The sequence below is a fragment of the Vibrio sp. Vb0598 genome, from assembly GCF_033338935.1.
GTDB lineage: Bacteria > Pseudomonadota > Gammaproteobacteria > Enterobacterales > Vibrionaceae > Vibrio > Vibrio alginolyticus.
The window spans coordinates 57,672-168,127 of the sequence record NZ_JAWOTP010000010.1 but is presented as its reverse complement, the minus strand read 5'-3'; the positions used below and the strand labels follow the sequence as shown (position 1 = coordinate 168,127).

At 45.0% G+C, this 110,456-nt stretch carries 99 protein-coding genes and 1 tRNA gene (1 of these 100 only partly in view); 42 read left to right on the top strand and 58 right to left on the bottom strand.

Features of this window, described 5'->3' with window-relative positions; translation table 11 throughout:
- Nucleotides 1-618: 618 nt before the first annotated feature.
- Nucleotides 619-1,491 carry a Tim44 domain-containing protein gene (locus tag R7Q38_RS12590; RefSeq protein ID WP_154204731.1) on the bottom strand — a complete coding sequence of 291 codons (873 nt, stop codon included), beginning with the start codon at nucleotides 1,489-1,491 and terminating at the stop codon, nucleotides 619-621.
- Nucleotides 1,492-1,883: 392 nt separating this feature from the next.
- On the opposite strand from R7Q38_RS12590, the gene R7Q38_RS12585 reads away from it, so the two are divergent.
- From R7Q38_RS12585 to R7Q38_RS12575, 3 genes are all read left to right on the top strand, one after another.
- Nucleotides 1,884-2,474, top strand: a complete 591-nt coding sequence (locus R7Q38_RS12585; RefSeq protein ID WP_005382308.1) for a TetR/AcrR family transcriptional regulator — start codon at nucleotides 1,884-1,886, stop codon at nucleotides 2,472-2,474.
- A 13-nt stretch (nucleotides 2,475-2,487) separates the two neighbouring features.
- Nucleotides 2,488-4,362, top strand: coding sequence for an MFS transporter (locus R7Q38_RS12580; RefSeq protein WP_318114246.1), 1,875 nt, complete (start codon nucleotides 2,488-2,490; stop codon nucleotides 4,360-4,362).
- A gap of 114 nt (nucleotides 4,363-4,476) precedes the next feature.
- Nucleotides 4,477-5,406 (top strand): YeiH family protein, encoded by a 930-nt coding sequence (locus R7Q38_RS12575; protein WP_005384270.1) that lies wholly within the window; start codon nucleotides 4,477-4,479, stop codon nucleotides 5,404-5,406.
- Here the strand turns inward: R7Q38_RS12575 and R7Q38_RS12570 are convergent.
- The 7 genes from R7Q38_RS12570 to R7Q38_RS12540 all read right to left on the bottom strand — a co-directional run bounded on the left by R7Q38_RS12570 (nucleotide 5,403) and on the right by R7Q38_RS12540 (nucleotide 12,914).
- Nucleotides 5,403-5,591: a hypothetical protein gene (locus R7Q38_RS12570; protein ID WP_017634658.1), complete on the bottom strand. Its 189-nt coding sequence runs from the start codon at nucleotides 5,589-5,591 to the stop codon at nucleotides 5,403-5,405. The genes R7Q38_RS12575 and R7Q38_RS12570 overlap by 4 nt on opposite strands.
- 100 nt (nucleotides 5,592-5,691) lie before the next feature.
- Nucleotides 5,692-7,119, bottom strand: a complete 1,428-nt coding sequence (menE, locus tag R7Q38_RS12565) for an o-succinylbenzoate--CoA ligase (protein ID WP_239939160.1) — start codon at nucleotides 7,117-7,119, stop codon at nucleotides 5,692-5,694.
- The gene (gene menC, locus R7Q38_RS12560; RefSeq protein ID WP_138939404.1) at nucleotides 7,104-8,093 is read right to left on the bottom strand and encodes an o-succinylbenzoate synthase; all 990 of its coding nucleotides are present in this window, start codon (nucleotides 8,091-8,093) and stop codon (nucleotides 7,104-7,106) included. Before menC ends, menE begins: the two co-directional genes overlap by 16 nt.
- 125 nt (nucleotides 8,094-8,218) lie before the next feature.
- Nucleotides 8,219-9,085, bottom strand: coding sequence for a 1,4-dihydroxy-2-naphthoyl-CoA synthase (gene menB, locus R7Q38_RS12555; protein ID WP_005382318.1), 867 nt, complete (start codon nucleotides 9,083-9,085; stop codon nucleotides 8,219-8,221).
- Complete coding sequence (menH, locus tag R7Q38_RS12550) at nucleotides 9,078-9,905, bottom strand: 2-succinyl-6-hydroxy-2,4-cyclohexadiene-1-carboxylate synthase (protein ID WP_239939161.1); 828 nt, start codon at nucleotides 9,903-9,905, stop codon at nucleotides 9,078-9,080. Before menH ends, menB begins: the two co-directional genes overlap by 8 nt.
- Nucleotides 9,892-11,610: a 2-succinyl-5-enolpyruvyl-6-hydroxy-3-cyclohexene-1-carboxylic-acid synthase gene (menD, locus tag R7Q38_RS12545; RefSeq protein ID WP_318114245.1), complete on the bottom strand. Its 1,719-nt coding sequence runs from the start codon at nucleotides 11,608-11,610 to the stop codon at nucleotides 9,892-9,894. Before menD ends, menH begins: the two co-directional genes overlap by 14 nt.
- Nucleotides 11,607-12,914 (bottom strand): isochorismate synthase MenF, encoded by a 1,308-nt coding sequence (locus tag R7Q38_RS12540; protein ID WP_033906881.1) that lies wholly within the window; start codon nucleotides 12,912-12,914, stop codon nucleotides 11,607-11,609. The genes menD and R7Q38_RS12540 overlap by 4 nt, the downstream gene beginning before the upstream one ends.
- 217 nt (nucleotides 12,915-13,131) lie before the next feature.
- On the opposite strand from R7Q38_RS12540, the gene R7Q38_RS12535 reads away from it, so the two are divergent.
- The 3 genes from R7Q38_RS12535 to R7Q38_RS12525 all read left to right on the top strand — a co-directional run bounded on the left by R7Q38_RS12535 (nucleotide 13,132) and on the right by R7Q38_RS12525 (nucleotide 16,359).
- The gene (locus tag R7Q38_RS12535; RefSeq protein WP_005384283.1) at nucleotides 13,132-14,346 is read left to right on the top strand and encodes a pyridoxal phosphate-dependent aminotransferase; all 1,215 of its coding nucleotides are present in this window, start codon (nucleotides 13,132-13,134) and stop codon (nucleotides 14,344-14,346) included.
- A gap of 90 nt (nucleotides 14,347-14,436) precedes the next feature.
- Nucleotides 14,437-15,021: a 5'-deoxynucleotidase gene (gene yfbR / locus R7Q38_RS12530; protein ID WP_025766954.1), complete on the top strand. Its 585-nt coding sequence runs from the start codon at nucleotides 14,437-14,439 to the stop codon at nucleotides 15,019-15,021.
- 15 nt (nucleotides 15,022-15,036) lie between these two features.
- Nucleotides 15,037-16,359 (top strand): anti-phage deoxyguanosine triphosphatase, encoded by a 1,323-nt coding sequence (locus R7Q38_RS12525; protein ID WP_053350467.1) that lies wholly within the window; start codon nucleotides 15,037-15,039, stop codon nucleotides 16,357-16,359.
- 6 nt (nucleotides 16,360-16,365) lie between these two features.
- Here R7Q38_RS12525 and R7Q38_RS12520 read toward each other — a convergent pair whose 3' ends face one another.
- On the bottom strand, nucleotides 16,366-16,980 hold the full coding sequence (locus R7Q38_RS12520; protein WP_025766956.1) for a tRNA-uridine aminocarboxypropyltransferase: 615 nt from the start codon (nucleotides 16,978-16,980) through the stop codon (nucleotides 16,366-16,368).
- A 3-nt stretch (nucleotides 16,981-16,983) separates the two neighbouring features.
- Here R7Q38_RS12520 and rrtA point away from each other — a divergent pair, with 3 nt between their 5' ends.
- Nucleotides 16,984-17,535, top strand: a complete 552-nt coding sequence (gene rrtA, locus R7Q38_RS12515; protein ID WP_239938603.1) for a rhombosortase — start codon at nucleotides 16,984-16,986, stop codon at nucleotides 17,533-17,535.
- 99 nt (nucleotides 17,536-17,634) lie between these two features.
- On the opposite strand, the gene R7Q38_RS12510 is transcribed toward rrtA, so the two are convergent.
- From R7Q38_RS12510 to tig, 7 genes are all read right to left on the bottom strand, one after another.
- Nucleotides 17,635-17,919 carry a ComEA family DNA-binding protein gene (locus R7Q38_RS12510; protein WP_031777211.1) on the bottom strand — a complete coding sequence of 95 codons (285 nt, stop codon included), beginning with the start codon at nucleotides 17,917-17,919 and terminating at the stop codon, nucleotides 17,635-17,637.
- 255 nt (nucleotides 17,920-18,174) lie between these two features.
- A complete protein-coding gene (ppiD, locus tag R7Q38_RS12505) occupies nucleotides 18,175-20,034 on the bottom strand; it encodes a peptidylprolyl isomerase (protein ID WP_239938602.1) in 1,860 nt (619 codons plus the stop codon).
- A gap of 201 nt (nucleotides 20,035-20,235) precedes the next feature.
- On the bottom strand, nucleotides 20,236-20,508 hold the full coding sequence (locus tag R7Q38_RS12500) for an HU family DNA-binding protein (RefSeq protein WP_005382341.1): 273 nt from the start codon (nucleotides 20,506-20,508) through the stop codon (nucleotides 20,236-20,238).
- Nucleotides 20,509-20,699: 191 nt separating this feature from the next.
- A complete protein-coding gene (lon, locus tag R7Q38_RS12495) occupies nucleotides 20,700-23,051 on the bottom strand; it encodes an endopeptidase La (RefSeq protein ID WP_005382343.1) in 2,352 nt (783 codons plus the stop codon).
- Between the two features lie 130 nt (nucleotides 23,052-23,181).
- On the bottom strand, nucleotides 23,182-24,462 hold the full coding sequence (gene clpX / locus R7Q38_RS12490; protein WP_005382345.1) for an ATP-dependent protease ATP-binding subunit ClpX: 1,281 nt from the start codon (nucleotides 24,460-24,462) through the stop codon (nucleotides 23,182-23,184).
- A gap of 70 nt (nucleotides 24,463-24,532) precedes the next feature.
- The gene (gene clpP, locus R7Q38_RS12485) at nucleotides 24,533-25,159 is read right to left on the bottom strand and encodes an ATP-dependent Clp endopeptidase proteolytic subunit ClpP (protein ID WP_005382347.1); all 627 of its coding nucleotides are present in this window, start codon (nucleotides 25,157-25,159) and stop codon (nucleotides 24,533-24,535) included.
- Between the two features lie 105 nt (nucleotides 25,160-25,264).
- Nucleotides 25,265-26,572 carry a trigger factor gene (gene tig / locus R7Q38_RS12480; RefSeq protein ID WP_005382251.1) on the bottom strand — a complete coding sequence of 436 codons (1,308 nt, stop codon included), beginning with the start codon at nucleotides 26,570-26,572 and terminating at the stop codon, nucleotides 25,265-25,267.
- A gap of 526 nt (nucleotides 26,573-27,098) precedes the next feature.
- On the opposite strand from tig, the gene R7Q38_RS12475 reads away from it, so the two are divergent.
- The 3 genes from R7Q38_RS12475 (at nucleotide 27,099) to R7Q38_RS12465 (ending at nucleotide 30,507) form a co-directional block, all read left to right on the top strand.
- The gene (locus R7Q38_RS12475; RefSeq protein ID WP_137281803.1) at nucleotides 27,099-28,904 is read left to right on the top strand and encodes an ATP-binding protein; all 1,806 of its coding nucleotides are present in this window, start codon (nucleotides 27,099-27,101) and stop codon (nucleotides 28,902-28,904) included.
- 4 nt (nucleotides 28,905-28,908) lie between these two features.
- Nucleotides 28,909-30,246, top strand: coding sequence for a sigma-54-dependent transcriptional regulator (locus tag R7Q38_RS12470; RefSeq protein WP_005382254.1), 1,338 nt, complete (start codon nucleotides 28,909-28,911; stop codon nucleotides 30,244-30,246).
- 78 nt (nucleotides 30,247-30,324) lie between these two features.
- Nucleotides 30,325-30,507 (top strand): hypothetical protein, encoded by a 183-nt coding sequence (locus tag R7Q38_RS12465; RefSeq protein WP_021034161.1) that lies wholly within the window; start codon nucleotides 30,325-30,327, stop codon nucleotides 30,505-30,507.
- 33 nt (nucleotides 30,508-30,540) lie between these two features.
- Here the strand turns inward: R7Q38_RS12465 and R7Q38_RS12460 are convergent, their stop codons facing one another.
- The 13 genes from R7Q38_RS12460 to R7Q38_RS12400 all read right to left on the bottom strand — a co-directional run bounded on the left by R7Q38_RS12460 (nucleotide 30,541) and on the right by R7Q38_RS12400 (nucleotide 47,119).
- On the bottom strand, nucleotides 30,541-31,902 hold the full coding sequence (locus R7Q38_RS12460; RefSeq protein WP_005382255.1) for a TRAP transporter large permease: 1,362 nt from the start codon (nucleotides 31,900-31,902) through the stop codon (nucleotides 30,541-30,543).
- A 3-nt stretch (nucleotides 31,903-31,905) separates the two neighbouring features.
- Nucleotides 31,906-32,580, bottom strand: coding sequence for a TRAP transporter small permease (locus R7Q38_RS12455; RefSeq protein WP_005384308.1), 675 nt, complete (start codon nucleotides 32,578-32,580; stop codon nucleotides 31,906-31,908).
- Between the two features lie 70 nt (nucleotides 32,581-32,650).
- The gene (locus R7Q38_RS12450) at nucleotides 32,651-33,649 is read right to left on the bottom strand and encodes a TRAP transporter substrate-binding protein (RefSeq protein WP_017634784.1); all 999 of its coding nucleotides are present in this window, start codon (nucleotides 33,647-33,649) and stop codon (nucleotides 32,651-32,653) included.
- Between the two features lie 212 nt (nucleotides 33,650-33,861).
- Entirely contained in the window at nucleotides 33,862-35,331 is a 1,470-nt protein-coding gene (locus R7Q38_RS12445) for a protein adenylyltransferase SelO (protein WP_239938601.1), read from the bottom strand.
- 176 nt (nucleotides 35,332-35,507) lie between these two features.
- Nucleotides 35,508-36,320, bottom strand: a complete 813-nt coding sequence (locus tag R7Q38_RS12440) for a hypothetical protein (RefSeq protein WP_005384311.1) — start codon at nucleotides 36,318-36,320, stop codon at nucleotides 35,508-35,510.
- A gap of 172 nt (nucleotides 36,321-36,492) precedes the next feature.
- Entirely contained in the window at nucleotides 36,493-39,477 is a 2,985-nt protein-coding gene (locus tag R7Q38_RS12435) for a M6 family metalloprotease domain-containing protein (RefSeq protein ID WP_239938600.1), read from the bottom strand.
- A 360-nt stretch (nucleotides 39,478-39,837) separates the two neighbouring features.
- The gene (locus R7Q38_RS12430) at nucleotides 39,838-41,205 is read right to left on the bottom strand and encodes a TrkH family potassium uptake protein (protein ID WP_005388288.1); all 1,368 of its coding nucleotides are present in this window, start codon (nucleotides 41,203-41,205) and stop codon (nucleotides 39,838-39,840) included.
- The gene (locus tag R7Q38_RS12425; RefSeq protein ID WP_005388291.1) at nucleotides 41,202-41,864 is read right to left on the bottom strand and encodes a potassium channel family protein; all 663 of its coding nucleotides are present in this window, start codon (nucleotides 41,862-41,864) and stop codon (nucleotides 41,202-41,204) included. The genes R7Q38_RS12430 and R7Q38_RS12425 overlap by 4 nt, the downstream gene beginning before the upstream one ends.
- Nucleotides 41,865-42,114: 250 nt before the next feature.
- Complete coding sequence (locus tag R7Q38_RS12420; RefSeq protein ID WP_239938599.1) at nucleotides 42,115-43,323, bottom strand: DEAD/DEAH box helicase; 1,209 nt, start codon at nucleotides 43,321-43,323, stop codon at nucleotides 42,115-42,117.
- Between the two features lie 99 nt (nucleotides 43,324-43,422).
- Complete coding sequence (locus R7Q38_RS12415) at nucleotides 43,423-44,163, bottom strand: transglycosylase SLT domain-containing protein (RefSeq protein WP_080276914.1); 741 nt, start codon at nucleotides 44,161-44,163, stop codon at nucleotides 43,423-43,425.
- 210 nt (nucleotides 44,164-44,373) lie between these two features.
- Nucleotides 44,374-45,618, bottom strand: coding sequence for an NAD(P)/FAD-dependent oxidoreductase (locus tag R7Q38_RS12410; protein WP_065274276.1), 1,245 nt, complete (start codon nucleotides 45,616-45,618; stop codon nucleotides 44,374-44,376).
- Nucleotides 45,619-45,625: 7 nt separating this feature from the next.
- On the bottom strand, nucleotides 45,626-46,693 hold the full coding sequence (locus tag R7Q38_RS12405; RefSeq protein WP_053307501.1) for a class I SAM-dependent methyltransferase: 1,068 nt from the start codon (nucleotides 46,691-46,693) through the stop codon (nucleotides 45,626-45,628).
- A gap of 27 nt (nucleotides 46,694-46,720) precedes the next feature.
- On the bottom strand, nucleotides 46,721-47,119 hold the full coding sequence (locus R7Q38_RS12400; RefSeq protein ID WP_005382272.1) for a hypothetical protein: 399 nt from the start codon (nucleotides 47,117-47,119) through the stop codon (nucleotides 46,721-46,723).
- 76 nt (nucleotides 47,120-47,195) lie between these two features.
- On the opposite strand from R7Q38_RS12400, the gene R7Q38_RS12395 reads away from it, so the two are divergent.
- From R7Q38_RS12395 to R7Q38_RS12315, 17 genes are read left to right on the top strand one after another with little or no spacing between them, the layout of a single operon-like run.
- The gene (locus R7Q38_RS12395; RefSeq protein ID WP_137281802.1) at nucleotides 47,196-47,924 is read left to right on the top strand and encodes a beta-ketoacyl synthase chain length factor; all 729 of its coding nucleotides are present in this window, start codon (nucleotides 47,196-47,198) and stop codon (nucleotides 47,922-47,924) included.
- Nucleotides 47,921-48,688, top strand: coding sequence for a lysophospholipid acyltransferase family protein (locus R7Q38_RS12390; RefSeq protein ID WP_005388305.1), 768 nt, complete (start codon nucleotides 47,921-47,923; stop codon nucleotides 48,686-48,688). The genes R7Q38_RS12395 and R7Q38_RS12390 overlap by 4 nt, the downstream gene beginning before the upstream one ends.
- A gap of 13 nt (nucleotides 48,689-48,701) precedes the next feature.
- Nucleotides 48,702-48,962 (top strand): phosphopantetheine-binding protein, encoded by a 261-nt coding sequence (locus R7Q38_RS12385; protein ID WP_005382278.1) that lies wholly within the window; start codon nucleotides 48,702-48,704, stop codon nucleotides 48,960-48,962.
- 15 nt (nucleotides 48,963-48,977) lie between these two features.
- Nucleotides 48,978-49,235, top strand: coding sequence for an acyl carrier protein (locus R7Q38_RS12380; protein ID WP_005382279.1), 258 nt, complete (start codon nucleotides 48,978-48,980; stop codon nucleotides 49,233-49,235).
- Nucleotides 49,235-49,795, top strand: a complete 561-nt coding sequence (locus R7Q38_RS12375; RefSeq protein ID WP_170893744.1) for a hypothetical protein — start codon at nucleotides 49,235-49,237, stop codon at nucleotides 49,793-49,795. The genes R7Q38_RS12380 and R7Q38_RS12375 overlap by 1 nt, the downstream gene beginning before the upstream one ends.
- Nucleotides 49,796-49,799: 4 nt before the next feature.
- Nucleotides 49,800-51,200: an AMP-binding protein gene (locus R7Q38_RS12370; protein ID WP_239938598.1), complete on the top strand. Its 1,401-nt coding sequence runs from the start codon at nucleotides 49,800-49,802 to the stop codon at nucleotides 51,198-51,200.
- A 10-nt stretch (nucleotides 51,201-51,210) separates the two neighbouring features.
- Entirely contained in the window at nucleotides 51,211-51,579 is a 369-nt protein-coding gene (locus R7Q38_RS12365) for a (3R)-hydroxymyristoyl-ACP dehydratase (RefSeq protein ID WP_005396010.1), read from the top strand.
- Complete coding sequence (locus R7Q38_RS12360) at nucleotides 51,572-53,278, top strand: glycosyltransferase family 2 protein (protein WP_239938597.1); 1,707 nt, start codon at nucleotides 51,572-51,574, stop codon at nucleotides 53,276-53,278. The genes R7Q38_RS12365 and R7Q38_RS12360 overlap by 8 nt, the downstream gene beginning before the upstream one ends.
- On the top strand, nucleotides 53,262-54,815 hold the full coding sequence (hutH, locus tag R7Q38_RS12355; protein ID WP_239938596.1) for a histidine ammonia-lyase: 1,554 nt from the start codon (nucleotides 53,262-53,264) through the stop codon (nucleotides 54,813-54,815). Before R7Q38_RS12360 ends, hutH begins: the two co-directional genes overlap by 17 nt.
- Nucleotides 54,815-55,261, top strand: a complete 447-nt coding sequence (locus tag R7Q38_RS12350) for an acyl-CoA thioesterase (protein WP_054702228.1) — start codon at nucleotides 54,815-54,817, stop codon at nucleotides 55,259-55,261. The genes hutH and R7Q38_RS12350 overlap by 1 nt, the downstream gene beginning before the upstream one ends.
- Nucleotides 55,261-55,881: a LolA family protein gene (locus R7Q38_RS12345; protein ID WP_017819935.1), complete on the top strand. Its 621-nt coding sequence runs from the start codon at nucleotides 55,261-55,263 to the stop codon at nucleotides 55,879-55,881. Before R7Q38_RS12350 ends, R7Q38_RS12345 begins: the two co-directional genes overlap by 1 nt.
- On the top strand, nucleotides 55,853-58,195 hold the full coding sequence (locus R7Q38_RS12340) for an MMPL family transporter (RefSeq protein WP_104975964.1): 2,343 nt from the start codon (nucleotides 55,853-55,855) through the stop codon (nucleotides 58,193-58,195). Before R7Q38_RS12345 ends, R7Q38_RS12340 begins: the two co-directional genes overlap by 29 nt.
- Nucleotides 58,192-58,803 (top strand): DUF3261 domain-containing protein, encoded by a 612-nt coding sequence (locus tag R7Q38_RS12335; protein WP_238843478.1) that lies wholly within the window; start codon nucleotides 58,192-58,194, stop codon nucleotides 58,801-58,803. Before R7Q38_RS12340 ends, R7Q38_RS12335 begins: the two co-directional genes overlap by 4 nt.
- A gap of 20 nt (nucleotides 58,804-58,823) precedes the next feature.
- Nucleotides 58,824-60,011 carry a beta-ketoacyl-[acyl-carrier-protein] synthase family protein gene (locus R7Q38_RS12330; RefSeq protein WP_238843479.1) on the top strand — a complete coding sequence of 396 codons (1,188 nt, stop codon included), beginning with the start codon at nucleotides 58,824-58,826 and terminating at the stop codon, nucleotides 60,009-60,011.
- Nucleotides 60,004-60,468, top strand: coding sequence for a hotdog family protein (locus R7Q38_RS12325; protein WP_017634799.1), 465 nt, complete (start codon nucleotides 60,004-60,006; stop codon nucleotides 60,466-60,468). Before R7Q38_RS12330 ends, R7Q38_RS12325 begins: the two co-directional genes overlap by 8 nt.
- Entirely contained in the window at nucleotides 60,465-61,190 is a 726-nt protein-coding gene (fabG, locus tag R7Q38_RS12320) for a 3-oxoacyl-ACP reductase FabG (protein WP_213871770.1), read from the top strand. Before R7Q38_RS12325 ends, fabG begins: the two co-directional genes overlap by 4 nt.
- Nucleotides 61,187-62,410 (top strand): beta-ketoacyl-ACP synthase, encoded by a 1,224-nt coding sequence (locus R7Q38_RS12315; protein ID WP_138939384.1) that lies wholly within the window; start codon nucleotides 61,187-61,189, stop codon nucleotides 62,408-62,410. Before fabG ends, R7Q38_RS12315 begins: the two co-directional genes overlap by 4 nt.
- Nucleotides 62,411-62,595: 185 nt before the next feature.
- Here the strand turns inward: R7Q38_RS12315 and R7Q38_RS12310 are convergent.
- Nucleotides 62,596-62,672: transfer RNA gene (locus tag R7Q38_RS12310), tRNA-Arg, on the bottom strand.
- A gap of 203 nt (nucleotides 62,673-62,875) precedes the next feature.
- Between R7Q38_RS12310 and folD the strand changes: the two genes are divergently transcribed.
- Nucleotides 62,876-63,736 (top strand): bifunctional methylenetetrahydrofolate dehydrogenase/methenyltetrahydrofolate cyclohydrolase FolD, encoded by an 861-nt coding sequence (gene folD, locus R7Q38_RS12305; protein WP_005382297.1) that lies wholly within the window; start codon nucleotides 62,876-62,878, stop codon nucleotides 63,734-63,736.
- Between the two features lie 68 nt (nucleotides 63,737-63,804).
- On the opposite strand, the gene R7Q38_RS12300 is transcribed toward folD, so the two are convergent.
- From R7Q38_RS12300 to R7Q38_RS12285, 4 genes are all read right to left on the bottom strand, one after another.
- Nucleotides 63,805-65,004: a NupC/NupG family nucleoside CNT transporter gene (locus R7Q38_RS12300; protein WP_005382298.1), complete on the bottom strand. Its 1,200-nt coding sequence runs from the start codon at nucleotides 65,002-65,004 to the stop codon at nucleotides 63,805-63,807.
- A gap of 257 nt (nucleotides 65,005-65,261) precedes the next feature.
- Complete coding sequence (locus R7Q38_RS12295) at nucleotides 65,262-66,206, bottom strand: LysR family transcriptional regulator (RefSeq protein WP_017634801.1); 945 nt, start codon at nucleotides 66,204-66,206, stop codon at nucleotides 65,262-65,264.
- Nucleotides 66,207-66,294: 88 nt separating this feature from the next.
- Nucleotides 66,295-67,266, bottom strand: coding sequence for a lytic transglycosylase domain-containing protein (locus R7Q38_RS12290; RefSeq protein ID WP_005388330.1), 972 nt, complete (start codon nucleotides 67,264-67,266; stop codon nucleotides 66,295-66,297).
- 48 nt (nucleotides 67,267-67,314) lie between these two features.
- On the bottom strand, nucleotides 67,315-67,596 hold the full coding sequence (locus tag R7Q38_RS12285; RefSeq protein ID WP_005382303.1) for a YcgL domain-containing protein: 282 nt from the start codon (nucleotides 67,594-67,596) through the stop codon (nucleotides 67,315-67,317).
- Between the two features lie 197 nt (nucleotides 67,597-67,793).
- On the opposite strand from R7Q38_RS12285, the gene minC reads away from it, so the two are divergent.
- From minC to minE, 3 genes are read left to right on the top strand one after another with little or no spacing between them, the layout of a single operon-like run.
- Nucleotides 67,794-68,456, top strand: coding sequence for a septum site-determining protein MinC (gene minC / locus R7Q38_RS12280; protein ID WP_005382304.1), 663 nt, complete (start codon nucleotides 67,794-67,796; stop codon nucleotides 68,454-68,456).
- Nucleotides 68,457-68,473: 17 nt separating this feature from the next.
- Nucleotides 68,474-69,286 carry a septum site-determining protein MinD gene (gene minD, locus R7Q38_RS12275; RefSeq protein WP_005388331.1) on the top strand — a complete coding sequence of 271 codons (813 nt, stop codon included), beginning with the start codon at nucleotides 68,474-68,476 and terminating at the stop codon, nucleotides 69,284-69,286.
- A gap of 2 nt (nucleotides 69,287-69,288) precedes the next feature.
- Nucleotides 69,289-69,552 (top strand): cell division topological specificity factor MinE, encoded by a 264-nt coding sequence (gene minE, locus R7Q38_RS12270; protein ID WP_005388332.1) that lies wholly within the window; start codon nucleotides 69,289-69,291, stop codon nucleotides 69,550-69,552.
- Nucleotides 69,553-69,629: 77 nt separating this feature from the next.
- On the opposite strand, the gene rnd is transcribed toward minE, so the two are convergent.
- The 7 genes from rnd to R7Q38_RS12235 all read right to left on the bottom strand — a co-directional run bounded on the left by rnd (nucleotide 69,630) and on the right by R7Q38_RS12235 (nucleotide 77,123).
- Nucleotides 69,630-70,748 (bottom strand): ribonuclease D, encoded by a 1,119-nt coding sequence (gene rnd / locus R7Q38_RS12265; RefSeq protein ID WP_031777213.1) that lies wholly within the window; start codon nucleotides 70,746-70,748, stop codon nucleotides 69,630-69,632.
- Nucleotides 70,749-70,826: 78 nt separating this feature from the next.
- On the bottom strand, nucleotides 70,827-72,518 hold the full coding sequence (gene fadD / locus R7Q38_RS12260; RefSeq protein ID WP_005382216.1) for a long-chain-fatty-acid--CoA ligase FadD: 1,692 nt from the start codon (nucleotides 72,516-72,518) through the stop codon (nucleotides 70,827-70,829).
- Between the two features lie 107 nt (nucleotides 72,519-72,625).
- Nucleotides 72,626-73,480: an alpha/beta fold hydrolase gene (locus tag R7Q38_RS12255; protein WP_005382215.1), complete on the bottom strand. Its 855-nt coding sequence runs from the start codon at nucleotides 73,478-73,480 to the stop codon at nucleotides 72,626-72,628.
- A 6-nt stretch (nucleotides 73,481-73,486) separates the two neighbouring features.
- On the bottom strand, nucleotides 73,487-74,044 hold the full coding sequence (locus tag R7Q38_RS12250; protein ID WP_005382214.1) for a Slp family lipoprotein: 558 nt from the start codon (nucleotides 74,042-74,044) through the stop codon (nucleotides 73,487-73,489).
- A 41-nt stretch (nucleotides 74,045-74,085) separates the two neighbouring features.
- Nucleotides 74,086-74,391 carry a hypothetical protein gene (locus tag R7Q38_RS12245; RefSeq protein WP_047102883.1) on the bottom strand — a complete coding sequence of 102 codons (306 nt, stop codon included), beginning with the start codon at nucleotides 74,389-74,391 and terminating at the stop codon, nucleotides 74,086-74,088.
- A 60-nt stretch (nucleotides 74,392-74,451) separates the two neighbouring features.
- Nucleotides 74,452-75,153: a tRNA (adenosine(37)-N6)-threonylcarbamoyltransferase complex dimerization subunit type 1 TsaB gene (gene tsaB / locus R7Q38_RS12240; RefSeq protein WP_033906910.1), complete on the bottom strand. Its 702-nt coding sequence runs from the start codon at nucleotides 75,151-75,153 to the stop codon at nucleotides 74,452-74,454.
- A gap of 29 nt (nucleotides 75,154-75,182) precedes the next feature.
- On the bottom strand, nucleotides 75,183-77,123 hold the full coding sequence (locus R7Q38_RS12235) for an ATP-dependent DNA helicase (protein ID WP_005382210.1): 1,941 nt from the start codon (nucleotides 77,121-77,123) through the stop codon (nucleotides 75,183-75,185).
- A gap of 218 nt (nucleotides 77,124-77,341) precedes the next feature.
- On the opposite strand from R7Q38_RS12235, the gene purU reads away from it, so the two are divergent.
- From purU to R7Q38_RS12220, 3 genes are all read left to right on the top strand, one after another.
- A complete protein-coding gene (purU, locus tag R7Q38_RS12230; protein ID WP_005382206.1) occupies nucleotides 77,342-78,175 on the top strand; it encodes a formyltetrahydrofolate deformylase in 834 nt (277 codons plus the stop codon).
- A 206-nt stretch (nucleotides 78,176-78,381) separates the two neighbouring features.
- A complete protein-coding gene (locus R7Q38_RS12225; RefSeq protein WP_167415074.1) occupies nucleotides 78,382-80,001 on the top strand; it encodes a S1 family peptidase in 1,620 nt (539 codons plus the stop codon).
- A 4-nt stretch (nucleotides 80,002-80,005) separates the two neighbouring features.
- Entirely contained in the window at nucleotides 80,006-80,374 is a 369-nt protein-coding gene (locus tag R7Q38_RS12220) for a hypothetical protein (protein ID WP_005382200.1), read from the top strand.
- A gap of 72 nt (nucleotides 80,375-80,446) precedes the next feature.
- Here R7Q38_RS12220 and R7Q38_RS12215 read toward each other — a convergent pair whose 3' ends face one another.
- Complete coding sequence (locus tag R7Q38_RS12215; protein ID WP_167415073.1) at nucleotides 80,447-81,043, bottom strand: VOC family protein; 597 nt, start codon at nucleotides 81,041-81,043, stop codon at nucleotides 80,447-80,449.
- A gap of 220 nt (nucleotides 81,044-81,263) precedes the next feature.
- On the opposite strand from R7Q38_RS12215, the gene argS reads away from it, so the two are divergent.
- The 3 genes from argS (at nucleotide 81,264) to R7Q38_RS12200 (ending at nucleotide 84,258) form a co-directional block, all read left to right on the top strand.
- Nucleotides 81,264-82,997, top strand: coding sequence for an arginine--tRNA ligase (gene argS / locus R7Q38_RS12210; protein ID WP_054576704.1), 1,734 nt, complete (start codon nucleotides 81,264-81,266; stop codon nucleotides 82,995-82,997).
- Nucleotides 82,998-83,157: 160 nt separating this feature from the next.
- Nucleotides 83,158-83,586 (top strand): HIT family protein, encoded by a 429-nt coding sequence (locus tag R7Q38_RS12205; RefSeq protein WP_005446436.1) that lies wholly within the window; start codon nucleotides 83,158-83,160, stop codon nucleotides 83,584-83,586.
- Between the two features lie 150 nt (nucleotides 83,587-83,736).
- The gene (locus R7Q38_RS12200; RefSeq protein ID WP_042523163.1) at nucleotides 83,737-84,258 is read left to right on the top strand and encodes a YqhA family protein; all 522 of its coding nucleotides are present in this window, start codon (nucleotides 83,737-83,739) and stop codon (nucleotides 84,256-84,258) included.
- Nucleotides 84,259-84,366: 108 nt separating this feature from the next.
- On the opposite strand, the gene R7Q38_RS12195 is transcribed toward R7Q38_RS12200, so the two are convergent.
- The 5 genes from R7Q38_RS12195 to znuA form a co-directional block, all read right to left on the bottom strand.
- Nucleotides 84,367-84,597 (bottom strand): FeoC-like transcriptional regulator, encoded by a 231-nt coding sequence (locus R7Q38_RS12195; protein WP_005382192.1) that lies wholly within the window; start codon nucleotides 84,595-84,597, stop codon nucleotides 84,367-84,369.
- Nucleotides 84,594-86,870, bottom strand: a complete 2,277-nt coding sequence (gene feoB, locus R7Q38_RS12190) for a Fe(2+) transporter permease subunit FeoB (RefSeq protein WP_239938472.1) — start codon at nucleotides 86,868-86,870, stop codon at nucleotides 84,594-84,596. Before feoB ends, R7Q38_RS12195 begins: the two co-directional genes overlap by 4 nt.
- The gene (locus tag R7Q38_RS12185; protein WP_005382190.1) at nucleotides 86,870-87,097 is read right to left on the bottom strand and encodes a ferrous iron transport protein A; all 228 of its coding nucleotides are present in this window, start codon (nucleotides 87,095-87,097) and stop codon (nucleotides 86,870-86,872) included. Before R7Q38_RS12185 ends, feoB begins: the two co-directional genes overlap by 1 nt.
- Before the next feature lie 833 nt (nucleotides 87,098-87,930).
- Nucleotides 87,931-91,308 (bottom strand): helix-turn-helix domain-containing protein, encoded by a 3,378-nt coding sequence (locus R7Q38_RS12180; protein WP_239938473.1) that lies wholly within the window; start codon nucleotides 91,306-91,308, stop codon nucleotides 87,931-87,933.
- Nucleotides 91,309-91,510: 202 nt separating this feature from the next.
- Nucleotides 91,511-92,398 (bottom strand): zinc ABC transporter substrate-binding protein ZnuA, encoded by an 888-nt coding sequence (gene znuA, locus R7Q38_RS12175; protein WP_149191961.1) that lies wholly within the window; start codon nucleotides 92,396-92,398, stop codon nucleotides 91,511-91,513.
- Between the two features lie 78 nt (nucleotides 92,399-92,476).
- Between znuA and znuC the strand changes: the two genes are divergently transcribed.
- Together znuC and znuB are read left to right on the top strand one after the other, a co-directional pair.
- Nucleotides 92,477-93,265, top strand: a complete 789-nt coding sequence (znuC, locus tag R7Q38_RS12170) for a zinc ABC transporter ATP-binding protein ZnuC (RefSeq protein WP_005382185.1) — start codon at nucleotides 92,477-92,479, stop codon at nucleotides 93,263-93,265.
- A complete protein-coding gene (gene znuB / locus R7Q38_RS12165; RefSeq protein WP_005382183.1) occupies nucleotides 93,258-94,043 on the top strand; it encodes a zinc ABC transporter permease subunit ZnuB in 786 nt (261 codons plus the stop codon). The genes znuC and znuB overlap by 8 nt, the downstream gene beginning before the upstream one ends.
- Nucleotides 94,044-94,162: 119 nt before the next feature.
- On the opposite strand, the gene sucD is transcribed toward znuB, so the two are convergent.
- The 8 genes from sucD to sdhC form a co-directional block, all read right to left on the bottom strand.
- Complete coding sequence (gene sucD / locus R7Q38_RS12160) at nucleotides 94,163-95,035, bottom strand: succinate--CoA ligase subunit alpha (RefSeq protein WP_005382181.1); 873 nt, start codon at nucleotides 95,033-95,035, stop codon at nucleotides 94,163-94,165.
- Entirely contained in the window at nucleotides 95,035-96,201 is a 1,167-nt protein-coding gene (sucC, locus tag R7Q38_RS12155; protein WP_005382179.1) for an ADP-forming succinate--CoA ligase subunit beta, read from the bottom strand. The genes sucD and sucC overlap by 1 nt, the downstream gene beginning before the upstream one ends.
- A 213-nt stretch (nucleotides 96,202-96,414) precedes the next feature.
- The gene (gene odhB, locus R7Q38_RS12150; RefSeq protein ID WP_154204757.1) at nucleotides 96,415-97,623 is read right to left on the bottom strand and encodes a 2-oxoglutarate dehydrogenase complex dihydrolipoyllysine-residue succinyltransferase; all 1,209 of its coding nucleotides are present in this window, start codon (nucleotides 97,621-97,623) and stop codon (nucleotides 96,415-96,417) included.
- A 28-nt stretch (nucleotides 97,624-97,651) separates the two neighbouring features.
- Complete coding sequence (gene sucA, locus R7Q38_RS12145) at nucleotides 97,652-100,477, bottom strand: 2-oxoglutarate dehydrogenase E1 component (RefSeq protein ID WP_005382176.1); 2,826 nt, start codon at nucleotides 100,475-100,477, stop codon at nucleotides 97,652-97,654.
- Between the two features lie 171 nt (nucleotides 100,478-100,648).
- Nucleotides 100,649-101,359, bottom strand: a complete 711-nt coding sequence (locus R7Q38_RS12140; RefSeq protein ID WP_005382174.1) for a succinate dehydrogenase iron-sulfur subunit — start codon at nucleotides 101,357-101,359, stop codon at nucleotides 100,649-100,651.
- Nucleotides 101,360-101,374: 15 nt separating this feature from the next.
- A complete protein-coding gene (gene sdhA, locus R7Q38_RS12135; RefSeq protein WP_005382172.1) occupies nucleotides 101,375-103,141 on the bottom strand; it encodes a succinate dehydrogenase flavoprotein subunit in 1,767 nt (588 codons plus the stop codon).
- Nucleotides 103,142-103,486 carry a succinate dehydrogenase, hydrophobic membrane anchor protein gene (gene sdhD / locus R7Q38_RS12130; RefSeq protein WP_005382169.1) on the bottom strand — a complete coding sequence of 115 codons (345 nt, stop codon included), beginning with the start codon at nucleotides 103,484-103,486 and terminating at the stop codon, nucleotides 103,142-103,144. It lies immediately after the preceding gene.
- On the bottom strand, nucleotides 103,480-103,872 hold the full coding sequence (gene sdhC / locus R7Q38_RS12125) for a succinate dehydrogenase cytochrome b556 subunit (protein WP_239938474.1): 393 nt from the start codon (nucleotides 103,870-103,872) through the stop codon (nucleotides 103,480-103,482). The genes sdhD and sdhC overlap by 7 nt, the downstream gene beginning before the upstream one ends.
- A 396-nt stretch (nucleotides 103,873-104,268) precedes the next feature.
- Here sdhC and R7Q38_RS12120 point away from each other — a divergent pair, with 396 nt between their 5' ends.
- Nucleotides 104,269-105,558 carry a citrate synthase gene (locus R7Q38_RS12120; protein WP_005382163.1) on the top strand — a complete coding sequence of 430 codons (1,290 nt, stop codon included), beginning with the start codon at nucleotides 104,269-104,271 and terminating at the stop codon, nucleotides 105,556-105,558.
- 92 nt (nucleotides 105,559-105,650) lie between these two features.
- Here the strand turns inward: R7Q38_RS12120 and R7Q38_RS12115 are convergent, their stop codons facing one another.
- Complete coding sequence (locus tag R7Q38_RS12115; protein WP_033906914.1) at nucleotides 105,651-106,409, bottom strand: Nif3-like dinuclear metal center hexameric protein; 759 nt, start codon at nucleotides 106,407-106,409, stop codon at nucleotides 105,651-105,653.
- Nucleotides 106,410-106,640: 231 nt separating this feature from the next.
- On the opposite strand from R7Q38_RS12115, the gene R7Q38_RS12110 reads away from it, so the two are divergent.
- Nucleotides 106,641-107,414 (top strand): DUF1853 family protein, encoded by a 774-nt coding sequence (locus tag R7Q38_RS12110; protein WP_033906915.1) that lies wholly within the window; start codon nucleotides 106,641-106,643, stop codon nucleotides 107,412-107,414.
- A 61-nt stretch (nucleotides 107,415-107,475) separates the two neighbouring features.
- Here R7Q38_RS12110 and pgm read toward each other — a convergent pair whose 3' ends face one another.
- Both pgm and seqA read right to left on the bottom strand, forming a co-directional pair.
- A complete protein-coding gene (gene pgm / locus R7Q38_RS12105; protein WP_033906916.1) occupies nucleotides 107,476-109,122 on the bottom strand; it encodes a phosphoglucomutase (alpha-D-glucose-1,6-bisphosphate-dependent) in 1,647 nt (548 codons plus the stop codon).
- 92 nt (nucleotides 109,123-109,214) lie between these two features.
- Nucleotides 109,215-109,757: a replication initiation negative regulator SeqA gene (gene seqA / locus R7Q38_RS12100; RefSeq protein ID WP_005382149.1), complete on the bottom strand. Its 543-nt coding sequence runs from the start codon at nucleotides 109,755-109,757 to the stop codon at nucleotides 109,215-109,217.
- Nucleotides 109,758-109,849: 92 nt separating this feature from the next.
- Between seqA and R7Q38_RS12095 the strand changes: the two genes are divergently transcribed.
- On the top strand, nucleotides 109,850-110,456 hold the 5' portion of the coding sequence (locus R7Q38_RS12095; RefSeq protein WP_017819953.1) for an alpha/beta fold hydrolase. Its footprint extends 161 nt past the window's final position; the window shows 607 of its 768 coding nt (coding positions 1-607); the start codon lies at nucleotides 109,850-109,852; its stop codon lies off the right edge, out of view.

Here is a 110,456-nt window from a genome sequence, read left to right as displayed (position 1 = left end):
GAGTGGCCAAAGGGAGCAGACTGTAAATCTGCCGGCACTGCCTTCGATGGTTCGAATCCGTCCCCCTCCACCATATTGAAGAAGCCAGCTCATTGAGCTGGCTTTTTTCGTTTCAGGATCTTGATAGCATAGTCCTACTACAACGAACCTTTCACTCCTAACCGAAACTCTGCTCGATTGAATACCTATCACAGTAAATAAGTGATCAGAAATAGCGTAGGGAAAATGCTTGAGAACAAGGCGCAGTTATCGAGTATTTTAACAAGCTAGAATGACCAGTTATTTACTACGATTGGTATAACCTATACTCAATCTCACTAAAGCAACCAACCCCATGTGAAACTCCACAAACAAAAGGCTGAGGAGCAGATCTTTACCCTACAAACAATGTACTAGCTATTTTGATTTTGTTAGTTCGTATGGCCTTAATATGAATGTTCAATATAAATAGGAAAACACTTGAGGACTTACTAGAAAAAGTGGGCTCGCAAAATTACCAAACGGACTCAATTAGTGATGTTTGTATAAAAACACGTACAAGAAATATAAATGATAGATACAAAAAATCCCGCAGGGGATGCGGGATTTTTACTAGTGACTAAATTGGTTTAAAGGTGACTAGCCTTGAATACCAACGATTAACCATGGCGCACTAGGCGCAGTCAAGTCACGCTCTAGGTGCCAGATATCTTCGATTTCTTCTTCAACACCTTCTACTGTGTCACGGTAACGACCGCTAAACTGCAGACTAAGCTGTGCTTTATTTGCATCGTAATCAGCGCGGACGATCTCCGCATCAACGTACATTACGTCAGTATGCTGCTCACCGTCGAGCTTCGCGCGCTCTGCTTTTAGGTCTTCAAACAAGCTTGGAGAAACATATTCTTCAATAGTTTCTAGCTGGTTGTGATTCCACGCACCTTGCAGGATTCGATAGTGTTCACGAGAACCATTAATGAACGCTGCTTGGTCAAAACCCGGTGGGTAGTTATGTGGTACGTCTGTTTGAGCGCCAAAACCACCAAAGCCACCATTATTTGTGTTTGGTTGTTGCTCAAAGTTTTGCATGTTTGGTTGCTCAAACTTAGATGCGTTGCCACCAAATGCAGGCTGTTGACGATGCTGGTTCATACTGCCCTGCTTCGCACCTAGCATACCGCGCATTAGTTTAAAGATGACAAAGGCAATCAAACCAATAATTAGGATATCCATAAACTGGATACCTTCAAAAGCACCGCCAAAGAATGCAGCAAGTAGACCACCAGCAAGAAGTCCGCCTAGCAGACCACCCATAAGGCCTTTCTTACTTGAAGACTTTGTCGTCTGATCTTTGCCGACCGTATTGGTGTTTTGTTGCTGTTGTTTCGGTGCTGGTGCAGTTTTGTAGCTCTTACCGAAAGACTTACTGCCACCAAACTTCTTCGCTTCCGCGATAGGCGTTACAGCAACAGTAAACATCAATAAAGCAACAATAGAAAATAAACGTTTCATCGTTATCCTTAAAGTTAGCTATCTAAGATAGTGCCCCATTTTCAAGACGAAACAATCGTTGTTTCAAACAGTAGCACGCCAAAGATGATTTTTAAGTCATCATACTCTGTATACCGATTGATGAAAATAGCTTATAGAAGCTGACATGTATCAGAATATTGCCAAAAATGCAGACTGCTCACACTGCTTACAATTCAGCTGAAGGCGCTTGATCAATGTAAAAAAAGTATGGAATAAGTTCACTAATACTCCAGATTGTTTTACTTGAATTAGAATCAGTGACACAGCTCAGAATCCTACACCTTGAGGGCACTTGGACACATTGCCTTGTTGACGGTTAATAGGTAGCTGACTATCATATTGAACGATGTTCAATAAAGTAGTTTGAGAGTATGGCGCGCAGAAACGATCACACCCGAGAAGAGTTAGTGAATTTGACGTTAACAACGGTCAAAAACTTTTTAGATGAGAATTCTTACCACGAACTCAGTCTTCGTAAAATCGCTAACATGATTGGTTACGTGCCAAGCACATTGGTAAATGTTTTTGGTAATTATAATTTGCTACTGCTTCATGTTGTCGCTCAAACTTTAGATGAGTTATCTCAAGAAGCACGCAAAGCGACTAATGACAGCAAAGACTCCCATCAAGCGCTTTTTGAACTCGCTTATTGCTACCACGATTTTGCTCAAAAACACCCATACCGTTGGCAGTTAGTGTTCGAACACAACATGAATGGAGCAGAACTTCCGGAATGGCATGCCAAACGTATCGATGGTATGACGGGAATGCTAGAGTCACTATTGGCTCAAATCGCACCACATCGTACTGAATCCGAAGTGATTCAAGCGAGTCGAGTCCTTTGGTCTGGCGTACATGGCATTACTTTACTCAGTGTTGATGATAAGTTTTTCTCTAGTGAACCGATTGATGGCAAAGAGTTGATCAGTAATCTTCTTTCTAACTATCTCACGAACTGGTAGCAAAGGATTATCCATGTCATCCGACAGACAGCCGTCGTTACTTACGCAGAGAAAGTTCCTGCCCTATTTCATTACTCAGTTTTTTGGCGCTTTCAACGACAATATTTTTAAAAACGTTTTGCTGTTGTTTGTCGCATTCGCGAGCTCCAGTGCACTGCCTATTTCGAGCAATTTGTTCATCAACCTTGCGGCAGGCTTGTTCATTCTACCGTTCTTTCTGTTCTCTGCTTCCGCTGGCGTATTAGCCGACAAATATGAAAAGTCATGGTTTATTCGTAAGGTCAAACTATTTGAAATAGCCATCATGCTGTTGGGTGCCATCGGATTCATAACCGAAAGTTATGGTGTGCTTTTATTGCTACTGTTTTTAATGGGCACACAGTCAGCATTTTTTGGCCCAGTTAAATATGCCCTTTTGCCTCAAAAGTTAAATGCTAAAGAGTTAGTGCCCGGCAACGCTCTTGTTGAAGCTGGTACCTTTATCGCCATCCTTATTGGCACCTTAGGCGCTGGGATTATAGCCTCTGCAGACAACGCAAAATACCTTGCCGCATTTTGTGTCGTGATCTTCGCATTGTTAGGCTACTTGTCGAGCCGCTCAATCCCCTTTGCTGCAGCCAGCGCTCCCAATCTCTCTTTTCGTTGGCAACCATACAAGCAAACCAAACACACGCTCTCTATCGCCAAATCCGATCGAGTTGTTTTTCAATGCATAATGGCAATAAGTTGGTTTTGGTTTTTAGGCGCCGTATATCTAACACAATTCCCGAATTTCACTAAGATTTACCTAAATGGCACCGAGAGTGCGGTGTCTTTCTTGCTCGCTCTATTTTCCATTGGTATCGCGCTAGGGTCGCTACTTTGCAATTGGATCTCAAACCATCGTATCGAAGTCGGTATTGTGCCAATTGGTGCCTTTGGCATTACGGTATTTGGGTACCTAATGGCCACTTCCATTCCCAATGATCTACCTGTTTTCCATAACTTTGTAGACTTCTTTAGATATGAGCCTTTTTGGCCATTATTTTTCTACCTATTAATGATTGGCGCTTCGGGCGGTTTGTTTATTGTGCCTCTTTACGCATTAATGCAGCATCGAGCAAAGGAAACCGAACGTGCTCAAGTCATCGCAGGGCTCAACATTTTTAACTCTCTGTTTATGGTCGGCAGCGCTGTCTTAGGTATTGTGTGCCTAAGTGTAATCAAGATGACAATTCCTCAGCTGTTTGCATTGTTAGCCATTTTAAATTTCTTAGTTGCCGCTTACATCTTTTTGCAAATTCCTATTTTTGTAGTTCGCTTTGTCATGTGGATGCTTACGCACACCATCTATCGAGTTAAGCATAAGAATCTACACAACCTACCCGAGCATGGTGGGGCATTGATTGTATGTAATCATGTAAGCTACATGGATGCATTGCTACTTAGTGCAGTATGCCCAAGGTTGATTCGTTTTGTGATGGAGGAAGATTACGCCAACCTACCTCCATTAAGGCGCTTTTTACGTCGAACTGGGGTAATTCCAATTTCAGCGAGTAACAGAAGCTCTATTAGACGTGCATTTAACGATGTGGAAGCCGCGCTAAGCGAAGGTCATATCGTCTGTATTTTCCCTGAAGGAAGATTAACTTCAGATGGTGAAATGAATGAATTCATGCGCGGTATTGATATCATTCTACGTCGTAGCCCAGTACCCGTCATACCTGTTGCACTTAAAGGCTTATGGGGAAGCTATTTCAGCCGCGCAAAAGGTCGCGCATGCTGTGGCTTACCGACTCGATTTTGGTCAAAGCTAGAAATTGAAGCAGGACAACCGGTGCCACCAAATGAGGCAACGGCAAAAACAATGTTCGATAAAGTGCATCAACTCAGAGGCGACTGGCGATAAATACACTTGAACACATGTTTAGGATAACTGAACATGTGTTCAAATCATTAAGACAAACTGACCACACCCAGTGCGATATACTCTCCCTTTCATTCACAACAGCGAATAAAAACCTTGAATAGAAATTACCTCCTGTTTGGATTGGCGTTACTTTTTTGTTTAACCCCCCTTGCCTCCTCTCCTATTGCTCTAGTTATCGGTTTTCTACTCGCAAGTTTTGGTTTTGTGCCTTCCGAGCTGCCCATCGCTTCTTTTACTAAAAAGCTGCTGTCTTACTCGATTATTGGCTTAGGCTTTGGCATCAACTTTGAGCAAGCACTTGCAGTCACATCGGATGGTATCGGCCTGATCATCGCCACTATTACAGGCACACTGATCATGGGCACTCTCATTGCCAGGGTAATTAAATTGGAGCGAGTAACCGCTTACTTAATCTCATCAGGTACTGCAATTTGTGGTGGTAGCGCAATTGCTGCTGTGGCACCGGCGATTAAAGCGAAAGACGAGCAGATTGGATTAGCACTGGCAACGGTATTTGTCCTGAACTCCATTGCACTCTTTGTGTTTCCTGTGATTGGACATGCTTTAGGGCTAGATCAACACACGTTTGGCACATGGGCTGCGATTGCCATTCATGACACATCTTCTGTTGTCGGGGCTGCCTCGGCCTATGGGGAAGAAGCACTAACGACGGCAACAACATTGAAACTCGCGCGCGCTTTATGGATCATTCCTGTTGCTTTGATCAGTGCCGTCATCTTTTCAAGAGGCCAAAAAGAGAATGGAAAGAAAAAACTAGCTATCCCTTATTTCATTTTTTGGTACTGTGCAGCTATCGCGTTTAGCGACTTCTTTCCTCAATTTGAAATGGTCTATCACGGCATTTTCATTGGAGCAAAGCAAGCGTTGGTTGTATGTCTGTTCTTGATAGGTTGTAGCATTTCAATTTCAAAACTAAAGTCTGCTGGAGCTAAGCCACTGTTGTTTGGTGTGACTCTGTGGGTGTTAATTTCGACCACTTCTCTAAGTTGGTTACTGTTTTAGATATTGGTGGTCTGCTTATCGCGTTGAGGGGACGGTATTTCCCGTTTGCTATTTTTGTATATAACGACCAACGCAATAGCGATCAAAAATGCCGTTAGCTCTGCAAGAGAGCGGGCTAGCCCTTCACTACTTATCGCGATACCAATTTGTAGTGCTACTGCCGCAATTAAAACTAGCTTTGCCATCCTGAACCTTATGCATTTTCTCTCCACGAAGAAGCATAATTATGATTCAGAGTTATAAGGATACGAAATTCTCTTTATGACTAATACATAGCAAAATTGACTAATGCTGAAGTGATGACAGTAGCCACTCTTTCACGGCCTTACGTGAAATTTTGATCCCACCTTCTAGTAGAGTTTGTGGCATTACATGGTATTCCACTGGCCATTTAAACTTCTCTAACTTTGATTGCAAGTGCTGGTCATACTCCGACTTGCTGCGCAATCCATTGGTCTGAATCACAGCTACTGGTCTATGACCAAACTCCGCGTCTTCGACTGGAACCACTATACTCTGCACTACACCATCAATTTGGTTCAAAGCGGCTTCAATCTCTTCACAATGGATATTCTCACCACCAGAGATAAACTGATTGTCGGCACGGCCGATTATCTTTAATTCATCACCTTGCCACTCGCCAAGATCCTTGCTGTCAAACCAGCCTTTCTCATCCAGGAATGGGGTAACATGTCCTTGATGGAAATACCCTGCCGCTAATGTCTTACCGCCAATAAAAATGCGTTGGTCAACTAATTTTATCTTACGGTGCTTCAATACATGTCCAGCATTACTGGTGCAGTCAATTCTCTTTGCGGTAACGGTAGAGGCCGCCTCCGTCATCCCATAACCTAACCATGTCTCAATGCCTTGCCCTGTTGCTCGTAGTGCCAACTCGTGATCAACGTGGCTGCCGCCCAGTAGCACATGTGTCAATGACAAATGTGCATCATCATCCAATAACCGTTTTAGCTGAGTCGCAACCAAAGAAGCGTGTGATACGCCCTGAACATCATCAACAAGTTTCCCTGAACCGACCTTTAGTGTTGCTCCGACATATAGCCAACGATAGACAATCGCTAATCCAGAGACGTGATACAGCGGAAGCGATAATAGCCAAGCATCTTGCTGAGTGAAAATGAACTCCTGCAACAAGCCCTCTGCAGACGCAAGATGCTGTCGATGTGTATGGACCACAGCTTTAGGCTCCCCTGTAGAGCCAGAAGTAAATACTACTGAAGCTAGCCGGTCATGATGATAGCTATCTTCAGTCAACGAATCACTCTCTTGCTGTGATACTACAGGCGGTGAAAGCAATGTTGCCTTGAGTTTTTGTATATCATGTTCAGAAAAGGTCGAAGCGCACTCCTGAGAAAACCAGATAAACCGAGTTTGATCAGGCCTGTAAAGTGTAGCAAGCTTACCCTGCAACTTATCTAGTGGTTGTTCCATGGTCAGCGCAGCGAGCGCACCTAACTGTTTGGAAGCAAGATAAAACAACAGTGTTTCTACTCGGTTCTTGCCAACCAAAGTCAGCACATCCCCCCGAGTTACACCCAAGTCATTCAAATAGTGAGTGTATTGGTCAATACGCTTCGAGAGTTGTTGCCAGTTTAATACTTCTGTTGATGTCTTGAGTGCAATAGAAAAAGGGCTCGTTTGAGCCCAATATTTCCATGGTGCCTTCGCAATATTGTCTACGCAGAATGCCACACAATCTCCTGGTCTTTTAGAGGAAGTACGGGAAGTTCACACTTAGGCCAGCCCTGCTCTAGCTGAGCTTTGAATAAGCCAATCGTATCCAAACCTGGAACTTCATCAGGCAGCTGCCATTGGGCAAAGCGCGCTAATTGAGTTAAACCGAGACTGGATTCAATGCTCGAGCTAATCACTGCTTTCATCCCCAGTGACTTCGCTTTCTCTATCAGTGTAATACAAAAATCCACTGAACCAATGAGTGTGGGTTTGATGATGATCGTTTTCACACCAGTTAGATCTTCAAGACGGAAATCTTCACGACGAACCGCATCTTGCAATGTTTCATCCCAAGCGATAGCAATACCAGTATTAATCGCAAAAGAGAGACTATCGCCAGGAGAGCGGCACGGCTCTTCTAGAAACGTGATTCGTTGACGCAGAGACGGGGCAATGTACTTAGCGAACTGCTGCGCTTTTTCTGGTGTCCAAGCGCGATTGGCATCGAGTCGAAGCGTTAATTGAGGGATTGATTCAAGAAAAAGGTTCACAAGCATGCCATCGCGAATTGGCTCATAAAGTCCAACTTTCACCTTAGCGACTTTCTCACCTTCCATTTCGTTCAGCTTTGGAATGAGCTCATCTGGGTCGCCAGTGCATAGTGGCGCTGTTTGGTATTTACCTTGTTGTGGTAAGCCACCAGCTAATTCAAGCTGTGCCATCGATAAACCAAACGCAACCGACGGGTACATATTGGCATAATCCACATCCAACTCTGCTACCCAACGCTCCGCCTGTTCTTGTAGCTGAACACCCGCATCTTCGGTGCTCTCTAAGCTAAAACCAGGAAGAGGAGCGACTTCTCCAAGCCCTGTTTTACCATCTTCGGAAAGCGCAACAACATAACCAACACGTTCGGTTAGCTTATTGTCACGTAGGATGACACCACTATCCATGGGCAAGCTATAACGATAAATTTTCGCTTCACGCATAATTCAAGTCCTATGTAATGCCGTATATTTGAGCGTTCTGACGAGCAATCCCACCAGCCTCCCAGAGGGCGAGGCGCTCAGGAAAAAAGGAACAGAGGAGCTAACACGCTCCTCATTTAGACGGATTATGGGTTGCGAGGGAATTTATCAAAGTCTGGGCGACGCTTCTCGTTAAAGGCGTTACGACCTTCTTGGCCTTCATCAGTCATGTAGAACATCATCGTTGCGTTACCCGCTAGCTCTTGCAGACCCGCTTGACCATCACAATCTGCGTTTAATGCAGCTTTCAGGCAGCGCAATGCCATTGGGCTGTGCTGTAGTACTTCACGACACCAACGAACGGTTTCTTTCTCTAGATCCGCTAGTGGTACAACTGTGTTTACTAGGCCCATGTCTACTGCTTCTTGAGCATTGTAGAAACGACATAGGAACCAAATTTCGCGAGCTTTCTTTTGGCCTACGATGCGAGCCATGTAAGATGCACCCCAACCGCCATCAAATGAACCCACTTTAGGGCCTGTTTGACCAAATTGAGCGTTGTCAGCTGCAATCGTTAGGTCACACATCATGTGCAGAACGTGACCACCGCCAACAGCCCAACCCGCTACCGATGCGATCACTGGTTTTGGACAAGTACGAATATCGCGTTGGAAGTCCAATACGTTTAGGTGATGCGTACCTTGGTCATCTTTATAGCCGCCATAGTCGCCACGGATCTTCTGGTCGCCGCCAGAACAGAATGCGTCTTCACCTAGACCTGTCAGAATGATCACGCCAACACCAGAGTCGTAACGCGCATCTGCCAACGCATCAATCATCTCTTTTACCGTTTGAGGACGAAACGCGTTACGCACTTGAGGACGCGCAATGGTGATTTTCGCGATACCATCTTCAGACTTATGGTAATGAATGTCCTCGTATTTCTCGCCGCAATCTTTCCATTGAACCGGAGCGTAAAGTTCTTCTTCAGAAATGCCTACTGTTTTAGCCATGGTGATTCCCATTGTTCTCGTTACTCTCACCAAAGTGAGACTGAATTATTTGCTTGGTATGTATCGCAAACTGTTTGGGCTGCTCTTGATGGACGTTATGACCAGCGCCTTCAACTTGTCGATACGCCAACCCGCTATGTTGTGCCAGTTCGCTAAATTTTTGGTCTTTCTCACCACACAAGTAATACACTGGTATGTTCTGCTTTTGCAGTGAGGGCAACAAATATGCCTGTTTGGCTAACGATGTCGCCATCAACATATTCGCCACCGCTGAGCCAAGATTATCACTTCGCTTCGCAATGAATGTTTGTCTTTGCTCATGGTTTAGTGAAGAAAACACCGCTTGTTGGTACCAATCGTTCAAAACACGTTCAAGTGGTTCAGTTTTGAAACGCATTGCCCAGCGAGCATCATTCTCTAATCTCACCTGTTTCTCTGACTCAGTTTGAAGCCCGAAGTTTCCCCCTTCAACAATCGCGCCCGCAATATTGAGATCTGGAAAGCATTGATGGGCAATACCATGCATCGCAATGCGGCCGCCCATAGAGTAACCAATCAAAATAAGTGGTTGTTGTGAGGGAAATAATAAAGATAGTGTGGAACCAAGAAGTTTGCAGCAATCATTCAGATCGCTGCAAGAAATAGATTGGCTGTGCCCATGACCAGGGAGGTCAACCGTAACACGTTCATACTCGGGTAACGCGTTGATACACGCTTGCCAATCTTCACCACTACCAAGCAAGCCATGCAAAAACACCAAAGTGGGCAACGTTCTACTTTGGTGTTTTTCTAATACAGGGAAACGTTCAAAGTAAAGCATTCAGACTCTTATTAAATGCCTTGAGTGTCTCAGCAGCTTGATTAGGTGGGGTTTGAACCTCGACCAGCAACGTTCCTTGGCGGTGACATAAATGCTCTTTTACAGATGATTGGAATTGCTCCAGTGTAGAAACATGCAAATACGCCAAACCAAACTGCTTTGCCGCGTGTTCAAACTGATAACCATGAGGCATTTGATAATATGTCGTCCTGCGCTCTGGTGGTACTGGCAACATATCAAAAATCGCACCGCCGTCATTATTAGTAACAACAAGTACCGCCGGCAGTTTATTGTGAGAAAATAGCGCCAGAGAATTGAGATCATAAAGTGCTGCTGTGTCACCGATATACATTAGTAACGGATTACCTCTTGCCCGTTGCACGCCTGATGCCGCAGCAAACAAACCGTCAATCCCTGATGCGCCTCGATTAGTGAAAACCTCTACACCATCCAATTTTCCGTACATATCAACAAGCCGAACAAACAAGCTATTACCCAAGAAAACATCTACGTTCTTTGTGCGCTCGTTGATGTCTGCTGCCAACGCAATTTCGTCAATGGCAGACGCTGAATCAGATAGGAAGGCTTCTTCGATACGTTGATGAACTCGCTTAACGTCATTCGCTAACCTATCAGCCCACCCAGCAAATATTGACTTCTCAAAACTAATGCGAGAAACCCACGTTTCAGGAGGCTCAACCCAGTGCATTTGCGCCAGATGATTTTGGTTATTCCGGTCCATACAAGGTGAGACATACCAATACTGAACGTCTTTACTTTGTTGATTTTTCGATACTTGTTTATCAATCCATTGGTTCAAACGTTTGGAGATGATTCGGCTACCAAATTGGATAATAAGTTCACAAGATTCAAGCTCGTTTGCGAACTCGGGAAGTTGAAGCCATACATCGTAATACGCCCAATCCGAACTGAGACCACTTTGCGGGTCTGCAAGTACTGGCCATCCCATCTTTTGTGCAAATGCCTGCGCCGACTTCGCTTGTTCAAGCGGTAAGCTGCCAATCACAACCAAGCCTTTTTTGTCTGAAAAAGGCGGGATGTTCGCCTGTGACAAATGGCTAAAACGCTGAGTATAAGTGCCGCTTCCTTTTCGCCATCCGGCGACCGAATCTAAGTAGGTTTGATAATCCGCTTTTGCGCCGTTGGAATACAAAGGCTCTGGAAATGCACAATTAATATGAACGGCACTACCCTGCAATTGCTGAGTAAACATCACTTCGTCAACAGAGGTCAGCAACCAGTTAAGCGACGTTGCTAAATTTGGGCTTGGTAAATTCAAACTGGCCGAAACATGATGTGAAAAAATACCCAATTGATTTATCGCTTGGTTTGCACCACAGCCGACAAGTTCTACTGGACGATCTGCTGTCAGCAGCACCAGTTTTTCACCAGTAAGTTTGGCTTCGGCAACCGACGGTAATAAGTTCGCCACTGCCGTACCAGAGGTAACGATAATTGCCACGGGTTCCTGAGTAGCTTTCGCTAAACCAAGAGCCATAAAGCCCAATCCACGCTCATCAAAATGAGTATGAATGGAAAAGTCGGACTGTTCTGCCGCTTCTAAAGTTAAAGGCGTAGAACGAGATCCGGGAGCGATACAAACATGCTTAACGCCAAATCGCTGAAGCTCAATCAATATGGTTTCTGACCAAACTCGATTGAGCACCGCTTGGTCATGACTCATGATGCGACTCCCAATGGCGGATGATCAGAAATCAGCGTAAGTAACGTCGACATTTTCTTATCAAGTTCTGCCCACTCATGTTCTGCAATGGAGCCTGGAACAATCCCTGCGCCCGCAAACAGTTGTACTTGCTCACCGAGCACAAGCGCACTTCTGATTGCGACACAAAACTCTGCACGCTCATGGCTGATGTAACCCATAGAGCCTGCATACCAGCCGCGTGCAAACGGCTCATTATCAAGAATAAACTGCATGGACTCTTGTCGGGGTAAGCCAGCAACCGCCGCTGTTGGCTGAAGCGCCGATAACAACTGAACACCATTTATCCCCGCTCTTAGACTAGCGTGAATATTTCGCTTAAGGTGCTGCACTTTTCGTAGTCTGACCAAACTCGGTTCAGCTTCCACTTCAACCATTTCAGAATGCGGTGATAGACGGTCAATGATGTCGTCCACCACATACTGGTTTTCGTTGAGGTTCTTTTGGTCTTGGGATAACCAATTCGCCAACTCCATATCTTGAGTGGCATTGTCTCCCCGACCAATCGTACCTGCTAACGCTTCGGTATGTAGCTCATGCCCTACGCGAGAATACAAACGTTCTGGCGTAGACCCCATAAAACTGTGCTTACTGTCTAAGCTCAGCATGAAATGGAAGCTATGATGGTTATTTAAGTAACTTGCTTTAAGTAGCTGTGCAGCACTTAATGTGTTATCAAGCTGCACGGTAGAGCGACGCGCTAAAACCACTTTCTTAAAATCATCATTCTCTATACCAGTCAGAACCTTATGAACTAACTCATTCCATTGAGGCTGACTTGGCGTATGAACAATAGAGCGGATGTGAGACGAAATTGGAGCTAAGGTCGCGACCTCACAAACCAGTTTATTCAACCCAGCTAGAGTTCGCGCTTTGTCTTCTGAAATATTAACTGCGAGAGACCACTGTTGGTCAAAACGAATTAACTCAATTTGAGGCAAAAAGAAAAAAGAAGGCATACAGCGACGATTCTTCTCATGCTGTCCATCAAAAGAGCGCCCGCCCCAGACTCTTTGCCCTTCACCTAGAATGGTATAAGCAGGACCTGGCTCAACAAAAGCGTGCAATTGCCCTAGTGCAACGACCTCTTCACGTGTATCGCGGGACTGCCAATAAAACTTAGGGAAAAGTGGTTGTGCATCAAGCCAATCAATAAATGAGAAATTAGGTTTCTCGCTAAGGGGCTCGACCAGACGTGTTTGATTGCCTTCCGATTGCTGAACTCGCTCGATAATTCTCTTTACGGCTTGATGGAACTGTGACAAATCAACCTCGTTGTATGTGAGGATAAATGGTAACTGACGGCTACTCTAAGTTTAGACCCAAAGCAAATCAAGGTCGTATGCGATCTTTTGCAAAATCCTGTGATAGCAAGCGAGCAAAACTTAACCAGCAGACAGATTATTTACAGATATATATTCTAATAAAAAACAAATTATTGTATTTTAATAAAGAAATTAACGAATTTTTAGGAATTAAACAATGCAAAATATCGGGATGTCGTCAAAACTCGACAATGTCTGCTACGACATTAGGGGTCCTGTACTCAAACATGCTAAGCGCATGGAGGAAGAAGGGCATAAAATCCTAAAGCTAAACATTGGTAACCCTGCCCCATTTGGTTTTGACGCCCCTGATGAGATTTTAGTCGACGTGATTCGTAATCTGCCGACTTCTCAAGGCTATTGTGATTCCAAAGGTATTTACTCTGCTCGTAAAGCTGTGGTCCAACACTATCAGCGTAAAGGTATACGCTCGCTAGATGTCGAAGATGTGTATGTAGGTAACGGCGTGTCTGAGTTGATCGTAATGGCCATGCAAGCGCTATTAAACAATGGCGACGAAATGCTGATCCCAGCACCAGACTATCCGTTATGGACAGCTTCAGTTGCACTATCTGGTGGTAAGCCGGTTCATTATCTATGTGATGAAGAGGCTGACTGGTACCCAGACCTTGAAGACATCAAAAAGAAAATCACACCAAAGACACGTGGCATTGTTCTGATCAACCCGAACAACCCGACAGGTGCGGTATACAGCCGTGACTTCCTACTTGAAGTGATTGAGATAGCACGCCAGCACAAACTGATCATTTTCGCAGATGAGATCTACGACAAAGTGTTGTACGACGGTGCAACACATACCTCAGTCGCCACACTCACTGAAGACGTGCTAGTCATGACATTCAATGGCCTTTCAAAAGCCTACCGTGTTTGTGGTTTCCGTGGTGGCTGGATGTTCTTAACGGGGCCTAAACATCTGGCTCAAGGGTACGTGAATGGCTTGGAGCTGCTTTCATCGATGCGTTTATGCGCAAACGTACCAATGCAGCATGCGATTCAAACCGCGTTAGGTGGATACCAGAGTATTAATGAACTGATTTTACCTGGCGGACGCTTATTAGAGCAGCGCAACCGAGCGTATGAACTGATCAATCAGATTCCTGGTGTTTCTTGTGTCAAACCTAAGGGTGCGATGTACCTCTTCCCGAAAATCGACACTAAAATGTACAACATCAAGAACGATCAGCAGATGGTTTTAGATTTCTTAAAACAAGAGAAGGTCTTACTGGTGCAAGGTTCTGGTTTTAACTGGCCAAAACCAGACCACTTCCGCATCGTGACACTACCGCACGTTGAAGATCTAGAAATCGCCATTGGACGTTTTGAAAGATTCCTATCAACCTACAGCCAGTAATGAATCACTGGTAGTAATTAGTGCTGATCTCTCATATGCTTAGAGGAACTCCTAGTGAGTTCCTTTTTTACACCAGAAACGGAGAAAGCCATGAAAGAAAGCCATTTTTTCGCCCACCTGGCTCGAATGAAGCTGATCCAACGCTGGCCTTTAATGCGGTCCGTCTCACCAGAAAACGTTTCAGAGCATAGCTTACAAGTTGCTTTTGTCGCTCATGCCCTTGCCCTAATTAAAAACAAAAAGTTCGGCGGCAACCTTAATCCAGAGCGCATAGCGATTCTTGCCATGTACCATGATTCCAGTGAAGTATTAACGGGTGATCTTCCAACTCCAGTGAAGTATTACAACCCTGAAATTGCCAAAGAATATAAGAAGATAGAATCGGCAGCGGAACAAAAATTACTCTCAATGTTACCGGAAGAGTTCCAAGATGATTTTGCCCCCTATCTTCTTTCTCACTCTGCACATGAAGAGGACGCAAAAATCGTTAAGCAAGCCGATTCCATCTGTGCCTATTTAAAATGTCTCGAAGAACTAAGCGCCGGCAACCATGAGTTCGCTCTGGCAAAAAAACGCTTAGACGTCACTTTGCAAGAACGCAGAACACCTGAAATGGATTACTTTCTCAATACCTTTGCCCCAAGTTTCGAATTATCGTTAGATGAAATCAGTTAGCTTACGGAGATAATCGTGTCGTTTGAATTACACCCGCAATGGCAAGAGCGCCATGATGATGAGCATAAAATCCGTCGAGACGACCATCGGAGCCCGTACCAACGAGACCGAGCGCGCATTCTTCACTCGGCTGCATTTCGACGCCTACAAGCAAAAACCCAAGTACACGGCAATAGCTTGGAAGACTTTCACCGCAGTCGGTTAACACACTCCTTAGAAGCGTCGCAACTCGGGACCGGTATCGTCGCCCAGTTAAAGAAAAAACAACCAGAGTTCCGTGATCTATTACCATCAGACAGCTTAATTGATTCATTATGTTTGGCTCACGACATCGGGCATCCTCCATACGGTCATGGGGGAGAAGTCGCTCTAAACTACGTAATGCGCGAACATGGCGGCTTCGAGGGGAACGCCCAAACCTTTCGTATCGTCACTAAGTTAGAGCCTTATACCGAGCATTTCGGAATGAATTTATCACGCCGCACACTGCTTGGTTTGATTAAGTACCCTGCCCTCATTAGTCAAACACGCTCCGTCAAGTTGCCTCAACCAGCCGAGCATCAACGTAAACTAAAAGCAAAAGATTGGAGCCCAGCTAAAGGCATTTATGATTGTGATAAAGACTTATTTGATTGGGTAATTGCACCGCTTTCTGACAACGACAAGGCATTGCTTAGTCTGATGCGTTCAACGCCAGAATCGGAGTTTGAACACAGTAAAACGCGCTTTAAATCAATCGATTGCTCAATCATGGAGCTAGCAGATGATATCGCCTACGGTGTTCATGATTTAGAAGATGCAATCGTACTTGGTATGGTGACACGTCAGCAATGGCAAGAAGGCGCAGCAAGTCAATTAGCGGACTGTGGCGACCCGTGGTTTGAAGCTCATATCGATTCCATCGGACAGATGCTATTTAGCGGGAAGCACCATGAGCGGAAAGATGCCATCGGTGGTATGGTTAACGCGCTACTGACCAGCATTTCAATCAAAGCGGTGGATGAGCCGTTTAATAACCCGTTACTGTCTTGGAATGCGTGTTTAGAACCACAGATGGCACGTGCACTTGACGTACTCAAGCACTTTGTCAGCACCTTCGTTATCCAAGTCCCGCAGGTCCAGATCGTTGAGTATAAGGGTCAGCAAATTATTATGGATATTTTTGAAGCGTTAACAGCAGACCCAGAGCGATTACTACCCGTTCATACAAAAGATCTGTGGTGTCAGGCGAAGAGCGAGAGCAATAAGATGAGGGTCATCGCCGATTATATTTCTGCAATGACCGATGGTCACGCGCAAAAGCTACACCGCCAACTTTTCTCTTCCATCGTTCTTTAGTAACACTCAACCTTTCAAGTAATTCTTTTCAAAAACGCCCGGAGGCATCTGGGCGATTTGGAATTCGATCATCTTTTCAAACGCACGCATCAGCGGTGTAAAGTCTCGCTCGGGTTCAAGCAAGCGAAGCGAATGATAACCAGCCTCGACTGTCGATAAGCTATTCTCAGAGGGCGCCTTACGAATGGTGTAGTGCCCTTGTAGTTGCTTAGGCAACTGCACGGTTGGGAGTGGATGTAAGTTGCTTGAGAGTTGCCACATTTTGTACGCTTTTTTCCACGTACCATCGAGCAAAATCAAACGTATTTTCTTAGATACACTATGACTCGCTTGAGTGATTTCAGAAATGCATCGTGACTCTTCTGATGGGTAAAGAACAAAATGTTGATATGACTCATCCGCTAATAAGTGATTTAAGGCATCATCACAAGAAAAGTCCTCTCCTATCAAACAAATACAGTTATCTAAACTCAAATTGAGAATCCGTGCCGTACCAAGCGGACGATGTTCTTCACTCGTGTGCTGAAGAATGATAAGTTCTACCTCGCTTGCCAGCGGTACAATCCATTGGCAAATACACGCTTTTTGCGATTTTCCACAACGAGAACAATAACGAGACATAGAGTGAACCTTTATACCTTGCTGAGTATTATCAGCGTGATCTGTTTGATACTTCAATTTGAACCAATGGCAAGCCTAACCGAGTGGCACAGCTACAATATACGCCATGGTGAATGGTGGCGAATCGTAACAGGAAATCTCACACATACCAACTTTGCGCACTTAGGAATGAACCTCGCCGGATTGTGGATCATTACTTTTATTTTTCGCCCAAGCACTCGTAACTTCCTTATCGTTTTTTCAATCTTATGTGCATGTGTTGGTGCGCTGAATTTGTTTACCAAAATGTCGGTGTACGTGGGTTTATCCGGCGTATTACACGGATTGTTTGGATTTTGGGCGCTCAGAGAAGTCTTTGAAAGTAGAAGAAGCAGTGTGTTGTTAGTCGGAGGGCTAATCGCCAAAGTAGCATGGGAGCAGGTCTATGGCCCATCAAGCAGTACTGCTGAGCTTATCGGTGCAAACGTTGCTATTGATGCTCATATGTTTGGCGCACTCGGTGGGTTAGTAATGGCTTTACTGGAAAAAGGCCTTCGCCGTCGTTTATTCGGATAAAAAAATCCCGAACCACGAAAGAGGTGCTGGTTCGGGAAAGCAGTAATAGGGAAGCAGATATTGTTCTGAATTCAGACTCAATATCTGCAATACATCAAGCTACAGTAAAATGCGGTCTTCGTTTTTCTTAACTGTCGCTTCACCAATGCCTTTTACGCTCTTCAAATCTGCTGCCGTTTTAAAAGGGCCATGTTCCTCGCGGTAGTCCACTATACTCTGCGCTTTCTTCTCACCTATACCTTTCAACATGGTCGCAATTTCTTCAGCAGTGGCCGTGTTGATATTTACAGTAATTTCAATTCCTTCATATTTGTCAGTGGCTGAATCCGCAGCCATGCTAAAAGGTGCAAAAACAAATAAGCACAATGTCAAAATCCATTTCATATTGAACATACAATCTCCAAAATAGTAGGCTAAAAACAGTCATCGAGAGCGAGTCACTATCAAGTTTGCAATGGAAAGCAATATGGTTATGCATTTAACAAACTGAGATGACCCGGAATTCACAACGGCCGCTATCACTTAAACGCGCACTAATTTAAGTAATGCCTATTGATGATAGAAGTTCATAAAGACAAAAATAAAACGGACCGCTTATGCGGTCCGTTTTATTCAACATACAAATTACACTAATTGTGCTTAGTTGCTCACAACAAAGTACTCAATGTCAGTATTTGCACGCAGTACGGCTAGTACAGATGATAAATCTTGCTGAGAAGATGCACGCTGCATTTGCATCGCAACTTGATCTTCTAACTCACTATCTAGCTCTGCGTTTACAGCAACAAGCTCGATGATAATGATGTTACCTTCAAGATCTTTAGACTGACCGTATACTGGTTTACCATCGACTGGTTTTGCCATCGCGAATACCGTTGTTGCCAACGGAGAACGACGATCTACTGTCTCTTGTTCACCAAAGGCAAGATTGTTTTCAGCAAGCACGTTCGTCTTACCTTCTTTCAATGCCGCAACGACTTGTGTTCCAAGCTCCATCGCTTCTTGCTCACCTTTAACACGAGATAGCTCTGCAACAACCTGATCTTTCACTTCTTCTAGTGGAAGAACTGTCTCGTCACGCGCATCTTCAACACGAACAACGATAATATGCTCAGGCGCAACTTCGATAGCTTCAGAGTTTAGGCCATCTTCTTTAACTTCAGGGCTTAGGATAGCTTGCATTACCGCAGGGCTACGAAGCACTTCAGGTGCATCAACCTGAGAAATAAAGTCTGTTGTCTTCACTTCTTGGTTAACCGCTTGAGAAGCATCATACAATGAGTCTGGGTATTCAAACGCTACGCGCTCAAGCTCATTTTGCAACTCGTAGAATTGATCGATAGCTTGTTGGTCAACCATCTCTTGTTTGATTTCAGCAGCGACTTCTTCAAATGGCTTCGCCACAGAATCTTTTAGCTCTTCAAGCTTGATAATGTGATAGCCAAAGTCCGACTTTACTAGACCCGACGTATCGCCAGGATTCTTCAGTGCGAATGCCGCTTCTTCAAAAGCAGGGTCCATCACATCACGCTCGATCCAACCTAAGTCACCACCGTTTTCAGCGCTGCCAAAATCGTCAGATTTCTCTTGAGCAAGCGTCGCAAAATCTGCACCCGCGTTTAGCTCATCTAGGATAGCTTGCGCTTTTGCTTCATCGTCCCCTTCTACAAGAATGTGAGCGACACGGCGTTGCTCTTCTGAAGAGTATTTGTTTAAGTGCTCGTCGTAGTACTTTTTCACCTCAGCATCAGAAACATTAACTTGTTCCTTTAGCGCTTCAGCTGACAGTTCGATGTAAGAGACTTTAACCTGCTCTGGGCGTGTAAAGTTGTCTGGGTTTGCTTTGTAGTACTCTTGAATTTCTTCGTCGGTCAATTCAATATTTTTCGCAAACTCCGCTAAGTCGATCTGAATCGTGCGAATATCACGAGTTTGAGTGAACAGCTTGCCTTCTGCTTGTACTTCACCCGGCAGAATAAATTCACTGTTTTGTAGCGCATTCAGCAGTTGCTCACGAACCAATTCACGACGCATGTACTCAGCAAAAGAGTCTGGCGAAAAGCCTGCACGACGCAAAGAAGCTTGATAGATCTCTTGATCAAACTGACCATTAGATTGGAACTGAGGCATGTCTAGAATCATGCTACGCACTTGAGTGTCGCTGATTCGCAGACCCAAAGCTTCAGCTTGTTGGTCAAGCAACACGTCATTGATCATTCGATCTAAAACGGATTTGCGGAAAGATTCAACATATGCAGGGTCAGCCAGCATTTGAGAGAAGTAGTCACCCAACTGAGCTTGCATACGGTTACGCTCATTTTGGTATGCCATCTCGAACTCACCACGAGGAATCTCAGTGTTACCGACTTTCGCTGCAGAGTTGTTGCTACCACCAACGATGTAGCTACCTACACCTGCAAATACGAAAGACAGGATGATAAGTCCAAGGATAATTTTGACCGCGATGCTATTCACGCCTTCGCGTAGTCGATCCATCATAATTTAACTGCTCTCCACAATTGAAGCCTACTGCTTCTATCTAATAGAAATAATGGCGCAATAATATCAGAAAAAGAAATGCGCATCAGTATGATGCGCATAATTTAAGAAAGTTCGGCTCGAAGTTTGTAAATTTTTGTTCGAAACTTATTGTTTGAGCAAAAGTTAAGCAAATGGCCGGTTACAGAAATAACGCCGTGATTAGTTACAAGCGTCTTTCAGTGCTTTACCAGCTTTGAAAGCTGGTACTTTTGCTTCTGCGATTTGGATTTCTTCACCAGTTTTTGGGTTACGACCAGTACGTGCAGCACGAGTACGAACGCTGAATGTACCAAAGCCAACTAGAGCGACTTGATCACCAGATTGAAGAGTTCCGCTTACTGCTTCGATGAATGCATCTAGAGCACGACCCGCTGACGCTTTAGAAATATCTGCATTTTCTGCGATTTGTTCTACTAACTGAGTTTTATTCACTGTAATTTCCCCTTTGTGTCATCTGTGATTATTTTTGTGATGACTTTCGTTCCATTGTTAAGAAAATATGCTCCACCCCTTATTCATCAAGGGCTGGCAGCTATCGAAACTAACTTAGCGCCCAAAAAAAACGCTGACAAGCCTTTTTGGGCTTATCAGCGTAAACTTTTACTTATTTTTGCTACACATCACTATTTTTGAGACTCAAACTCAACGCCCGTCGGGTCTCGCTCTAGTGCGACTTTCAGTACTTCATCAATCCACTGTACAGGGATAACTTCCAGATCCGCGATAACATTATCAGGAATCTCTTCCAAATCACGCTCGTTATCTTTTGGAATTAGCACTGTCTTAATGCCACCACGGTGTGCCGCAAGTAACTTCTCTTTTAGGCCGCCGATAGGTAGAACCTCACCACGCAGTGTGATTTCACCCGTCATCGCTACTTCTGCTTTCACAGGGTTGCCTGTTAGAGAAGAAACCAATGCTGTACACATTGCTGTACCCGCACTTGGGCCATCTTTTGGTGTCGCGCCTTCCGGGACGTGTACGTGAATATCTTTCTTCTCGTAGAAGTCAGTATTGATACCTAGCTTTTCTGCACGAGAGCGAACCACTGTCATTGCTGCTTGGATAGACTCTTGCATCACATCACCAAGAGAACCCGTTTGTGTCAGCTTACCTTTACCTGGCATTGATTGAGTTTCAATCGTTAATAGATCGCCACCCACTTCGGTCCAAGCTAGGCCAGTTACTTGACCAATTCGGTTACTTTCATCCGCTTTACCGTAATCGAAACGTTGAACACCTAAGTACTCTTTTAGGTTGTCCATCGTTACCGTTACTGACTTGATGTCCTTATCCAGCAAGATGTTCTTCACCGCTTTACGGCAGATCTTAGAAATCTCACGCTCTAAGTTACGGACACCCGCTTCACGCGTGTAGTAACGAATGATGCCAATAATCGCAGAATCTTCAATGACGATCTCATCCGCTTTCAAGCCATTACGCTTCACTTGTTTATCAACAAGGTGACGTTTTGCAATGTTCAGCTTCTCGTCTTCGGTGTAACCAGATAAACGAATAACTTCCATACGGTCTAACAATGGACCCGGGATGTTCATCGAGTTCGATGTCGCAACAAACATAACGTCAGAGAGATCGTAATCCACTTCTAGGTAGTGATCGTTGAACGAGTTATTCTGTTCAGGATCAAGTACTTCTAGTAGAGCCGATGCCGGATCACCACGCATATCGGAAGACATTTTGTCGATTTCGTCCAATAAGAACAGCGGGTTCTTCACACCAACCTTCGACATCTTCTGGATCAATTTGCCTGGTAATGAGCCGATATAAGTACGACGATGACCACGAATTTCCGCTTCATCACGCACACCACCCAACGCCATACGAACATACTTACGGCCTGTAGCTGAAGCAATTGAACGACCAAGAGATGTTTTACCGACACCAGGAGGACCAACAAGACAAAGGATAGGGCCTTTTAGCTTGTTGATACGGTTTTGAACCGCCAGGTATTCAAGGATACGTTCTTTGACGCGTTCTAGACCGTAGTGATCTTCATTAAGAACCTCTTCTGCTTTCGCTAAGTTTTTCTTAACTTTTGAGCGCTTAGCCCAAGGAACGCTGACCATCCAATCGATGTAGCTACGAACCACTGTTGCTTCAGCAGACATTGGAGACATCATCTTAAGCTTTTGCAGCTCTTGCTCTGTCTTTTCACGTGCCTCTTGAGGCATTTTTGATTCGTCAATCTTCTTCTGTAGCGTTTCGAACTCGTCTGGTGCGTCTTCCATCTCACCAAGTTCTTTCTGAATCGCTTTCATTTGCTCATTCAGATAATACTCACGCTGAGATTTTTCCATTTGCTTTTTAACGCGACCACGAATTCGTTTTTCAACTTGCAGCAAGTCGATCTCTGATTCCATCTGGCCCATCAGGAATTCCAGACGCTCAGTGACGTCAACAATTTCAAGCACTTGCTGCTTATCTACCAACTTTAACGGCATATGAGCCGCAATGGTATCCGCTAAGCGTGCGGCTTCGTCGATACCATTAAGTGACGTTAGCACTTCTGGTGGAATCTTCTTGTTTAGCTTAATGAACCCTTCAAACTGATTAATCGCGCTGCGAACAATCACTTCTTGCTCACGCTCATCCAATTCTGGCGTAACAACAAATTCAGCTTCCGCTAGGAAGAAGTCACTCTCTTTAAAGTGATTGATTTTTGCTCGCTGCTGGCCTTCGACCAATACTTTTACTGTGCCATCCGGAAGCTTCAAGAGCTGGAGAATGGTGGCTACCGTACCTACGTCAAATAGGTCGTCAACCGTAGGCTCGTCAGTATCCGCTTGCTTTTGTGCCACAAGAAGAACTTGTTTGTTGGTTTCCATCGCCGTTTCTAGACAGCTAATCGATTTCTCACGACCAACAAACAATGGAATAACCATGTGTGGGTAGACCACTACGTCACGTAGAGGTAGTACCGGGATCTCGATACGCTCGGAACGTTCCAAGTTCATATAATTCTCTCTTCCGCTTTCACGTTTAACGTATTACTTAAGGCAGTATATGGGGGCTAATTGTTTGGATTCAATAAGAGAAATAAAAAAAGGAGGTAATTACTTACCTCCTTTTTCATTATGGCTGAATTTACTCTGCTCCAGCTGCCTGATTGTCTGCGTTACTGTAAATAAGCAGTGGCTCTGACTCGCCATTAATGACGGACTCATCAATCACGACTTTACTAACGTCTGTTGCAGATGGTAATTCGTACATGGTTTCAAGTAGCACGCCTTCAAGAATCGAGCGTAAGCCACGAGCACCTGTTTTACGCTCCATTGCTTTTTTCGCGATAGCGCGCAGCGCATCTTCACGGAATTCAAGTTCGGCGTTTTCTAGCTCAAACAATGCTGCATATTGCTTGGTCAGTGCGTTCTTCGGTTCACATAGGATCTGAATCAACGCTTCTTCATCAAGCTCAGTCAGTGTTGTTGTTACAGGTAGACGACCAATGAATTCTGGAATGAGGCCGTACTTCACTAAGTCTTCAGGTTCAACTTGAGTAAATAGCTCACCTACCGTCTTCGATTCATTCTTCGAACGAACTTCAGCACCAAAGCCAATACCTGTACCTGTTGCAACACGCTGCTCAATCACCTTGTCTAAGCCAGCAAAAGCACCACCACAAATGAACAGGATCTTAGATGTGTCCACTTGTAGGAATTCTTGCTGAGGATGCTTACGACCACCTTGAGGTGGAACCGATGCAACCGTACCTTCGATAAGTTTTAGTAGCGCCTGCTGAACACCTTCACCAGATACGTCACGCGTAATAGATGGGTTTTCAGCTTTGCGTGAAATCTTATCAATTTCATCAATGTAAACGATGCCGCGTTCCGCTTTAGCTACATCGTAATCACATTTTTGCAGAAGCTTTTGGATGATGTTTTCAACGTCTTCACCTACGTAACCGGCTTCGGTTAGTGTCGTCGCGTCTGCCATTGTAAATGGCACATCCAAGAATCGAGCTAATGTCTCCGCAAGTAGTGTTTTACCGCTACCTGTAGGACCAATTAGAAGGATGTTACTCTTACCAAGCTCCACACCTTCGCTCGTTGTATCACCATTGCGTAAACGCTTGTAGTGGTTATATACCGCAACTGCGAGCACTTTTTTCGCGTAATCTTGCCCGATCACATAGTCATCAAGGTGTTCACGGATCTGTTTTGGCGTTGGTAACGCTTCAGATTCTTTCTTAGGGAGAACATCCTTGATTTCTTCGCGAATAATATCGTTACATAAGTCGACACACTCGTCGCAAATGTACACTGACGGACCTGCGATTAGCTTGCGAACTTCGTGCTGACTTTTGCCGCAGAAAGAACAGTACAGCAATTTACCGCTGCCACTTTCTTTGCTTTTATCTGTCATTCGCTAACCTCTTAGCCTTTACTCTTCATGAATGAGTGTATATCAATTTTTGCCAAAATGCGCTGGCAAATTACTCGCCACGGTGGCTTAACACTGCATCCACGATACCGTATTCCACAGCCTGCTCTGATGACATGAAGTTATCACGATCAGTATCGCGCTCAATGACTTCAAGAGGTTGGCCTGTATGTTCTGCTAACAACTTGTTTAGCTTCTGTTTAATCGTCAGGATTTCCTGAGCATGGATTTGGATATCAGAAGCTTGACCCTGGAAACCACCCAATGGTTGGTGGATCATTACACGAGAGTTAGGCAGTACGTAACGCTTACCTGGCGCACCACCTGCAAGCAGGAAGGCACCCATTGAACATGCTTGACCCATACATACTGTGCTCACATTTGGCTTAATGAACTGCATGGTGTCGTAAATAGACATACCTGCTGTTACGCTGCCGCCTGGTGAGTTGATGTATAGGAAAATATCTTTATCTGGATTTTCAGATTCTAGGAAAAGTAGCTGAGCCACGACAAGGTTTGCCATGTGGTCTTCCACTTGACCCGTTAAAAAAATCACGCGCTCTTTCAGCAGACGTGAGTAGATGTCGTAAGAACGTTCGCCTCGGGAAGTTTGTTCAACCACCATTGGTACTAGCGCGTCCATAATTGGCGACATTGCATTTTTTTCTTGGTAGCTCATATTCTTATGTCCCTAAAATAAATGGCCCGGATGATGACTATCATACGGACCATTGTTAGCAGAATAGTTAACGTTAAGTCAACCTTCTACGCAAGATATTGCTTATTAAGCAGCAGGTTGTTGTTGGTTAAGTAGCTCGTTGAAGCCTACTTCTTTCTCAGAAACCTGTGCTTTAGCGATGATCGCGTCGATTGCTTGCTCTTCTAGAGCTACGTTGCGCATGTTGTTCATCATTTCTTCGTTTTGCTCGTAGTAAGCAATAACTTCTGATGGATCTTCGTATGCAGTAGCCATTTCTTCGATTAGAGCTTTAACTTTCTCGTCGTCCGCTTTTAGCTCTTCAGATTTGATTACTTCACCTAGTAGAAGACCAACAACTACGCGACGTTTAGCTTGTTCTTCGAACAGTTCACGTGGAAGCTGAGCAGCAGCTTCTGGGTTACCACCGAAGCGTTGTGCAGCTTGTTGACGTAGAACTTGGATTTCTTGCTCGATAAGCGCTGATGGTACGTTGATGTCGTTTTGCTCAACTAGACCGTCAATCGCTTGCTCTTTGATGCGGTTCTTAACAGCTTGCTTAAGTTCGCGTTCCATGTTCTTACGAACTTCAGCTTTAAGTGCTTCAACACCACCTTCAACAACACCGAACTTAGCAACGAACTCGTCGTTTAGTTCTGGAAGTTCACGAGCTTCAACTTTGTTCACTTTGATTGCGAACTTAGCTGCTTTACCTTTTAGGTTTTCAGCGTGGTAATCTTCTGGGAAAGTCACGTCGATGTCGAATTCCATACCAGCAGTTTTACCTGCGATACCGTCTTCGAAACCAGGGATCATGCGACCAGCACCCATTTCTAGAGGGAAGTTCTCAGCTTTACCGCCTTCGAACTCTTCACCGTCGATAGAACCAACGAAGTCGATGCTTACGCGTTTGCCATCTTCTGCTGCTTCTTCAACTTCAACCCAAGTTGCTTGTTGCTTACGTAGAGTATCGATCATCTCTTCTACGTCTGCATCTTTAACTTCTGTTAGTGGTTTTTCAACAGTGATGCTCTCTAGGCCTTTAAGCTCAACTTCTGGGTAAACTTCAAAAGTTGCAGTGAAAACTAGGTCTGAACCTTCTTTGTTCTCTACAGGAGCGAAAGTTGGAGCGCCAGCTGGGTTGATTTTCTCTTTAACGATAGCTTCGATGAAGTGGCGTTGCATTACTTCACCAAGAACGTCTTGACGTACTGCTTTGCCGTACATCTTAGCAACCATTTTTAGAGGCACTTTACCCTTACGGAAACCATCGAAACGACGGTTTTTAGCGATGTTGCGTAGTTCAGCTGTTACAGCGTCTTCGATGTTTGCAGCTGGAACAGTAATGTTTAGACGGCGCTCTAGGCCCTCTAGCGTTTCAACAGTAACTTGCATTATATATAAACCTCTAAAGTGGCTCGGTTTTCCGAGCGTATGAGCGAAACTCAGAGGAGCTTACGCTTCATCCTTGTGTAGTGTTCTGTCCGAACACCTAATTTAAAATCGAGTATCGATACTGGTTGTCAGTACCGGACTAATCAGTGATATCTTCGATAAAATAACCAAAGGTATCTCCTATTAGCCTCAGGACAGAATTTTTAGACGCGACATTCTAGCGATCTGTCGCAACCCTGTCGAGCCAATAGCCACTATGTGGACATTGTCTGCGCTAAATTCTCGAATGCTGACCCATTTTTTCTTCAAAAATGCGATTCAGACACCGTCTAAGCATCGCCAGCATATCTAGAATGGGGACAATAGCGACTTTTTCAAGAGAATCGACCGGTTTTTTTATCGAAAAGCCTAAAAAGAGATCTTGCTCTTGTTTTACTCCACAGAGTTGAAAACTAAATCCCTAATCCTTCCTACAAACTATTAACATTTTCTTACGTGACCAAAGGAAGTTGTAAGGAGTGTAAGGATGTCGCAAAAAAAACGGATTCTGCTGACATTTTTTGCTTTCTATTTCCTGTGCGCAATTATCGGTGGCCATTGGGTTTGGCAGACCAGTTATCAATCTCTACTTGATAAACACCAATCACAGCTGGAGCAGTTTTCTGGCCATATAAAAAATAAACTCGATAAGTACGCCCATATCCCAAATCTTCTCGCTAAAGATGATCCTCTTTATCAAGCGCTTCTGCACCCCAACAACAGTGCGCAACTGGAAATCACTAATCGGTATTTAGAATCCGTTAATGGCGTGATTGAAGCAGCGGATACGTACTTAATCGATCAATGGGGTACAACGATCGCAGCCAGCAACTGGCGTAAAGAGCGCTCCTTTATCGGGCGAAATTTTGCATTTCGCCCTTATTTCAAACAAGCCATTGTAGGCAAAAGAAGCCAATACTACGCACTGGGCTCAACATCTGGTAAACGTGGCTACTACTATTCTTATCCCATCGTATACGCTGGCGGTGTACTTGGTGTCGTCGTGGTGAAGATGGACCTAAGTAAGATAGAGGACAACTGGCAGCAACCTAACAGTGTTTTTGTCGCCAGCGACCCATACGGAATTGTTTTCATGAGTAGCCGAAGTGAATGGCTACTCAAAAGCTTACAACCACTGACAAAAAAAGAGAAAAAGCAAGTTTGGGCAAGCCAACAATATCTTGATGCGCCAATTGAAACGCTTGGATTAGTAGGTAGTTTGGACGAGGTGCATTCTGAGCTTAAACAGGGTTACCCATACAATAAAGGAACCTTGGTGGTCTCTTCGCTGCCCCTTCCCGAACTCAAACTGACAATTCGTGTGCTGTCTCCTAAACAGTCGATCGTTTGGTTCACCATGGGTTACATCTTTGTACTCACTCTAGCATTCATGGTTTTGTTTTTAATTGGTCAGCTTATTTATCACCGTCAACAGCGTCACTTGCAAATTGAACGAATTCAACAAGAAGCCAATCAAAAGTTGGAATATCAAGTCATGGCACGGACTGCCGAGTTGCAAGCGGAGATCGCACAGCGTATCGATACCGAGCAAACTTTACGCGTTACTCAAGACGAATTGGTGCAAGCAGCGAAACTCGCGGTGTTAGGACAAATGTCGGCCAGTATCAGCCATGAACTGAATAATCCACTTGCGGCAATTCGTAGCTTTGCGGAGAACGGCAAGCTGTTTCTAAAAAAAGAAAAATATGAGCGAGTGGAAGATAATCTCACTCGCATTTCTGCTCTCACTGACCGTATGGCAAATATCAGTCAGCAACTTCGCTCTTTCGCCAAAAAAACCAGTGGTGACGAGTTGGCTCAATCTCGACTGTTCCCTGTTATTGCCTCTGTAAAAGAACTGATGAAGCCCGCATTTAAATCAGGGCGCGTCACGTTAGAAACAAATTTGCCAGAGCATGATGTTGAAGTGCAGATCAATATTATTCAACTGGAGCAAGTGTTGGTCAATTTACTGACTAATGCGATAGAAGCACTCAAAGAGCAACAAGACAAACAGGTAGAATTATCTGTAGAACACGATGAGCACACTGATTTGGTTTGGATTCATGTTGATGATAATGGCCCAGGGCTTGGCTCTTTCTCACTTTCTGATTTATGTGAGCCGTTTCTAACCACTAAACTGAACGGTTTAGGTTTGGGTCTCTCTATCTCGCAACAAATCTTAGCCAGTATGAATGGAAAATTATGTGCCCATAATCGAGAACAAGGCGGCGCTCGATTCTCATTGTGTTTACCTATCACTTCTTACAACACTGAACCATCAAAAGGATAAGATCATGTGTCAGGTGTTTTTTATTGATGATGAGGCCGATCTCAGAATCGCTATAGAACAGACCTTTGAACTGGCGGATATCGACGCCAAGTTTTTTGTGGATGCAGAATCGGCTTTAATAGCGATGCAGCAAGGAGAAGAAGCTGGCGTCGTGGTCACTGATATCTGTTTGCCGGGCATTTCTGGTATGGATATGCTGACAACTTTGACTCAACGCGATGCAAACTTACCCGTCATCATGATCACTGGACACGGTGATATTTCCATGGCTGTGCAAGCCCTTCATCAAGGCGCTTACGACTTTATTGAGAAACCTTTTGCGCCAGAACATTTGGTTGAAACGGTTAAGCGGGCGATTGAGAAGCGCAAACTAACCAATGAAAATGAAAAACTGCGCCTGTCACTTAAAGCCAGTAAAACCCTTGGTCCACGAGTTATTGGTGAAACCTCTAGCATCCAAATATTACGAGAGACCATCACCCAAATCGCCGATACCGACGCCGATATTTTATTGTTTGGTGAAACCGGTACAGGGAAAGAGTTAATCGCTCGTTCTTTACATGAGCAAAGCTCTCGCCGGAACCAAAACTTTGTCGCCGTAAATTGTGGAGCGGTTCCAGAGAACTTAATTGAGAGTGAACTCTACGGCCATGAAAAAGGCGCATTCACTGGCGCCGAAAGCCGTCGTATCGGTAAATTTGAGTTTGCACAAGGCGGCACACTTTTCTTGGATGAGATCGAGTCGATGCCTATCCAAGCCCAAATTCGTTTATTGAGGGTATTACAAGAGCGCGTGATTGAGCGTGTCGGTTCAAATGAATTATTGCCTTTAGATATTCGAGTGATTGCCGCAACAAAGGTCGATTTAAAACACGCAGCTGAAGAAGGTACTTTCCGTCAGGACCTCTATTATCGGCTCAATGTCGTGACCCTGGATCTCCCGCCACTACGCGAACGAAAAGAAGACATTCCCGCCCTCTTTCACCATTTTCTGTTGGTAGCAGCTTCACGTTATGGCAAAAGCTCACCTAGCTTGTCACCCCAAGATCTAGCGCAACTGATGAGCCATGACTGGCCTGGCAATGTTCGAGAACTCAGAAATGCTGCAGAGCGTTTTGTGCTATTGGGTAAGTTAATTCAGTTGGGAGAATCGAACCCAGTTGCTAAGTCTTCCTCAAGCCTTGCAGAGCAAGTGGCGGAGTTTGAGAGAGCAGCCATTGAAGGCGCTTTATTAGAAAACAACGGTAGTATTAAACAGACAATGTGCCAATTGAATGTGCCAAGAAAAACTCTTTACGACAAGATGCAGCGCTACCAAATAAATAAAGACCTTTACAAATAAAACACGTTCAAATAGCTGGCATTATATTCAACTTGAATCATAATTTTTAACAACGGGTTTATCATGGTTGTTATAGATATGAACGAAAAAGTGAGAATACCGATTGTTACAGATACCGTGCTCGTAGACGGTTGCTATCAAGAAGAGAGAAGATTCGGTGAAGAGCGTCGCAAAAATAAAAAGAGGTGGCGACACTATGAACGTCGAATTAATTCAGACCCGCGCAAAACTTGTTACAAGTCAATAGACGAAGAGGTGTGAATTCTCACACCTCTTTCTACTTTCTGGCTTCCATTACTTGGTAATGATCTCCGGCCCCATCAAGGTAGTAGGCAACCAAGTCGAAACCCATGGTACATATGTGACGATAATTAGGAATAAGAACATCACTCCAACCCAGGGTAATGCTGCCTTCACTACATTCATCATCGACATTTTGGCAACACCAGCGGTCACAAATAAGTTAAGACCCACGGGCGGCGTTATCATTCCTATCTCCATATTCACCACCATCATTATGCCCAAATGAATTGGGTCTATGCCTAATGCAATCGCAATTGGGAACACGAGCGGCGCAACAATGATCAACAAGCCTGATGGCTCCATGAACTGACCACCAATCAACAACAAGACGTTCACCACAATCAAAAAAGTGATTGGTCCGAGACCAGCCGAGAGCATCGACTCGGTGATCATTTGCGGGATGCGTTCTTCCGTTAAAACATGCTTCAAAATTAAGGCATTAGCAATGATGAACAGAAGCATGATGGTGAGTTTACCCGCTTCATACAGGGTGTGTTTGGTGTCTTTATGAACAAAGGTTTGGAAGATTTTAACGAGCGCAGGTTTAGTGTTTTTCTTGTCTGCAAATGGCCCCATGTCTTTGTATACAAAGTTAGCAATAAAGAATGAGTACACAGCAGCAACCGCAGCGGCTTCTGTCGGCGTAAAGATACCGCCATAGATACCACCAAGAATGATGACGACCAACAACAAGCCCCAGCTTGCATCCTTGGCGGCATCGAAGGTTTCTTTCCAACCAACAAAAGGCTGTTTTGGAAGGTTCTTGATTCTCGCGGCAATGTAAATCGCGATCATCAACATGACACCCGCCAGCAAACCGGGAATCACACCACCAAGGAACATACGTCCAACTGACACATCCGTTGCGGCTGCATACACCACCATCACAATCGAAGGTGGGATCAAAATCCCTAGCGTACCTGCGTTACAAATTACCCCAGAGGCAAACTCTTTTGAGTAACCGTTTTTGATCATACCTGCGATAACAATACTACCTATGGCAACAACCGTTGCAGGTGAGGAACCTGACAACGCGGCAAACATCATACACGCGACAACCGAAGCCATCGCCAAACCGCCGCGGAACCAGCCTACAATGGCAATGGCGAAACGAATGATCCGCTTTGCTACGCCACCCGTCGACATAAAGCTTGAAGCCAATATAAAGAATGGAATAGCCAATAGCGTGTAGTGGCCCGCGAATGCATTAAACAGCGTTTGAGCAACTGACGCTAAAGAGGCATCCGAATGCATTAAAAGGAAAAGAACACTGGAAAGGCCCAGCGAAATAGCAATTGGCACGCCAACCAGCATAAAGCCAATTACCATCAAAAATAGAAATAAGATATCCATGGCTTATTGCTCCTTGTTTTTAGCGTCTTGCGAGGCCTTTGGAGCCATTACGTCTTCAGCGTCACTCATCTCAGCTTTAAGAGATTCGAGCTCTTCCTCCGCTTCATGTCCTGCAATCAAGCGATCGAGCTTACCAGTAGCGATTTGCCACGTGACTTGAACAAATCTAAACGTTAGTAGCGCCATTCCAAGTGGCAAAGCGAAGTAAGGAATAAAACGTGGCAGCTTTTCATAACGCTCTCCCTCATTTAGCCAGTCGGCCATGAACTGGAGTATTTCAGGCATCGGAATATCGTCCGTTTCATACCACGCTCGGTCAGTAGCGAACGGATACCAGTAGTTCCAAGCGCCAATTAACAGCAAAATAGAGAAGGCTAAGCAACACATTGCTGCAAAAAGCGCCAGGGCTTTTCGTTTACCTTCCGGAACGATGTTAATAATGACATCGACACCAATATGAAAGTGTTTTTTCACACCATAAGATGCGCCAACCAACACCATCCATGCGAACATGAAAACGGTGAGCTCAAGCGCCCAAAGAATATTGTCGTTAAAGACATAACGAAAGATGACATTGGCAAAGGTCAGCAAGGTCATGGCACCCAAGAAGAAAGCAATCAAAGTCTCTTCAATGGCATCGGTGATTCGTCCAGCCTTGGCAAAAAAAGTCTGTTCCATAATTACATCACGTCGTCTGTAGGGGGAAAGAGCCCCCTCAGTTTGAGAGGGCTAAATGTGCTAGGTGTTATTATTTTTGGTTAGACGCCAAAGCGGCTTCGATTAGGTCAGAACCAATGTCTTTTTCGAACTTCTTCCATACTGGTTGAAGTGCAGTGACCCATTCTTGGCGCTGTTCTGGCGTTAGAGTACGAACCACACCACCTGCCTCGATGATATTGTTCTTATTCGCAAGGTTTACTTTGGTTGACTCAGCATTACGCTGCGCAGTTACCTCTTGAATAATGGTATTTAACTGCTCGCGCTGATCATCTGGTAGGTTTTTCCAGAAGTCGTTTGACGTCACAACTAAGTAATCCAGAATTCCGTGGTTCGTTTCCGTAATGCCATCTTGAACTTCGAAGAATTTTTTGCCGTAAATGTTTGACCAAGTATTTTCTTGACCATCAATAACCTTAGTTTGCAAGCCGCCGTAAACTTCTTTGAACGACATTTTTTGTGGGTTAGCACCTAGCTGCTCAAACTGAGCAACGAGTACATCAGACGCTTGAACACGGAACTTAAGTCCTTCAGCATCAGTTGGAGAAATGAGCGGCTTGTTGGCTGACATTTGCTTCATGCCGTTATGCCAAAACGCAATGCCTTGTAGGCCACGACGTTTCATTGAATTTTTCAGCTTTTCACCCGCTTCCGAGTTTTGGAAACGGTCAACCGCGTCGACATCATCGAACAAGAAAGGAAGATCGAAAAGGCGGTACTTCTTGGTGAATTTCTCAAACTTAGAAAGAGAAGGAGCAGCGAGTTGAACATCACCATTCAGTAGCGCTTCCAACACTTTGTCATCATCATACAGTGTTGAGTTAGGAAACACCTGCATACAGACTTTACCGTTCATCTCTTCGTTGACGCGCTTTTCAAGTAACGAAGCCGCGATGCCTTTAGGGTGTTTGTCCGCGTTCGTTACATGGCTAAACTTGATGACCGTTTCACCCGGGTCACAATTTGCGGCAGCATTAAAACTGGTAACAGCAAGTGCAGAGACAGATAGTAGAGTTAGAGGCTTAAACATTATTATTCTCCTTGTTGAATCACATCCCATCCCGTCCATGAGTAACTAGGTGTTAGGCGATGGGTACGGATGTTCAACAAGGAGCAATTAATGGACCATGTTAAAATTTACATGTATTTCAATAAATTAACATAGCCCATTAACATGAATCCGAAGTGTAACGAGTGAATTCCACCCAAGAAAAAGATACAAATGGGTGGGAAATGACCCATTTATGAAGAACAGCTTATCTCCATTTTCTTCCCCCATTCCGGCGGCAATTTCGCATAATCATCAAACTCGGTTTGCTCATCAAATGGGCGTTTTAACAGTTCGGCCAATCGGTGTAATTCGCTAAAGTCCCCTTCTTCCGCTTTATCAATCGCCAACTGAGCCAAGTAGTTACGCAAGATGTATTTGGGATTGGCTTGACGCATCTGTTTGCAACGCTGTTCGGTTGAAATCAGGCCCCCTAGTTCATCAACCTCTAGCTCACACCGAGCTAAATACAGCTCAAGCCAAGCTCGCGCTGCTTCTCGGTCGAGAAATAAATCGATTACGGCTTGGGAAGGCGCATTATCAAGGTTTGAAAGTGTTCTGAAGAAGCGAGTGTAGTCCGTTTTGTTCTGGTGAAGAAGCTCAAACATAGCTTCAAACAAACGCCCGTCTTCCGCTATCTTGGTTTTTAAGCCCAACTTCTCACGCATGAGGCAGCTGAACTGCTGGCTTAAATGAACTTCAAATTGACTCAACGACGATTCTAAATCTTCTCGTTCAACGAGTGGCGATAGCGCATGCGCCAGTGCTGACAGGTTCCAAAGCGCAATTCTAGGCTGTTGATCAAATGCGTAACGACCCTGGTAGTCTGAATGATTACAAATGTATCCCGGCTCATAATCATCAAGAAAGCCAAACGGACCATAATCAAAAGTTTGCCCAAGAATTGACATGTTATCGGTATTCATCACACCATGCGCAAAACCAAAAGCTTGCCAATATGCGATCATCTCGGCTGTTTTAGTCACGATGGCGTCAAACATCGCGGCATATGGTTTCTCCGCCGATGCACAATCAGCAAAGTGCCACTCAATCACCTTATCCGCCAACAGCTTCTGCTCTGCTAACTGGTTGGTGTAAAAGAAATGCTCAAAGTGACCGAATCGAACATGGGTTTCAGCCATTCGAAGTAACAAAGCGCCCGATTCCGTTTTTTCTCGATAAACAGGTGTATCACTGACCATCATACCGAGAGCACGTGTCGTGGGAACCCCAAGGCCCGCCATGGCTTCACTGCACAGGTACTCACGGATAGTTGAGCGTAATACCGCTCGCCCATCTCCCATTCGCGAGTAAGGCGTTAGCCCTGCACCTTTGAGGTGAAGATCAAACCAAGTACCATTCTGATGCTCAATTTCTGCCAACAGTAATCCACGTCCATCGCCCAAATCTGGGTTGTAAACGCCAAACTGATGGCCTGCATATTTCATCGCAAGAGGACGAAATTGTTCGAATTCACTTAGCCCAGAAAAAACCGCCAATAACTCATCGTTTTGCTCTTCTGGTAAACCAAACTGCTGTGCAAACTCACCATTCCAAGCGACCCAGCGAGTGTTGTCCAAGGGTTGTGGCTCGACCAACGTATAGAACGCTGACGGTAATTGACTAAAGCGATGGGTGAAATTGACCCGTTGCCAAATGGACATGTAGGGTTCCTTAATAAAAAGAAGTACTGTTGTGAGTATACGTGTGAATGTCCCTGTCATTCAGCCATGAAATGGGCATGGGTATTTTGCGTGAATAACGCGAAGGCGGCAGGAAGGTATCAACCTGCCGCAGACCGTCTCCTAAACGGAGGTAGCATGTAAAAACGATCAAAGGGTTAAGCGGAAAATTCTTCACCCGTTTTTGGTGGCTGTGATGGCGTATCAAAACGAGCGCGTTCGATATCCACTACCGTTTTATAGCTCAACGATAACAATGCCAGCTGGTACGCGCCAAAAATACCATAGGCCACACCGACGAAGCTCAACATAAAGAGATTCGTAAAGTGGCTAAAGATCAGCTGACTGAGCAAGCCCGCACCCAATGGAATTAGTCCCATCAAAATGAATACTTGTTTGTTGTATGCTCTGCTCTGGTTCCACGAACGACGCAAACTGCGCGGCTGATGATCCATTGCAGTCGCTGGCAACACAAATGACCATCGCGCCATTACCCAATAGCCAGGAATGCTTGCAATCGTTGTGATAATAGCCATAGCAACAAAGTCGGCTTCACCACTTTCTGCAATGTAGATAAACGACAACACAAAGATCGGGATACCAATAACGAGCATCATCATCAGTCCAAACAGTATCCACCAGCCTATGAAACGGAATTCTCGAGCTGACAAACGAAATACATCCAACGCAGAGTGCATGTAATCGCCGGCTAAATAAATTCGATGCACACGCACAGCCGCCATAGCGGCAACAAGTGGGTACAAAATAATTGTGACGAAATAAAATCCTGCGACATTGCCTTCTTGAACGTTCGCTTGATCTTGCCCCGTCATTTCAGGATACATAAAAGCAAAAATTGAGTGCACGATAATCAACGGAATACAAGCAATAACAATTGCGAGTAGATTCCTTCTGACCATCACTGCCGCTTCTCGGCATATTTCCGAAACAGAAAAGCCCTCGGTAGACATATAACATCCTTAGTTCATAAAAATCGGCCCCTAGGGTAACCGCAGAGTAGAAAAATCGCTTTAAAAATAATGAGAAACACATCTCATAAGACAATGAGAACGAAACCAAAATAGATCAGATAAAAAATAAGCCACTCAATGTGAGTGGCTTATACCGCAATTCAATACCGTTTTAGACGCGACGTCGCCAGCCTAATGTTGCAAGTAACATCAAAGCCCAATAAGAAACACTGCCGCTACCTTCAGAGTTCTTGAATGTCGTTGTCTTCAAAGAAGCAACAACCGTCACGATAACTTCCCCCGTAGCAGTGGCACCATGACCGTCTGAAACCGTATATTGCAGCTTGATGCCGTCAGTAGGGCTATCCGGTGCTTGAAAACGGATTTTGCCATTCTCTACACTCGCACTTCCCACACCCGTTACGTTCTGTACGCTTTCTACAACCAGTTTATCGCCGTTCACATCCGAATCATTGCTCGCTGCATCAATCAGAATACTTTCACCAACGGCAACGGTCGCCGTATCTGCAAGCGTAAGTGGCGCTGCGTTTTTCATGGTTAAATCGACGGTAGCACTGGACGTTTCATTACTAGGATCAGTCACGGTTAAACGGAATGTCAGAACCTCACCCGCTTTTGCACCTTGAGGCACCGTAAAGCTTGTGCTAACACTGGTTGCATTGCCAAGAGAAACTGAAGTGCCAGCCAACTGCTCCCATTTATAACTCAACACGTCACCATCAGCATCCGTACTATTTAACGCAGACAACGTGACTCGCTGCCCAACCGTCATGTCTTTATTATCAAAATCAATCACGGCCACTGGCGCTTCGTTGCTGCCAAGCACTTCCACCTGCACATTCACGATTGAAGATGAGTACGCACCATCAACCGACAACAAACGATATTGGAAAGTGTCCAGACCAACGAAGTTAGCTTCAGGTTGGTACTGGTTGCCAGAGATGGTGCCGTGCTCAGGCTTCTGCACAATGTCCACATTGAACTGATACCCTACCGCCATGAAATCATTGTCCATCAGGTTCAGTTTGATTGGCGTATTTTTATTGGTTTGTAACGAATCAGATTTCGCTTCAACCAAGTTGCTCGCATCCACATTTAATAATGCTGCAAACGGAATATAAGAGAACCCGGCTTTTTCTAGACCAAACGTGCCAATCTCACTGTAATCACCAGTCCACATTACAGGTAGGGAGGCTTTTTCAGTTTTTAGCAAGCGGCCGAAGTCAAAGTTTGCATCAAATTGACCGCCTTCCAATTCAACGACCAATAGATGCTGACCCGCACTCAATTGGCTTGATTGAGGGAATAAAATTCGAGATGACTTTTGGAAGTTACCTTGCTGTAAAAGCTCAGCGTTGTTTTGATTCAATATTAATCGATAGCCAATGTTTCCAGAAAATGGGAATCGCCAAACTCGATAAATCATGTCACTTTGAGCGCTATCTCTTTGCGCGTAAAGTTGAAGGCCATCAAGCTCTGTATCACTATTCAAGTCCAGTGACACCGCCAGAGTGTTACTCCCACTCGCGTACACATAACCTTGATGAAGAGAGTTCAGCCATGCTGATTTATTTGGTTCGTTTGTATGCTCAAGAGAAAAGCTACCGCCGTTGGTGTTGCTGGCAATGTTGGAAATACGAACCCCAGTATCAAACCCTGTGATCGCTCTCAGACCCGGGGTCGATGTATCTGAAATGACATCGCCACCATTAGGGTACAAATCGTCAGCGTCACTCCTACCATCATTTTCTAACTCATTCAGACCATCAGCCTGCATGATTTGAACCTGCATCGCGCCAACATCATTAAAGCGGTTCTGGACATTGACCGACGTCGCCAGGATACCTTCAGCCGCCAATGCTCGGTCGTAACCGCTAAAGGTGCGATTTTCCAAGTAAACACGTGGGCCAAACTCTTTCAAGTACGGGTCGAGATACACCAGCTTGACATCGTCGTTGTTCACAGAAATAGGCGCTGGACTTTCATGAGTTACCGTTGGTACAACAAAACCAGCAGCGTGTTTGCTCCATGCACTCATGTTCACCGGAGTGTCACCAGCGTATGAATCTCCCGGTTTCTGCGCCCATGAACCGCCACCCATCACGCCCCAAGAGCCGATCGAGGCATCACTGTTCCTTGCGTACAAATCCGGTAAGCCAAGCATTAAGTGGCCAAGCTCGTGTACGATCACGCCCAAGGTCGCTTGATGATCAACTTGATAGTCAGCGAACACACAATAGTCTGTGATCTTTTTACCATCTAGTGTGACATCATCGTGAGAGAATTTGTGCGGCCAAATAGCAGGACGGTTGAGAACCCCTGTTGAACGATCGCCCCCCGCAAAAATAAACATGACAGAGAGTTCTGACGGTTCTACGGTACCATTTTGATTGCTGTCGTAGGCCGAAAGATTAAAGTATGGATCCAGTTTTTGATAAGCCTCGGTGAAAACCGCATTCAACTTGGCGGTGCATGTTTTATCAGTCGAACTAGAGTGACAGTTAGGGTGGCTTTGTGCCACAGTCACATCTATCACACCGTCATTGGCGGTGCCGTAACTCTCAAGTGCAGGAACAACTTTGAATTTACCTTGAGAGTTTTTATCAAAGTAATCCACAACGCTTTGACCATTGGTATTAAATACGCGTTGCTCAAAATCATGCACCATTGCTTGGTCATCAAACGAAACTTGCACAACCAATAGGGGCTGCTGCTTCACCGTTGAACTGCTCATCGCCTGGTAACCTTGCGCCGAACGCAGTAGGTTTTTTCGTGCCATCGGTTCAATGGTTTTTAGAGAAGATAATTGCGGTTTAACTTGTAAATCCGGGCGAAACCTCGCCGACTCAGGTGGCTCACTCGACTGCGTTTTCACCACACCTGTCGAGATCAATATTGGCGTGTCTGACTCGCGCTGAATCTGCGCGAAAAACCAAACGCCGTCTTCCTGAAGTAAGGCATTGCCCTGCTTATCTTCAAACCAGTGGAAATCTGCCGTTCCACGTAGAATTGCCTCACTGGAGCTACCATCGCTCAACGCAATAGTATGCCAAACCGGTGATGGCGGAGTAGTTGCCATGCTCTTCCCTGCAAGAAGCGCAGTTAGCATAGCCATGGCGAGTGTGTTGAATTTCAAAGTACGACTCCATCTTTTCGATTCGTTAATTAATACCAAGCACAACAAGCACAAAGTAACCCTATGGGCATAGAGTAAGACTGAGTGACTATTGACGAAGGCTGGTATCAATTCGCTCAGATAACACGACGTAGTTTGGTGTCACACTACAAAAGCGTCGGATTCCAAAACGCTGTTATGAGCGTAGCTTCTGAGAATATAAATTGAGTGAATGAATAGTATCGAAACGAAAGGAAGAAGAAATGAACTTCTACGAATTTGTAGGTAAAACTGGGCAACATTCCACATATTCTATAAATGTACGAGCACTGCTATTAATCAATGCTCGTAATGGTCGCGCGGCCATTGTTTAACGCTATATTAACCTGTAAGAACGGCGTCTTCTGGGTATTTGACCAAGGTAGGTTCAGGACGTGCCAACATGTAGGCAAGCGTGAGCGGCCCAATACGACCAATGATCATCACCACGATCATAATGTATTTACCAGGTTCAGAAAGTTCCGCAGTCAAACCGGCGGTGAGCCCCACTGTGGCAAATGCGGAAATGGTTTCAAACATAACCTTATCAAAGCTGGCTTTCTCGGTAAGCATCAATAAAAACATTGCGCTTGTCAGGATGGCTCCGCTCACAACGATAATTGCCAATGACTTAGTCACAGTTTGCCAATTTATGGTTCGCTTAAACATAACCACATGTTTCTTTTGGCGTAAAAAGGTCCACGTAGCCATAAACGCAACAGCAAATGTGGAAACTTTAATACCGCCCCCCGTTGAGGTGGAACCCGCTCCAATTAACATTAGAACAATCATGACCAGTAAGGCTGGCTGGGTAAACAACGCCAAGTCAACACTATTAAACCCTGCCGTTCGAGCACTCGCAGATTGAAAGAATGCCGCCAACCATTGCCCTGTTGCAGGTAAAGACGCCATTGTGTTTGGGTTGCTTCGCTCAAGTAACCAAAACATCATCGTTCCGACTAAGAGCAATATCGGTGTCGCAATCAGCATGATTTTGGTGTGAAGATGCAAAAAGTGAAAACCTTTGCGCCAGTTTAGCCAGATGTCACCCACAACAGTAAAACCAAGCCCGCCAAAAATGAATAGCCCCGCCAGTGTAAAGATAACCAACGGATCATTCACAAAGCTCATCATACTGTCAGAAAACAGCGCGAACCCAGCGTTGTTAAATGCAGAAATTGCATGAAACAAGGCGTAAAACATACCAGTCTGCCAGCCCATTTCAGGGACCCAGCGGATAGAGAGAAAAATAAACCCGATCGTTTCTGCAACAAGCGCGAAAACAACAATCCGCTTTACTAGTCGGTTTAGATTGACTTGCCGATCTTGCCCTAATGCTTCTTTCGCCAGCGCTTGTTGACGCAAACTCAAACGCACGCCGAACATATAGAGTAAGACCGCCGACAAAGTCATCTGCCCCAACCCACCGATTTGCATTAAAAACATCAGCAAGATTTTACCCGCAAGCGTAAAGTGTTGCCCAGTATCGACAACACCAAGCCCTGTCACACTAATAGCGGACGTTGCAGTAAACAAAGCATCCGTTATCGACAGGCCCGTAACAGAAAAAACTGGCAAGGTTAGCAATACCGCAGAAGGCAGTAAAACACCGAGAAAACTGAGCAATATAATTCGCGGTTCGTTGCCTTTCGCTTTCTCTTGTTTACCATCTGGTGCGTAAAAAACACCTTTCTGATGAAAATACGTCATAGCGATTTTAATTTATTTGCGAGCGCATCTTGAGGGCCGACCACAATAATTAGGTCACCAATTTCTAGTGTGGTATTAAGGTCAGGTGCCTTGGTAATTTCTGGGCCCCGTTTAAACCCTAGCACTTGCACGCCATCGACTTTGCACAGAGCCAAATCACTTAGTGTCTTACCCATCCAACGAGAGCCAATCACAAACTCCGTCATAGCTAAGCCACTGCCTAATGGGTGGAACTCAAGAACCCGTTTATCGAGCATTTTACGCGCGACACGTATCCCCATGTCACGCTCAGGCATGATAATGTGGTCTGCGCCAATTTTTTGCAGAACACGAGCTTGGAAGCGGTCGTTGGCTTTAACCCATACTGACTTTACTCCCGCCTCTTTAGCAATCAATGTCGCAAGAATACTGGCATTGACATCCGCTCCGATGGCAATCATCACCATGTCGTAATCATCAAGTTTGAGCTCAGCAACCGTCTCTTCGTGAGTACAGTTAGCCACAACCGCCTGACTAACAAAACTGGCAGCTTCTTTAACTCTGTCTTCGTTGATGTCAACGGCTAAAACTTGAGCGCCTGAATCTTGTAACTCTTTACACACTGCCAAACCAAATCGGCCAAGACCAATAACGGCGAATTGCTTATCACCTGTTTTCATTTGTGCCCCATCTTATGCATTCATTAGCAAGCAAAAAAGTTTGCGCCCATTCCTTACCTTGTGCAAACCTGCGGACAGATAATTGACAAAAGCTTAACGCACCTTGATTCACTTTACGTGTTAAGCGTATGACACTGATTAACTTTTTTCCTCATTACCGAATAGAAACCGTCGCGATGGCTACATAATTGGATGCCTAAAAACGCAAAAAGCCGCAAGAATGCGGCTTTTAGATCATTGGATAAACTGGCTATTTTGATTCGCGCTTATCGTGCGATTTACGTTTATTCTTAGGCACGTAATTTAAAATTGAAATTGGTACTGGCTTTCTTGGCGCAAAACCTTCAATTTCCACTCGCTCTAGCAAGTGCCCTAAACGACTTTCAATCATGCAGAGGTTCTTAAAGTCGTCTTTTGAAACCAGTGATATCGCCTCACCTTTCGCGCCAGCACGACCTGTACGACCAATACGATGTACATACTCATCCGCTGGGTAAGGTAAATCGTAGTTGATGACAACTGGCAGATTATCAATATCAATACCGCGCGCAGCAACGCCGGTTGCGACTAAGTACTGGATTTCACCCGCTTTAAACTTTTCTATTAATTCCTGGCGAACACGCTGATTACGGCCACTGTGGAATGCTTCTGCCACAATGCCACGTTTCTCAAGTTGGCTTACCAGTTTGGCCGCGCCGTGTTTAGTTTCAATAAATACCAGTACTTGCGACCAGTCATTTTCTTTAAGCAAGTGACTTAACAGCGACGACTTCATGTCTTTATCGACGGTCGTGATCCACTGTTTAATATTTGATTTTGAGGCACTGTGCTTTGCAATCGTGATCTCTTCAGGATCAATAATCGCATTTTTCGCCAAGTCACGAACAGGGTTAGATAACGTCGCTGAGAACAGCAAACTTTGCACATGTTCTGGCATACAGTCGACGATTTTGTCGATCGCATCGATGAATCCCATATCCAACATTTTGTCGGCTTCATCAAGCACTAGCATTTCCACTTCATCAAAGTGAATCGCGCGTTGACCGTACAGATCAATCAAGCGCCCAGGCGTGCTGACCACAATATCGACACCCTCGATCAAGGCTTGTTTTTGTGGTGCATAATCCACACCACCAAACATCGCCATTGAGCGTAATGGTAAGTTTTTACCATAAGCTTCAATACTTTGATGAACCTGAAGCGCAAGTTCGCGTGTTGGAGTTAGGATAATCGCACGAGCGCGTTTTTTACGTTGCGTTTCGCCTCGACTAAGCTTTTCTAAGATTGGCAGAACAAAACTGGCCGTTTTACCTGTGCCCGTTTGCGCTGCTGCAATTAAATTGCGGCCACGCAATACGATTGGAATGGCTTTTTGTTGGATAGAAGTGGGTTTTTCATAACCTAGCGCTTTTACTGCATCAGCAATCGATGCGCTTAAACCAAGCTTAGAAAATGGCATAGAAAGGTCTCAACAGAGGAAATGGGCGCGTAGTGTATCAGAATCCCCGTGAAGTAACAGAAGGATTCATGCACGAAAAACTAGGAACATGACACAATCTTAGCCCATGAAATTGGGCTGCAAACCTTTTTCTAATTTTTGCCTCACTTTGTAGGAAACATCATTAAGCGTGATTTTCCCCGTTTTGTGGCGGTCGATACCTGCATTCTGTCGATAGGCAATTGAGCCTTGTCTGAACAAAACGAAAGACGGCGGTTTACCAATCGCAGCAGGGTAGAGAATGGCCATGTAAGCATCTTCTAAGCTATTAATTTTATTTCGATAGGGCCAATAGTACGCTTTCACATAGTCAAGTTGTTCAAGCGCGCTCATTCTCGCAAGAGTCTTTGTGTTCACTCCTAATGACTCTGCGGTAGAGGGCATAAATTGAATTAACCCTGTAGCCCCGCTTCCGGAACCATTTTTGATGCTTGGACTGAAAGTTTCAGCAGTTTCAAATGCCATGCACGCCATAAGATGATTAGGATTGATCTTTAGCTCTTTACTAATACGGATGACTTTAGATTTGAACTCTGGAGAAACTTTACCTCCCCACGCTACCGCGTTCTCGGGATCTGCAATCGAAGAGACCGTTGATGCGTCATGTTCTTCGACAATTTTAGAAAGTAGAGGAAGCGTTTGGCGTAGTCGATGGCTCGAACTCACCAAGCGAATTGATTTGGTAAGAAACTTGTCTTTTTTTTGGTGTAGTTTTTGGAACTTTACTAACTTATACAGTTGCTTATAAACCGTTTTCACAACGAAGCCAGATGTAGGGAACACTCCCAGAATGTAATCCATTTCCTACAAATTTAATATAAATATCAGCAACAGGAATTCTAGGTGTGATCAATGTCACCATAAAAATTCTCAAATTCGATACACACCGATGTAAGTGGTCAATGTGTCTCCAACACGCTAGAAGTAAAAGTAAAGAGGCATTAAAAAGGTCTTACCAATTTTTTGGTAAGACCTAGGTTTACTGATTCTCGGATAAGCGAATGTATATTCTTACAGTTCAGCTTCCCGAACCAGTTCTGCAAGCGTCGACAAACGCTGCTCACTTTGTTTTACGTAAGGATTATTCGTATCCCAAGCATATCCAGCCAAAATCGCACTAATCATCTGTTTAATACGTGGGTTCGGGTTTTGATAGAAAATCACATCTTGCAACGTGCCGTTGTACCAGCCTTCCACATAAGTGCGGAATGTGTTCACTCCCACCATTAAGCGTTGCGAGTACTCTTCTTGCCAATCAACCTTTTCACCATTCAGCTGACGAACCACGCAGTCCGCTGCAAACTCGGCCGATTTCATGGCGATAGTGACACCCGATGAAAATACAGGATCAAGAAACTCACCTGCATTACCAAGCAACGCGTAGTGCTCTGTCGCTAAACGTTTGACGTTAGCAGAATAGCCACCCAACTCGCCTGCTGGATTCGGGTAATTCGCATTTCGCAACAAAGAAGCCAAACCCGGCTCTTCATTGGCTAACTGCTGCAACGCTGCAATCTTATCTTCTGGGTATTGTTCGAAAAATTCTGGCTCACCCACCACACCAAACGAACAAGTACCATTAGAGAATGGGATTAGCCAGTACCATACGTCGTGATTTTCAGGATGAACTGAAATTAAAATTTTGTTGCGATCGTATTCCGGCTCTTGGGGAGAGATATGATCTTCGATATGGGTAAAGATCGCTTTTCTAGGCGGAAGACAAGAAGGTTCTTCTAGCTCCAACAAGCGTGGCAAAACACGCCCAAAGCCACTTGCATCCAACACAAAATCTGCTTCGATTTGATAAGCCTTCTTATTTGAGTCGAGCACTTCTAATCGAGACTTTTTCCCTTCAAACACTAGGTTGAGCAGCTCATGCTGATAGCGAATCTCTACGCCTTGATCTTCAGCGCTATCTGCCAATACTTTATCAAAGTTGGCACGTTGAACCTGAAACGTCGTGCCCGGTCCTGGCGTGTATTTGTTTGTAAAGTCGAACTGGGTGTATACGCCATTACGACGAAATGCAGCACCATCTTTATACTGGAAGCCAAACTGCTTTACTGCATTGGTCATTCCTGCTTGTTCAACAACTTCCATACAGGCAGGGAGTAGGCTTTCTCCTATGGAAAAACGTGGAAAAGTCGCTTTTTCTAAGACAACAACATCTATGCCACGCGATTTTAATAACGCAGAAACGGTTGAACCTGATGGCCCCGCTCCTACGACAACAACTTGCTTGAGCTCTGTTTTCATTCTGAATTTAGTTTGCTTGTAGTTTTAATAAGGTATGACCAAGGCCAATATTGTCGGTTCTTTCAACGACAGATAAACCTGCCGCTTCGACAATTTCTAAGAAATCATCACTGCGATAAAAGCGACTATTACCGTTAGCTAAACAGGTAAAATAAAGAGAAGTGGCATTAAGGCTATAGGAAGCTCCCGCGTATTTTTGAGCATCCCAAAACAGCTCCAATACGTAAATAGTATCTCCCTTCGTTAACTGGGCTTTAACTTTTTTAAGGATATTGAGGATCTCAATTGGGGAAAAGCAATCCAAGAACTGGCTCATCCACCATACGTCAGCATGCTCAGGCAATGTTTGTGCTTTATCAAGCATGTTTGCAGGGTATGGACGTACACGCTCGACGAACTGGTTTTCTGAAACATTCTTCATCGCTACTTCTAATTGCTGCGGTAAATCAACAATCGTCACTTGAACGTCAGGGTCATGTTTACAACACTGAATCGCCCATTTTCCCGTATTTCCGCCAATATCCACAAGATGCTTTGGCTTGCTTGCAAATACCTCTTTAAGCAGAAGTGGGAAAGAGCGATCCGAATAGAAATGATCGAACTTAAACCAGCTCTGTTTGGCTTGTTCTGGTAACGTCGATAGACCTTGATAAATGGTCTCCCAATTGCCCAACTCTTTCAAACCTGACGGTTTACCTTCTTGAATTGCTTCCGTCAAATGCATCATCGCGGCGTAACAAACATCTGCCGTAAAATCCATGTTTGCATTCGTCATACCATCATGAAGAAGGTAAAAACCAAGGTTTGCAAGCGAATAGTTAGGTCGTTCCCATAAAACAATATGCGCACTAATCGCCATATCCAACAGTACTTTAACACCATATTCTGATACTCCCGTTTTCTCGGCAATATCTGTGGCACTCATGCCTTGAGCGCCAGCGCTGTCTAAAGCGGCTAAAATACCTAAATCTCGAAGCGTTTTGGCGGTCTGGAACACGATTGGTGCAAAAGATAACTTCTGAGCTTCTGTCTTCGCTTCAAAAGCATTAAAAGGGTCATTATTTTGATTTAACACGGAAAAACCTAACTGCAATTAATAGTTTTATTGTTGAGATTGATTGCCCAACAATGCAATAGCTCGCTGAATATCAACATTCAAGTTGTTTACCCAACGATTGTAATTGCGGTGGATTTTGCCATCACTTGCTTTGAGATTTACTGAGTTGAGATAAATAATTGAGTAATATTTATTATTGTATGGGATTTTTACTTCTGCAGAGTGTTTACGAACGTGGATTTTTGCAATAAGAACACCAGGGCTTACTTCTTCGATCGTCCAGCCTCGGTTAGTTGCTGATTGCACTATGGCCATTTTTACTTGTTTATTTTGAAGATCATAAGCAACTGGAGTATCCTCCACATTCATTACAGGTTGTACTCGTCCACAACCAACAAGAAGCAAAGTTAATAATAACGAGACATACAGCTTAAAACGCGACATGATAATTTCCTTTTTATTGTGAATTTGGGTCAACCCCAATTTGTATCGAGCTGTAAAATAAACAATTTAACCCAATATGCCAAACTCGAAGATCAACATTTCGTTCAATATTGATGCGTGGACAGCGAATTCATTCGGTTTATCCGAATCCAATGAATGGAAACAATGGGCAACAGAGATAAAATGGCCAGAAGATGGCAAAATCAATGTTGCAAATATTCCTGCGATGATGCGCAGAAGAATGAGCCCACTCAGTAAACTGGCGGTACAAACTGCAATCGAAATGCTTAATCAACATCAAGTTGATTACCTTGTATTTTCAAGCCGTCATGGTGAACTGCATCGCAGCGTCGCACTAGTTGAAGATATAATTAATGGAGAAGAGGCGTCTCCGATGGCTTTTTCTCAATCGGTGCACAATACCGCCGCAGGGCTTGCCACTATCGCAACTAAACAACCCATTCCCCTAACTTCTATCGCTGCGGCAGAAAACACATTCCAAAGCGCAATATTAGAAGCATGGCTGTTTTTGTCCGACAATCCTGACAAAAAAGTACTGCTTGTTGATTTTGATGAGCCTATGCCTGACTCTTACTTAGAATATGAAAACCAACAATACAAAGGGTTTGGACTTGGCTTGATACTTTCTCATGGAGATGGCTTCACGGTGCAAAGCGGCATCAGTGCAAAATGCTCAAACCACCCGTTGCCACAAGGCTTAGCGTTTTTGCAACACTACTTGTCAGATGAAAATCAGTGGACTATTCACGCTCCGAAACAAATTTGGGAATGGCACAAAAAATGACTCGCTTAAATCAGTATTGGCGTGTGCTAGCAACAGGCTTTTGTTTTTCAGTATTTGGGTTAGGTGGTTTAGTACTGAGCTTCATTGTTATTCCGACCATTCGTATTTTTGTTTCAGACCAAACGGAACGCGAATATAAAGTTCAAGGTGCGATTCGATATTCATTCAACACATTTTGTAAATTGATGAAGTTGAGTGGCGCAATCGATTATCAAATTATTGGTGCCGATATTCTTCAACAAGATCGTAATTGTTTAATTGTTGCCAACCACCCTAGTTTAATCGATTACGTTCTCATTGCTTCACAATTAAATCGCTGCGACTGTTTAGTAAAATCGGCAATATGGTCGAATCCTTTTATGAAGCACATCGTAAAAGCAGCCGGATATATTCCCAATGAAGCACCGGATGATTTATTAGCACTTTGTGATGAACGATTTAACAAAGGCAACGTGTTGCTTATATTTCCTGAAGGAACAAGAACAACGCCAGGTGTAGAACCGAAATTACAACGTGGTGCAGCACAAATTGCGGTAAGAACAGAACGAGATTTAAGAGTTGTCCATATTACGGTAACACCAAGTTTCCTCACAAAAGAGAAAAAATGGTATCAAGTACCGGCAACAAAGCCCTTTTTCAGGGTTGAAGTTAAGGATAAAGTTGAGATTACCCCCTTTATAAAGCAAACTACGTCGCCGACAATAGCGGCGCGACGCTTACAACAGCACCTAGCTGAAAACATTTTTCCAGAAAACTTTTATTAATAAGCAGGTCCCAGTGGAACAGTTACACAACGACATTAAGCAACTTATTATTGATGCTTTAAACCTTGAAGATTTAACCGTAGATGATATTGAAACGGATGCACCACTTTTTGGTGATGGACTTGGCTTAGATTCTATCGACGCGCTTGAGCTTGGACTCGCAATAAAAAAACAATACAACATCGTTATTGATGCCGACGACTCAAATACGCGCGAACACTTTGCGTCTGTAGCAAATCTAGCGAAATACGTTTCTTCTCAAACTAATGAATAAGTTGTAGGTATATTCATGACTGATGTAAATAAAGATCAAGTATTTGAACAAGTTAAAGATGCGCTTGTTGAGCTGTTCGAAATTGACGCAGCCGACATTCAATCAGATGCGCACTTATACCAAGATCTCGATCTTGATAGCATTGACGCCGTTGATTTGGTCGTACACCTACAGAATGTCACTGGCAAAAAAATCAAGCCAGCAGAGTTTAGTGCAGTAAGAACCGTTGACGATGTGGTTAACGCTGTCACTGAGTTATTGAAGGAAAGTTAATGCGCCAATTGCTGACTGGTTTGTCTGCAATTGTACTGTTTGCCTACCCCTTCGCCGTCTATTTCGGTATAGATAAATTTGGCTTGAACTTAGTTGGGGGCTTGTTAATTGCTGCGTTACTTTTGCGTGTTTTCGTCGCAAATAAGACCCCACTAAAAGAGTTTAAGTTCTTGGCGCTCGTTACGGGCGCTGTTGGCATTGTCCTAATTACGCTTGGCATGGTGTTTAAACAACATGGGTGGCTTCAGTTTTACCCTGTCGTTGTCAATGCATGTATGCTGTGTGTATTTGGACTGAGCTTAAAACAGCCGCAATCGATCATAGAGAGGCTTGCTCGCTTGCAAGAACCCGACCTTCCGGCTAGTGGCGTGACTTACACTCGCAAAGTGACGATGGTTTGGTGCGCCTTTTTTACGCTCAACGCTGCTGTTGCACTCTATACCTGTTTCCTACCAGTAAAAATATGGACGCTTTATAACGGCCTCATCAGCTACTTACTTGCTGGTGGCTTGTTCGCTGGAGAATGGATCGTGCGTCAATTTGTTCGAAAGGAACACTAATCGTATGAATACAACGTATTCGAGCTTTACCTCCCTAGCGACCTTGTTCATCGCAGAGAGGTCTGAGCAATCCCCAGTCTCTTACGAGCGCGACACGGTTATCACGTGGGGTGATTTCCAGCAGCACGTCGCAACACTTGCTCAGCAGTTAGAAACCCAACCAACGCAAAACATTGCGTTGTGTTTTGGCAACAGCTACCTGTTTGCCGTTGGCTTTTTTGCTTGTTGTTATGCAGGAAAATCCATTGTATTACCTGGTAATTACCAACCAGAAGCACTCAAAGAGCTCAGTGAGCACTACGATTTGTTGCTGCATGATGCCGATGTCTCGGTTCCAGAACTGGTGAGCTCGCTTTTGATCGAAGCTCAATCATTGCTAGAAACCACCGTGATTAACGAGCCAGAGGCCAAACAACCTTATTTTTGGCGAGAATTAAACCTAGCGGAAATACCGGTAACGCTATTCACTTCGGGTTCAAGCGGCACACCAAAAGCCATTGCAAAAACGCTTAAACAGCTCGATATCGAAGTTTCTATTCTAGATAACCTATGGGGCGACACAGTTGCCAACACACGCGTTGAAAGCACCGTTTCTCATCAACACATTTACGGCTTGCTGTTCCGCGTATTGTGGCCTTTGTGCTCTGCACGTCCATTTTCAGCACACAACCTTGAGTTCCCAGAGCAAATTGTCCATCACGCTGATGCTGACACCACGCTAGTAAGCAGCCCTGCGTTACTAAAACGACTCAGTGAAGAGCACGATCCGGTTGCGATTCGGTGTGTATTTTCTTCTGGTGGCCCCTTGCCAAACCAAGCGGCGCAGCACAGCCAGGAGTTGTTTGGGTCACTTCCTATTGAAGTGTTTGGCAGCACAGAAACCGGCGGCATCGCTTACCGTCAGCAGCACGTAGCTAGCACTCCCTGGACGTTATTCCCTGGTGTTGAAGCCGAGCTTAACCATGAAAATTGTTTAAAGCTCCGCTCGCCACACATTGATGAAAACACTTGGTACCAAACTGCGGATGAATGCTATTTCCATGATAGTATTTCTTTTGAATTGCGTGGACGCACTGACCGAATCGTCAAAGTCGAAGAAAAGCGTATTTCCCTTGTCGAAGTGGAAAAACGTTTAGAGCAATTGCCGTGGATTCAAGAAAGCGTGGTGATCCCAATGGAAGAATCTGGTCGCCTCACGTTAGTCTCGATCATCGTACTTAACGATCAAGGCAGCGATGTGCTTAATGAACTTGGTAAAGGCAAATTTTGGCTTGAGCTTCGCAAGGCACTGCGCAATTGGCTAGAACCGATCGCTATCCCGAGAAAATTCCGAGTGGTCGACGAAATTCCATTGAACAGCCAAGGCAAACGCCAAGTTGCTGAAATTGAAAAACTATTCCAATAAAGCTAGTAACATGGATAAAAGAAAACCAACTATTCAGAATATTGAAGTGAGTGACCATACCGCGGAGCTGTCGCTGCGAGTGGATGCTGACATCTTAGATTTCCAAGGTCATTTCAATCACTTCCCTCTTTTACCCGGCGTCACTCAAATTGATTGGGCGTTGTTCTACGCCGTTCAATATTTGAACACTCCCAAGGTATTTAAAGGAATGGAAGTCATCAAATTTCAAGAGCCGATTCTGCCAAACGCCGACGTTTGTCTCTCACTCTCTTGGGACAATGAGCGCGAGAAATTGACCTTTAAGTACACATCGAAAAACGGTGAAACCTTGGTGACTCACTCTTCAGGCAAAATGAAACTGGGTGAGTCACGTGAGTGATTACCGTCCCTGCTTTTTAATTCCTTGCTACAACCACGGCAGCACAATTGCAGACGTAGTTGCGTCGTTATCCTCTTTCGATTTGCCAGTGCTGGTCGTGGACGACGGCAGTAATGAAGACACCAAACAAGCGCTTTCAGCGTTGAGTGAGCAAGGGCTGATAAAACTGATTAGTTTGAGCGAAAACCAAGGTAAAGGTGGCGCGGTGATGGCTGGCCTACATCAAGCTCACCAACTTGGTTTTACGCACGCCATTCAAATCGACGCAGACGGTCAACACGACCTAGAAGCATTGCCGAAATTGCTCAGCGCCAGCGAAACAAAACCAGATAACCTGATTTCGGGCCAACCGATATACGACGAGAGCGTACCTAAATCCCGTTTGTATGGTCGCTACGCTACGCACGTGTGGGTGTGGATAGAAACCTTGTCACTGTCTATCAAAGACAGCATGTGCGGTTTTCGCGCCTACCCAGTGGCGAAAACGGTCGCCGTGTTGAACAAGTACAGCATCGGCAAACGCATGGATTTTGATATCGAAATTCTAGTGCGAATGTATTGGGAAGGCGTCGACATTGATTTTGTTCCAACGCGCGTTTTCTACCCTGAAGGTGGCATTTCCCACTTCGACGCATTGTGGGATAACGTCAAGATAAGCTGGATGCACACTCGCCTATTTTTTGGCATGTTGCCGCGCATTCCTTCGCTACTCGCCAGAAAGCACAGTCACACAGACGACAGTAATGCCCACTGGTCGAAACGAAAAGAACAAGGCACGATTTTAGGCATCAAAACCTTACTCGCGGTTTACCGCTTGTTCGGCAGAAAAGCGTTCGACCTGATTTTAAAGCTAGTCATGCGCTACTATCACTTCACGGGGCAATCTGCCCGCGAAGCGTCTGAGATTTACCTGAACAACTTACAGCACTACGCAGCGCAGCAGAACATCGCACTGCCAAAGCAGTTGGACAGCTATCATCATCTGCTTTCTTTTGGGCGTACCATGCTCGACAAACTGGCTGCCTGGCAAGGTGACTTTAACGTCGATAACCTAACCATTCACGGCCAGCATCATTTCGAAGAGATGGCGCAGAAAAAACAAGGCGTGCTCATTTTAGGCTCGCACCTTGGCAATATCGAACTCTGCCGCGCGCTTGGTCGTCGACACTCTCATGTCAAAATCAATGCCTTGGTATTTACCCAACACGCTGAACAATTTAATGCGGTAATGAAGGCGGTAAACCCAAATTCGGAACTGAATCTGATTCAAGTCAGCTCAATGGGACCAGACACCGCGATTCTGCTTCAACAAAAAATCGAGCAAGGAGAATGGGTAGTGATCGTTGGCGATCGCACTTCCACCAGTAAAGAAAATCGTATCGTTTGGGCAGATTTTCTTGGTAAACCCGCACCATTCCCGCAAGGCCCATTCATGCTAGCATCGGTATTAAAAGCGCCGGTTTACCTACTCTTCGGCCTACGCGACGACGAAGCAAACACTCCGCATTTTAATGTGTACTTTGAACACTTTAGTGACCAAATCACGCTACCGCGCAAGGAGCGTCAGCAGGCACTAGAACTCGTTGTTCAACAGTACGCACACAGATTAGAACACCACACACTGCAAGCGCCGTTACAGTGGTACAACTTTTTTAACTTCTGGACTTTAAGTAATCAGCCACATGACAAACAACAATAATCACAACATCACTTTTGGTGCCCAATCTTTAACCATCGAAGATGTCGTTGCCATTGCTCAAGGTGCAAAGGCACACATGAACACCTCGCCAGAATTTACCGCGAAAATTGATCGTGGCGTGGCGTTTCTGGAACGATTACTGAAAGAAGAAGGCGTTATTTACGGCGTGACCACGGGTTACGGCGATTCATGTACTGTGGCGATTCCACCCGCTCTTGTGGATGAACTTCCGTTGCACCTTACACGCTTCCATGGCTGTGGCTTAGGTCAAATCCTTTCTCATGAGCAAGCTCGCGCGGTGCTGGCAACCCGTTTATGTTCATTGTCGCAAGGCGTATCTGGCGTGTCTCACGATCTGTTGACCCAAATCGTTACGCTTATCAACCACGACATTGCGCCGCGTATTCCACAAGAGGGCTCGGTGGGCGCAAGTGGCGATTTAACGCCTCTGTCTTACCTAGCGGCGACCTTAATTGGCGAACGTGAAGTGCTTTACAAAGGTGATGTGCGACCAACACAAGAAGTGTTTGCAGAGCTGGGCATTGAGCCAATTCGCCTAAAACCAAAAGAAGGTTTGGCGTTAATGAACGGTACATCCGTGATGACGGCCCTCGCCTGTCTTGCCTACAAACGTGCAGAATACCTAGCGCAGCTTTGCACCAAGATTACCGCGATGGTCTCTGTGAGTATGCAAGGTAATGACTTCCACTTTGATGAAGCGTTGTTTGCGGTAAAACCTCATCCTGGTCAACAGCAAGTTGCGGCTTGGCTGCGTGATGATCTCAATGCTGAGCGTCCGCCACGCAATAGCGACCGACTGCAAGATCGCTACTCGCTGCGTTGTGCGCCACACGTAATTGGCATGGTGCAAGACTCACTGCCTTGGCTACGTCAATTGATTGAGAATGAACTAAATAGTGCCAACGACAATCCAATTATCGATGGCGACAACGAGCGCGTTCTCCACGGCGGTCACTTCTACGGTGGTCATATCGCAATGGCGATGGATACGTTGAAAGTGAACATTGCCAACTTAGCTGATTTGCTGGATCGTCAGATGGCGCAATTGATGGATTACAAGTTCAATAACGGCCTGCCGTTTAACTTAACCGGTGCAGAAGGCGAGCGTAAACCGATCAACCACGGCTTTAAAGCGGTTCAGATTGGTATCTCAGCTTGGACGGCAGAAGCGTTGAAAAACACCATGCCAGCAAGCGTTTTTTCACGCTCAACCGAATGTCACAACCAAGACAAAGTGAGCATGGGCACCATCGCGGCTCGTGATTGCTTACGCGTACTTGAGTTAACAGAGCAAGTTGCTGCGGCTTCACTCCTAGCAAGCGTTCAAGCGGTTGAGATTCGTCGCCGTCATAACGAATTGGACGAACACCACATGAGTCAGAGTTTGCGAGTAATTCGTGACGCAGTACTGAGCGAGTTTGAATTTGTGATTGAAGATCGCCCATTGGAACAAGATTTGCGTAATTTCATTGAACGCATTCAGCAACGTCATTGGCCACTCTACGCGGAGGTATAATGCAAGAGCAGGTTCTCTACCCATTAGAAGCGGAGGTGACTATGGTCACCTCATTCCAAGATGCTGACCCGATGGGCGTGATTTATCACGGCAACTTCTTTCGATATTTTGAAGAAGCGCGTCGTGTGCTGATGGAGAAGCTCCAATACAGCTATCGCGATATGCAAGACTCTGGGTACATGTGGCCGATCATCGATACGCGCGTTAAATACGTGAAGGCGATTCCGTTTAATCACACCATTCGTATTACCGCGCAACTCACTGAGTGGGAAAACCGCTTACGTGTGGATTACGTGATTTACGACGCCGAAACGAATCAACGTATGTGCAAAGCGCATACAACGCAAGTCGCTGTATCCATTGAAAAGCAAGAGATGTGCTTTGTTTCTCCGGCAATCTTTTTAGATAAAGTAGAGCAATGGCACAACCATGGGAGCCTGAACTAATGCAAAAGTGGTTACTCTCTTTTTTGTTGATATTTTCTGTTCCAGCACTGGCCACACCGACAGCAAACGTAACAGATTTGGCGTCGCTTCAACAGCAGTTGTCTCAGCATGAAATCGTGCGCGGAGATTTTACGCAGCAGCGTCATCTGGAAATGTTCAGTCAACCTCTAACCTCTAAAGGTCAGTTCACACTGAGCAAAACACATGGCTTGTTGTGGCAACAAACAGAACCTTTCGCAGTCAATTTGGTATTGACGGAAAACAAACTTCGTCAAACTTTTGCCGACCAAGCACCGAAAACGATCTCTGCACAAGAAAACCCAATGGCGTTCTACTTTAGTCATGTGTTTTTATCCGTGTTCCACGGGGATACTTCTGCACTGCAAGAACAATTCACACTCGATTTTTCAGTTGAGAACAATCAGTGGCAGCTCGTTTTAGTGCCCAAACAGTCACCATTAAATGCGGTGTTTAAAGCCATCACCCTTTCCGGTAAAACGCATATTGATCGCCTAACCCTGCAAGAGCTGCGCGGCGATAAGACCGAAATCACGTTTACAAACCAGACCTCTCTACCTCAGGAACTCACGGATGCCGAAGACGCTCAATTCCGTTTCTAAACTCAGTCTTGGCACTCACACCTTTGCTCTGGTTTGGCTCAATCTCGTTGTTTTAGCGGGCGCGTTGCTACTCAAACAATGGGTTTGGAGTGCAGAATCTCCGATTGAGACCAACATTTTAAAACTGTTGCCGAAGAACCAACAAAACCCGGTGGCTGAGCAAGCCTTTGAGTCGGTCTCGGCAAGTATGAGCGACAAAGTCATTTTCGTGATCACAGCGCCGGACAAAAATGCCCTTTTTGCAGCAGCCGCTGAATTTGATAAGGGTTTGCGTCAGAGTAATCATTTTCGCGATGTGGTGGGAAAAATCTCACCTCAAGAGCAGCAAGCTTGGGCGAGTTACTACTTTAAGCACCGCTTCCAATTGCTGACGCCTGAACAACGAGAGCGTTTAAGCCAAAATCCAGAACAGCAAGTGCAGCATGTGATTCAGTCGCTGTACAACCCGTTTTCTGGAGTGACCGGGCAAGAGTTACAAAATGATCCTTTCTTGCTATTTCGTGATTATTTGAGCCAAGTTACCCAGCAATCGTCCTCTTTCCGATTGGATAACGGCTATCTGTCCGTCGAAAAAGACGGTGCTCAATACTTGCTTATTACTGCCGAGCTAAAAGACTCGCCTTATAGCCTAACTGGGCAACTTGCAGTCCCTGATATTCAAGCGCTAGAACAAGGCGTCGCGCAGAAATATGGCGCTGAAGTCGCACATACTGGCGTTCTATTTTACGCTGACTTTGGTACGCAAAGTGCAAAATCGGAGATCAGCACCATCGGTGTATTCTCTCTACTCGGTATCATTGCATTGTTCTTGCTGGTCTTTCGGAGTGTGATGCCGCTGTCCCTAGCACTGCTTTCCATCACCATTGGTCTGCTCGTTGCGTTGTCCGTTACGACGTGGATTTTTGGAAAAGTCCATCTGTTCAGCTTAGTGTTTGGCGCAAGTTTAATCGGTGTGTCTATCGACTACGCATTCCACTACCTAACGGAACGTCTTGCGGCGGGAAATGAATGGGATAGCGAGCAAGGGTTAAAGCATATTTTCATAGCGATCACACTGGGCTTAATCACCAGCTTGATCGGCTATTTGGGCATGTTAGTGGCACCGTTTCCTGGTTTGCAGCAGCTTGCGCTGTTTTCATCCATTGGTCTGATTGCCGCTTACATCACCGTGGTGGCTTGGTATCCGATACTGGCTCGTAACCCATCGCGCACCATTTCGACTTTACCGGGACAATCACTGTTGGCGAAATGGTTAACGCTTTGGAATCAACCTCGAATTAAAGTCGGATTGCCGATGTTATGTGTGGTTGCGAGTGGCTTTTTCTTGCTGCAATTGAACTACGATGACGACATTCGTCTACTGCAAACGATGCCGAACGATCTCAAGCAGCAAGAAACCTTGATTACGACGCTCAGTGGCATGCAATCTTCACAGCAAATGTTGGTCGTTACCGCCGACGATGACGAAAACCTAATGAAAAAGCTGGAGTCTTTGACGCCAACATTAGAAGCGTGGAAAGCGGACAGCACCATCGAAAGCTACCAGAGCCTGAGCCGCTACTTGAGCTCAGTGGAACGTCAGCAACAAGACTATCAATTGATTCGCGATCTTTACGCGACACAATCCAGCCCACTAGCTTCCGGACTGAGCTTAAGTAAAAAGCCTAAAATGGACGCCGACTTTATCCCTGTCACGGTTGATCAGTACTTGCAAAACCCAGTATCAGCGCCTGTGCGTTTTCTCCATTTGGGTAAGATCAAAGGAAAATCTGCAACGGTAGTGGTGTTAAACCAATTGCAAGACTCCGCCGTTGTTAAGGCATTTGCCAAATCGCAGTCTGATGTTGTTTATCTAAACAAAGCTGAGGAAATATCCGCCCTATTTGGTGAATACCGAATCAAAATCATGGAACTATTGGCAGCCGCCAGTGCTGTGATCTTTCTGGTATTAATCAAGCGGTACGGTCTGCAACACAGTTGGCGAGTTTTACTGCCATCATTGATTGCTTGCGCCTGCGGTCTGGCAACGGCAGTCGCGATGGGAACAACATTAAACCTATTCAACTTGCTTGGCTTGGTGCTCATTCTTGGTATCGGGATCGATTACACTCTGTTCTTTGCCGAGAAAGCCCGCAGCGTGAGCACACTATTGGCGATCACCCTTTCGGCAATAACCACTGTGCTGTCATTTGGGTTGCTATCACTCAGCCAAACTCACGCGATTCACAGTTTCGGCATTACGGTGTTAAGTGGTATTTTTGTTGCTTGGCTGCTCTCTCCGATTGCGATTAAAACAGAGGAAACGACGTCATGATTTTTAACCATGCTTTTCGCTACGCGACGTTCATCACACTGAGCCTGTTTTTAAGTGCATGCAGCTTGGTCCCTCACCAATCGACGCCTCAGGTCGACATTGACGAGCACACCCAAGTTAGCTTGCCCACTCCCGCAAGCTTGGGCTATCAGTTGTCTGCCAGTCAGTTAATTACGGCTTCTTGGGCAATAGATGGTAAAACCAAATCTGAGCAACTTCCGGTACAACTGCAAGTGATCAACAACGAAGTGGTGCTGGCAGGCTTCTCATCCTGGGGGACAAGAGTACTCTCACTGTCTTACGATGGAGAACAAATTCAAACCGAAGTGCTCAACGGTTTACAAGGTTCGCTACCGCAGCCAGAACAGGTATTATTTAACCTGATGATCACGCTCTGGCCGAGTTCCGCTTGGGAAGGATCGTTAAATGAGGTAAGGTGGCGAATTATTGATAAAAATAATTCTCGCGCCATCTTTGATAGCGACGGTGAAAAGATCATTGAGATTCAATACAGCTCTTCTAACAAGTTAGAGGGTAAGATTGATTTTCATCACCTCAAACATCAGTTTTCAATTTCTATTCAAACACTGCAACATCAGATTAATTAAGAACAATTTAGAATAACAATATGCCTATTCGCTCTTCTCAACCTTTGTATATTCAGGCCTGTGGCTTCCACTCTGCCATGGGGCAAGATGACACGCTCATCCACCAGTGTTTATCGGGAGCGAAGCCATCCAACATGGTGGTTGACCAAGATATTTTAAATTCAGGCCGCCAAACAGTAATCGGTCGAATCGCACAGACGTTACCGCAATTACCACCCGCACTCAGCCAGTTTGATACGAGAAACAACCGCCTCGCACTTTCGGCTTTACAGCAAATCGAAGGCGACGTGCGTGACGCCATTGCTAAATATGGCCGTGACCGTATCGCAGTCGTGATCGGCACCAGCACATCTGGCATTTCAGATGGCGAAATCGCATTTGGCGAAAAGCTGGCAAACGGTAATTTTCCTGCCGACTACCATTACACCAAACAAGAGCTTGGTAACTGCAGCGATTTTATTGCCGCCTACTTTGATTTGAGCGGCCCACATTACTCAGTTTCAACCGCCTGTTCTTCTAGTGGCCGTGTCTTTTTAACCGCGCAGCGCCTGATTCGCTCTGGCATTGTTGATGCGGTTATTGTGGGTGGTGTAGATACCATTTGTCGCCTCACACTAAACGGCTTTAACGGTTTAGAAGCTCTATCCGATACTCTTTGCAAACCATTTGACCAACATCGTAACGGCATCAATATCGGCGAAGCCGCAGCATTAATGTTGCTAAGCAAAACACCTGCGCCCGTTGCTCTTCTCGGAGCTGGCGACAGCTCAGACGCACACCATATTTCCGCACCACATCCAGAAGGGTTAGGCGCAGAAGAAGCGATGAAAAAAGCGTTGGCCAATGCAGGACTTACAGCGCAAGACATTGGTTACATCAACGCACATGGCACAGCAACGCCGTTAAACGATGCGATGGAAAGCAAAGCCATTCATCGCTGCTTTGGTGACTCCGTTCCCGTAAGCTCGACAAAGCCACTTACCGGACACACATTAGGAGCAGCAAGTGCTACGGAAGCCGCGATCGCTTGGCATATTCTCAAGTACAGCCTTGATTTGCCAATACAACACTGCGAAACCAAAGCAGACGATATCCATATATCGTTAGTTGAGACGCCAACCAAACTGGGTAACAAAGCGATTCTCAGCAACTCTTTTGCTTTTGGTGGCAATAATATTAGTCTTATTTTTGGTTACGCTCATGACTAAACTTCCTCCCATCGAACAACTTTTGCCACACGACAAACCAATGATCTTGGTTGATCGTGCTTTGGATGTTCAACAAGATACGATTCACTGTCAGGTTGATATCGCAGAACACAATCCGTTCTTCGACTCGGCCTCTCAAACTGTGCCAGCTTACGTTGGCATTGAGTTTATGGCGCAATCTGTCGCGGCGTGGTCTGGTTACCACGCATTAATGAAAGAACAAGCGCCACCGATTGGCTTTTTACTTGGTAGCCGTCGATACACGTCTGAATGCGATACGTTTTCTCGCGGACAGGTGCTCGATGTGTATGCTGAAAAAGTTATGGAAGATAACGGTATGGCGGTTTTTTCAGCCCGTATTGAGCTACAAGGAACTGTTGTAGCGACTTGCCAATTGAACGTTTATGTTCCATCAGAAGAAAAATTACAAGAAATGAAAATCAGGAGTCAACAATGACCCGACAAGTCCTCGTTACAGGTGCCAGCAAAGGCATCGGTAAAGCCATTGCCGTTCAATTAGCCAAAGATGGTTTCCAAGTCATTGTCCATTACATGGGCGATCAACAAGGCGCGCAAGACACCCTAAACACCATCGAACAGCATGGTGGTAGCGGTCGTCTTATCCAATTCGACATCAGTGACCGCGCAGATTGTCGTGAGAAGCTAGAAGCCGATATCGCCGCACACGGCGCTTACTATGGCGTCGCAAACAACGCTGGCATCACAAAAGATACCGCTTTCCCTGCGATGACCGAAGAAGAATGGGATGGCGTGATCCATACCAACCTAGATAGCTTCTACAACGTTCTTCACCCTTGTGTTATGCCTATGGTGCAAAAGCGCAAAGGCGGTCGAATTGTTACCCTTGCATCAGTATCTGGCCTGATGGGTAACCGTGGTCAAACCAACTACAGCGCAGCAAAAGCGGGCGTAATTGGTGCGACAAAATCACTCGCACTTGAACTGGCAAAACGCAAAATCACCGTTAACTGCGTTGCACCAGGACTTATCGACACAGGCATGGTAGACGAACACGTGAAAGAACACGCGATGCCGCAAATTCCTCTGCGCCGCATGGGAGAGCCAGAAGAAGTTGCTGGTTTAGTCAGTTACCTTATGTCTGACATCGCAGGCTATGTAACTCGCCAAGTCATTTCGGTAAACGGAGGCCTAGTATGAGCCGTCGAGTTGTTGTAACCGGAATGTCGGGTGTGACTGCGTTTGGTAACGATTGGCAATCTGTCGAACCAAAACTGCGTGACTGCCAGAACGCGACGCAATACATGCCTTCTTACGAACAGTATGATGGTTTGAACACCAAGCTCGCGGCACCAATTTTAGATTTTGAACTGCCAAAGCACTACAAGCGCAAGCAAGTACGCGGCATGGGGCGTGTTTCCAAATTGGCGACCGTCGCAACAGAAAACGCACTGAGCCAAGCAGGTTTGATTGGTAACGGCGTACTCACCAATGGTCAAACGGGTATCGCATACGGCTCATCAACAGGCAGTACTGACGCCATCGGCGCATTTGGTGTCATGCTGAATGAGAAAACCACGAAAGCGATCACCGCAACGACTTACGTGCAGATGATGCCGCATACCACAGCAGTGAACGTTGGTCTATTTTTCGGTTTGAAAGGCCGAGTGATCCCAACCAGCAGTGCATGTACCTCTGGCAGCCAAGCAATCGGCTACGCCTACGAAGCGATCAAACATGGCTACCAAACGGTAATGGTTGCTGGTGGCGCTGAAGAATTGTGCCCAACGGAATCCGCTGTCTTCGATACCCTTTTTGCCACCAGTCTGAAGAATGAAGACCCGAAAAGCACACCAAGACCTTATGACTCCGATCGCGATGGTTTGGTGATTGGTGAAGGTGCGGGAACACTGGTTCTGGAAGAGTACGAACACGCCGTCGCTCGTGGCGCGAAAATCTATGCAGAAATCATCGGTTTTGCCAGCAACTGTGATGCCGCACACGTCACTCAACCACAGATGGAAACCATGCAAATCTGTATGGAAATGGCTTTGCAAAACGCGGGCATTCCTGCTGAGAAGATCGACTATGTATCTGCTCACGGCACTGCCACCGACCGCGGCGATATTGCGGAAAGCAACGCAACAGCGAATGCTCTGGGCAAAGTGCCAATCAGTTCACTCAAGAGCTACTTTGGCCACACACTAGGCGCCTGTGGCGCGATTGAAGCGTGGCTAGGTTTAGAAATGATGCACACAGGTTGGTTTAACCCAACGCTCAACCTAGAAAACCTCGACGAGCAATGTGGCGATTTAGACTACATCGCTGGACAAGGTCGAGAGCTGGACGTGAAATATTTGATGAGTAACAACTTCGCCTTTGGCGGCATCAACACCTCCATCATCTTTAAAAAGATGTAATTCCCTTAATAAATGCAAAAGCGCTGGTTAACCAGCGCTTTTTTGTTGGTGGCTATCCAGATTGCTAGAAATTGCAATGGCTAGAATGCCATTCAAAAGTTGTAGATAGAGTGGCAATTACAGCCAAAAACCTAAAAACGACAAAGCCCCGACAACTCAAAGAGTTATCGGGGCTTTTGAATAAATGGCACGCCCTATTGGATTCGAACCAATGACCACATCCTTAGAAGGGACGTGCTCTATCCAGCTGAGCTAAGGGCGCGCTACAGGGACAGGATTATACGAGTTCAAACGGGTAAATCAACGGGTTTTCATAACATTCTGATCTGAATGCCTAAAAAAAGTCCATTAAAACGCTTAATGTTCAAAAACACCACAAAGCAAACGTTTGCGTATGGATGTTGATAAGAAATTCTGCGACAATGCGCCGCAGATAATCTGCCTTCTTAATTTATAAGGAAAGTCATGACTGCTCAAAATATAGACGGAACTCTCATTTCCCAAACTGTTCGATCCGAAGTGGCTGCACGTGTTAAAGCACGTGTTGAAGCTGGGCTACGTGCTCCTGGTTTAGCAGTGGTTCTAGTTGGTGAAGATCCTGCTTCTCAGGTTTATGTCGGTAGCAAACGCCGCGCATGTGAAGAAGTTGGGTTTGTTTCTAAGTCTTTTGACCTTCCTGCGTCTAGCTCAGAAGAAGAGTTACTAGCGCTGATTGATGAATTAAACAACGATGATGAAATTGACGGCATTCTAGTGCAATTACCCCTTCCTGCGGGCATAGACACAACACATGTTTTAGAGCGCATTCACCCAGAGAAGGACGTGGATGGCTTCCACCCTTATAACGTTGGCCGTCTTGCGCAACGTATTCCAAAGCTTCGCTCTTGCACGCCAAAGGGCATCATTACCCTACTCGACCGTTACAACATTGAGCTACGTGGTAAACATGCGGTTGTGGTTGGCGCATCAAACATTGTTGGTCGTCCAATGACACTTGAGCTGCTGCTTGCGGGCTGCACAACAACAACATGTCACCGTTTTACCAAAGACCTAGAGAGTCATGTGCGTCAAGCTGACGTTGTCGTGGTTGCGGTTGGTAAGCCTAACTTCATCCCTGGTGAGTGGATTAAAAAAGGCGCAGTGGTGGTCGATGTCGGTATTAACCGTCTTGATTCAGGCAAACTAGTTGGTGACGTGGAATACGACAAAGCACGTGAAAGTGCGAGCTTTATTACTCCTGTTCCTGGTGGTGTTGGCCCAATGACCGTCGCAAGTTTAATTGAGAACACAATGCTCGCTTGCGAACAGTTCCACACAGACAAATAATGTAAAACTTCAGATACGAAAAAGGCTCCGCAAGGAGCCTTTTTGCTAATTGTTGATATCTATTTCAATTACAGACTTAAAATCACGCCCGCAATCGAAGCGCTCATTAAGTTCGCCATGACACCAGCGATAATCGCACGGAAACCATGCTTAGAAACAAATGCACGCTTTTCTGGTACCAATGAGCCCAACCCACCAATCAGCATCGCCATGCTTGAGATGTTTGCAAAGCCACACAAAGCAAACGTCACGATTGCTTGTGAGTGTTCACTAAGTTGAGACTTCACTTCTGCAAGCTGGATGAAAGCGACGAACTCATTCACCACAATCTTGTTACCAATCAGCGAGCCTGCTGTGGTTGCTTCTTGCCATGGTATACCCAACAACCAAGCGACTGGCGCAAACACAAAACCTAGGATGAGCTCAAAACTTAATGGTGTCCCAATAAGATCACCTATCCAGCCTAACATGCCGTTTAGCATTGCAATGACACTAATAAACGCCAGTAACGTACCACCGACCGATACAGCAATGCGTACACCCGCCATGGCACCATCGGCTAATGCTTCTACTACGTTGGTTGCACGTGGAATTTCAACTTGGCTAATGTCGATATCTGCTGCTTTATCCGTATCTTCTGGCATTAAAATTTTTGCCATCAACAAGCCGGCAGGTGCTGACATAAATGCAGCAGCAATAAGATAGTTGAGGTCGACACCCAGTGATGCGTAACCAACCAACGTTCCGCCAGCAACTGACGCTAAACCACCTGTCATAACTGCAAAGAACTGCGAGTCAGTCATGTGTTTTAGGTAAGGCTTTACCATTAATGGTGCTTCAATGGTGCCAACAAAGATATTCGCCGTAGCAGACAAAGACTCAGCACGACCGATACCCAGCAGCTTTTGAATACCACCACCGATAAAGTTAATGATTTTTGGCATCACACCAATGTGATAAAGACCTGAGATAAGAGAGGAGAAGAAAACGATGATACCCAGAACATTGATCGCAAAGGTGAAGCCCCCTGTCGCCAAATTACCGAATAAAAACGCAATGCCCTCTTGACCATAGTTGATCAAATTCGACACAACACTGCTCACTGAATTCAGCGCATCTCGTCCTGCTGGTACATATAAAACCAACAACGCAAACAGTACCTGCAAAGCAAACGCAAACGACACCGTTCTCAGCTTTATATTTTTTCTATTTGTAGAAAGTAGCCATGCTAGGAATAGTATGGCTACGATACCAATAATTGAGTTCATAAAATGAATCCGACAGAAGGGGGATATGGAAGGCACCGGATTGTATAGCGGACTCAAAATGCTGCAAGTTGAGGATGTTAACAGTGTGAAAAGTTTAAGCGACCAATAACTGACCAACAAAATAACCAATTGAATTTATTGAAGATAAACGTTTGCTTATTTTAATTATTTCCATATGGAAAATATGTTTCTGATTCAGGAAAAATTTTTGTGAAGTGAATCACCTTATGTGTCGTTCTACAACGTCATTGATCCTGTTATTTAGGAATAGAGATGTAAGGCGCCAAACGTTGGTCCCAATGACAAGGGTTGCCGATCTTCTGTTTGATAAAGTTAATCACTGCGGATATTTTTTTTGGCATATGCTGGCGGCTTGGGTATACCGCATAAAACGGCATCGACTGGCTGGCTTTCCAATCAGGTAACAGCTGTATTAACTTACCCGTTCTGAACTCATCACCCAGCAAGTAAGTGGCAAGGTAGGCAATACCCCAACCTGCAATAGCCGCATCCCGAACGGCTTCTGCCAGATCTACTGAATAGTTACCCGAGACTTTTACGTTCAATTCTTGCTGATCTTTGGTAAACGCCCACCCCGTATAGTCACGCTCCCAGCTTCTGTATATGAGGCAGTTGTGAGCAGATAGGTCATCCGGTTCTGTTGGCGTGTCATGTTTCAATAAGTAATCTGGCGATGCCGCAACAACAAACTGGCAATCCGTCAAACGCTGCGCAATGTAACCTTCAGGCAAATGCTCGTTGTTGGTTACCCATAAATCGAGCCCTTCGGCTAACATATCGACCTTATAGTCAAACAGATGTACTTCCACTTGAAGTTGAGGATACAGTTCGCGTAACTCTTGAATCGCTGGAATAATGTGTAAGGTACCAAATGATTGCGACAACCCAAGACGTACCAAACCTGCCACTTCATCCCGCTGGGTTTCCATCTCTAATGTGGCGCTGCTCACCGCTTGTACCACTTGCTCACAGTGATGAAAAAAGGTTTTCCCTGCCTCAGTCGGCGTAAAGCTTCGCGTAGTGCGTTGAACAAGCTTGATACCAAGAGACGCTTCTAACTGACTCAACTGTTTACTCACATGAGACACCGACACGCCTAAGCTCTTTGCAGCAGCTGTGAAGCTTTTGTGTTTAAGAAGAGCGGAGAAAATCACCATTTGTGCGGCACGTTCAGATAACACGCTTTACCTCGATTTGGTTATAGAAAAAACAAAGGGCTCCGAAGAGCCCTTGTATTGAAGACTGAATGCCAAATTGTTTGATGGCAGATCAGTATTTAATGCGGTCAGCCAAGTGACTCACAGCAAGTGCGAAGTAGTAAGAGCGGTTCCACTTCATCAATACGTTGTAGTTATTGTAAACCAGATACGTACGACCATTCTCGTCGTCCGGCATGATCAACCATGCTTTGATGTCTTCATCCAGTTTTGGCAACGGGCTACCGTCATATTTTGTGATACCTAATTGGCTCCACTCTTGAAGGTATTTGCCTTTTTCAGCCGTGCGCCCTTCTAGGCTGCGATCAATATTTTTAGGAACCTTAACTTGGCGACCCCAAGTATATTTATCATCCCAACCAGACTTGCTCAAATAGTTAGCGGTTGATGCAAACACGTCCGCTTCAGATTGCCATATGTCTTTTTTACCATCACCGTTGCCGTCAGCAGCAAAACGAAGGAAAGAGCTTGGCATAAACTGGCATTGACCCATCGCACCAGCCCATGAGCCTTTAAAGTTCTCTAGCTCAATATGGCCTTGATCGAGGATCTGAAGTGCCGACATAGTCTCTTTACGGAAAAACTCTTCACGACGGCCTTCAAATGCCATTGTGGATAGTGCATCAATCACTTTAAAGTTGCCGGTAAACTTACCAAAGTTACTTTCAACTCCCCATAGCGCCACAATAAAGCGCGGGTGGACACCGTACTCATCGCCTATACGCTTTAGCTCGGTGTAATGCTCTTTGTAGAGTTGTCTGGCTTGCTTCACCTTCCATTCAGGCACCGCGCGAGGAATGTACTCATCCAATGTCAGTTTCTTTTCTGGTTGGTTTCGGTCCGCTTTTACTGCTCGGGGCTTGTACTCAACATTAGCAAAAGCAGCACTAATGACCTGCTCTGAGATACCTTTATCACGAGCTTCAGCACGCAGCTTATTCAAGTATTCATCAAAACCCTCGCTACTTGCAAAAGCCGAGGTACACATACCAACGCTAAGCATGGTAGCCAGTATCTTTTTCATATTGCCCTCCTTGAGCAAGGCAGAAATCCCAGATGAAAAACGATGACGTTATTCGCCTTTCTGCTGGGCTTTTTGTTCTTTGTACTTTTCTAATAGGTTCTCCGGCGGCGGTGGAACCTGAAGAAAGAAGCCATCATTTTGTAATGAAGCCTTCACTTTTTCGATATCAACTTGTGCCAATTTACGGCCATCAAGTTTAATCGTCATGACAGCGATAGGCTTACCGAACATCTGCATTAAGGTGTCAGGAACCTGTGAAAAATCATCCTTTTTCGGAATATAGAGATAAGTACCTTCTTTTTTCGAGCTTTTATAAATAGAACAAAGCATGACACGCCTTTTATGCTGATTTAGCCGCGTTGAGTGCGGATTAGGTTGTAAACGTCAAATTCTCGCAAACTTAATAGCAAATTTGAGATTAATTCACCTATTTGCCCCCGAGAGAACTTGCTGCGTCAAAGGATGAAATATAACATGACATACCTAGTTTAAGGCAACGCTCTTTCAATAAAGGCAAGAAGTCCACGATGACCCATTCACCAGACCTTAAAGGTAGCAGTTTTACATTGTCAGTTTTACACCTTTCTGACAATGAGATCGCAAAGACTGTCGAATTTTTGCAAGAAAAAGTTTCTCAAGCACCTTCTTTTTTTGCATCCGCGCCTTTGGTAATCAATATAGCAAAAGTACAAGGCGACATTGATTTCCCTAAGCTTAAACAAGGCATCTCAGATGCCGGTTTTATTCCGGTCGGTGTAACGGGCTGTAAAGACAAGCGTGTACAAAACCTTGCTTCCGAAGCTGGCTTCGCCATTATGTCGGCGAGCAAATCGCCAAGCCAAGCACCTGCCAAAATGGCACCAACGAAAGTAGTTCGTACGCCTGTCCGCTCAGGACAACAGATCTACGCAAAAGATGGTGATTTGGTGGTGCTAGCGCACGTAAGTGCAGGTGCTGAAGTCATTGCTGACGGCTCTATTCATATCCATGGCACACTTCGAGGTCGTGCGATTGCAGGAGCAAGTGGTCAGCAGGAAGCGCGTATTATTTGCCACGATTTACAAGCAGAACTGGTATCCATTGCGGGTGACTACTGGTTAAGCGATCAAATTGAAAGCGAGTACTGGCAAAAGAAAGTAATGATCAGTAAAGCCGATGAATCATTACATTTAGAAGTTCTCGCGATTTAATCTAAAAAGGAAAAAAAATGGCACGCATTATTGTAGTAACGTCTGGTAAAGGTGGCGTTGGTAAAACCACTTCAAGCGCAGCCATCGCCTCTGGTCTAGCTCTTAAGGGAAAAAAGACCGCGGTGATCGATTTTGACATCGGTTTGCGTAACCTCGATCTAATCATGGGCTGTGAGCGCCGCGTCGTGTATGACTTTGTAAACGTCATTAACGGTGAAGCGACATTAAACCAAGCGCTGATCAAAGATAAGCGCACGGACAACCTATTTATTCTTCCTGCTTCTCAAACTCGTGATAAAGACGCACTGACAAAAGATGGTGTTCAGCGCGTATTCGGCGAACTTGATGAAATGGGCTTTGATTTCATTATTTGTGATTCACCAGCAGGTATCGAACAAGGCGCGTTAATGGCCTTGTACTATGCCGATGAAGCCATTGTCACAACGAACCCAGAAGTCTCTTCTGTGCGTGACTCTGACCGCATTCTCGGTATTTTAGATTCCAAGTCACTGCGTGCAGAACAAGGGCTAGAGCCAGTAAAACAACACCTGCTACTGACTCGCTACAACCCATCTCGCGTCACTCAAGGCGAAATGCTAAGCGTTGAAGACGTAGAGGAGATCTTACATATTCCACTACTGGGCGTGATTCCAGAAAGCCAAGCCGTACTTAACGCGTCAAACAAAGGTGTGCCAGTCACTTTTGACGATAACACCGATGCGGGTATGGCTTATTCTGACACCGTTGATCGCTTATTAGGCAATCAGGTTGAATTTCGTTTCCTTACTGAGGAGAAGAAAGGACTCTTTAAACGACTCTTTGGAGGCTAGACATGTCATTATTAGAATTTTTCCGTCCACAGAAGAAAACTTCTGCGAATCTAGCTAAAGAGCGTTTGCAAATCATTGTCGCAGAGCGCCGCAGCCAAAATGATCCTGCGCCGTCTTACTTGCCTCAATTAAAAGAAGACATCTTGAAGGTGATCAGCAAGTACGTGGCAATTGATCCAAATATGGTTGACTTAACATTTGAGCACAAAGACGACGATATCTCAGTTCTTGAGCTGAATGTGAAGCTACCAGACGAAGAAAAGTAATCAGTTTCTCTCACCAGACGAATGCTCTAATTAGAACGAAAAAGGTTGGCATAGAGGCCAACCTTTTTCATCTTTCATTACTTTAATGCTTTGTTCATCTTGTCGCCGAGTAAATCCAAACGCCACCCTTGCATCAAATCAGGCAATACTTCTGGGTCACGATCTTTTTTCCAAACCCAACTGATCAACTGATTGATCTGCTTTTTAGAGGCAAGGAACTCCGTGGCTAAACCTGACTTCTGCGAAGCCGATTTCACCAAGTCTTTCATATTTTTGAAGACCTGCTTGTAACCCGGATAGTCCATTAAACGCTCAATTTTCGCAGGATACTCTTCAGAAGGTGTTTGCTTCGCTTGTTTAACAATCGCGGCAATCTTCGCGCCATGGCGGTTAATCGCTCGGATATCAATATCTTCTGCTTCCATCTTCTTAAAGTTCGTTAAACCAAGACGAGCGACCGTTAATAGATCACCTTCTTTGAAGATAAAGTTCAGCGCTAAATCTCGTTTGATTGCTTCACGATAACGCCACGTCGCCAATGGCTTTAAAATCGCCAGCTCAGAAGGTTTTAATTGCCAAGCGCCCTTAATATCAAGGTAGGCATTCTCTTCATTGGTTACGCGAATACGTTTCGAAACGAGTAAATCACTTTCTTGCTGTACAGCTTCCCACCAACCTGCTTGCGTCACCTTATCGAACAGCTTTTCGTATAACGGTAATAAGTAATGAACATCTGCGGCAGCATAATCTAATTGCTTTTGTGTCAGTGGACGAGCCATCCAGTCGGTACGTGATTCACTTTTGTCGAGCTCTACGCCTAAATATTCTTCCACCAGCGATGCGAAGCCTGTCGATAGGCCGTGACCGAGAAAAGCGGCCATCAGCTGCGTATCCACCATAGGGAATGGTGTACAACCAAAAGCGTTTTGGAAAACTTCTAAATCTTCACCACATGCGTGCAGCACTTTTAGCACAGAAGTATCTTTTAATAGCGCTACAAACGGCGTCATATCCGTTAATTCAGTCGGATCAATCAGCGAGAGGCGATTACCATCGAAAAGCTGAATCAGACCTAACTGCGGGTAGAAAGTGCGAATACGAACGAATTCGGTATCCAGCATCACAACGTCTGCCTCTCGGGCATGAGTGCAAACCTCTTCTAGGTCTTTGTTTTTAGTAATAATTTGATAGTTCACATACTTCTCGCTATAAAAATGCCAGCAAAACGCTGGCATTCTATCATTTTTTAAATCTCTCGACTCGACGAAATCGGCTTATGCGCTTTTCTTCGCAAGTTCAGCGTCATTCTCTTCGCGTAAAACACGACGCAAGATCTTACCGACATTGGTTTTAGGTAAGTCTTCGCGGAACTCAACCAACTTCGGAACTTTGTAGCCAGTTAAGTGTTCTCGACAATGCGCGATCACTTCGTCTTTGGTCAAGCTCGGATCGCGTTTCACGACATAAATCTTCACTAATTCACCAGACACTTCATGCGGCTGACCAATAGCAGCAACTTCAAGTACTTTGCCGTGTAGTGCTACAACGTCTTCAATTTCGTTCGGGTAAACATTAAAGCCTGATACTAAGATCATGTCTTTCTTACGGTCAACGATATGCAGGAAGCCTTCGTCATCGAACTTAACGATGTCGCCAGTTGATAGCCAGCCGTCTTCGTTAATCGTATCTTTCGTTGCTTCAGGTCGTTGCCAGTAACCTTGCATAACCTGAGGACCACGAACTTGAAGTTCACCAGTTTCAGTATTCGCAAGAGCGTTGCCTTCTTCGTCCACGATACGAACTTCTGTTGATGGTACCGGCAGACCAATAGAGCCATTGTATTCAACAAGATCATGCGGATATGCCGCCACCAACGGAGAACACTCTGTTAGACCGTAACCTTCGAGCAAATAGCAACCCGTGGTCTTTTGCCATCTTTCTGCCACTGAGCGCTGCACTGCCATGCCGCCGCCAACGGCTAAACGTAGATTACTGAAATCCAACTCGTGGAAATCTTCATTGTTGACCAATGCATTAAATAAGGTATTCACGCCCGTAATCGCAGTAAACGGATGCTTTTGTAGCTCTTTCACGAACCCTGGAATATCTCTAGGGTTGGTAATAAGTAAGTTACGACCACCCATTTCGACAAACAGCAGACAGTTTACGGTAAGAGCAAATACGTGATACAGCGGTAATGCTGTTACGACTAATTCACGCCCCGGAGATAAAACCGGTCCGTACGCGCCTTTTGCCTGTAGAACGTTCGCAATCATGTTGCGATGAGTCAGAATCGCACCTTTCGCGACACCTGTCGTCCCCCCCGTATATTGCAGGAATGCAATGTCATCCCCAGACATAAACGGTTTAACGTATTGTAGACGACGACCTTTACGTAGAGCCTGACGCATTGAGATAGCACCAGGTAAATCGTACTTAGGCACCATGCCCTTAACGTACTTCACGACAAAATCGACAATCGTACCTTTCGCTCGTGGCAGCATTTGACCAAGACTGGTTAACACTACGTGTTTGACCGGTGTTTTATCGACGATTTGTTCTAGCGTATTCGCAAAGTTAGACACAATCACAATCGTCGTCGCACCTGAGTCATTCAATTGGTGTTCAAGTTCACGAGGAGTGTAAAGTGGGTTAACGTTTACGGCGATACAACCTGCACGCAAAATACCAAATAATGCTACTGGGTATTGCAGTAAGTTTGGCATCATCAGAGCAACGCGGTCACCCTTTTGCAGTTTTAACTCGTTTTGCAGATACGCTGCGAATGCGCGACTACGCTCTTCCAATTTACGGAAGGTCATAACCGAGCCCATGTTCATGAATGCTGGTTGGTCTGCATATTTTTGTACAGACTGTTCAAACATTTCTACCAAAGACTCATATTGCTCTGGATTAATGGTTTCAGGTACGTCACTTGGATAACGTGAAAGCCATGGTTTATCCACGATGTTACTCCTCGTTTATAACTGGCTAAAAAAATAGCGTCCTTTTTATTTTGAAAGCTATTACAGCACAGCGAACGTGCTTGAGCACGCAACTCTCAAACACTTGTTTAAATTTTGTTAACTACACCAAGAATTCGCGTTGCGACCTCGAGTATTTGCTCTAAATGACAGTGATGACCACCCTTGACAGAAACCACTTGCGGTGGGTTCTCTCCCCAATCAGCTTGGTTAGATGGTAAATTCTGAAATCCTTGATCGCCTAATACAATCAAATGAGGACAACGTATTTGGCTGGTAATCGAGTTAGCATGCGCTTGCGCCATTCGGTAAAGCGACGCACATTTTAACTTGGCGTCATGCCGCCAATACCATTTATCTCCTCGCTGCTCTGTTCCACGCTCGACTATCGGTAGAAGCTGCTCAGCGGTTAATTGGTTGGCTTGCATGCGTAATTTTAACGCCAGATCGAAGGAGGCAATGGCTCGCTCTGGCTTGTTTTGCTGTCTTATTCGACTTAAAACGCCATCGCGAAGACGAGGCAAACTGTTAGTAGGATCCTCATGAAGAGGTCCTGCTCCCTCAATTTGCACAAGAGCTTCGACCTGCTCTGGAAACGCTGCACTATAGCAACTTGCGATTAAAGCACCAAGTGAATGCCCTACTAATATCAGTCTGTTTGGTGATAATTCGTCCAAAAACTGATACAAATCGGCAATATAGTCGTGAAAGGGGTAATAATTATCGTGAGATTTATGACTCGATAAACCGTGACCAAAATGATCGATGGCGAGGAGGTGTAAGTGAGGATTAAGTTGATTCAACTGCTCCATGAGCGCTTTAAAGCTGCCCGCATTATCTAACCACCCATGAAGAAAAACGACTGACAAGTCAGCCGTTTTCTCGTTCCCTATCTCAAGGGCTGCCATTTTGCCGGCAGGAAGCTCGAATTGACGCTCATGCATCGCAGATTATTTGACCTGTTTTATCACTTTACCGTCTTGCGGGAAATCATTACGCCACATGCGGCAGTTAATCGAGTAACATGGGTAAAAGTAGGTTGGCGAGTCATACATGCGTACACGTTCTTCAATTTTCCATAAACGGTACCCTTCCCCCTTAATTACTGGGAAGATGTAACCGTGCTCACCGATCTTTCCTTCTTCTTCCCCTGCTCCTTTGCCTACAACCGTCACCAAACGGCCTTCACTAAAGGCGACAGGCTCTAAATAGCCATCAAAATAGGCGACAAAACGCCCCGTAGGCTCTTCATCGATATCAGGTTTACCAGACTTACTGATAGGAAGGTTTACAATCTCTAGACGCGTTTTATCTTTAAAGTTATCCACTTTAGCGATGATTCCACCAAGGCGAACATCTTCACTCACTTGCCCCTGAGACTCAGCAAAAGCTTTATAGTCTGTAACGACCAATTCTGTGCTTGCATTTAGCTCCTCAGGCAACGAGCTACACGCAGACAAACCAACCGTAGCAAATAATGCGAGAAAAAACCGTCCAAAAACCTTCATAAACCACCTTTCAATATTAGTAACCCCAAGCTGGGGAGATCTCACACGTAAATATCGACACCAAGTAATTGAGCCAGTTCCTCTTTTTTAGCTCGATTCATGACATCCATGTACTGCTCCATTGCTTTACGTGCGCCCCCTTCAGGAAGGTCATATTGCACTTGAGCTCGGTGAATTTGGGACTCATCCACGTGTTTTATGGAGTGCGCCACGGCGTTAGCAACCTTTGAAGGCTGACCTACAGGCTGCTTTGTTTGTGATTTATTTACCTGCTTCTTTTGACTGGCTTTATTAGTGCGATTTGCACCGGGAATCAAAGAAGGAGGCAAGCCATTAATCGACGCCATAGCACTCCATAAAAATACAGGGCAAACGCCCTGCTTTTTGTCAGGTTAATGAAAAACGGACTATTCGCGACCAGGAAGTTTTTTCCATGTCACATTATCACGTAAATAAACAGGGCTCGAATCTTCGACCGGCACGGTATTACCCTTTTTAAATTCTTGTTCAGCAAGAATCACAATGTCTTGTGAATCAGGGTACAGAACGTCACCATGCGTCAAATTAAACGGTAGGTCTGCTAATACTTCTTGGTAAGCATCCCAACCAGTACCTGCTGTCGTCCACGTTTTGTCGTCTGCTTGTGCTTCTTCAACTAGACGTGCTGGTGGAATTACGCACTCTGCATCCATCTCTGCCCACTCACCGTTTGCTTGGCGAGTGTAACGTGCCCAGTAAACTTCACCCATACGTGCATCAATGGCCACAGCGACATCGGTCACACCATGTAAGCGATAGCTACCTTGAGCCATTGCAGCCAGCGTTGAAACGCCGATCATAGGTAAGTCAGCACCGAACGCCAAACCTTGTGCGATACCAATACCGATACGAACGCCAGTAAAGCTACCTGGACCACGTCCAAACGCTAACGCATCCAGCTCTTGTAGAGTCAGGCCAGCTTCTTTGAGTACTTCATCAACCATTGGCAGTACTTTTTTGGTGTGATCGCGTGGTGCAACCGCGCTACGTGAAATCACTTGATCATTAGCCAACAACGCAACTGAACAGTTTTCAGTCGCTGTATCGATAGCAAGAATTTTTGCGCTCATTTAACTCTCTACAACTTTCATTTATTGGGTTATGCCTCAGCACTTGCGTCTGTGACAGATTGTTCTGCTTTCAGGAATGCTTTGATTCCATCTAAGTCTCGCGTCCTTGGGATAGGTGGTAGGCTTCCGAGGAAAATACCACCATAGTCTCGCGTGACGAGGCGATTATCACAAATGATCAACGCACCGTGATCCTTCTGATCTCGAATTAATCGCCCTACTCCCTGCTTTAACGTAATCACTGCATCCGGGATTTGTACTTCAGCAAATGGTTCACCGCCACGTAATCGACAATCCTCGATACGGGCTTTGAGTAACGGATCGTCAGGGGCGGTAAACGGTAATTTGTCGATAATAACACAGCTCAGCGCATCACCTCTAACATCAATCCCTTCCCAGAAAGCGCCCGTCGCCACGAGTAAAGCGTTACCCAGTTCCATAAACTCCGCCAAGGTTTTCTGCTTACTCATCTCCCCTTGCATTAACACAGGCAGCTCAAGTACTTCTCGGAACTTCTCACCTAGTTCACGCATCATGCTGTGAGAGGTACATAAAAAGAAGCAGCGACCATCATTTTCTTCAATCACCGGAGCAAGCATTCGGACTAACTTATCCGCTAAGCCGTTACTGTTTGGCTCTGGCAAATACCTTGGCACACAAAGGCGCGCTTGCTTTTGATAATCAAAGGGGGACGGCAGAGAAAATTGCTTTGTAGGCTTGAGGCCAAGGCGCTCAGTAAAGTGCTTGAAATCGCCCGATACGGCTAGGGTTGCTGACGTGAAAATCCACGCGCCTTGTTTAATCTCTATTTGCTCATGGAACTTGTCCGCGACAGAAAGAGGCGTAATGTGCAGAGCGAAATGACGAGGCGAGGTATCGTACCAGTATGAGTAACCGGTAATATCGACATCACATACCCGGTCGATACGGCCTTTGATCAAATTTGCTCGTTCAAAGGCGGTATCCAGTAATTGACTGCGCCCTAAGGCTATTTTGAGTACATCAATCGCCAATTCGAGGCTGTCAGTTAAGCGCAATAATTCTCGCTTAATAGAACCTGATTGCAACGCCTCACGCCAGTTGCCACGAAAGCCTGGCTCACCCAATACAATCCGCATGTCCATTGCGCTTTGCATGAGTTTGTCGCCCACTTTTTGCAATTGACGCATATCTTTGGCTTCGGTGCGGTAGGCTATTTCAATGTCTTTGGCAAGATCGTGAATTTGGCGGCTTGAAACTGACTGGCCGAAATATTCGCTCGCAATATCTGGCAACTGATGAGCTTCATCAAAAATAAACACATCGGCTTCTGGAATCAGTTCACCGAATCCTGTTTCTTTGATCGCTAAATCAGCAAGAAACAAGTGATGGTTCACTACAACAATGTCGGAATCCATGGCTCGCTTACGCGCTTTCAATACAAAGCAATCGGTGTAGCTCGGACACTCTTTACCTAAACAGTTATCATTGGTTGAGGTGATGGTCGGAATGATCATGCTGTCTTCTGGCAGATCATCACAATCACCAAGGTCACCTGTTTTGGTTTCTGATGACCAAGCACGCACTTTAACCAGTTGAGTTAATAACGTCGGGTCAGATTCATTAGTGTGGCTTTCGACCATTTGGCGGCTCAAACGATCCAAACACAGATAATTAGAACGCCCTTTTAATAACGCCACTTGGCCATAAAAACCAAGCGCATTGACCATGAGCGGTAAGTCACGATGGTACAACTGCTCTTGCAAGTTTTTCGAGCCTGTACTGATGATCACTTTTTTACCGCTCAACAGCGCAGGGACTAGGTATGCGAAGGTCTTACCGGTTCCGGTTCCTGCCTCCACCACCAACTGGGTTTGATCTTTGATCGCACTGCTGACGGCTTCCGCCATATCGATTTGTGGCTGACGAGCTTGAAAGCCAGGAATGGCCTTACCTAACGCGCCATCAGAGGAAAAAGTTTTTGCGATCATGCTTGGTATTGAGTTTGAAAAATTATCGAGAGTATATCAGAGGAATAGGAGTGACATCAGCCCACAATCTGACCAGCTTGCGGCGACACGCGGATATTTTGTTGAAACCAAAGTAAGAATAGATTATTTATGGTGAAACATGGCAGTACAGTTACACCCGCCAGGGAATAATAACAAATTCGTACGCTAAAATATTAATGCATGGAAGTACCTGATTTATGGAAAAGAAAACACTGTTGACCCACTGTTCTGACGCCCCGGGTCTCATCTCGAAAATTACTAATATCTGTTACAAGCACCAACTCAACATCGTTCACAATAACGAATTTGTTGATAATACCAGTGGCCACTTTTTCATGAGAACGGAGCTAGAGGGATACTTCAACGATCAAACGTTTCTTGCCGACTTGGACCAAGCTCTCCCGCAAGGTGCTAAGCGTAAATTGGTTGGCTCTCGCCGTAAGCGCATCGTCATTCTCGTCACAAAAGAAGCGCATTGTTTAGGCGATATTCTGATGAAAACCTACGATGGAAGCCTAGATGTTGAGATCGCCGCTGTGGTGGGGAATTACGACAAACTGCAAACTCTCACTGAGCGCTTCGACATTCCTTACCACCACGTGACCCATGAAAACCTTAGCCGTGAAGAACACGAGCAGAAGATGCTAGAAGTGATCGATCAATACGATGCTGACTTTTTGGTGCTAGCTAAATACATGCGCGTATTAACGCCGACGTTTGTTGAGAAATATCACCACAAAATCATTAATATTCATCACAGCTTCTTACCTGCTTTTATTGGCGCGAAGCCATATCAACAAGCTTACGATCGCGGTGTGAAAATCATCGGTGCAACAGCACACTTCGTGACTAATGATTTAGATGAAGGGCCGATCATCAAGCAAGACGTAATTCCTGTCGACCATACATTCAATGCCCAAGATATGGCGCAAGCGGGACGCGATGTAGAGAAGAACGTATTGAGTAAGGCTTTGAATAAAGTGATCAATGACCACGTCTTTGTTTATGGGAATAAGACAGTGATCCTGTAATCCCTCCGTACTAGTTACAACGATAGTGAAACCCGTCCAACTTGGCGGGTTTCATCTTTTCAGAAGATCCCCCCTCCAATTCTAACCATCAAAGTTAAACCGATACGTTATAATTTTTCATTTCTCCACAACTATTTACTGAGAGAATGATTCCGTTTATCATTTGCCCTCCTTATAATAAACCACGTTAATATTACGGAATTAAAATGAAAAAAACGTTAGTGGCTTTTCTGATTGGGCTGACTTTACCAGCAACCACAATCGCAGATACTCTTGAGCCTGTTCAGAATGATGTATCCACTCGCATTATCGGCGGCGAACCTGCCAACACTTCCGACTGGAAATTTATTGCTTCACTGGTACGTAAAGGACAACCTACATCTATTGGTCACTTTTGTGGTGGCAGTTTCCTAGGTGGAAAATACGTATTAACTGCTGCGCACTGTGTGGAAGGTCTTAATGCGGACGATCTGGATATCGTTCTTGGTCTTTATGACCAAAACAACGAGTCTCAAGCACAGCGCATCGCCATTAAAAATATCTATTCACATGATGAATATAACAACATAACAACGAACAATGACATCGCTCTTATTGAATTAGAACGCAATATCGATAGCGCAACTATTGACCTGGCAACGCCAGAACTTTTAGATAGCGTACGCGTAGGAGACAAGTTGCACGTGGCTGGATGGGGAAATACGTCCACGACAGACCGAATATACCCAACCGTTTTACAACAAGTAGATTTGGAATACGTAGATCGAGCTACCTGCCAAAACCTACCAGGAAACTACTCTAATGTATCAGATGACGGTATTTGCGCCGGATACTATTGGGGAGGTAAAGATAGCTGCCAAGGAGATAGCGGCGGTCCACTCATCGTTGATGATAACGGTATCAACAAATTGCTAGGCGTGGTCAGCTGGGGGGATGGATGTGCTCAACCAAACGCTTATGGTGTTTACGCCAACGTCGCTCATTTTCAACACAATGGATGGATAGATAGCCATCGCAATACTATCAGCTTCACTAAGTACCGAGATCTTCGTTTCGTTGAGCGAAAAGCGCAGCAAGAGACCTTTACTATTCGTAATGACGATACTATCCCATTCAACATCTACCAAAGCACAATATCATACGGAAGTACCATCGAGAAAAGCACTTGTACTGGTACCTTAAAGCCTTCGCAAAGCTGTCAAATTACCGTCGGCTACCAACCTAGCTATTCGGGATCAGAAACAACGATAGAGCTCTTTACCGATCATCCGAAACTGTCCAGACTCACAACAACTTTCGAGTATTCAGGTGTAGATAAAGCAAGCAGATCAGTGCGTAATGCCATTCCGCTAGCAGACGCAAATGTTTATACCGGTCAAAACGCTTGGACGGCTGAAAATGGTGAACTGCAATCAGCGGATATGGGAGCTTATCCTGGTGTATCTGAGCTGGTTTTGACCGATCTTCCGAAGGGCAAACTTACCATGGATCTCAAAGTAATGTCCGATGGTTTTGATTACTTGTTCATCTTAGTTAATGGTGAAATTTACGATAGCACCAACCAACTCCTCGATTATAAAGAGATCCAGATCGATCTTTACAAAGCATCTAATACGATAACGTTTGAATACGTCCAACACCCGTTTTCAAGTGGCATTTACAGCGCGCAAGCATTTGTTCGCAACATAAATATGTCAGTCAGCACAGATAATACGGGCGATGCTGGTAACGACGTTAATAAAAAGTCTAGTTCAGGCGGCAGTTTATCTATTGGCCTACTGGTGTTAATGGCTGCAGGTTCATTCGTACGACGCAAAAAAAGGTAACGAGATGAAACATAGACTCAAGATATTCCTACTTGGTTTGGGCACTATCAGTTTAACTGCATGTTCAGCAAACGCAGGACTGCAAACAAACCAGACGTCTGAGCACCAAGCAATGATGGTAGAGACTTATAGGACAAGTGAGAGTCAAATTTCATTTATCACAGAGTCTAACGGCTGCAGTAAGAACGATGATTTTAGCCTAAAAATAGAGCAAAGCTCACAGACAGAAGCTCTTATTACTATCGTTAGAGACAAGGCGGATCATTGTAAACGAATGCCGTTTGCCAAAACTTTTACACTGCCTTTAGATGAAGAGTTGAAAGGCAAAAAACTTTCCATTACCAACCCAAAAAGCAAGTCACTGGCTAAATAGTGATTCGCTTACGAAAGGGAGCCTCGGCTCCCTTTTTGCCTATCGCAACTCAGCAATTCTCACCCTAGCGTTTTACGCCTGCTCAGACTCCACAATACGCTTAAGTGAATGCGGGTGCAGCTTGATACAAATGCCTTGGTACTTAAACGCCACCGTTGGGTTGTTCAAGCGTTCGCCATCCCCTTTCGGGCTCGACAGTTTGATCTTCACACCCAGCTCTTCCAACTCATTAAAACGCGCCCCAAACGCTGGGTAAGTATGTTTCAAATCAGCAAGAAACTCGTCTGCAGTTTCGGTATGAGACGGAATAACAAACTCCACATGTTCCCAGCTTTCAGTTGGGTAGATTTTGCCTTCCGCAGGGTATGGCAGTTCCAGACACTCTATCTTCCAGCCACGGCTTTCTAACGCTTTGTCGAATTCAATAACAATAATCGGGCGACCGTTGATTTTCGCTTGTGAAATCACCTTACCGTATTGATTCCATGCTTCATGCGCGGCTTTTGCTGTTTCAGTATCATTAATTCGCAGCGCAATATGGTCAGCTTGAGCAAAGCTCAGATCCAGTTTTAACAGGGATGCAAGCTCTTCAATCTTCGCCATAAATGCATCCAGATCTTGGATCATCAATTTAGGCGCTAGGCGTTTTTCAACTAGTTGAGTCGTCATTGTGGTTCTCTTTTGGGGCGATTTATCTCATTACTCTGAGCGCAATAGTAAACGCAAACCAAACCACATTTCCATTCAATCGAAAAAGTATAAATTTCCCCAATTCCTCTCTGTATGAAAAGCAATAAAGTTGTTATCATTAGGCCCATTTTTGTGAACTCCAACAGAACTCGGCACTTACTTCGCCGAGTTCTTCGTCCTTGAATTGAAGGAAACGCGTGTGAATATCCAAGCACTTATTAATGACAAAGTATCTCAGGCTCTAGAAGCCGCTGGCGCACCTGCAGGCAGTCCTGCGGCAGTACGCCAATCAGCAAAGCCACAATTTGGTGACTACCAAGCAAACGGCGTAATGGGCGTTGCTAAAAAACTGGGTACTAACCCACGAGAATTTGCACAGAAAGTACTGGATGTTCTAGACCTAGATGGTATTGCGAGCAAGACAGAAATCGCTGGCCCTGGTTTCATCAACATTTTCCTAAGCGAAGAGTTCCTAGCAAAACAAGCGGAAGCAGCACTGGCTGACTCACGTCTTGGCGTTGCAGAAGACGAAGCTCAAACTATCGTTGCTGACTACTCTGCACCAAACGTTGCTAAAGAAATGCACGTTGGTCACCTACGTTCAACCATCATCGGTGATGCGGTAGTACGTACTCTTGAGTTCCTAGGTCACAAAGTGATCCGTGCGAACCACATCGGCGACTGGGGTACTCAGTTCGGTATGCTTATCGCAAACCTTGAGCGTGTACAACAAGAGTCTGGCGAAGTTTCTATGGAACTTGCGGACCTTGAAGGCTTCTACCGCGAATCGAAAAAGCTGTACGACGAAGATGAAGACTTCGCAGTAAAGGCGCGAAACTACGTTGTGAAACTGCAAAGCGGTGACGAGTACTGTGCAGAAATGTGGAAAAAACTCGTTGATGTAACCATGATCCAAAACCAGCGCAACTACGACCGTCTAAACGTGTCACTGACTCGTGACGACGTGATGGGCGAGAGCATGTACAACGACATGCTTCCTAAGATCGTTGCAGACCTAAAAGAACAAGGTCTTGCCGTTGAAGATGATGGCGCGCAAGTTGTATTCCTAGATGAATACAAGAACAAAGATGGCGAACCAATGGGCGTTATCGTTCAAAAACGCGATGGCGGTTTCCTATACACAACAACAGACATCGCATGTGCAAAATATCGTTATGAAGAGCTAAGCGCAGACCGTGTGCTTTACTTCATCGACTCACGTCAACACCAGCACCTAATGCAAGCTTGGACAATTGTTCGTAAAGCAGGCTACGTGCCAGAGTCAGTATCTCTTGAGCACCACGCGTTCGGCATGATGCTTGGTAAAGATGGTAAGCCATTCAAGACTCGTGCGGGTGGTACCGTTCGCCTTGCCGACCTTCTAGATGAAGCAGAAGTTCGTGCAGCACAACTGATCGAATCTAAAAACCCTGAGCTAGATGCGGAAGAAAAAGAGAAGATCTCTAAAACAGTTGCAATGGCAGCGGTTAAATACTCTGACTTATCTAAACACCGTACGACTGACTACGTGTTCGATTGGGACAACATGTTAGCGTTTGAAGGTAACACAGCACCATACATGCAATATGCATACACTCGCGTAGCTTCTATTTTCGCTAAAGCTGGTGTTGCTATGGACGCTCTCCAAGGTGACATCAAAATCACTGATGAGAAAGAGAAAGCACTTATTGCTAAGCTTATGCAGTTCGAAGAAGCGGTTCAATCTGTCGCTCGCGAAGGTCAACCACACATCATGTGTAGCTACCTATTCGAACTAGCAGGTCAGTTCTCTAGCTTCTACGAAGCGTGCCCTATCCTAGTTGCTGAAGACGAAGCAGTGAAACAAAGCCGTCTGAAACTAGCAGCGCTAACAGCGAAGACCATCAAGCAAGGTCTGTCTCTACTAGGTATTGATACTCTAGAGCGCATGTAAGCGATTCGAGAATCGAGAATCGAGAATCGAGAATCGAGAATCGAGAATCGAGAATCGAGAATCGAGAATCGATATGATTTCAAAAGGTTGGCGTGAAAGCGTCAACCTTTTGTTTTATCTGGCGTATACTGATGTCATTCAATTCAAATCGGATAATATAATGAGTTTTGAACTGCACCCTCAATTGGCAAAAGACACTACCGTTATCGGTCACTTCCCACTGTGTGTGGCACTTCTGCATAAAGACAATGCCGTGCCATGGGTTATTTTGGTACCTAAACGTGCAAACCTAAAAGAGCTTCACCACTTGCCAATGAAAGAACAGCAACAGTTTTTGCTAGAATCTCAGGCAGTAAGCCAAGCACTGGAAGCAACATTCCGTCCAGACAAGTTAAACCTTGGCGCACTAGGTAACATGGTGCCACAGCTGCACATTCACCATATTGCTCGCTTCAAAGATGACGTCGCATGGCCGGGACCGGTTTGGGGTAACACCAAAGGTGAATTCCGTACAGAAGAAGAGCAAAACGAATTACTTGGTCGCATTAAAAACGTGTTGTCACTGAGCTCTATTTTCCAAAAAGCATAAGAACTGCAAGCGAAAATAATTCGCCTTTGAATACGGCTGAAATAGACAGAGAAAGATTAATACGTATTTGTAACAATCTTTCTCATTTTTCTGGGATTATCACTAAAATAAAACTTGTTTAGACTACCAGCTCAGTTAGAGAGGGTCATCATGAAACAAGTCTTCAACACATTCCGATACGTCAGCTGGATCGCCATCATCTGTTCCATGGCTGCTTCATTCTTGCTTTTTCTTATGGGTGCAGCAAAAACCTATTCGGCATTTGCGGTCTTCATTCTCAATCAAACACCTCCAGAAGCACTCGCACATTTAGATAAAGCAGACATCGCGATCGCTTATTTGATCAAGTCACTGGATACGTTTCTTGTCGCACTAGTTTTGTTCATCTTTGCTCACGGCATCTACACACTATTTATTTCCAACAAAGCTAAAGCGAAAACACAAGAGCAGTCGGTTTTGCATTGGATCAGAACCCCGAACATCGGCCATCTAAAAAACATTTTGGCTGAAGTCATCATCGTGATCTTGTTTGTGAAGTTCTTAGAGCTCGTGCTGATTAACTTCGACAGCTTAGATTGGACGATCTTAACATTACCTATTTCGATTTTAGTTTTAAGTCTTGGTTTGAAGTTCCTAGGGTTAGGCGCGACTAAACACTCTGAAGAACATTAATTTCGCTGTATTCACAAACAATAACCAGCAAAATAAAAGCCGCATCATTGCTGATGCGGCTTTGTCGTTTTTACGTGATAATTTTTAGGTGACTAATTTTGATAGTCGCTACATGGTGACTGTCAGAGACAAACCATCTTGTTTAGTCACTGAGTAGCGAACACGAGTCACGTCATGAGCTTTATTAGTGTCGACTAGGCGGCTAATTTTGCCCTTCTTAATCCACACGTTTAACATCGCGTCGGCGCCATCTTCACTCATCCCAAACTGTTTAGCCAGATCTGACTGGGAGACGGTTCCTTTGTCTGCAATGTATTGATAAAGCTCTTTTAAAATCATGCTACTTGCGCCTCTAATGCACCGTTTTGTTTCTTACCAACTTGTTTGAACACACGGTAGGTACCAAAGAAGATAGCAACGATCACAGCCATCCAAATGCCACTTGTCACTGGGCTATCTGCGAAATGCGTCAATTGGTTGTAGAACGTCGCACATAGGTAAGCCAAGCCCATTGTCCAAACCGCAATAAAGCGTGCGAACTTATGACCAAACTCACGTACGTAAGCCCCCATCGCCGCCACACAAGGTGTGTACAGTAGGATAAAGATTAGGTAAGCAAATGCGGCATTGCCAGAAGCAAACTGAGATTTAATGTTACCGAAGATAGAAGCATCGACTTCTTGTTCTTCGGCAACGGCATTTGAGTCAGTTAAGTCACCCACTTCAATGCCTAGTGGATCTGAGTAGCTCAAACCGGCTAGGTTTTCAGGGATACTCATTACTGCCTCTTCTAGGCTGCCCATTAGATCAAATTCTGCGTCTTCACCGTCGCTTGGCGTAGTGTATAGACTGTTCAGCGTACCAACTACCGCCTCTTTTGCGAAGATACCAGTAATGATACCTACCGTCGCTGGCCAGTTGTCTTCTTGAACACCGATTGGTGAGAATACTGGAGTCACTACTTGCGCTGCTTTAGAAAGCACAGAGTTTTCGCTGTCTTCGTTACCAAAACTGCCATCAGTACCCAATGAGTTGAAGAAACTCAGAATAGCAACAACGATAACGATGGTTTTACCTGCACCAAGTACAAAGCGCTTTAGCTTTTGCCAAGTTTTGATCACCACGTTTTGTAGCGTCGGAAGCTCGTAATCTGGCATTTCCATCACTAGGCTGTCGCTGCTACCTGGGTAAAGCGTGTGCTTAAGGAAAAGACCTGTGAAGATCGCTGCCACAATACCAAGTAGGTAAAGTGCGAATACAATGTTCTGGCCAGAACCTGGGAAGAATGCCGCAGCGAATAGCGCGTATACAGGCAGACGAGCACCACATGACATAAATGGTGCCATAGAGGCAGCCAGTTTACGCTCACGTTCTTGGTCTAGAGTACGAGTTGCCATGATTGACGGTACGTTACAGCCAAAACCAAGAACCAACGGTACAAATGCTTTGCCCGGTAGGCCGATCTTCTGCATCACTTTATCTAGTACGAATGCTGCACGAGCCATGTAACCTGAGCTCTCAAGTACCGCTAGGAAGAGGTACAAACACGCGATAACCGGAATGAAGGTTGCAACCGTCTGGATACCACCACCGATACCATCAGCAAGAACCGTCACTAACCACACAGGCAAATGACCGTCTAACAAGTGATGCCCACCATCAACCAATAATGCGCCCACACCAATGTCAAAAAAGTCGATAAATGCACTACCGATGTTAATCGAGAACATAAACATCAGGTACATAACAACAAAGAAGAAAGGAATTCCAATCCACTTGTTCAAAATAAACTGGTCGAGTCTTTCAGTCACACTACGACTTAACTTGCCTTCGCTTCGGCGAACTTTTTTACACTGTTCATGCAGATGCGTGTACTTAGTATCCGCGACATGCAAATCGATATCCAAATCTAACGTCGTAATGACTTCCAAGACTTTGCTTCTATCAATATCAGAAAGACTATTGAGCACCATTGTGTCTTTTTCAAGCGCACGAATCGCTAGTGCACGATGAGCGACGTTTTGGTCGTTAAAAAGTGCGGAAACCGTTTGAATTGCCGACTCCATCTTCTCACCGTAATGCAAAGACAATTCTTTAAGTGGCACTCCTTGAACGATGGATTTATGGAGCTTTTCTTTAAACTCTGCCACTTGAGTTTTATTGGTTGCAGATAAACTGACAACCGGACAACCTAACGTTTTCTCAAGCTCTGCAACGTTAATCATCTGACGTTCACGCTTTAGCGCATCCATCTTGTTGAGGACAACAATCATAGGGCGACCAAGTTCGCGAAGTTGCAGCGTCATGTATAAGCTGCGCTCTAAACTTGTAGCATCCACCACGTTAATAATGAGATCAGCAGGATGAGTTAGAACCGCACGCGATGCGATGGATTCATCAATACTATTACTATCATTACCACTGTCTAATGAGTAAATACCCGGAAGGTCAGTGAGCAAAAACTCATCCCCAGCATGCTTGAATTGTCCCGTTTTCTTTTCAACCGTGACGCCTGCCCAGTTACCAACTTGCTGTTTTGCGCCAGTTAAACCATTAAATAGCGTCGTTTTACCACTATTAGGGTTACCTACGGTTAGCACTTGATATTGCATTACACTCGCTCCACTTCAATTTTCTGAGCAATTGTTTCTCGCAATGCGACAGACACACCACGGACTTCGACTTGTAAAGGATCGCCCATTGGCGCACGTCGAATCACTTTGACTTCTGTATTGGGAAGCAGCCCCATTACCATGAGTTTCTTTCTGATATCTGATGAAAGACCATCTAACAACCGAATCGTCACCGTATCGCCAGGATTAATCTCTGATAACTTCATAGTGGCCCTTAAGAGTATTGCTAATGAGAAATATTATTATTTAATAAGTTTAGGTTGCCAATATTACTCCCCTATACCCCTTCAATCCTTGTGTGAAATCAAAGATTCCGTAAATGTTTTCACGCTTTCAAACGTTAACTTCGTAAATTTCCTCTCGTTATTTACGTCAAAATTAACAATTACAAATGACACCTAACGAAACAAAAATGTCACAAACCAAGACAGAAAACAAAAAATTCAAATTAAAACAATGGCTTAAGTAAAAAACCAAACGTTGTCGCTTTTCTCATATAAACATGGCGTTATTTTTATAAGAAAAATAAGTAACCTCTCGTATAGTTACTCCATCGAGAGGGCAACCTCTCTAATAAATTCCAGAGGTGGCATGGCAACATGTCACTCCGGCAGCAAGCGAAGGTGTCCTTGACACCCGTGGTATAGTCCCCCCGGCTATACCACGATATTTTTTTTCACCTCTTTCAAAACTTCTTTACCTTATTCATCTTTTCAACACAGTTTTCGTTTTCACGAATGTCGCATGCCATCACTCCCCCAAATGAACCACGCTCTTTTGATACAGCAATACAACTGTCATTTATTTGTTGCAACTATCAGTAAATCATTCTCTTGAAGCCATTTATGCTTATTGCTATGAACATCGCGACTAACAGATAGAACGTGATCGTGCTTACGTGTTGAGAATGGATTTGTAGGCTAGATGTGATGAAGAAACAATGAAACTTACTGCGTTAGCAACTGCAGCAATAATAGAGCACTGTATGCAGCTCCCCAGCATCTTAACTATTAACTAGGGAGCGTATAATGAAGGTTTTCTAGTTAATTTCTTGGCTTTCTTGAGTCAAAGCAAACTTGGAAGGGGGCAAACCAAAATGCAGCTTAAACTTTTGGCTAAAGTAAGATGGATCATTAAAGCCACAGTTAAAGGCGACGTCACTGATTTTCTCACCCGCCAATAACTGTTCACACGCCGTTTCTAAACGAACCTCTGTGACATAGTCTTTTAACGTTCTTGACGAGGCAGATTTAAAACGTCTCTGCAAAGAGCGTTCAGACATATACAGCATTTTAGCGGCTGACGCAGTGCCAAATTCAGGATCATGGTAATGCTCTGCCACTAATTGATAGACTTTTTGCAACCACTCTTTCTCTGGTGTGACTTGATCTTCTGCAATAGTTACAGGATTGAGTTCTTGCTGCGGTTCATCCAGATAACTACTTTCCTTCGCAGATGGCCATGTAATCTCGACTTTGTTTTGAGCATCAGAAGAGAAGACAGCCAAATAACCACCACTCGTTGTCACTAGTTGGGCAAGGTGGTCAATACTCAACTCAGAGTGATTTAAGTTAGATGGAAGCCCAGTCGCGACTTTATTAGGTAATTGCGTCCCGTAATCAAGAAAGCTCAATGACACAATATCATGCCCCTTTTCTAGCATAATTCTAACCGTTTGACCCCGGAAAGAGCGCTTGATGATATTGGCAAAAATGCTATTGAAAATAACATCAAGATTAAAGCTTTCCAGAGCAACCCGGCTCTGCTTACTCTCATCTTCTAGCTCTACCAAAATACCCGCTTTTGCAAAGTCATCTTGCCATACATCAACCACTGACTGAGTTATCTGACTCAAGTTGTAGTTCTGACTCCCACCACTTACATCACTTGGAACGCTTTTGAGTTCATTTAACTGCCAATTCGTTTTAGCCAAATGATCCTCCGTCGCAGTATCGAGAGGCATAGGTAGTTTCGCCACAATAAAGTCGACGCTTGATTTTATGGATAGAGCTACATGGTCTACGAGTAGGTTTCTAACTTGAATCTGTTTACGTAATTGCTGGTTGCTCGTAAGCAACACTCTACTTTGATGTCTTAACTGATTCGTTTTGAGAGTCACTTGAGCTGCTAGATCACGGTTAGCCTGTACAACGTAGCGAGAGCGCCAGAAAACAAGTAATGCGACGACCGCAATACTAGCTACGACAAAGCCTAAAATAGCAAATCGCGATAGATACCAAGGATGAAGGACGATAAAGTGAGATTCTAAACCAACGACTCCAGTGGCAACTTGAGACTCATTACTGACCTGCAAGTGATATTCACCGGAACTAAGGTGCTCGAGTGTCAGTTGGCCCCCCTCTAACGTTTGCCATGGGTCATCGTTGTTCAATCGATAGTACAAATTTTGACTGTCTGGTTTTGGCATCACACCGAATAAAAAACTCAGCGAAGATCCATATGGCAGTGTGAGCCCATTCAGATCGGCACTACCAACTTGCAGAACTTCATTTTCAAGCACAACTTGGCTAACAATAAACTTAGACTCTGGGGGATTAGATACAAGCAGCTTGGATGCTTCTGCTTTTACGAGTCCGTACTTCGACCCCAGAACAAGCTCTCGCTCACCAATTTCTGTCTGCTGTATAACGCTACAAATACCAGGGAGGAACTCATTGTTCATTAAGCCTGATGACGATGAGTAATGTTTCACTAACTCACCTGAAAGGTGGTAATAGCTTAAACCGACAGAGGAAGCTAACCATACACCTTGCCTGTCTCTGATCAAGCAAGCAGGTCTGGCGTTGGGCTCACTCATTTCAACAACACGTTTTTCATCGCTTCGTGTATCAGTTTTAAACACACCATAAGATGAAGCAAACCACTGGCTGCCATCAACCGCCGTGGTCATGTCTAATGATTCACCAAACTTTTCTGAAAAACGGATAAACTGGATGTTGTCATTACTGTATTGGTATACGCCATGATCGGTGCCTATTAATAGCGCGTCTTCAGTATCATATAGACGCGTAACCTTAGCTGGCAAATACTGACTTACTAGCCACTCACTTCCAAAGTTTCGTACGCTTCGTGCAGCAGTATCAACATTGTAAAGATGGTATCCGCTTGATACCCAAAGACGGTCATCACCATCAACGGTCACATGCTCTACGGCATGTCCGGCCATAACCTGTAAATAAGGAAATGTAATCTTGTTGAGACCATTTAGCTCAAATATTTCCAGCCCTTTTGAGGTCGCAAGCCAAAGCATGTCGTTTTGAAACGCAAATTCATTGATCTGCGACTCCAACTCTAAGACTTGGTTAATCCCACTCTTTCCTGAACGATAAATCTTTCGGTCATCAGCAAACCAAAGCGCACCATCAGGACCTTCAATAGTTTGCCGAATTCGTCCTGATAGGGTGTGTGAGTCATAACTACTAAAGGTCACTCGTTCAAATTTTTTACTAAATAGCGAGTAATAACGAATACCTTGGTTAGTCGCAATCCACATCCCTCCCATATTGTCGCTCAACAACGAATAAATCTTCGTGTTATCTAACTCTAACTCAAGAAAACTTGCAGGCGCGACTTCGGTGACCTCACCTGAAAAAAATGAGTACAAATAAAGACCATGCTCGGTCCCCACCCAATACTCTTGATTTGTCTCTGCGAATGTCAAAACATGTGAGCCGCCAATTCTAATCACTTCTTTATCAGGCTGGTAAATGTTGAAAATTAAAGCGCCACGCAATGTACCTATCAAAATTTCTCTTCGCGTGTGTGAATAATAGACTTTCTCAATGTAGTTTTGACCTGAGGCAGCGACATGGTCAAACTTATCACCTTCAGAAAGATAGAAGCCGGAAGTCGTTGCTAGTGCCCACTTCGTTTCAACTAGCACCGCATCATTAATGTAAACGTAGCTATTATTACTATGTTGATAGAGCTGCAATAGAGAGAAAGAGTTTAATTCGCTAGTGTCGATATTGTAGGTATAGAAATGCGCGCCATCACTCACCCAAATATAGTTCTTTGAAGACCCTATTTTTCTTATTTGTGAGCCTGGATTTAAACTAAAGACTAAACGTCGTTCCTGATTTGGATAGGTTCGATAGACCTCATTTTCAATAAAGGTCCAAAAAGCACCTTTATGATAAGCCAACTGCTTGGCCGACGTTTGTAGGAAGCTACCTGATTTAGGCAATATAGTTTGACCATCGTAAAACAGGACTCTCCCGTGTACGTCATGAATCCACAAACCGCCCTTTTCACCCAAGAACAACTTTTTAGCCGCGATAAAAGTACCCTTTGCCTGAGTTGGCAAAGGGTAAAAGATTGCATTTGCATTATGAAGCGCAAATGCTTGGTAGGATAAGACAAAGCCCAACAGAGCAAGGGCTAATTGGCGTAGCAAGACGAAAACCTTTTGTATCAGTTTGTGCTCTGAAAGTGACCGTTCATCGTTTGTAAAACATGGATTTATACGGTTATTTTGAGCTGATAATTATTGGTAATGATATCTCAATTACTTTCTGAGAAAAGGTTCGCCTTACCAAAGGTTGTAATTCTTACTACTGGATCACGTTAAAAAGACTACTCCTACATTACGACAGCACTTAATCTGACTTTTTGTTCAAGCATTGCTCAAAACTATTCGCCATATTGTTGAGAAAAGTAAAGTAACTGCCAGGTTTTGCTTCAATTGTACTCCCTAACGGGTCAAGCTCGCCTTTAGCGACATCACTGCCTCTCATTACGCTCTGAACGACAGCCGGGGTAAACTGAGGTTCAGAAAATACACAAGCCACATCTCCACCACTTAGCTTTTGACGAATTTGAATTAAGGTCTTCGCTCCTGGCTTGCGTTCTGGGCTCACAGTAAAATGCCCCATTTGATTTAGTTCATAGCGATCTTCGAAATAACCGTAAGCATCATGGAATACAAAGTAACCTTTGTTTTTTACTGGTGCCAGCTTCTGCTTTATCTGTTGGTCAGTGTCTTTTAGCTCGAGTTCAAACTTTTTGAGGTTCGCTTGATATTGAGCTGCATTTTTCGGATCAAGTGATACAAGTTGATTCACAACAGCCTTGGCCACTTGTTGTGCTTGGCTTACACCTAGCCAAAAGTGCGGATCATGTGAGCCATGATCGTGCCCATCATGGTCATGGTTGTGCTCACTATCAAATTCACGCAATTCTAGATTTGGAATTTGACTAATAGTCAAAGTATTCGATCTATCCGAAACAACTTTCTCTAGAAACGGTTCGAGATCATGTCCGTACCAGATAACCAAATCAGCCGAAGCGACCTTTTTAACATCCGATGGACGCAAAGCATAGTCATGGGGTGATGTGTTAGACTGCAATAGCACGTCTGGTGAAGTTACTCCTTGAGTAAGCTCTGTTACTAACAACTGAATAGGTTTGATACTCGTCAGTACCGTTACTGCCTGTGCTGGAAGTGTTAACATTGCTGAGGCAGCAAGAATTAATGCTCTTTTCATAGTTTTACTTGGGATATGGCGTGGAAAGTGAGATAATGTTACATTATAACATTATTGATTTGCAAATGAGTTTCATTCATGTCTTCCTTAGTCCATCTTGAGCAGTTATGCGTCGAGTTCGATGGCCGCAGAGTTCTCGATAACATTAGTATGGAATTAGAAAAGGGCAAAATAACTACCCTAATTGGTCCCAATGGAGCGGGAAAATCAACGTTAGTCAAAGTTATCTTAGGTCTTCAAAAGCCGACTAGCGGCAAGTTGAACCGACAAAGAAAACTGAAAATTGGTTACGTTCCTCAAAAGTTGAAGCTCAATGACTCCCTTCCATTGAATGTAACCCGCTTTCTAAATTTAGCAGGAAAATACAGTAAGCAGGAGTGCATTGATGCATTAAGGCTTGTTGGCGCTGAACATTTACTTAATAGTAATATGCATCGCTTATCCGGTGGTGAAAACCAACGAGTGTTACTGGCTCGTGCTCTGCTTCAACGTCCTCAGCTATTGGTATTAGACGAACCAGCTCAGGGAGTGGATATCCAAGGTCAAATCGATCTCTATGACTTAATTGAGAGCATTCGTCACCGCTTTGATTGTGGCGTATTTATGGTATCGCATGACTTACATTTAGTGATGGCGAAAACGGACGATGTTATTTGTCTGCATCACCATGTTTGCTGCTCAGGTTCACCTGCCACTATTACTCAGCACCCTTCTTACATCGCACTATTTGGCAATGCAGCGAGAGAGTCTCTCGCGTTTTATCATCACGACCATGAGCACCATCATCACGATTTATCCGGAACGCCAGTAAGCGGTGATGCGACATCATGCTCCCACCATAAACACGGACATCACCATCATGATTGAGTTTCTCCTACCTTCTATTCTTGCTGGTATTGGTATCGCGATCATTGCCGGTCCACTTGGGTCATTTGTCGTTTGGCGTAAAATGGCTTACTTCGGAGATACCCTAGCTCATGCATCGTTAATGGGCTTAGCGCTGGGCTTCTTGCTCAACGTAAATCTCTACCTTGCGCTACTCGTCTGCTGTTTAGCTCTGGCCGTTTTGCTTGTCACTCTGCAAAAGCAACAACTTGTGGCTACAGACACGTTGTTAGGTATCTTGGCACACAGTGCACTCTCTATCGGTTTAGTATCGGTTAGCTTTTTGGAAAACGTGCGCGTCGATTTAATGAGCTACCTATTTGGGGACTTACTTGCCGTCTCTCCACAAGATCTGATGTTTATTTACGCAGGTGTTGTTGCGGTAAGTGCGTGTTTGTACGTCTTCTGGCGCCCACTGCTTTCTAGCACTGTTAGTGAAGAACTTGCCGCTGTTGAGGGCGTGAATACAGACTTAGTTAGATTGGTGTTAATGCTAATGGTGGGTGTAGTAATCGCAGTAGGTATGAAGTTCGTTGGCGCGTTGATCATGACTTCGCTCCTAATTATCCCAGCAGCAACAGCACGTAAAGTCTCTTCATCACCAGAGCAAATGGCATTGTTCGCATCCATTATTGGCTCAGTGGCAGTACTGATGGGGCTTAGCCTATCATGGCACTTCGATACACCGGCCGGCCCTTCCGTAGTGATCAGCGCAACATCCTTATTTATGCTGAGCCAGCTGATTAAAAGCAAAGCATAATCGCATTGAGTATTAAACGCGAAAGACCTTGCTAACAACAAACATAAACCCACGGAAACGGAAAAAGAAAAGCCTGCGAAATCGCAGGCTTTTTAATACTTATTAAGTAGTGTGGTCGATTACCAACCCGTCACTTCACGTAGACCTTGGCCAATCTCTGCTAGAGATTTCACAGTTTTAACGCCAGCCGCTTCTAGTGCAGCAAATTTGTCTTCAGCAGTACCTTTACCACCAGAGATAATCGCACCAGCATGGCCCATACGCTTACCAGGAGGTGCAGTTACACCAGCAATGTAAGAAACCACTGGCTTCGTTACATTTTCTTTAATGTATGCTGCTGCTTCTTCTTCTGCAGTACCACCGATCTCACCGATCATAACGATCGCTTCTGTCTCAGGGTCTTCTTGGAACAGTTTTAGGATATCAATGAAGTTTGAACCCGGGATTGGGTCACCACCGATACCAACACAAGTAGACTGGCCGAAACCTTCGTCAGTGGTTTGTTTAACTGCTTCGTAAGTTAGAGTACCGCTACGAGATACGATACCTACTTTGCCTTTCTTGTGAATGTGACCAGGCATGATACCGATCTTACACTCATCAGGAGTGATAACACCCGGACAGTTAGGACCGATCATGCGAACGCCAGTTTCTTCTAGCTTCACTTTCACGTCGATCATATCTGTTGTAGGGATACCTTCAGTAATCGTTACGATTAGCTCGATACCCGCGTCAATCGCTTCTAGGATTGCATCTTTACAGAAAGGTGCTGGTACGTAGATGACTGTCGCTGTTGCACCAGTCGCTTCTACTGCTTCACGAACTGTGTTGAATACAGGAAGACCTAGGTGAGTTTGGCCACCTTTACCTGGAGACACACCGCCAACCATTTGCGTACCGTATGCGATAGCTTGCTCTGAGTGGAAAGTACCTTGACCACCAGTGAACCCCTGACAGATTACTTTAGTGTCTTTGTTAATTAATACAGACATTATTTAGCCTCCGCAGCAGCAACAACTTTCTGAGCAGCATCAGTTAGCGACTCAGCAGCAATGATATCAACATCAGAATTAGCAAGAACTTCGCGACCTAGGTCAGCGTTAGTACCTTCAAGACGAACAACAACAGGTACGCTTACGCCTACCTCTTTAACCGCACCGATAATACCTTCTGCGATCATGTCACAACGTACAATACCACCGAAGATGTTAACAAGTACCGCTTTCACATTGTCATCAGATAGGATGATCTTGAATGCTTCAGCAACACGCTCTTTCGTCGCGCCGCCACCTACATCTAAGAAGTTAGCTGGTTTGCCGCCGTGTAGGTTTACGATATCCATCGTACCCATTGCTAGGCCTGCACCGTTAACCATACAGCCAACGTTACCGTCTAGTGCTACGTAGTTCAGCTCCCACTGAGCTGCGTGTGCTTCACGCTCATCTTCTTGTGAAGGATCGTGCATTTCACGAAGCTTAGGCTGACGGTACAGTGCGTTTGAGTCGATGTTGATCTTACCGTCAAGACATAGCAAGTTGCCTTCACCAGTAATCACAAGTGGGTTGATCTCTAGCAGAGCAAGATCGTACTGAGAAAACATAGTGCCAAGACCCATAAAGATCTTAACGAATTGTTTGATTTGGTCGCCTTCAAGACCAAGTTTGAACGCTAGCTCACGACCTTGGTAAGCTTGTGGACCTACTAGTGGGTCAATTGCTGCTTTGTGGATGAGTTCCGGCGTTTCTTCCGCAACTTTTTCAATTTCCACACCACCTTCGGTAGAAGCCATGAAAACGATCTTACGGCTAGCACGGTCAACTACCGCACCTAGGTATAGTTCGTTCGCAATATTTGAAGCTTCTTCAACAAGGATTTTTGTTACTGGCTGACCATTTGCGTCTGTTTGGTAAGTTACTAGGTTTTTACCTAACCACTTCTGTGCAAACTCTTTAACGCCTTCTTTTGTATCGTGTAGCTCTACGCCACCCGCTTTACCACGGCCACCAGCGTGAACCTGACATTTAACTACTTTCTTGGCTGTACTAATACGGCCTGCGGCTTCAAAAGCTTCTTGTGGTGTATCACACGCGTAGCCTTCTGGCACAGGCAAACCGAATTCTGCAAACAGCTGTTTGGCTTGGTATTCATGCAAATTCATTTCGATATTCCGTTTGTTTTTCCCTTAAGGGATTTATTATTTCCATAACGCTGCAGTCTTGGCTGCTTGTACGTCTGTAGGGTCTTCTCAAATCAATCCTTCATCATGAGTTCTCATACTGAAGGATTCAAATGAAGGCCAAACGTTGAGCTAGTCTAGCCATTGAAATTTTTAACGTCTAGCTACCTACGATAACTAGACGTTTTAGCGATATTAAACGTCTAATAGGAGACGTGCTGGGTCCTCTAGTAACTCTTTAATCGTTACTAGGAAGCCAACTGATTCACGACCATCAATTAGGCGGTGATCGTAAGATAACGCTAGGTACATCATCGGCAAGATTTCAACTTTGCCATCCACTGCCATCGGACGCTCTTGGATCTTATGCATACCAAGAATCGCTGATTGAGGTGGGTTGATAATTGGTGTAGACATAAGTGAACCAAACACACCACCGTTTGTGATAGTGAAGTTACCGCCCATTAGCTCGTCTACCGTTAGCTTGCCATCACGACCTTTAATAGCCAGCTCTTTGATGCCTTTTTCAACATCAGCGAAACCAAGCTTGTCACAGTCTTTTAGGACAGGTGTAACTAGACCACGTGGCGTTGATACCGCCATGCTAATGTCGAAGTAGTTGTGGTAAACAATGTCATCGCCATCAATCGAAGCATTTACTTCTGGGTAACGCTTAAGCGCTTCTGTTACTGCTTTCACGTAGAAAGACATGAAGCCCAAACGAATACCGTGACGCTCTTCGAACTGATCTTTGTACTGCTTACGAAGGTCCATGATTGGTTTCATGTTGACTTCGTTAAACGTCGTTAGCATTGCCGTGTTGTTCTTCGCTTCTAGCAGACGGTTAGCAACTGTCTTACGAAGGCGAGTCATTGGAACACGTTTCTGACTGCGAGCTGCTGCTGGCACGTCAACCACTGCTGGCGAGTCTTCTTTTGACGTAGATTTAGCGTTCGCAAGATGCGCTTCAATATCTTCGCGCGTAATACGACCACCAACACCAGTGCCTTTCACTTGGCTTGCTTCTAAGCCATGTTCAGCCAATAAACGGCGCACTGCTGGGCTTAGTGCGTCATTACTTTCTTCGCTAAGCGCAGCTTTGTGACGCTTATCAGGAGATGCTTCAGTACCTTCTGTTTTGTCTGCAGTTGGTTCACCTGCAACTGCGCCTGGCTTCAATTTAGCAATAATTTGTTTAGAAAGTACTGTCGCACCTTCTGCTTCAACAATAGCTTCTAAAACGCCAGCTTCCGGAGCTGGAACTTCTAGCACAACTTTGTCTGTTTCGATGTCAACCAAAACCTCGTCACGCTCTACTGCGTCGCCTGGTTGTTTGTGCCATGTCGCTACGGTTGCATCAGCAACTGATTCAGGTAAATCTGGAACCAGAATTTCAATTGTCATATCTGTTTCTTCCTTTAACTTCTAGTTCTTAATTCGAAGTTTTTGAGTTCACGTTCAGAGCGTCTTCAACCAACGCTTTTTGTTGTTTCAAGTGCACCGACATGTAGCCAACTGCTGGCGAAGCAGAAGCTGGGCGACCTGCGTATTTAAGATTTGCACCTGCAGGAATAGCGGCACGGAAGTTATGTTGGCTACAGTACCAAGCACCTTGGTTCTGAGGTTCTTCCTGACACCACACGAAGTCTTCAACGTTAGTGTATTGAGCAATTGCTGCTTGTACTTCTTCCATTGGGAATGGGTAAAGCTGTTCAATACGCACGATAGCAACATCGTCTTGCTCGTTGTTACGGCGCTGCTCTAGTAGGTCAAAGTAAACCTTACCAGCACAGAACACGACACGTTTCACTTTGCTTGGTTCTAAATCATCTACTTCTGGAATTGCAGATTGGAATGTACCATCCGCCAAGTCTTCAATCGTTGAAGTACATAGAGGGTGGCGCAGCAAAGATTTCGGCGACATTACAATGAGAGGTCGACGCATTGGGCGTACAACCTGACGACGAATCATGTGGTACACCTGAGCCGGTGTTGAAGGAACCACAACCTGCATATTTTGCTCAGCACAAAGCTGAAGGTAACGCTCTAAACGTGCAGATGAGTGCTCAGGACCTTGACCTTCATAACCATGAGGTAGAAGCATAGTAAGACCGCACAAACGCGCCCACTTTTGCTCGCCTGACGAGATAAACTGGTCGATAACAACTTGTGCACCGTTGGCAAAATCACCAAACTGTGCTTCCCAGATAGTTAAACCACCTGGTTCGGCTGTTGCGTAACCGTATTCAAACGCCAACACAGCTTCTTCTGACAATACTGAGTCAAAGACTTGGAATGGCCCTTGGTTGTCATGAATATTCGCTAATGGAATGTAAGTGCTTGCATCGGTTTGGTTATGAAGAACCGAGTGACGGTGGAAGAAAGTACCACGACCCGAGTCCTGACCAGAAAGACGAATACGCTTGCCATCGTCAACCAATGTAGCATACGCCAATGTTTCAGCCATACCCCAGTCAATAGCTTTTTCACCGGTCATCATTGCTAGACGATCGTTGTATAGCTTATTAACACGGCTTTGCAGTTTATGGCTTTCTGGGTACTGACACAGACGATTGCCTAGCTCAATAAGGCGTGTCTTGTCGTATTTTGAATCCCACTCCATATCCCATTCGTGCCCTAAGTAAGGGGACCAGTCTACAGAGTGCAACGCCATTGGACGCCATTCTTTAACAACCACTTCACCGCGATCTAATGCATCGCGATACTCATTGACTAACTGAGTCGCTGTCTCGATATCTGATTCATTTTTATCGATCAGAACATCTGCATACAATTTGCGTGGTGTAGGATGCTTTTTGATTTTCTGGTACATCAAAGGCTGAGTCGCATTTGGCTCATCCGCCTCATTGTGGCCGTGGCGACGGTAACATACAAGATCGATCACGACATCGCGCTTGAACTCGTTACGGTAATCCAATGCAATGCGAGTAACAAAAGCAACTGCTTCTGGGTCATCTGCATTTACATGGAAAATTGGCGCCTGCACCATCTTCGCGATATCGGTACAGTACATCGTAGAACGCGTGTCACGAGGATTAGACGTCGTAAAGCCTACTTGGTTGTTGATGACGATACGTACCGTACCACCGACTTGGAACCCACGAGCAAGAGACATGTTGAAAGTTTCGGCAACCACACCCTGACCAGCGATTGCAGAATCACCGTGGATGGTGATAGGAAGCACTTTGCTACCTTGATTATCACCCAAGCGGTCTTGACGTGCTCGAACTGAGCCCATGACTACCGGGTTTACGATTTCTAGGTGCGATGGGTTAAATGCAAGCGCTAAGTGAACATCACCGCCTGGAGTCGCAAAATCAGCAGAGAAACCTTGGTGATACTTCACATCACCCGTCCCCCAAGTTTCGTCGTGTTTACCGGCGAACTCATCAAACAGGTCTTGAGGTTTCTTGCCAAGTACGTTCACCAGCATGTTCAAACGACCGCGGTGAGCCATACCGATAACCACTTCACGCATTCCACTTGTACCCGCATGACGGATCAACTCTTTCGTCATCGGAATCAGCGCATCACCACCTTCTAAAGAGAAACGTTTTGCACCTGGGAATTTCGCCCCGAGGTAACGCTCCAAACCTTCAGCGGCTGTTAGCTCTTCTAGGAATGTGCGCTTCTCATCTTTGTTGAATGATGGCTGGCCTACGACAGACTCAAGGCGTTGCTGAATCCAACGCTTTTGCTCTGTGTCAGTCATGTGCATGTATTCAGCACCGATGGAACCGCAATAAGTTTTGTTGAGGGCTTCATAGATATCTTTCAACTTCATGGTTTCTTGCCCAACAGCAAAAGAACCTACGTTGAAAGTTTCTTCGAAGTCATCTTCGGTAAGATTATGAAAAGCAGGGTCTAACTCCGCCACGGTTGGGCGTTGCCATAGACCTAGTGGGTCTAATTCTGCAGCTTCATGCCCGCGGAAACGGTATGCGTTGATTAGCTGTAGAACTTTTACTTGTTTTGCATCGACATCTGGGTCACTAACTTGGACATTGTAATGCTTTGTTTCTCTAGCGAGTCGTCGGAAGTAGTCACGGACACGTGAATGTGGTTGTTCTGCCACTTCTTCTGATGGCTTAGGCAAGCCTTCAAAAACACGTTTCCACTCCTCACTTACCAGATCGGGATCACTTAGATACAGTTCGTAGAGGTCCTCTACATACGTTGCATTGGCGCCAGCCAAGTGTGAAGACTCGAGCCATGCCTTCATCACGCCGTTGTGCATATTTTCCCTTAACCAGTAGTTTTCACGTTTGCTTCGGTCTTTGCCGAGCTATAAGAGCCGACTAAAAATACGGTCGGCAATTTTTGTATTCTTTACTCGAATATTACTGAAGCAGTGAAGCGGTCATATCGGGTGATCCGCAACACTGCGACATTCCTAAGAGCGAGTAAATTAAACCGAACGATTAACCAACATCGACTTAATGTGACCGATGGCTTTCGTCGGATTTAATCCCTTAGGACAAACACTTACACAATTCATGATGCCATGGCAACGAAAAACGCTAAATGCATCATCAAGATCAGACAAACGTTCATCTGTTGCCGTATCGCGGCTATCAATTAGCCAACGGTACGCTGCGAGAAGACCAGCTGGGCCGATGAATTTATCAGGGTTCCACCAGAATGATGGGCAAGACGTTGTACAACATGCACACATGATACATTCGTACAATCCATCTAAATGCGCACGGTCATCAGGCGATTGTAGATTCTCACGTGATGGTGGTAATGCACCATCATCAATCAAGAATGGTTTAACTTTCGCATAGTTATCATAGAACTGCGTCATGTCAACGATAAGATCGCGCACGACAGGTAACCCTGGTAGTGGACGAATAACTATCTTATCGCCTTGTAGAGCAGATAACGGTGTGATACACGCTAGGCCGTTTTTACCATTCATATTCAAACCATCAGAACCACATACCCCTTCACGGCATGAGCGACGGAACGCGATGCTTGGATCTTGCTCTTTTAGCAGAATCAATGCATCAAGCACCATCATGTCTGAGCCTTCGTCTACCTCAAGGGTATACTCTTTCATGTAAGGCTTGGTATCCACATCCGGATTGTAACGGTATAAAGAGAAGTTTAATTTCATAGTCGTATCCTCCCTTTAGTATGTACGTACTTTCGGCGGGAAAGCTTCACGATGCGTTGGCGTCATGTTCACATCACGCTTAGTCATCGCTTCTGTTTCCGGATTGTAGATAGAGTGGCATAGCCAGTTCTCATCATCACGCTCAGGGAAATCGAAACGAGCATGTGCGCCACGACTCTCTGTACGGTAGTTTGCTGCAACGGCAGTTGAAAACGCGGTTTCCATCAGGTTATCAAGTTCTAGACACTCAATACGCTGCGTGTTGAACTCTGAAGACTTGTCCGCTAGATGCGCATCTTTCAAACGTTCGCGAATCACTTTCAACTCTTCTAGACCGGTTGCCATCGCATCGCCTTCACGGAATACCGAGAAGCTGTTTTGCATGCATGCTTGTAGGTCTTTACGAATCTGAACTGGATCTTCACCACCAGTGCTGTTTTCCCAACGCATAGTACGCGCTAGAGACGCTTCAATATCAGATTCTGTTGCAGGACGAGCTTCTGCTTGCGCTGCTAGCGTTTCGCCAAGGTGCAAGCCAGTAGCACGACCAAAGACGACCAAGTCTAGTAATGAGTTGCCGCCCAGACGGTTAGCACCGTGTACCGATACAGAAGCAATCTCACCACATGCGTAAAGGCCTTGTACTTCCATCTCGCTACCGTCGGCCTTCTGCTTAATTGCTTGGCCAGAGACTTGAGTAGGTACACCACCCATCATGTAGTGACAAGTTGGAATTACTGGAATTGGCTCTTTCACTGGGTCAACGTGTGCAAATGTACGAGACAGTTCACAGATACCTGGTAGACGTGATTCAAGTACTTCTTTACCAAGGTGATCAAGTTTCAACTTGATATGTGGACCCCAAGGACCATCACAGCCGCGGCCTTCACGAATTTCAATCATCATTGAACGAGCAACCACGTCACGACCAGCAAGGTCTTTCGCGTTTGGTGCGTAGCGCTCCATGAAGCGTTCACCATCTTTATTTAGAAGGTAACCACCTTCACCACGACAACCTTCCGTCACTAGAACACCCGCGCCAGCAATACCTGTTGGGTGGAACTGCCACATTTCCATGTCTTGCATTGGAACGCCTGCGCGAAGTGCCATACCAACGCCATCACCCGTGTTGATGTGCGCGTTAGTGGTCGATGCGTAAATACGACCTGCACCACCTGTAGCTAGAATGGTTGCTTTCGATTTGAAGTAACAGATTTCACCCGTTTCCATACAAATCGCAGTACAACCCATGATTGCGCCGTCTTGGTTTTTCACAAGATCCAAAGCGTACCACTCCGAGAAGATGGTTGTTTTGTGTTTTACGTTTTGCTGGTAAAGCGTGTGAAGAAGTGCGTGACCAGTACGGTCTGCAGCAGCGGCTGTACGAGCAGCCTGCTCACCACCAAACTCTTTAGATTGGCCACCGAATGGACGTTGGTATATGGTACCGTTATCAAAACGAGAGAATGGAAGACCCATTTTTTCAAGCTCGATAACTGACTCAGGACCATTTTTACACATGTATTCAATCGCGTTCTGGTCACCGATGTAGTCGGAACCTTTAACGGTATCGTACATGTGCCATTGCCAATCGTCTTTGTGCGAGTTACCCAGAGCAACGGTAATGCCGCCCTGTGCAGACACAGTATGAGAACGTGTTGGAAATACTTTTGACAACAAAGCACATGATAGGCCTTGCTCTGAAATTTGTAGTGCAGCGCGCATACCTGCACCACCAGCGCCGATTACTACGGCATCAAACTCACGAACTGGAATAGACACTTACGCACCCCACAGAATAAATAGACCAGAGAAGACATAGCCGAATAGCACGGCAATAACACCAAGTTGTAGTGCGCCACGTAGTTTCGCGCACTTAATGTAATCAGTTAATACTTGCCACAAACCAACCCAAGCGTGAATCAGGATCGAGACAAGTGCCAACATGGTGAATACTTTAGTGAAGGTACCACCAAAGAATTGGGTCCAAGATGCGTAAGAGATATCTGAAAATGCACAGAAGCTAATCAGATAAATCGTGTATAGCGTCATAATGATTGCAGTTGCACGAATTAGTAGGAAATCGTGTACACCATTACGACCAAATGAAGATACGTGTTTTACCATACCAAGATCCCCGCCAATAATGATAATACTGCTGTTACACCAAACGCGACTTTAGCGCTCATCGTGCCTGAATCTAGTTCTTCAAAGTGACCTAGATCCATCAATAAGTGACGGATACCACCTGCGATGTGGTAGGCAAGTGCAGTAAGAATTCCCCACAGGATGAATTTTACGAAGAAGCTATCGACGATGTCAGCGGCTTCCATAAAACCCATTGGGGATGACAGAGAAATGGATAGTAACCACAGTAATATACCCACCGCAACAAACGTAATTACCCCAGACACACGGTGTAGGATGGATGCGATTGCTGTGATAGGAAAGTGGATGGTCTGTAAATCTAAATTAACAGGTCTTGACTTTCTTTCTTTCACGGGCTTGCTCACTCAGCTCCATTGAGCATTTATTGTTATAACCAATTTCAGCTTCCAAACGTACAAAAGTTAACATCTATTTAACAAATATCGCGAGTAACCACTCAGATAATTGTAAACAAGTTGTTAACAAACGGAATCCAGCAACAAACCTCACTCTTTGTTTCTAGCCCCGAATTTATAAGGATTTAACTAAAATTTTCTTTGCCAATATACGGCGAGCAACATTCTAATACAATTGGTGTAACAAATTATGCTACATAGAACAGATTTTTAACGATTTTCATGAGAAAAATCATAACAAGTGCACACAAAGATGGAGAAAAATTGACTTTAAGCTTTAACAACAGTACAAAAATGGCACATAAACATCCTGGACGGATTAAATAATAAACAAAGGAGATTGTTATGGCGGATAAGAAAGCGACCCTTCATGTTGAAGGTCAAGCGCCAATCGAACTGCCAATTATGGACGGTACGCTAGGTACACCTGTAATTGACGTTCGTAAGCTGGGAGCCAATGGTTACTTTACTTTTGACCCAGGTTTTCTTGCCACTGCATCTTGTGAATCATCAATCACGTACATCGATGGCGGCAAAGGTATTCTTTTGCACCGCGGTTTCCCGATTGATCAATTAGCCAATAACGCAGATTACTTAGAAGTATGTTACATCCTTCTTTATGGTGAAGCCCCTACCCGAGAACAATACGAGCAATTCAAAACGACCGTTACTCGTCACACAATGGTACACGAGCAAATCGCAAGCTTTTTCCATGGCTTCAGACGCGATGCTCACCCAATGGCGGTAATGTGTGGTGTAGTTGGAGCACTTGCAGCCTTCTATCACGACTCTCTTGACATTAACAACGACGAACACCGCGAAATTGCAGCGTACCGTCTGCTGTCAAAAATGCCAACACTGGCGGCGATGTGTTACAAATACTCTATCGGTCAGCCATTTATTTACCCTCGTAACGACCTTAGCTACGCTGAGAACTTCTTGCATATGATGTTCGCAAACCCTTGCGAAGAGTATGAAGTAAATCCTGTGGTTGCCCGTGCGATGGATAAGATTTTCACTCTACACGCGGATCACGAACAGAATGCGTCGACATCAACTGTACGCCTAGCTGGCTCTTCTGGTGCGAACCCATTTGCATGTATTGCCGCTGGTATTGCATCCCTTTGGGGACCTGCTCACGGTGGTGCAAACGAAGCCTGCTTGAGAATGCTAGAAGAGATTGGCAGCGTCGATAACATCCCTGAATATGTAGACCGCGCGAAAGACAAAGATGACCCATTCCGCTTAATGGGCTTTGGTCACCGCGTTTACAAGAACTACGACCCACGTGCGACAGTAATGCGCGAAACGTGTCATGAAGTTCTCAAAGAGCTAAACATTCAAGACCCTCTGCTAGACGTTGCAATGGAACTTGAGCGCATTGCGCTTTCTGATGAGTACTTCGTGTCTAAGAAGCTGTACCCGAACGTAGACTTCTACTCAGGTATCATTCTTAAAGCGATTGGTATTCCAGTTTCTATGTTTACGGTTATCTTCGCGATTTCTCGTACCATCGGCTGGATTGCTCACTGGAACGAAATGCACAGCGATCCACTGAACCGCATCGGTCGTCCTCGTCAGCTATACACTGGCGAAACACAACGTGAGTTTTCTCCACTTCACGAACGTGAATGATCTTTTAGTACGAAGATAGACAAACAAAAGGGTTGAGATTTTCGTCTCAACCCTTTTTTCTTTTTTGCGTTTAACGTTATTAATGGAGAACGCTAAACCGGATTATCAATATCGATAAACTCCACATGTAGGCCATATTCATCCGCTAGCCATTTGCCTAAGGCCTGAACACCATAACGCTCAGTAGCATGATGACCTGCAGCAAAGTAATGAATGTCCATTTCACGAGCGGTATAAGTGGTGCGCTCTGAAATTTCTCCAGAGATAAATGCATCCAGCCCGTGCTGTACAGCAAGTTCAATGAAATCCTGCCCTCCACCAGTGCACCAGCCGACTGTCTCAATCATCTTATCGGTATTCTCTGGAGCGATATGCAGAGGCTCTCTATCAAGAACTTGGTTGATCTTACTCGCAAATTCAACACCAGACATCGGCTTTTTCAAGCGCCCAAACATAACAACTGACTGAGGGTGCCCTTCAAGCCCACCTTCTACTTCGATTTCAAGTAAGCGAGCTAATTCAGCGTTGTTGCCTAGCTCTGGATGAATATCTAGAGGAAGGTGATAACCATATAAGTTGATATCGTTTTTGATCAGACTACGAATTCGTTTACCTTTCATGCCACGAATTGGCTCAGGCTCACCTTTCCAAAAATAGCCATGATGAACAAGCAATGCGTCTGCATTAAGCTCAATCGCTTTATCGATTAAGGCTTGAGAGGCGGTTACGCCAGTGATAACACGCTTTACCGCTGATTTCCCTTCTACCTGTAACCCATTTGGTGCGTAATCTTTAATTAACTGCGGTGACAGTTTGTCATTAAGAATCTGTTCTAGCTTTAAGTTATTCATTATTACTTCCAATTTCTAGCGCATGTAAACCTAAATAACCTCTTGATGGAATCAGACGAAAGAATGCAACCTAGTTGATACAACAACGTTTTGACATCTGGCACCTTGATATCATTTAGGTCTTTAAAGTGTATCTCGAACCCTAATATCGATGCTAGCCACCCTACCCTCAAAAGCAAATTTAGTTACAATAACAAAGCTTGTCGCCTCACCATAAATTTAGGGATACGGATGAACCAACTGCAACGCTTTTACCAATGGATCGCCACTTCACCTCCGCTTTTCAAGTTAACCCCTCCGTTTGCAACCTTAGAAGATATCTCGGTCAAACCTTTGAATAGCTCAGAACAATACAATGGTAATCCGAGACTGGGTTTTTTATATCAGCACCTATGCACTGCGGCTCTTTCTAATTCAGAACGATATCAGATTATTGCCGAAGAAATTCAGTTAAACGACGCGGAAGGTAAGACCATTGGTGCTGTCGATTTAGTGTTGAGGAATACAGAATCAAATCAGATAGAACATTGGGAAGTGGCGATTAAGTTTTATCTTCTTTACAACGGCATTTGGTATGGCCCGAATGCTCACGACCAGTTACATGTAAAATTGGATAGAATGCTCACGCATCAGCTGAAAATGAGCGATCGCCCGGAATTTCAAAAAATAATTCCTTTAAACGACTCTCCAGAAGAGCGCCTAATGATGCAAGGACGACTCTATATTAATCCGTTTACTCCAGAGCCAACTCCTAAGGAGTGCTTGGGTTATGAATTAAATCCAAGTCAGATTAGTGGTTACTGGTGCTATCAACGTCAATGGGATTTAATTGGTAAACCCCTTTATCATTTACATAAACCATGCTGGGCGACCGGTACAGACGATTTCTCTCAACCTATTGAAAAGCCTTTAGATCGATTCATACACGCACAAACGGAAGACGGTCAATTCTGGTTTGTGGTACCAGATTCATGGCCCGGAGATAAAGCGGTTCGGGGCACTTAAACATGAAAGGGTTGATGTTTTCACATCAACCCTTTGCTAGATACATTGACCATTGGATGTTTTACAAACCAGCGGCTGCAAACACTTGATTAACGATCTCTTGTGCTTCAGCTTCGATTTGTTTCAGATGTTCTTCACCTTTGAAGCTTTCACAGTAAATCTTGTAGATGTCCTCTGTGCCTGATGGACGAGCAGCGAACCAACCGTTAGCCGTCGTTACTTTAAGGCCACCAATCGCAGCACCATTGCCTGGTGCATGCGTTAGACGAGCAGTGATCGCATCACCTGCTAGAGTTTCAGCCGCAACCATTTCTGGTGACAACTTCTTCAATACGTCTTTTTGTGGGCCATTTGCTACAGCTTGAATACGGTTGTACTTCGACTCACCGTGCTTCGCCGCTAGCTCTTCATAGTAATCTTGAGGGTTCTTACCCGTTACCGCAGTGATCTCTGCTGCTAGAAGGCATAGCAAGATGCCATCTTTGTCTGTTGACCAAGGTGTGCCATCTTTACGAAGGAAAGACGCACCAGCACTTTCTTCGCCGCCGAAACCAAACTTACCAGTGTACAGACCGTCTACAAACCATTTGAAACCAACAGGCACTTCACATAGCTCACGACCTAGATCCGCAACAACACGGTCAATCAGCGCACTTGAAACTAGTGTTTTACCAACAGCGACGTCTTTACCCCACGCGTCACGATGACGGTACAAGTAGTCAATACAAACGGCTAAGAAGTGGTTCGGGTTCATCAAACCTTTTGGCGTAACGATACCGTGACGGTCGTAGTCAGGATCGTTACCAAATGCTAAATCGTATTCGTCTTTCAGTGCCAATAGACCCGCCATTGCGTAAGGAGAAGAACAGTCCATACGCACAACGCCGTCTTTATCTAGCGACATGAATTGGAAAGAAGGATCGATCGATTCACTTACTAGCGTTAGGTCTAGGTTGTATGCCTGACCAATTTGACGCCAGTAATCGATACCGCTGCCACCCAATGGATCTACACCAATCTTCAGGTTCGCCTTTTGGATTGCTTCCATATCGATAACGTTCACCAGGTCATCGATGTATGGCTTCACCAAGTCCATCTCTACAAACAGATCCGATGCTTTTGCTTCTGCTAGTGGTAGGCGTTTCACACCTTGTAAACCTTCAGCAATCAGTTCGTTCGCACGATCTTCGATAGCTTGAGTCAACTCAGCTTCTGCAGGACCACCATGTGTCGGATTGTATTTGATACCGCCGTCTTGTGGTGGGTTATGTGATGGAGTAATAACGATACCGTCTGCTTTTTCATCGTGTTTGATGTTGTAAGTCAGAATCGCGTGTGAAATACCCGGTGTTGGCGTGTAACCGTTGTCTTGTTGGACAATCACTTTCACACCATTTGCAATCAGTACTTCAATCACACTTGAGAAAGCAGGCTCAGATAGCGCATGCGTGTCTTTACCCACAAACAACGGGCCAATTGTGCCTTGCTCAGAACGAACTTCTGCTACCGCTTGAGCGATCGCTAAAATGTGGTTTTCGTTAAAAGTGTGCTTGTCTGCAGTACCGCGGTGGCCAGAAGTACCAAATTGAACTTTGTGTTCTGCGTTTGCCGCGTCTGGTTGAAGTAAGAAGTAGTTAGCAACGAGTGCTGGGATATTGTGAAGATCTTCCTGCTGCGCTTTTTGCCCAGCACGAGGGTGCATAGCCATGTTTGACATCCTTTCTTTCAATACAAATAAAATTAAAAAAGCCTCATAATATCCGCTCACTGCGACGCATTATGAGGCTTCTATCAGGTTTCTTAGATTGAACCTGTTACTTTTTCTATTAAGTCAGGTTGGAACCCCATGTGTGCCATCACTTGTTCAACCATCTGTCTTTTACGACTTGTATTGTTATTCGTGATAACCCAAAACGGTGTGCCAGGAATGGCTTTTGGCTTGGTCGTATTACCGTTTGCTAGCAAGGTTTCTTCATTATCTGCAAAGTACACGCGTTTGCGTCCTTTTACATTCGTAGCCTGGGCGAAACCTTCTGGATTCAATTTATGTAAGGTCGATAATACCAACATAAAGCGATCAATCGCTTTTTTTAGACCGGCAAACTCATCAGAAATAAGCAGCGAACGCATTTCTTTCACTACATCAACAGATTCCGTTTTACCCGCATCTTTACTTACTACAATCCCTTGTGGCTTCTCTACTACAGGCGCGGCTTTAGCTTCCTGCAACTGACCATCAAGGTTTAAAAGGCGTCGCAAAATATCCGAGGCGCTTTCACCGATATGCTTAGTTTGACTAGCTATATAACGGTATAGATCCTCATCAACCTCAATTGTTTTCATTCGCTTTTCACATTCTCAATGTTTAAACTCTGGGGGATTATAACGAGATCCACGCGGATACTCCACGTTAAACCCATCACGAATAAGATAAAATGTCAGCATTACTCAACTATAAGCAGGAAGGCCAAGGCCAAACAGTTGTTTTGATTCACGGATTGTTTGGTAGTTTAAGTAATCTGGGTCTACTCGCCCGCGATCTTATTAAAGATCACACGGTGATCAGTATTGATCTGAGAAATCACGGCCTCTCTTTCCACTCCGAAGTCCATAACTATACCGATATGGCAAAAGATGTGGCTCAGCTCCTTCAGCACTTAAACGTTGAGCCATCTATTGTTATTGGTCACTCCATGGGCGGAAAAGTCGCGATGGCTCTTGTGGACATTGCGCCAAATGTAGTCAAGCAGTTAGTCGTTCTCGACATGGCGCCTGTTGCCTACACTACGAACCGTCACGATAATGTTTTTAACGGCTTACATGCTGTTATTAATGAAAAACCAGCAAATCGACAGCAAGCCATGGATATCCTAGCTCAACATATTGAACTCGATGGTGTAAGACAATTTCTCTCTAAATCACTGTACAAAAATGGCGATAAGATGGATTGGCGGTTTAACGTACCGAGCCTTTTTGAGAATTATGACCAAATTATTGGCTGGCAAGAAATCACACCAACAGATATCCCAACTTTGTTTATCA

Coding starts and splice junctions, on each gene's coding strand:
- R7Q38_RS12590 (WP_154204731.1), bottom strand. CDS start 1,491: ATGAAACGTTTATTTTCTATTGTTGCTTTATTGATGTTTACTGTTGCT.
- R7Q38_RS12585 (WP_005382308.1), top strand. CDS start 1,884: ATGGCGCGCAGAAACGATCACACCCGAGAAGAGTTAGTGAATTTGACG.
- R7Q38_RS12580 (WP_318114246.1), top strand. CDS start 2,488: ATGTCATCCGACAGACAGCCGTCGTTACTTACGCAGAGAAAGTTCCTG.
- R7Q38_RS12570 (WP_017634658.1), bottom strand. CDS start 5,591: ATGGCAAAGCTAGTTTTAATTGCGGCAGTAGCACTACAAATTGGTATC.
- menC (WP_138939404.1), bottom strand. CDS start 8,093: ATGCGTGAAGCGAAAATTTATCGTTATAGCTTGCCCATGGATAGTGGT.
- menB (WP_005382318.1), bottom strand. CDS start 9,085: ATGGCTAAAACAGTAGGCATTTCTGAAGAAGAACTTTACGCTCCGGTT.
- menH (WP_239939161.1), bottom strand. CDS start 9,905: ATGCTTTACTTTGAACGTTTCCCTGTATTAGAAAAACACCAAAGTAGA.
- menD (WP_318114245.1), bottom strand. CDS start 11,610: ATGAGTCATGACCAAGCGGTGCTCAATCGAGTTTGGTCAGAAACCATA.
- R7Q38_RS12535 (WP_005384283.1), top strand. CDS start 13,132: ATGCAAAATATCGGGATGTCGTCAAAACTCGACAATGTCTGCTACGAC.
- yfbR (WP_025766954.1), top strand. CDS start 14,437: ATGAAAGAAAGCCATTTTTTCGCCCACCTGGCTCGAATGAAGCTGATC.
- R7Q38_RS12520 (WP_025766956.1), bottom strand. CDS start 16,980: ATGTCTCGTTATTGTTCTCGTTGTGGAAAATCGCAAAAAGCGTGTATT.
- R7Q38_RS12510 (WP_031777211.1), bottom strand. CDS start 17,919: ATGAAATGGATTTTGACATTGTGCTTATTTGTTTTTGCACCTTTTAGC.
- ppiD (WP_239938602.1), bottom strand. CDS start 20,034: ATGATGGATCGACTACGCGAAGGCGTGAATAGCATCGCGGTCAAAATT.
- lon (WP_005382343.1), bottom strand. CDS start 23,051: ATGAACTTGGAACGTTCCGAGCGTATCGAGATCCCGGTACTACCTCTA.
- clpX (WP_005382345.1), bottom strand. CDS start 24,462: ATGACAGATAAAAGCAAAGAAAGTGGCAGCGGTAAATTGCTGTACTGT.
- clpP (WP_005382347.1), bottom strand. CDS start 25,159: ATGAGCTACCAAGAAAAAAATGCAATGTCGCCAATTATGGACGCGCTA.
- tig (WP_005382251.1), bottom strand. CDS start 26,572: ATGCAAGTTACTGTTGAAACGCTAGAGGGCCTAGAGCGCCGTCTAAAC.
- R7Q38_RS12475 (WP_137281803.1), top strand. CDS start 27,099: ATGTCGCAAAAAAAACGGATTCTGCTGACATTTTTTGCTTTCTATTTC.
- R7Q38_RS12470 (WP_005382254.1), top strand. CDS start 28,909: ATGTGTCAGGTGTTTTTTATTGATGATGAGGCCGATCTCAGAATCGCT.
- R7Q38_RS12465 (WP_021034161.1), top strand. CDS start 30,325: ATGAACGAAAAAGTGAGAATACCGATTGTTACAGATACCGTGCTCGTA.
- R7Q38_RS12460 (WP_005382255.1), bottom strand. CDS start 31,902: ATGGATATCTTATTTCTATTTTTGATGGTAATTGGCTTTATGCTGGTT.
- R7Q38_RS12455 (WP_005384308.1), bottom strand. CDS start 32,580: ATGGAACAGACTTTTTTTGCCAAGGCTGGACGAATCACCGATGCCATT.
- R7Q38_RS12450 (WP_017634784.1), bottom strand. CDS start 33,649: ATGTTTAAGCCTCTAACTCTACTATCTGTCTCTGCACTTGCTGTTACC.
- R7Q38_RS12445 (WP_239938601.1), bottom strand. CDS start 35,331: ATGTCCATTTGGCAACGGGTCAATTTCACCCATCGCTTTAGTCAATTA.
- R7Q38_RS12440 (WP_005384311.1), bottom strand. CDS start 36,320: ATGTCTACCGAGGGCTTTTCTGTTTCGGAAATATGCCGAGAAGCGGCA.
- R7Q38_RS12430 (WP_005388288.1), bottom strand. CDS start 41,205: ATGACGTATTTTCATCAGAAAGGTGTTTTTTACGCACCAGATGGTAAA.
- R7Q38_RS12425 (WP_005388291.1), bottom strand. CDS start 41,864: ATGAAAACAGGTGATAAGCAATTCGCCGTTATTGGTCTTGGCCGATTT.
- R7Q38_RS12420 (WP_239938599.1), bottom strand. CDS start 43,323: ATGCCATTTTCTAAGCTTGGTTTAAGCGCATCGATTGCTGATGCAGTA.
- R7Q38_RS12415 (WP_080276914.1), bottom strand. CDS start 44,163: ATGGATTACATTCTGGGAGTGTTCCCTACATCTGGCTTCGTTGTGAAA.
- R7Q38_RS12410 (WP_065274276.1), bottom strand. CDS start 45,618: ATGAAAACAGAGCTCAAGCAAGTTGTTGTCGTAGGAGCGGGGCCATCA.
- R7Q38_RS12400 (WP_005382272.1), bottom strand. CDS start 47,119: ATGTCGCGTTTTAAGCTGTATGTCTCGTTATTATTAACTTTGCTTCTT.
- R7Q38_RS12395 (WP_137281802.1), top strand. CDS start 47,196: ATGCCAAACTCGAAGATCAACATTTCGTTCAATATTGATGCGTGGACA.
- R7Q38_RS12390 (WP_005388305.1), top strand. CDS start 47,921: ATGACTCGCTTAAATCAGTATTGGCGTGTGCTAGCAACAGGCTTTTGT.
- R7Q38_RS12380 (WP_005382279.1), top strand. CDS start 48,978: ATGACTGATGTAAATAAAGATCAAGTATTTGAACAAGTTAAAGATGCG.
- R7Q38_RS12375 (WP_170893744.1), top strand. CDS start 49,235: ATGCGCCAATTGCTGACTGGTTTGTCTGCAATTGTACTGTTTGCCTAC.
- R7Q38_RS12370 (WP_239938598.1), top strand. CDS start 49,800: ATGAATACAACGTATTCGAGCTTTACCTCCCTAGCGACCTTGTTCATC.
- R7Q38_RS12365 (WP_005396010.1), top strand. CDS start 51,211: ATGGATAAAAGAAAACCAACTATTCAGAATATTGAAGTGAGTGACCAT.
- hutH (WP_239938596.1), top strand. CDS start 53,262: ATGACAAACAACAATAATCACAACATCACTTTTGGTGCCCAATCTTTA.
- R7Q38_RS12350 (WP_054702228.1), top strand. CDS start 54,815: ATGCAAGAGCAGGTTCTCTACCCATTAGAAGCGGAGGTGACTATGGTC.
- R7Q38_RS12345 (WP_017819935.1), top strand. CDS start 55,261: ATGCAAAAGTGGTTACTCTCTTTTTTGTTGATATTTTCTGTTCCAGCA.
- R7Q38_RS12340 (WP_104975964.1), top strand. CDS start 55,853: ATGCCGAAGACGCTCAATTCCGTTTCTAAACTCAGTCTTGGCACTCAC.
- R7Q38_RS12335 (WP_238843478.1), top strand. CDS start 58,192: ATGATTTTTAACCATGCTTTTCGCTACGCGACGTTCATCACACTGAGC.
- R7Q38_RS12330 (WP_238843479.1), top strand. CDS start 58,824: ATGCCTATTCGCTCTTCTCAACCTTTGTATATTCAGGCCTGTGGCTTC.
- R7Q38_RS12325 (WP_017634799.1), top strand. CDS start 60,004: ATGACTAAACTTCCTCCCATCGAACAACTTTTGCCACACGACAAACCA.
- fabG (WP_213871770.1), top strand. CDS start 60,465: ATGACCCGACAAGTCCTCGTTACAGGTGCCAGCAAAGGCATCGGTAAA.
- R7Q38_RS12315 (WP_138939384.1), top strand. CDS start 61,187: ATGAGCCGTCGAGTTGTTGTAACCGGAATGTCGGGTGTGACTGCGTTT.
- folD (WP_005382297.1), top strand. CDS start 62,876: ATGACTGCTCAAAATATAGACGGAACTCTCATTTCCCAAACTGTTCGA.
- R7Q38_RS12300 (WP_005382298.1), bottom strand. CDS start 65,004: ATGAACTCAATTATTGGTATCGTAGCCATACTATTCCTAGCATGGCTA.
- R7Q38_RS12290 (WP_005388330.1), bottom strand. CDS start 67,266: ATGAAAAAGATACTGGCTACCATGCTTAGCGTTGGTATGTGTACCTCG.
- R7Q38_RS12285 (WP_005382303.1), bottom strand. CDS start 67,596: ATGCTTTGTTCTATTTATAAAAGCTCGAAAAAAGAAGGTACTTATCTC.
- minC (WP_005382304.1), top strand. CDS start 67,794: ATGACCCATTCACCAGACCTTAAAGGTAGCAGTTTTACATTGTCAGTT.
- minD (WP_005388331.1), top strand. CDS start 68,474: ATGGCACGCATTATTGTAGTAACGTCTGGTAAAGGTGGCGTTGGTAAA.
- minE (WP_005388332.1), top strand. CDS start 69,289: ATGTCATTATTAGAATTTTTCCGTCCACAGAAGAAAACTTCTGCGAAT.
- R7Q38_RS12255 (WP_005382215.1), bottom strand. CDS start 73,480: ATGCATGAGCGTCAATTCGAGCTTCCTGCCGGCAAAATGGCAGCCCTT.
- R7Q38_RS12250 (WP_005382214.1), bottom strand. CDS start 74,044: ATGAAGGTTTTTGGACGGTTTTTTCTCGCATTATTTGCTACGGTTGGT.
- R7Q38_RS12245 (WP_047102883.1), bottom strand. CDS start 74,391: ATGGCGTCGATTAATGGCTTGCCTCCTTCTTTGATTCCCGGTGCAAAT.
- tsaB (WP_033906910.1), bottom strand. CDS start 75,153: ATGAGCGCAAAAATTCTTGCTATCGATACAGCGACTGAAAACTGTTCA.
- R7Q38_RS12235 (WP_005382210.1), bottom strand. CDS start 77,123: ATGATCGCAAAAACTTTTTCCTCTGATGGCGCGTTAGGTAAGGCCATT.
- purU (WP_005382206.1), top strand. CDS start 77,342: ATGGAAAAGAAAACACTGTTGACCCACTGTTCTGACGCCCCGGGTCTC.
- R7Q38_RS12225 (WP_167415074.1), top strand. CDS start 78,382: ATGAAAAAAACGTTAGTGGCTTTTCTGATTGGGCTGACTTTACCAGCA.
- R7Q38_RS12220 (WP_005382200.1), top strand. CDS start 80,006: ATGAAACATAGACTCAAGATATTCCTACTTGGTTTGGGCACTATCAGT.
- R7Q38_RS12215 (WP_167415073.1), bottom strand. CDS start 81,043: ATGACGACTCAACTAGTTGAAAAACGCCTAGCGCCTAAATTGATGATC.
- R7Q38_RS12205 (WP_005446436.1), top strand. CDS start 83,158: ATGAGTTTTGAACTGCACCCTCAATTGGCAAAAGACACTACCGTTATC.
- R7Q38_RS12200 (WP_042523163.1), top strand. CDS start 83,737: ATGAAACAAGTCTTCAACACATTCCGATACGTCAGCTGGATCGCCATC.
- R7Q38_RS12195 (WP_005382192.1), bottom strand. CDS start 84,597: ATGATTTTAAAAGAGCTTTATCAATACATTGCAGACAAAGGAACCGTC.
- feoB (WP_239938472.1), bottom strand. CDS start 86,870: ATGCAATATCAAGTGCTAACCGTAGGTAACCCTAATAGTGGTAAAACG.
- R7Q38_RS12185 (WP_005382190.1), bottom strand. CDS start 87,097: ATGAAGTTATCAGAGATTAATCCTGGCGATACGGTGACGATTCGGTTG.
- znuA (WP_149191961.1), bottom strand. CDS start 92,398: ATGAAAAGAGCATTAATTCTTGCTGCCTCAGCAATGTTAACACTTCCA.
- znuC (WP_005382185.1), top strand. CDS start 92,477: ATGTCTTCCTTAGTCCATCTTGAGCAGTTATGCGTCGAGTTCGATGGC.
- znuB (WP_005382183.1), top strand. CDS start 93,258: ATGATTGAGTTTCTCCTACCTTCTATTCTTGCTGGTATTGGTATCGCG.
- sucD (WP_005382181.1), bottom strand. CDS start 95,035: ATGTCTGTATTAATTAACAAAGACACTAAAGTAATCTGTCAGGGGTTC.
- sucC (WP_005382179.1), bottom strand. CDS start 96,201: ATGAATTTGCATGAATACCAAGCCAAACAGCTGTTTGCAGAATTCGGT.
- odhB (WP_154204757.1), bottom strand. CDS start 97,623: ATGACAATTGAAATTCTGGTTCCAGATTTACCTGAATCAGTTGCTGAT.
- sucA (WP_005382176.1), bottom strand. CDS start 100,477: ATGCACAACGGCGTGATGAAGGCATGGCTCGAGTCTTCACACTTGGCT.
- R7Q38_RS12140 (WP_005382174.1), bottom strand. CDS start 101,359: ATGAAATTAAACTTCTCTTTATACCGTTACAATCCGGATGTGGATACC.
- sdhD (WP_005382169.1), bottom strand. CDS start 103,486: ATGGTAAAACACGTATCTTCATTTGGTCGTAATGGTGTACACGATTTC.
- R7Q38_RS12120 (WP_005382163.1), top strand. CDS start 104,269: ATGGCGGATAAGAAAGCGACCCTTCATGTTGAAGGTCAAGCGCCAATC.
- R7Q38_RS12115 (WP_033906914.1), bottom strand. CDS start 106,409: ATGAATAACTTAAAGCTAGAACAGATTCTTAATGACAAACTGTCACCG.
- R7Q38_RS12110 (WP_033906915.1), top strand. CDS start 106,641: ATGAACCAACTGCAACGCTTTTACCAATGGATCGCCACTTCACCTCCG.
- pgm (WP_033906916.1), bottom strand. CDS start 109,122: ATGGCTATGCACCCTCGTGCTGGGCAAAAAGCGCAGCAGGAAGATCTT.
- seqA (WP_005382149.1), bottom strand. CDS start 109,757: ATGAAAACAATTGAGGTTGATGAGGATCTATACCGTTATATAGCTAGT.